We start from the raw sequence: 115,343 nt of genomic DNA, 5'->3' as shown, positions 1-115,343 counted from the left end.
GCAAATTAAAAACAGTGGATATAAAGACATTAGTATATCCAGGGTTTCCAACAGATTTGCAACAACCTTTTACAACGCTTTTAACGAAAGCATATGGTACAGGTGTTGTAACAGATACAATTTACGGAGCACGCTTTAAACATATTGATGAGCTGCGCCGAATGAATGCGAAAATTAAGGTAGAAGGTCGTTCTGCGATTGTAACAGGACCTGTATCACTGCAAGGTGCAAAAGTGAAAGCAAGTGACTTACGGGCAGGAGCAGCACTTATTATTGCTGGTTTAATGGCAGATGGAATTACAGAAGTAACAGGACTTGAACATATAGACCGGGGTTATGAAAATATAGTAGACAAGCTTAAGGGGCTTGGTGCGAACATTTGGCGAGAACAAATGACGCAGCAAGAAATTGAAGAAATGAAGAATGCATAACATGTATTGTCATTATATGACGAAAAAGGTAATATGTAGTACTTTTGTTAATGAAGAACGAAGGGTTACGAGTAACAGAAACGGTACTTGATAGAAAAAGAGAATTTACAAAATACGGCATGACTATTAAGACTCAAAGGAGAGGGATTATTGTGGAAAGAAGTTTATCTATGGAGTTAGTGCGTGTAACAGAGGCTGCAGCATTATCATCAGCACGTTGGATGGGACGTGGGAAGAAAGATGAGGCAGATGGAGCAGCAACATCTGCAATGCGTGATGTATTCGATACAATTCCAATGAAAGGTACAGTTGTAATTGGTGAAGGGGAAATGGATGAAGCACCAATGCTGTACATTGGAGAAAAATTAGGAACCGGATATGGTCCTCGTGTTGATGTTGCAGTTGACCCATTAGAAGGGACAAACATTGTAGCAGCTGGAGGATGGAATGCTCTTGCTGTTATTGCGATAGCCGATCACGGTAACCTGTTACATGCCCCTGACATGTACATGGATAAAATTGCAGTTGGACCTGAAGCGGTTGGTGCAGTTGATATTAATGCTCCTATTATTGATAATTTACATGCCGTAGCAAAGGCAAAAAATAAAGATATTGAAGATGTGGTAGCAACAGTGCTTAACAGACCACGTCATCAAGAGATTATTGAAGAAATTCGTAAAGCAGGTGCTCGTATTAAATTGATTAATGATGGTGATGTTGCTGGAGCGATTAATACTGCATTTGATCGTACAGGTGTAGATATTTTATTCGGTTCTGGCGGTGCGCCTGAGGGAGTACTTGCGGCAGTTGCATTAAAATGTCTAGGTGGCGAGATTCAAGGGAAATTACTTCCGCAAAATGAAACTGAATTAGCTCGCTGTAAAAAAATGGGCATTGGAGATATAAACCGTGTTCTTCGCATGGAAGATTTGGTTAAAGGTGATGATGCAATCTTTGCAGCAACAGGTGTAACAGATGGAGAATTATTGCGCGGGGTTCAATTCAAAGGTAGCGTCGGCACAACACAATCCCTCGTTATGCGTGCGAAATCTGGAACCGTTCGCTTCGTTGACGGGCGCCACAGTCTAAACAAAAAACCAAACCTAGTTATCAAATAAAAAAGCGTAAGCAGCTCGTTCAGAATGGAAGGGGGATGGAGCTTCAGACGGAGAGGCGCACTTTGCCTCGTAGGAAGAAGCGAAATGACTGGAGATTCTAGCTGCTGAAGCTAGATTAAATAAAAAGCATAAGTAGCTTGTTTAGAATGGAAGAAGTAACGCGATACTCTTCTAAAATGAGTTAGATAGAGGAACTGGAAGTTACATTTCACAAGCGGAGACAAAATTTTTTGTCTTCGCTTGTTGTATTTGTGTGACAACGTATTGATTAAAACTAGGCAAAAGGGTTACAATAGTGAATATTATCTTACTTGAACTTATTTGCCTTTCATTTTTATGTATTTACCTTCCGTATTTTCCCTTTACCCATATAAAAAGAGAATAATATTAAAGTGTGGTGTCTGAATGAATTTGTCAATTGCAGCATTAGAAAACATGAAATTAAAAGAATTATACGAGCATGCGAAAGAATATAAAATTTCGTATTACAGTAAATTAACAAAGAAAGAGTTAATTTTTGCTATATTAAAAGCTCGTGCAGAAAAAGAAGGCTTCTTTTTCATGGAAGGTGTACTAGAGATTATTCAATCCGAGGGATTTGGATTTTTACGCCCAATTAACTACTCTCCAAGCTCAGAAGATATTTATATTTCAGCTTCGCAAATTCGCCGTTTTGATTTGCGCAACGGGGATAAAGTTTCTGGTAAAGTACGACCACCGAAAGAAAATGAACGCTACTTTGGATTACTACAGGTTGAAGCAGTAAATGGTGATGATCCAGAATCTGCAAAAGAACGTGTACATTTTCCTGCATTAACACCTTTATATCCAAATCGACAGATGAAATTGGAGACGGAACCAAAGAAATTATCTACGCGCATTATGGATTTAATTGCACCAGTTGGGTTTGGACAACGTGGTTTAATTGTTGCGCCTCCAAAAGCTGGTAAAACAATCTTATTAAAGGAAATTGCTCACAGTATCACAACGAATCATCCAGAGGCAGAATTAATTGTGCTTTTAATTGATGAGCGTCCGGAGGAAGTAACGGATATTGAACGATCTGTCAAAGGTGATGTTGTAAGTTCTACATTCGATGAGGTACCTGAGAATCATATTAAAGTTGCCGAACTTGTACTAGAACGTGCAATGCGTCTTGTAGAGCATAAAAAAGACGTTGTTATTTTAATGGACAGTATTACTCGTTTAGCGCGTGCTTATAATCTTGTTATTCCGCCAAGTGGACGTACATTATCAGGTGGTATTGATCCAGCTGCATTCCATAGACCGAAACGATTTTTCGGGGCGGCCCGTAATATCGAAGAGGGCGGTAGTTTAACAATTTTAGCAACAGCGCTTGTGGATACAGGTTCTCGTATGGATGATGTAATTTATGAGGAGTTTAAAGGAACAGGAAATATGGAACTTCATTTAGATCGTTCGTTAGCTGAGCGTCGTATTTTCCCAGCGATTGATATTCGCCGCTCTGGTACACGTAAAGAAGATTTATTAATTCCAAAGGAACATTTAGACAAGCTATGGGGTATTCGTAAAACAATGCGTGATACACCAGACTTTGTTGAAAGTTTCTTACGTAAACTTCGCCAAACGAAAACAAATGAGGAATTTTTACAAAATATTGTTGCAGACTCCAAAAGATATGTAACAACGAAGTAAAGGGATAAAAAGGTTGGGACTCGCTTATATTATAGTAAGCGAGTTTTTTTATGTATTGTGGGTATGTAACAGTTTCTCAGTCGAGAGTTCCAAACGCCCTTCTGTTCTAAGCGAGCCGCCTTCGCTTTTAGGTGGTATCCAGCTCCGGTGGCAAGAACAGTCGGTCGTTTCACCCCTTCCGACGAGGCAAAGAGCGCCTCTTTGTCAGGGGGTTCCAACGCCCTTCTGTTCTAAGCGAGCCGCCTTCGCTTTTAGGTGGTATCCAGCTCCGGCGGCAAGAATGGTCGGAGGCTTCGCTTCTTCCTGGCGAGGCAGAAATCGCCTCATTGTCAGAAGCTCCATCCCCCTCCCATTCTGAACGAGCCGCCTGCGCTTTTATTTTTTATAATGCTAAAAACAGGTAGTTGCAAAATGGTGTGAGCCTTGTTATAATTTCATCATATGTGCTTCATCAATATAGTTGTGAATGCAGCTAGAGATGAAAAACTCTGTTTCGAAAATGATTCAGGGCGGAAGGAGATGAAAAGAATGAAAGCAGGAATCCATCCAGATTACAAGAAAGTTGTATTTATGGATACAAACACAGGCTTCAAATTCTTAAGCGGATCTACTAAAGGTTCTAGCGAAACAATCGAATGGGAAGATGGAAACACTTATCCATTAATTAAAGTTGAGATCAGTTCTGATTCTCACCCATTCTACACTGGACGTCAGAAGTTTGCTACTGCAGACGGACGTGTTGACCGCTTCAATAAGAAATACGGTCTTAAGTAATAAAAAACATAAAACAGGCAAGTGTATCTATTCGCTTGTCTGTTTTTTTTGCGAAAATATAACCTTTACCCTACTTTACATAGGAAAAGTAGCTGAAAGGAGAGCTCCATGTACTTAATAAATCAAAATGGTTGGATTGAAGTGATTTGCGGGAGTATGTTTTCTGGAAAATCAGAAGAGCTCATCCGCCGTGTACGTCGTACGCAATTTGCGAAGCAGAATGCGATTGTTTTTAAACCTTGTATTGATAATCGTTATAGTGAAGAAGATGTTGTTTCACATAATGGCATGAAGGTGAAAGCAGTTCCTGTATCAGCTTCGAAAGATATATTTAAATATGTGACAGAAGATATGAATGTGATTGCAATCGACGAGGTGCAATTTTTTGATGAGGACATTGTGGAAGTGGTGCAAATTTTGGCAAATCGAGGCTATCGCGTGATTGTGGCCGGTTTAGACCAAGATTTCCGTGGTCTACCATTTGGACAAGTTCCTCAGCTAATGGCGATTGCTGAATATGTAACAAAATTACAAGCGGTTTGTTCCGTATGTGGTTCTCCAGCTAGTCGTACACAACGCTTAATTAATGATGAACCAGCTGCGTTTGATGACCCAATTATTTTAGTGGGTGCTTCAGAATCGTATGAACCGCGTTGCCGTCATTGTCATGCGGTGCCTACAAAGCAAAGATAAATGAAACTCGCTACATAAGGCGGGTTTTTTTCGGAAATTGGTAGCAAGAACAGTCGGTCGTTTAGGGGATATCTAGCTCTCCGGCGGCAAGAATGGTCGGAGGCTTCGCTTCTTCCCGGCGAGGCAAAGAACGCCTCATTGTCAGAAGCTCCATCCTCCTCCCATTCTGAGCGAGCTGCCTTCGCTTTTAAATATAATTTGCGTTTTTTTTATTTTGTGCCATATACTATTGATATTAGATACTAGGATGTTGAGGTGAATGATGTGTTAGATCGTTTGCAAGCTGTAGAGGATCGTTATGAGAAGTTAAATGAGTTATTAAGTGACCCAGCGGTTATTAATGATTCTAATAAGCTTCGTGAGTATTCAAAGGAACAATCTGATATTCAAGAAACGGTAGAGGTGTATCGTGAGTATAAAGATGTTCGTGAGCAATTGCAAGATGCGAAAGCGATGTTAGAAGATAAATTAGATGCTGAGATGCGTGAAATGGTAAAGGAAGAAGTTTCAGATTTAGAGGTACAGGAGAAGGAATTATCAGATCGTTTGAAAATTTTACTTGTACCAAAAGATCCGAATGATGATAAGAACGTTATTGTTGAAATTCGCGGTGCAGCTGGTGGTGATGAGGCAGCTTTATTTGCTGGCGATTTATATCGTATGTATAGTCGTTATGCTGAGATGCAAGGATGGAAAACAGACATTATCGAAGCAAGTTACACAGAATTAGGTGGATATAAAGAGATTATCTTTATGATTAACGGTAAAGGCGCATATGCGAAGTTGAAATTCGAAAACGGTGCGCATCGTGTACAACGTGTTCCAGAAACGGAATCTGGTGGACGCATTCACACATCTACAGCAACAGTAGCTGTATTACCAGAAGCGGAAGAAGTAGAAATCGATATTCATGAAAAGGATATTCGTGTGGATACATTTGCTTCTAGTGGTCCTGGTGGACAAAGTGTTAATACAACAATGTCAGCGGTACGCTTAACTCACTTACCAACTGGTGTAGTTGTATCTTGTCAGGATGAAAAGTCACAAATTAAGAACAAAGAAAAGGCAATGAAAGTATTACGTGCGCGTATTTATGATAAATTTAGGCAAGAAGCGCAAGCTGAGTATGATCAAAACCGTAAACAAGCTGTTGGTACGGGGGATCGTTCTGAGCGTATTCGTACGTATAACTTCCCGCAAAACCGTGTTACAGACCATCGAATCGGCTTAACGATTCAAAAGCTAGATCAAATTTTACAAGGTAAGTTAGATGATTTCATCAACGCGCTAGTAATGGAAGATCAGGCGAAGAAGATGGAGGCCGCTGAGTAATGCGTGTCTATGAAGCCCTGAAATGGGCTTCTTCTTTTTTACAAGAGAACGGGCGAGATGAAAATGCGGGAGAAATCGTCCTTTGTCATGTATTAAACACAAATCGAACGGGTTTAATGATGAATATGCGTGAAGAGATATCTAACGAACAAGAAAAGCGTTTTAAAGAGTTGATTCATAAACATATTGATGGAATGCCTGTTCAATATTTAATGGGATATGAGATGTTTTATGGTCGATCCTTTTTTGTAAATGAGGAAGTGCTAATACCGCGCCCAGAAACAGAAGAACTTATAGTTGGTGTACTGGAGAGAATTCAGCGTAATTTTGGTAATCAAGAGCTTCATGTAGCTGACATTGGAACAGGAAGTGGAGCTATTTCCATTACACTTGCATTAGAGAATCAAAATCTTCATGTATATACGGTAGATATTGCTCAAGAGTCCATTGAAGTTGCCAAACAAAATGCAACATCATTGGGAGCAAATGTGACATTTTATCACGGAGATTTATTATCACCATTTTATGAAACAGGGAAAAAATTAGACGTTGTTGTTTCTAATCCTCCGTATATACCGGAGGAAGATTGGAAAGGATTATCTTCTGTTGTGAAAGAACATGAGCCGAAGCGAGCGCTTGTTGGTGGAGCAGATGGTCTTGATTTTTATCGCCGTTTTATGGAAGAGTTGCCTCGTGTATTACAGAAAAAAGCGCTTGTTGCTTTTGAAGTTGGTGTAGGGCAAGGAGAAGATGTAAAAGGGCTATTAGAAGATACTTTCCCACATGCTCATGTAGAAGTGGTTTTCGATATTAATGGAAAAGATCGCATGGTCTTTGCGGAAATGGAGTAAGGCATAAGCCTTGCTCTATTTTTGTATAAAAAATTTACATAGATTTTGAATTTAATAGTTTAGACAGATGAAAGTCTGTCCACACTGTTTCTAGAAGGGACGGTGGAGGAAATGAAAAAACAAGTGATTGCTTATTTTCTTTTACTATTAATTGGTGCACAGTTACTTGTGCAGTTTGGATATATGAAAGCTGATGCGAAAGGACCAGCGGTGATTCCGAAAGAAGCAGTTCGTCTTCGGATTTTAGCAAATAGTGATTCAGATAAAGATCAAGCATTAAAGCGAAAAGTACGCGATGAAGTAAAAGCGCAAATTGATGGTTGGGTAGCAGATTTAAAAACCTTTGAGGAAGCGCGTCAAGTCATTCAAAGTCATATCCCAGAAATCGAAAAAACAGTTGCTTATACGTTACAAGAAGAAGGGAGTAAGGAATCATTTCAAGTTACATTTGGAAAGAATATAAAATTTCCTACAAAGGTTTATGGTAACTTTATTTATCCAGCAGGAGAATATGAAGCGGTATTAATTACGATTGGAAAGGGAGAGGGAGCAAACTGGTGGTGTGTATTATTCCCGCCAATGTGCTTTATGGATTTTTCGAGCGGTACAGCTGTCGAGAAAGAAGAGAAAGTTGTAAAGGCTGAATCGCTGAATCAAGCAGAGGAAGTAACACCGCAGCTTGAAAAAGAAGAAGAGCCTACCAAAGAGGTAAACAAAGATAAAGTGCAGCGAAAAGGGAATAATCAGCAAGAGCGAGTAAAAGAAGGAGTAAAACAGGTAGTGACGAAAAAAGCACAAGATAATCTGAAAGAAACAAAGGATCAAGAAAAAAGCGATACATTAGAAACGGTGGAAACTGTGGAAACTGTGGAAAAAACAAAAGAGTCTGCGGATAAAAAACAAGATCAAAAGGTGGAAGTAGTAGAGTCTGAAGAAGAACCTGAAGTGAAATTATTTATTGTTGAGGCTGTTTCATCTTTATTTTCTAAATAAGTACTATTCCTAAATCCCTCTTCATATATAAAAATGAGGAGGGATTTATTATGAAAAAGATTTTTTTTGCAACGAAGAATGATATTGAAAGATTGCATTCTTTTTTCGGACAAGCTAATAAAAAAGATGATAAAATAAATGGGCTGTACGAACAATTTATGATTTTAGAAGATAAAGGAATGATACAAGCTGTTATTGGATATGAACGGGAAGGACAAAATGCACTCGTTCGTTCATGTTTATTCACACCAGTTGTGGATAAGAAAACTTTCTTATATTTTTTTGAAATGTTTTTGCGGTATATGAAAGAAAAAAAGATAGAACAACTATATTTACTCACAAATCATCTACAATCTATAACAATCTTTCAGTTTTTTCATTTTAGACCTGTGGAAAAAGAAGAGGTTCCTATAGAGATTCAACAGCTAGAACATTTTTGTGAAAACATAAAACAGCAGAATGTAATAATACTAAATTGTCAGCTATTAACAAAGTTATCCACGGATTAATTTAATTTATCCACATTTTGTGGATAAATACGGTTTGTTTTTTGGATAACTGTCATAGTAAACTAAAAATACATATGTATTTCATGGGAGAAAAGGACGTGGAAAAAAATGCATACAAATATGTGGGTTGTGGATAATTCTGTGGAAATAAAAAAAGATTATCCACAATTACAAGAAGCAGCAAAATTATTACGAGAAAATGAGGCAGTTGCGTTTCCGACAGAAACAGTATACGGACTTGGAGCAAACGCAATGAATGATGAAGCCATTGTAAAAATATTTGAAGCAAAGGGCAGACCAAGTGATAATCCTCTTATTGTTCATATTGGCTCGAAGTCACAATTAACTGATATTGTTAGGGAGGTTCCACCTGTTGCCGAAGTGTTAATGAAGCACTTTTGGCCAGGGCCACTGACAATTATTTTACCGAAAAAGGACGGTATTTCAGAGAAGGTTACAGCAGGGCTAGATACAGTTGGTGTTAGGATGCCTGACCATGAAGTAGCACTGGCGCTTATTGAAGCAGCAAACGTTCCAGTTGCAGCACCAAGTGCTAATCGTTCTGGACGCCCAAGTCCGACTTTAGCTTCTCACGTATATGAAGATTTGAATGGAAAAATTGCGGGGATTGTTGATGGTGGAGCAACTGGTGTTGGAGTTGAATCGACAGTCATTGACTGCACAAGTAAGGTGCCAACCATTTTACGTCCAGGCGGGATTACGAAAGAGCAGTTAGAAGAAGTAATTGGTCCGGTTTCTTTTGATCCAGCGCTGAAAGATGAAAAGGAAAAACCGAAAGCGCCAGGGATGAAATATACGCATTATGCCCCGAAGGCACCACTTAGTATTGTGGAAGGGTCGCGTGACTTTATTCAACAACTTGTGGAGAAAAAGAAACGAGAGGGATATACGGTTGGTGTATTAACAACAGAAGAATATCAGCACGTATATCAGGCGGATGTTGTATTATCTTGTGGATTAAGAAGGGATTTAGCAAGTGTTGCAACAAAATTATATGATGTGCTCAGAACGTTTGATACAAGCAAGGTAGATTGCATTTTTAGTGAATCGTTTCCAAATGAAGGAATTGGAAATGCAATTATGAATCGTTTAATAAAAGCGGCAGGGCACCATATTATTGTTGAAGAATAGGCGAGTGTATCACTCGCCTTTTTCATATGTGTACAAGCATAAAAGTATAGTCAGTACTTACATGTTAAGGTATGAATTGATAGATGAGAAACTTTCATAGATTCTATTTTTCCTCGGATGAGCATATGGTGAAGTAGCAAGTCCGAGGAGGGACGAGAACGATGATTGAACAATTCATACCTTTAATCATTATGGCTTTTGCCTTAGGAATGGATGCATTTTCTGTAAGCCTCGGCATGGGGATGGTCACGCTTAAAGTCCGACAAATTTTTTATATTGGGGTAACAATCGGTATATTTCATATTCTGATGCCCTTTTTAGGGATGGTTCTTGGACGACTGTTATCAGAAAAATTTGGTCAAATTGCTACACTCGCTGGGGCTATTTTGTTAATTGGGTTAGGTTTTTATATTGTGTACTCTTCACTTTTAGAAAATGAAGATACAAGGGCGGCTCCTGCCGGGATTAGTTTGCTTATATTCGCATTTAGTGTAAGTATTGATAGCTTTTCAGTCGGGTTAAGCCTCGGGATTTATGGGGCACAGATGATTTGGACGATATTGCTTTTTGGCTTCATCAGCATGATTTTAGCGTGGGCTGGCTTATTATTAGGAAGACATGCAAAGCATATGCTTGGTACATATGGAGAAGTTTTTGGGGGGATCATTCTAGTTGGATTTGGATTGTATCTTCTTTTTCCGCTATAATCTTGTTATTATGTAAGAAAATGAGAAAGAGCAAGAGTCTTGAAAATAGGATATGAAATATTTTTCTAAGAGGATTGCGGAAAAGAATGATGATGTTTAAAAGTTTCTATTATTCGATATGATAAATACCTTTCTGTAAGAAATCCCATTTCTATTTATACTCTTCATGATAAGATACTTTCCATATATAGAAAGGATGATACAAATGACAAGAGTAAAACAAATTTTTGGAATCATGATTAGTTTTTTTGTCTTTTGGTTTAGCATGCTCGGAGTACAAATGTTTGCTGAATTTCTAGATATCGATTCTTTCAAATTTATTGTAGGTAAAACAGAAACAGCTCGTGCGTTTTATTCACCGTATCCATTTTTAATTGTATTTTTGCTTACATTGCTATCTTTATATTTCTTTGTTATAAAGCTTGGGAAACCAAAGAAGGCAAACAATATTCTTCCTGAGGAAAATAAAGAGCAAATTTGAGTTGTTTTTAAAACCCCCGCGAGATATGCGGGGGTTTTTCTTTTAAATAGGGCGCACTAATTCAAATTGTTCGCCTAGTTTCGCATAGTTATGACCAGCAAGTCGGCTGACTGGTTTTAGTCCTTCAGCATGGATACGCCCGTTTTCATATAAGTGTTCAGCAACATGAAAACGAACAACACGCCCAATGAGTAGATCGCATGCTGGGGATTCCTCTGTTCCGCCAAGAGGAATCGCGCGTTCTAATACACATTCCATTCGAATATTTGCTTCTTTTACACCTGGTACAGAAATAACATCACTATCAATAGGAGTCAATTTTGCACGTTCAATTTCACTTTGATGAGGAGGAAGATTTGCAGCGGTTTCATTAATAGCTTCCACATAAGATTCATCGGAAATATGTACAACAAATTCTCCTTTTTCAATTGCATTTCGTGATGTATCTTTGCGATGACCTTCTTTTCTTTGTACAGAAACAGAGATGAGCGGAGGATTGGCAGCAACAATATTAAAATAGCTGTAAGGAGCCCCGTTTAAAACGCCATCTTGTGTCAAAGAAGTGACGAATGCGACAGGGCGCGGGATAATACTTCCCGTTAACAATTTATAATTCTCTCGTTCTGTTTGTTCGTTTGGGTTAATGGAAATCATATTCGTAATCTCCCTTCTTTTTAGAAATGCTTCCTTGTTTGTTTACAAGATACGACTAGAAAACTCCTTCTTTTTTTCAATTTTTGTGCAGAGAGATGAGCAAACATATATCGGGAGATGCGGAGGTGGCGAAATTTGTCTACTGGTCGATATCTTGTGTCGAACCGCCGATAAATCCGGAGTTACGCGGATATATTATTGTACAAAGAAAAGCCTATTTCCAGTTTGGAAATAGGCTCCTTTAAATATCTTGAATCTGAGATGGTTGATTAAAATAAAGTATAAGCACCAGGGCCGATTAAAGCAATACCTACTGCAACAGCAATTAAGATTAAGTTATATTCGAATCCATTTTCTGTTACCCAGAAACCGTTTTTTCCATGAACTGTAATAATTGCAACTAACATTGTACCGACAATAAGTAGTGCACCAACCCAAGTGAAGACACCTGCTGCGAATAAGAAACCACCTAATAGTTCAGTTGCACCAGCCATAAAGGCCATAAATACACCAGGACGTAAGCCGATAGATTCCATCCAGCCGCCTGTTCCTTTTAGGCCGTAGCCACCAAACCAGCCGAATAATTTTTGAGCAGCATGTCCCATAAATGAAATTCCGATAATAAGACGAATAATAAGTAGACCCATGTTCATCATTTATAAAACCTCCTAAAAGTTATTAACTTATGTTATGTAAGTAATGGTAAATTAGTTACTTACTTTAGTCAAGTGATATTCTAAAAAATATGAAGAAAATTTTACAAATCATAAATAAAAAACAAATATGTTGTGAAGACCTCTAGACAAGTTCGCGAAAAAAAGAGACAATATAGAAATAAGAAGTTCGTTGTTATTCCGATCATTTGAATTGACTGGATTTTTTCAAAGCGATACAATGAATTTCTATTCGTGATCATGCACTTTATTTCGAAAACGTTTTTACGGTATAGTATTTAAAGTAAGAAGTCTTACGAGTATTTCAATATTTACTAGGGATTGCCCTATATATTTGCAAGCAACTTTTAAGGAGGACTATCCTATGTTTAAAAAATTATTCGGTTTTGGTTCAAAAACAAATGAAGAAACAATCGTAGCTCCGTTAACTGGAGAAGTGAAAAATATTGAAGAAGTACCAGATCCAGTATTCGCTGGTCGCATGATGGGGGATGGTATTGCAATCGTTCCAACTGAAGGTGTTGTTGTATCTCCTGTCGATGGTGAAATCGTTCAATTATTCCATACGAAACATGCTGTTGGTATTAAGGCGAAGAATGGTACAGAAATTTTAATTCATGTTGGCTTAGAAACTGTAAAAATGGAAGGTGAAGGTTTCGAAGCTCACGTATCTGAAGGGCAAGCTGTAAAGAAAGGCGATAAATTAATTTCTTTCGATTTAGAAATCATTCGTGAAAAAGCAAAAAGTACAATTACACCAGTTGTTATTACAAATACAGACGCGGCTGAATCTATTAAAACAACTGTAGGCGTATCAGCTACAAAAGGTGAAACAGAAGTAATGAAAGTGATAATGAAATAATCATTTTTCATAAGGAATCCATTTTGTTTTGTATGAAATGGATTCCTTATTTTTATCTTTTTAGTCGAGAAGACACCCACCTCAAGAAATGTGGAGAGTATAGCCCAATGAGGAGGTGGAAGGCATGTTAGTCAATAAAGTGTATAAGTTTCGCCTCTATCCAAATAAAGAACAAGAGATACTGATTGCTAAAACAATCGGATGTTCTCGTTTTGTATTCAATCACTTTGTAGCGCAATGAAATGACGCATACAAAGAGACAGGTAAAGGATTGACTTATAACACTTGTTCTTCTCAATTAACACAACTAAAGAAAGAACTTGGTTAAAAGAAGTGGATAGTATTTCGCTTCAATTCTCATTAAAAAACCTTGCTGATTCATATTCACGATTCTTTAAAAAACAGAACAAAGCACTACGTTTCAAATCGAAAAAGTATAAAATTCAATCTTATACAACAAAACATACGAATGGAAATATTGCCATTGTAGGTAACAAAATCAAGTTACCTAAACTTGGATTCGTGAAATGTACAAAAAGTCGTGTTGTGGGTACCAAAACGAAGACGTTAAGAATCTCAACCTGCGTGAATGGGATAGCCTAATCAAAACTTTCGATTACGAAGGTGTTCTTAGGAATCTCCCACTTCAAGTAAGTTCATAAGAATTACTAAGTGGTGAGTAGTTCAAATTTCTAGGATGTTCTGAATAATTGTGGTATTATATTTAAGGCACTTGAAACTAGGGTTTCACATATATGTGGATAAGGCGCATTTCTCTTAGAAAAATAAATGGGAAATGCGCCTTCTGTTATATTCACAATTCTTTTGTTCTGGTGTCATGTACGTTATGATAAGCATAGGACATTTGGCAGAAGGAGTGGTTTTGGATGAAGCGAGTATTGTTTGTTTGTACTGGAAATACATGTCGCAGTCCAATGGCAGAGGCATTGCTTCGTCATTATGGCGGAGGGAATTTTGAAGTGCAATCTGCTGGTGTTTTTGCAAGCCCTGGAAGTGATGCATCTATGCATGCTAAGGAGGCATTAGCTAAGAAAGGAATTTCAATCAATCATGCTTCTAAGCAAGTGACAGAAATATTAATTGATTGGGCTGATATCATTTTGACTATGACAGAAAACCATAAACAGCTTTTGTTAGGCTATTATCCGAAAGCAAAAGAAAAACTGCATACATTATATGAATTTACAGAAGGTATAAATAAAGATATTTCAGATCCATTTGGTGGATCGCTCTCTATTTATGAGACAACTCTAGTAGAGATGGAAAAACTTGTACAAAGTTTGTTGGAAAAACATTCAGAGTCCTAATGTTTCGTGTATAATACGATATTGGAGAGCAACTTGTTTATAGTAGACAAGTTTGAAATAAGTTAGCCATTTATGAATGAAAGGATTCATAAACGTTGCAGTAAAAATCTGGAGGGGTAAAAATGAAAGTAGTAGTAGCATCTGATCACGGCGGTATCAATATCCGCAAAGAAATTGTAAATCTATTAGAAGAGCTAAACATTGAGTATATTGATTTAGGATGTGAGTGTGAGGCAGGATCTGTTGATTACCCTGATTTTGCATTTCCAGCAGCAGAAATGGTTGCAAAAGGTGAAGTAGATCGTGGTATTTTAATTTGTGGTACAGGCATTGGTATGTCAATTGCGGCAAATAAAGTTCACGGCATTCGTTGCGCATTAGTTCATGATACATTTAGTGCAAGAGCAACTAGAGAACACAATGATAGCAACATGTTAGCGATGGGTGAGCGTGTTATTGGCGCTGGCTTAGCACGTGATATCGCAAAAATTTGGTTAACAACTGATTATGAGGGTGGCCGTCACGAAAATCGTGTAGGAAAAATTAAAACATACGAAGAAAAATAATATACATTCTAACTTCTATCAAAAGATAATATAATTTGTTGAACCAACCTGTGAAAGGAAGAGGCGTAATGATGGAAATAGTAAAAGTAAAAGAGCAGCTACAAACATTGCTTTCTGATTTTCAAGAACAAGCTTCTTTACAAAGTGGTCAAATTTTTGTAGTAGGCTGTAGTACAAGTGAAGTGCTCGGAGAAAGAATTGGAACTTCAGGGACGATGAAAGTAGCCGAAGCGATTTTTTCTGAACTAATACAATTTCAAAAACAGACAGGTGTCGCATTAGTGTTTCAATGTTGTGAGCATTTAAATCGTGCTTTAGTGGTAGAAAAAGAAGTCGCTTTGAAACATGGTTTTGAAATTGTGACCGTTACGCCTGTTAGATCAGCAGGGGGGGCATTGGCGACATATGCGTATCATAATTTTAAAGATCCTGTAGTAGTAGAATTTATAAAAGCAGACGCAGGTATCGATATCGGTGATACATTTATTGGTATGCATTTAAAACATGTGGCGGTTCCTGTTCGTACAAGTATAAAAGAGGTTGGGAATGCACATGTAACAATGGCTAAAACGCGCGCGAAACTAATTGGGGGAGCGCGTGCTGTATATAAAGCGGCAGAAGAAACAATGATTTGTCGTTAATATATAAGGAAAGAAAAGACCGGACTTGGTCTTTTTTCTTTTATGATATAGAAAGTCATGTTAGAATGTAGTTGAAAATATGAAGATTTAAAAGAATTACAACTTGAATTTTCGTTTTTTCTGAATAAATAGGAAAAAACTATTGGGAATTAATGTAATTCGTTCAGAAAAGGGGGATTTTGGTGGATCATTTAAAACGTCAAGATGAAAAGGTATTTGCTGCAATTGAAGCGGAATTAGGAAGACAGCGTTCAAAAATTGAGTTAATTGCTTCGGAAAACTTCGTAAGCGAAGCTGTAATGGAAGCACAAGGTTCTGTTTTAACAAATAAGTATGCGGAAGGGTATCCTGGTAAACGTTACTATGGCGGTTGTGAGCATGTAGACGTAGTAGAGGATATTGCACGCGATCGTGTGAAAGAGATCTTTGGTGCTGAACATGTAAATGTTCAACCGCATTCTGGTGCACAAGCGAACATGGCTGTATACTTCACAATTTTAGAGCATGGAGATACAGTTCTTGGTATGAATTTATCTCATGGCGGTCATTTGACACACGGAAGTCCTGTTAACTTTAGTGGAGTGCAATATAATTTCGTAGAATATGGTGTGGATGCTGAAACTCATCGTATTAACTACGACGATGTGTTAGCAAAAGCAAAAGAACATAAACCAAAACTAATCGTTGCAGGTGCAAGTGCATATCCTCGTGTGATCGATTTCAAAAGATTTCGTGAAATTGCAGATGAAGTAGGGGCATATTTAATGGTGGATATGGCTCATATTGCAGGTTTAGTTGCAGCGGGCTTACATCCGAATCCAGTGCCACATGCACATTTTGTTACGACAACAACACATAAAACATTACGCGGTCCACGCGGTGGTATGATTTTATGTGAAGAGAAATTTGCAAAGCAAATTGATAAATCAATCTTCCCTGGTATTCAAGGCGGTCCACTTATGCATGTCATCGCTGCAAAAGCTGTTGCATTTGGGGAAGCACTTCAAGATGACTTTAAAACATATGCGCAAAATATTATTCATAATGCACAGCGTTTAGCAGAAGGACTTCAAAAAGAAGGACTTACACTCGTTTCTGGTGGAACGGATAACCACCTGATTTTAATTGATGTTCGCAACTTAAATATTACAGGAAAAGTGGCAGAACATGTATTAGATGAAGTAGGTATTACAGTAAACAAAAATACAATTCCATTTGAAACAGCAAGTCCATTTGTAACAAGTGGTGTACGTATCGGTACAGCGGCTGTAACATCTCGTGGCTTTGGCTTAGAAGAAATGGATGAAATCGCATCAATTATTGCACATACATTAAAAAATCACGAAGACGAAACTGCATTAGAAGAAGCTCGTAAACGTGTAGCTGTATTAACAAGTAAGTTTCCAATGTACACTGATTTATAATAGATGAAAGAAAACCACTGTAACATCATGTTGCAGTGGTTTTCTTTCGGTTGCATAATGCTTGAATATAGAGAAAGAACTTCATGAGAACAGATGAAGCATAACAGCCCCTTAAAGTATGTATACGACACGTGAATAAATTTTAGAAATATAATGAAGGATAGGATTTCCATAATTGGTAAAGATATTAGATGGATTCATTATGAAATTAATATTTTTCCAAGTTTGCCCTTGAATATTAGTAGGGTTTTCTTTACAATCGTAAATAGTGCAAATGGCGTGGGAACACGCATGAATATCATCTGAAGGAGAGATTCACATGGGAAAACTGTATGTATTTGATCACCCGTTAATTCAACATAAGATTACATATATTCGCGATAAAAATACAGGTACAAAAGAGTTTCGTGAATTAGTGGATGAAGTAGCAAGCTTAATGGCTTTTGAAATTACACGTGATCTTCCACTTGAAGAGATTGAAATTGAAACACCTGTGAGCAAAGCAAAAACAAAAGTGATCGCTGGGAAGAAGCTAGGTTTAATTCCAATTTTACGTGCAGGTTTAGGAATGGTGGACGGAATTCTGAAATTAATTCCAGCAGCAAAAGTGGGACATATCGGTTTATACCGTGACCCAAAAACATTGCAACCGGTAGAATACTATGTGAAACTTCCAACGGATGTAGAAGAACGTGACTTTATCGTACTAGATCCGATGTTAGCAACAGGTGGTTCTGCAGCTGAAGCAATTAACTCTTTGAAAAAGCGCGGTGCGAAACATATTAAATTAATGTGTATCGTAGCTGCACCAGAAGGAGTAAAAGTTGTACAAGAAGAGCATCCTGATGTTGATATTTATGTAGCAGCATTAGATGAAAAATTAAATGACCACGGTTATGTTGTTCCAGGTTTAGGTGATGCTGGAGACCGACTATTTGGAACGAAGTAAGACTACAAACAGACGAGAGGGATTCCCTGCTCGTCTTTTTTATAGATCGGGAGTAGGGGAGGGGGATAAATATACAAAGAATATGCAACATAAATTGCATATTGATAACATATAATATAGAAGTCTAACATCTAAAAGAGGCTATATTATAGAAAGAAAACGTTATATCTAAAAAATAGAATGGTGACAAACTTGTGAACATTTTCTTCTATATCATAGAAAGAAAGTTACTAGATTTTACGTAAATTCCACCAGTATTTAGAAGGGGAACGTTTTCATTTTTGGGAGCAAATAACTAATACTCAAATTTTTTGATTTTTTACGATTTCTCGTTGACAGTACTAATACCCTATTGTATGCTAACAACGGGGATAGATGGTAGGGCTTTCAGTGACAATTTTGTATCTATTCTGTGACGAAAAAGTAAACTTTTGGTTTTGTTTAAGATTTATGCAAAAAAATGAGTTATTATTAACACGTCTTGAATGAGGTTTACATATTGGAGGGATGAATCCTTGCAAAAAAACGATCGCAGCCCTATAAAAGCATATGCTTTAATGTCAGGGATTTTGGCTCAGCTAGTCGGTTCCATTCTTGTTGGGATTTTTGGTGGGCAATGGATTGACAGTAAGGTTGGAACGTTTCCTTTGTTTCTAGTTATCGGCTTACTACTAGGGTTAGGAACAGGGATTTATGCAATGATTCGACTCATTCGACATTACTATTCGGGAGAGCAATGATGATAGATGTGCATGGACTTGTCCAAAGACAAAAGAAATATATGTACTACTTGCTTGCACTTCTAGTGCTAGGATGGGGATTTACCTCTTACAAGGATGTGTTTCTTGGGCTGATTATCGGAACGATTTTCAGTTTTCTTAGTTTGCGCATCATTGCACGTAGAACAGACAAGCTTATAGAACGCGTTACCAATGGAGGAAGCGTGAAATTTAAAGCTACAGCTGTCAGTACATATTCAAGGTTTGCGACGATTGGATTATTAATTTTATTTGCGGCAAAGTATCAGCATTTCATTGCGATGTGGAGCTTAGGTGTAGGATTGCTGACAGGGTATCTTGTCATGATCATAGATTTTCTTTATTTAGAGTATAAGAACAGGGAAGAGAGGTGAATTACTAGTGGAACACGGTAAATTGGTTGATTTTCTAGGTTTAACGTTCGATTTGTCCGCAGTTATCATGGTTACTGTAGCAGCAGTTATAGTGTTCTTAATCGCTGTGATTGGAACTCGAAGCTTAGCTCTTCGTCCGACAGGAATGCAAAACTTCCTTGAGTGGGTGTTAGACTTTGTGAAAGGCATTATTGGCAGTACGATGGACTGGAAAACAGGTGGGCGCTTCTTAACACTTGGCGTTACACTTATGATGTTTATTTTCGTATCAAACATGCTCGGTTTACCATTCATGTTTTCAACAACTGAGGCTGGTGAACATATTGCATGGTGGAGATCGCCAACGTCTGACCCAGCAGTTACTTTAACATTAGCCGTGATGGTAGTTACCCTCACCCATTACTATGGAATTAAGATGAAGGGTACAAAGGAATATATAAAAGGTTATTTCCAACCTATGAAGTTCTTATTTCCTTTAAAGGTTATTGAGGAGTTTGCTAACACATTAACGTTGGGGCTTCGTCTATTCGGTAACATTTATGCTGGTGAGATTTTATTAACATTGCTTGCTCAATTAGGTGCAAGTGGTGCTTTTGGAGCATTAGGTGCGGTTGTGCCAATGTTAGCATGGATGGGATTCAGTGTATTCGTTGGATCAATCCAAGCATTTATTTTCACAATGTTAACGATGGTTTACATGGCTCATAAAGTAAGTCATGACCATTAATATATCTTAAGTAAGTATAAAATTTATTTTTTTCTAATAAAAAGGAGGACATTTTAAATGAGTTTAGGTGTAATCGCAGCTGCAATTGCAATTGGTTTATCAGCATTAGGTGCAGGTATTGGTAACGGTCTTATCGTATCACGTACAATCGAAGGTGTTGCTCGTCAGCCAGAATTAAAAGGCGCACTTCAAACAATTATGTTCATCGGGGTTGCATTAGTTGAGGCACTTCCAATCATTGGTGTAGTTATTGCATTCATCGTAATGAACAGATAAGGGATACTCCCCTTACATAGATGGCGAAGAGTGTTTTTCGAACTTTCTTCGCCATTGCTTTATGAACGAAATGTATGTCTTTTTTTTCATATAGTTAATTTAGATATTTTGAAGGGAGTGAATCCTTGTGCCAACTTTATTATTAGGAGCTGCCATTCCGTTTGGAACGATCGCTTATACGTTGGTCGTTTTCCTAATTTTATTAGTGATGCTACGCAAATTTGCTTGGGGTCCTTTAATGGGAATTATGAAGGAACGTGAAGAGCATGTTGCTAGCGAAATCGACGCTGCAGAGAAAAATCACGCAGAGGCGAAAAAGTTAGTAGAGGAACAACGTGAAATGCTAAAACAGTCACGTGTTGAAGCACAAGAGTTAATCGAAAGAGCGAAAAAGCAAGCAGAAGAACAAAAAGATGGTATTATTGCTGCTGCAAAAGAAGAAGCAGAATCAATTAAAACATCTGCTGTACAAGAAATTCAACGCGAAAAAGAGCAAGCAATTGCTACATTGCAAGAACAAGTCGCTTCTTTATCCGTTCAAATTGCTTCTAAAGTAATTGAGAAAGAACTAAAAGAAGAAGACCAAGTAAAATTAATTCGCGATTATATTAAAGAAGTAGGAGAAGCGCGATGAGCAATGAGATTGTAGCAAAACGTTATGCTGTCGCTCTTTTTCAAATTGCAAAAGAAAAACACGTATTAGAAATGTTTGAAGAAGAATTAGGCCTTGTACAAAGCGTTTTTATGAAAAACGAAGAACTACATAGCTTTTTAACAAAGCCGAATATTTCAAAGGAACAGAAAAAAATGTTTCTTTCTAACGTATTCTCTTCTGTTTCTGAGTCTATTTTAAATACGTTATATATTTTAGTTGATAATAAACGAATTGAAATTTTACCTGCCATTGCAAATGAATACGTAACTCTTGCAAACGAAGAGCGTAACGTAGCGGATGCAACTGTTTATTCTACTCGTCTTCTATCTGAAGAAGAGAAACTTAACATTGCAGAAGCATTTGCAAAAAGAACTGGAAAAGATGCAATTCGCGTGAAAAATATTGTAGATGAGGATTTACTAGGCGGTATTAAAGTGCGCATTGGAAATCGCATTTACGATGGAAGTTTACAAGGAAAATTAGCACGTATTCAGCGTGAACTAATGAAGAATAGATAGGGGTGAAGCACATGAGCATCAGAGCTGAAGAAATTAGCGCACTGATAAAGCAACAAATTGAAAACTATCAGTCTGAAATCGAAGTTAGCGATGTTGGTACAGTTATCCAAGTTGGTGACGGTATCGCGCGTGCTCATGGTCTTGATAACGTTATGGCTGGTGAACTTGTAGAGTTCGCTAACGGCGTTATGGGACTAGCACAAAACTTAGAGGAAAACAACGTAGGTATTATTATTCTAGGACCTTACACAGAAATTCGTGAAGGTGACGAAGTTCGTCGTACAGGCCGTATTATGCAAGTGCCAGTAGGTGAAGAACTAATCGGTCGTGTTGTGAACCCATTAGGTCAACCGGTAGACGGTTTAGGTCCAATCCATACAACAAAAACTCGTCCAATTGAAAGCCCAGCACCAGGTGTAATGGATCGTAAATCTGTTCATGAGCCACTTCAAACTGGTATTAAGGCAATTGATGCACTTGTGCCAATCGGTCGTGGTCAACGTGAGCTAATCATCGGTGACCGCCAAACTGGTAAAACAGCAGTAGCACTGGATACAATCTTAAACCAAAAAGACGAAGACATGATTTGTATCTATGTTGCAATTGGACAAAAAGAATCTACAGTACGTAACGTAGTAGAAACACTGCGTAAGCATGGTGCATTAGAGTATACAATTGTTGTAACAGCATCAGCTTCTCAACCAGCTCCATTGTTATATTTAGCTCCTTATGCAGGTGTATCAATGGGTGAAGAATTCATGTACAACGGAAAACACGTATTAGTCGTGTATGATGACTTATCAAAACAAGCAGCTGCTTACCGTGAGCTATCATTACTATTACGTCGTCCTCCAGGTCGTGAAGCATATCCAGGGGATGTATTCTACTTACATTCTCGCTTACTAGAGCGTGCAGCAAAATTAAGCGATGCAAAAGGCGGTGGCTCATTAACAGCTCTACCTTTCATCGAAACACAAGCAGGGGACGTATCAGCATACATCCCAACAAACGTAATCTCCATTACAGATGGACAAATCTTCTTGCAATCTGACTTGTTCTTCTCTGGCGTACGTCCAGCAATCGATGCAGGTACTTCAGTATCTCGTGTTGGTGGATCTGCTCAGATTAAAGCGATGAGTAAAGTATCAGGTACACTTCGTCTTGACCTTGCATCTTACCGTGAGTTAGAAGCGTTTGCTCAGTTCGGTTCTGACCTTGATAAAGCAACACAAGCGAAACTAAATCGCGGTGCTCGCACAGTTGAAGTATTAAAACAAGGATTACACAAACCATTGCGAGTAGAGAAACAAGTTATGATTCTTTACGCTTTAACACGTGGATTCCTAGATGATATTCCAGTAGCAGATATCACTCGCTTTGAAGAAGAATTCTATGCTTGGTTAGATTCAAATGCAGCTGATTTATTAGAAGAAATCCGTACAACGAAGAAACTTGCGGATGACGACAAATTTGCAGCAGCAATCAATGGATTTAAAAAAGTATTCGTAGCTTCTGAATAATAAAAAAAGCGGAGGTGGCTCGTCCAGAAGGGGAGGACATTGGACCTCCTGACGAAGAGGCGTTTTGGCCTCGCAGGAAATGGGAAATGATTGCCCCTTCTATCCACCGAAGCGAAATTATACAAAAGGTAGTTCGTCTTCGAATTACTAACGGTTTACAGAGGAAAAGAGTAGGTACACCTATTCTTTTCCTTCAATCATGAGCAAGCATGTCTTGCAATATGGATTAGAAAGATGAACAAAAAGGATTCTTACTAATCATGCCAACTTCCCGAAAAAAAGGTGGTGAAAACCTGTGGCATCTTTACGCGATATAAAAGCGAAAATTAACTCGACGAAGAAAACGAGTCAAATCACGAAAGCGATGGAGATGGTATCTGCATCGAAATTAAACCGTGCAGAACAAAATGCTAAATCTTTCGTTCCATATATGGAAAAAATTCAAGAAGTGGTAGCGAGTATCGCACAAGGTAGCAAAGGAATCAATCATCCGATGCTAACAGCGCGTCCTGTAAAGCGTACAGGGTACATCGTTATTACATCTGATCGCGGACTAGCAGGTGGTTATAACAGTAACGTATTACGTGAAGTAAGTAAGGTAATTCGTGAGCGTCATAATATGGATCCAAACCAATATTCAATTATTGTACTTGGACGACTAGGACGTGATTATTTAAAACGTCGTGGCTTTAACATCATTGATGAAGTAGTTGGATTATCTGACCACCCATCATTTACAGATATTAAAGATCTTGCTTCTCGAGCAATTGCGATGTTTGCAGATGGTGCTTATGATGAATTGTATATTTATTACAATCACTATGTAAGTAAAATTTCACAAGAAGTAACAGAAAATAAAGTTTTACCGCTTACAGATGTGAAATCTGATAAAAAATTAACTCCATATGAGTTTGAACCTTCAGAAGAAGAAATCTTAAAAGTACTATTGCCACAATACGCGGAAAGCCTAGTGTACGGTGCACTGCTAGACGGAAAAGCAAGTGAACACGCAGCGCGTATGACAGCAATGAAGAGTGCTACAGACAATGCAATGGAAGTTATCGATACACTTACACTTTCATTCAACCGTGCTCGTCAAGCTGCGATTACACAAGAAATCACAGAAATCGTTGGTGGAGCAGCAGCGTTAGAATAGTAATAAAAGGCGGAAGCGGTTCGTTCAGAATGGAAGGGGGATGGAGCTTCAGACATAGAGGCGTAGTTTGCCTCGCAGGAAGAAGCGAAGCCACCGAGAATTCTAACCGCTGTAGCTAGATTCAGTAAAAAGCGGAGGTAGCTCGTCCAGAAGGGGGGAAATATTTGCCCCTTCTAGCCACCGAAGCTAGATTCATAAAAAGCGGAAGCGGCTCGTTCTGAATGTGACGAGGATGGAACTTTAGGCGAAGAGGCGTGCTTTGTCTCGTCGGTAGAAGCGAAGTCACCGAGCATTCAAGCTGCTGAAAGCTCATTCAAAAAAATTGAAAGCCGACTGATAGAAAGCTGGCTAATATAAAGAAAGCTAGGAGGGAACCCGATGAATAAAGGGCGCGTTACGCAAATCATGGGTCCGGTTGTAGACGTTAAGTTTGACGGCGGAAAGCTACCTGAAATCTACAATGCCCTTAGAATTAAAAAAGATGAAGTTAACTTAACTTTAGAAGTTGCACTTCACTTAGGTGATGACACAGTTCGTACGGTTGCGATGTCTTCTACTGATGGACTTGTTCGTGGCACAGAAGTAGAAGACACTGGTCGACCAATCTCAGTTCCAGTTGGTGATGCAACACTTGGTCGTGTATTTAACGTATTAGGTGAAGCAATTGACTTAGATGGTGAAATTCCAGCGGATGTACGCCGTGACCCAATTCACCGTCAAGCACCTGCATTCGAAGAATTATCTACGAAAGTAGAAATTCTTGAAACTGGTATTAAAGTAGTAGACTTACTTGCTCCATACATTAAAGGTGGTAAAATCGGTCTATTCGGTGGTGCCGGTGTAGGTAAAACAGTATTAATTCAGGAATTAATCAACAATATCGCACAAGAACACGGTGGTATTTCTGTATTCGCTGGTGTAGGTGAGCGTACTCGTGAAGGGAACGATTTATACCATGAAATGAGTGATTCTGGTGTAATCAAGAAAACAGCGATGGTATTCGGACAAATGAACGAGCCACCTGGTGCACGTCAACGTGTTGCATTAACAGGATTAACAATGGCTGAACATTTCCGCGATGAGCAAGGACAAGACGTACTATTGTTCATCGATAACATCTTCCGTTTCACGCAAGCGGGTTCTGAAGTATCTGCCCTTCTTGGTCGCATGCCATCTGCGGTAGGTTACCAACCAACACTTGCAACGGAAATGGGGCAATTACAAGAACGTATTACATCAACAAATAAAGGGTCTATTACGTCTATCCAAGCGGTATATGTACCAGCCGATGACTACACTGACCCAGCACCTGCTACAACGTTCGCTCACTTAGATGCAACAACAAACCTAGAGCGTCGTTTAACGCAAATGGGTATTTATCCAGCGGTAGATCCATTAGCTTCTACATCTCGTGCACTTTCTCCAGAAATCGTAGGAGAAGAGCACTATGAGGTTGCTCGTCAAGTACAGCAAACTCTTCAACGTTATAAAGAGCTTCAAGATATTATCGCTATCTTAGGTATGGATGAGTTATCTGAAGAAGATAAGTTAGTTGTACATCGCGCTCGTCGCATTCAATTCTTCTTATCACAAAACTTCCACGTAGCGGAACAGTTTACAGGTCAACCGGGATCTTATGTACCTGTAAAAGAAACAGTTCGTGGTTTCAAAGAAATTCTAGAAGGTAAACATGATGATCTTCCAGAAGATGCATTCCGCTTAGTAGGTGGAATTGAAGAAGTTGTTGAAAACGCGAAGAAAATGATGGCGTAAGGCCTTAGGAGGGACGAATTATGAAGACATTTCCAGTCAGTATTGTAACTCCTGATGGACCGGTTTATGAAAAAGAAGTAGAAATGGTAAGCGTTAAGGCAGAAAGTGGGGAGATGGGGATTTTACCAGGTCACATTCCCACTGTTGCGCCGCTTAAAATTAGTGCGGTTCGTTTGAAAAATGGCGGTCATACTGATTATGTAGCAGTAAGCGGGGGCTTTATCGAAGTTCGTCCAGATAAAGTAACAGTATTAGCAACATCTGCTGAAGAAGCGAACCATATTGATACTCATCGTGCAAATGAAGCGAAGCGTCGTGCTGAGCAACGTCTGCAAGATAAGCAAGCCCATGTTGACTTTAAGCGTGCAGAATTAGCGCTAAAACGTGCAATTAATCGTTTGGACGTTTCTAACATGAAGTAAAAAATCCGTAAAGGTTCTTACCTTTACGGATTTTTTTATCCCGCCATTTTAAGGCAGTAAGACTCCCACCTTAAGATGCAGAGAGAAGCAAGGAAGATAGGTGGGAGCAAGGCTGCCCGTAACAGCCCGATTGGTGAGGGCTCATAATCAGTGGGGATGAAGAACCTCCCCACTGATTAAAGTTTCGCTTTATTTCCCTAAATAAGTTAAATTTAGAATTTATAGAAAATATCGCAAAAAATGATATAATGAGAAGGTGTTTTTATATAAATAGTATATATGGCGTATGAAAGGAGAGGGGAAAATGATTAGTGAAATGAAACGAGAAGCCTTGCAATCACTAAAGGGGAAATGGGGGCTTGGTGTAGGCTCAACAATTTTACAATTTGTTTTAAATTATATTGTTTCGCTAGTTGTATCATTAATAGTTATTATTCCAGTATTGCTGTTCATAATGGCGATCGGCGACTCAGTGTATGCATTTGAAGAGGGAGCGGCAGCAATTGGTGCTGTTATTTTATTAATTTTTATGTATATATTGATGCTCATTGTGAATTATGGATCATATGGAATTATGGCATATGGCTATACGAATTTGTATGTCAATATAAGTAAGAGAAATAATGTTACGATAGATTATTTATTTGAAGGGTTTCGTGGGTTAAGTAGAATTTGGAAGTCGATAAAAGCGATGTTAGGTTTACTTGTATATTCGCTATCTTGGCTTCCTATCGTATTTATAGGAATATTAATGTTTGTAATTGGGGATGAAAATAATCCACCTGAAAGTGAAGCGTTAGTTATCGTTGTGCTTGGCCTCCTATTCATTTCAATTATAGTATCTATCATTGCTTATTTTTCGTATGCGATGACGTTTTATATTCTAGTAGAGAATCCGGAATACAGTGTTTTACAAGCGTTAAAAGAAAGTAAGTCCATCATGAAAGGACATAAACTGGATTTATTTCTTTTATGGCTTAGCTTTATTGGTTGGGGAATTTTAGCTATGTTTACACTTGGGATTGGCTTACTTTGGTTATATCCTTATTTCACTACAACAACAGCTCATTTTTATCGATATATATCAGAAAAAGAATTATACTAAAAGGATATGGAGTGGAGAGTGCAAGGATAATGTGCTCTCGCTTTTTATAGACTATCTGATGATAAAATAGAAGCTGGAGGATTTACATGATTAGTGATTTAAAAGGAAGGGCTCTTGATGCCTTAGAAGGGAAATGGGGACTAGAAAGAGGCAAGTAGATCTCTTTCAGTAGATGTTGTTGCAATGTTTATTATTGGGCCGCTAACTTTAGGAGCATACACCCTTGTGTTGCGTGCGGTTCGTGAGCAAGATGTAGAAGTAAGGAAACTATTTAGCTGGTTTACAGATGAAAAGAATTTGATAAAGTCGTTTTTTACATATTTATTAATATATGTATACTTGATTTTATGGACATTATTATTGATTATTCCAGGGATTATTAAGTCCTTCTCCTATGCGATGACGTACTTCATTTTGAACAATCATCCTGAATATACAATGAATCAAGCGATTACAGAAAGTCGTCGCATAATGGATGGGCATAAAATGGCTTATTTTCTAGTATGCTTAAGTTTTATTGGATGGTTTTTATGAAGTATTGTTACACTTGGAATTGGATTCCTATGGTTAATTCCATATTTCTATACCACAAGCGCAGCATTTTATGAGGAAATTACACAAGGTTAATTGAAAAGACAGCAATCAAAAAACCCCCTTTCTAAATCATTCTGTTTAGAAAGGGTGTTTTTGTAGAAAGTTTAAGAACTGTTTACTTGTAAGTGGTTTACTAAAGTAATACCCTTGCATGTATCGGCAATTGTTAGCTTGCAAAAAGTCAAATTGTTTTTCCGTCTCAATCCCCTCGGCAACGACGGAAAGGTTTAATGTATTTGCAAGTGAAAGTATTGTAGAAATAATAGCTCTTTCTTCTTCTCGCTGATCGGCCAGTTGTGTAAATTCTCGTGGCACTTTTAATGCATCAATTGGGAAAAGGGATAAGTAAGCTAGAGAAGAGTAACCTGTGCCAAAGTCATCAATTGAAGTTTGAATGCCATGCTCTTTTAACTTTTTAAGCTTTAGTAATGTTTCTTTTTCATTTATCATGGCGATGCGTTCAGTTAATTCCAGTATGAGAAATCTCGGTTCTACTTGTACCTCCTTAAGTATTGTTAAGATGTTTTCGATTAAGTTATCTTGTTGAAATTCTTTTGCTGATAAGTTAACGCTTATTTTCAAATCAGCATAGCCAAGCTTATGCCAATACTTTAATTGCTTGCATGATTCTTTTAACATCCAATGACCAAGCGGAATGATTTGAGGCGTTTCTTCGACAATCGGAATGAACTCACAAGGTGAGATATTACCTAGAATTGGATGATTCCAGCGGATTAAAGCTTCTGCGCCAACTATTTTTTTCGTTCTAATATCAACTTGTGGTTGATACGAAATAAAGAATTGGTTATTTGCCAGGGCAAGTGGGAAATCTTTTTCAATTCGTGATTTACGCTCCATCTTTTCGTATAGCTCCTGTGTATAGATAGAGCTTCCATTTTTTCCTTTGTTTTTTGTTTCATACATTGCCATGTCAGCATGCTGCAAAATTGACATCGGATCTTCACCGGCTTCTGGGTAAATAGCAATACCAATACTCGATGAAATTTGTAAATGATGATTTTCAATTTGAAATGGTTCATTTAATGCGGCCAAAATATGATCTGCTACTGTTTGAACTTCAGCTGTGTGTTTAATATTTTCGATGAGGAGCGTAAATTCATCTCCGGCAAGCCGTGCAAGTTTTACATTTGGATTTGAAATTTGTTTCAGCCTTTTGGCTATAGCAATTAAAAGAAGGTCTCCGATTCGATGTCCAAGAGTGTCATTGATAATCTTGAAACGATCTAAATCAAGGAACAAAACAGCAAAAGGTTGTTTTGTTATTTTAGCTCGTACAATGGCCTCTTCCAGTTGCTTGTGAAAGGAGCGGCGGTTGGAAAGTTCAGTTAATGTGTCATGATATGCTAGGAAGTTAATTTGTTCTTGTTGTTGTTTGCTTTCTGTAATATCTTTAATCATTAAATAGACACCCGGAATATGCTCTTTTAAGATAATAGGAACAGCTGTAACGTGCAAAAAGTAAATATCTCTATTTTTATGGTATGCTCGTATCTCTAACGAAATCGAGTTCCCTCGTTTCACATGATGAAACGCATCTATTATTTTCTTTAAGTCTTTCTCGTATACAAGTGAGTAATAAGGCTGATTTAACAGTTCGTTTGTTTGATAACCAAGCAATGTAATTCCAGCATGATTTACATTTAAGAAATTGCCGTGCAAATCCAATGTGAAAATAGGATCAGGATGGTGTTCATATAGAGATTCGAACATTTTTTTGCTCCGATATAACGCATCTTTTTGCTGCACTAAATCTTGTGTGCGTAACTCGATTTGTTCTTCTAAATGTTGGTTAAACCGCATCTGCGTTAGCAGTAGTTCTTTATTTTGTCTACGAACTAAAATATGGCGTATCAATACAAAGAAAAATGTAACAATAAGGCCTATTACTAATATGGGTGAAAAAGCACGCTCTATTAATACAAATGTACTAAGAGCAATAACAGAGAGATAGGGTAGCGATAAATGAATTGCTTCACCGATTTGCGGTGTTAGTAATACTTGCTCAGTGTGCTCTGCTTCTTTGGTGTGAAGCACACAAGCGATAACAATAAGCATTAAAAAAAATTGATATAAAGGCGCGATTATAAATCCAGAATGCTCAGCTGTAAAGTATTTCAAATAAGCATAGATGGAATCAATACTTGCATAACCAATGACTGAAGTTGCTAAAAAGATGGAAACTTGTTTTGAAAGAAGTGACAGCGGTCGAAATAATAAGCTAATACCTATTAGAAGAAATAATAAGTTTGCCATGGGATACATGAGTTGTACGATTATATTAAGGTAAGTGGTAGCGATAATATGGATAGCCTGCTCAATAAGAAGGTAATAGCTTAATGTAAATTGTGCAGTCACGACAATACAAACATCGCATATGATAAATAACTGTTCCCATATATTTCGGTCATAAAGTAATTCATATAAGAAGGCAGCTACAAAGATAATGAGACATAATAAATAAAAAAAGTCGGACGGATCAACAAATATAGCAGAGTCATGTAAAATCAAGCGTTGGTAAGCAACGATGATATCACCAATAAAATATAAAATGGAACCGAATGTAAGTAGCATCCAAAATCGATAAGCATGACCGCGTTTAATGGATGAAAAATAGACTAAGTAACTACAAATGATCATATCAACTAAAATTGTTGTTACCCATATCATGATTTGAAATACAAGAGAGTCTTTCGAATAAATGAGTACCCCGATATAATGAATGCTAAGATAAATAAGTAAACTACTTATAAGAATCGTTACGTGTGTTTTTATCTTCATGTAATTCACCTGCGGTATAGAAAATATAAATTATTTTATTATATGCTCTTTTGTAGAATTTGTATGGGATGAATATTGTTTTCATATTTTATCCCGTTATTTTAGGGCAGTAAGACTCCTATCTCAAGATGTGGAGAGAAGCAGTCGAGCTTATAATCAGTGGGGTTGGAGAAAGCCCATTGATTAAAGTTTCGCTTTATTGTACATATTTTATGCCAATAGTAAAAATAGTAAAGGAAAGATGCACATGTTTATAAAATGTGCATCTTATTTCATCCTAATTATTTATTGCAACGCACATGGGTTTGTAAAAATAAAAGCAAGTCCTCTGGAGCAAGGGGCTTGCTAAAATAATATCCTTGTACGTAGTGACAACCATTTTGCTGTAAAAACTGTAATTGTTGTTTTGTTTCTACCCCTTCTGCAATAACAGACATATGCAACGTATGAGATAATGAAATAATTGTTGTAATAATTTCTTTTCCTTCTTTAGATTCATCAGCCATTAAAATAAATTCACGTGGAATTTTAAGCATATCAATTGGATATAAAGGTAAATAGGCTAGCGAGGAATAGCCTGTTCCAAAGTCATCGATTGATATATGCACACCGATCTCTTTTAGCTTACGAAGTTTTTGCAATGTTTCTTTTTCATCCACCATGGCAATTCGTTCCGTTAATTCGAGATCTAGACAATGTGGTGCTAATCCAGTTTCTTTTAGAATGGAAAGAACGGATGGGACAAACAAATCTTGTTGAAACCCTTTAGCTGACACATTTACTCCAATTTTTAAATGAGAATATCCAAGTGTTTGCCATTCTTTCATTTGCGTACAAGCTTTTTGTAAGGCCCATTTTCCAATTTCAAGAATGTGCATACTTTCTTCAGCAATTGGAATAAATTCGTAAGGAGATACAATACCCAATTCTGGATGATTCCAGCGAATGAGTGCTTCGGCACCAATCACTTCATAAGAACTACTGTCTACTTGCGGTTGATATAATAAGAAGAATTCTTCATTTTCGATTGCTTTTGGCAAATCTTTTTCTAAACGTAAGCGTCTTCCCATTTGTTTTGACAAAGATTCATCATAGAAGGAAATGGCATGCTCCGTTTTCAGCTTTGCATCATGCATTGCTATATCTGCGTGTTGGAGTAGTAAAGTAGTATCTGTTCCGGCTTCTGGATAAATTGCAATACCAATGCTAAGCGATAGGTGGTAAGTATGGTTATGAACTTGCATAGGTTTTTTTACAGTATGAATCAGCTCGTTGCACAAGTCTAATAATGATTCTTTGTCGGTAGCATTACGAATTAAAATGGTAAACTCATCTCCGCCAATTCTCGCTAGCGGAGTATCTTGAGGAATACAAGATTGTAAGCGAGTTGCAACTTCTCTGAGTACAATGTCTCCGGCCTTATGTCCCAGTGTATCGTTAATAAGATTAAAGCGATTTATATCTATAAAAAGTAATGCGAATTTTCTATCATTTATTTCGGATTGTTTAATATAATCCTCTAATTTTCTTTGGAAGAAAGCACGATTCCCAAGAGTAGTTAAAGAGTCATGGAATGCTAAATAATGAATTTGTTCTTGTTGTCTTTTCATTTCCGTAATATCTTTAACGAGAATATAAATACCAGTTACTTGCTCATTCAATATAATTGGGACGATTGTTAAGTTGAAAGAGTAAGCTTGCCTGTTATAGTTAGCGAGTATTTCAAAAGAAGTCGATACTTTCTCCTTTGCGTTTTGAATTGCCGCGGCAAATTTAGGTTTATCTCTGTCGATAACAATAGAGAACCACGATTTTCCTAATAATTCACTAACAGGAACTTTTAGCATTGTACTTCCTGCTTTATTAACATTTGAAACAACCCCATTTAAATCAATCGTAAAGATTGGATCAGGGTGATATTCGTGTAACGATTGAAATTTTTGTTGTTTCCTATTGGCAATTTCGGTTTGTAACATTAAGTCACTTGTTCTTTGCTTTACCGTATCTTCTAACTGCTTATTAAATGATTGTAAGGCTTTCGTTAACTCTCTATTTTGCATTCTTGCAAGCACATGCCGAATTAACGAAAAGATAAAAGTAATACAATTTCCTATAATTAGAGTTGGAGAAGCTGTGTTTTCTTTTAATGTAAAGCCAATTAAAATGGTAATCGCAAGATAAGGAAAGATAATAAGTAGTTGCTTTCCTAATACGGGATTCATAATAAAGTAAGATGTTCTGCTTGTAGTATCGCGAATAGCTGCAGCGATTGCAATACATAATAATAAAACTCGGTAAAGAGCTCGAAGGCTAACAATGATATAACTTGGTAAATCATCTGCAAAAAAAGTGTATGTATAATCAATAAGTGCGTACCCAATTAGTACAGTAATAAAAAGGTATAATTTTTTATTTGACTTAAAAATTGTTGGATAGAAAAAGAAGCTGATTCCAAGTAGTAGAAAGCATACATCTGTAATTGGAAAGAAAAATTTCATCACTGCATCTGCAACTGACAAGTCATAAATACGTATAGAAGGTTGATTAAATAAATACCACTCTAAGGTAAAAACAGCTGTCACAATGATACATATGTCGCAAATGAGAAAGGCTTTTCCCCATTTATCGCACTCTTTCATTAGTTTATAAAAGAATGCAGAGAGGAAAAAAATAGAAAAAAGCATAACGAATAGATCTGAAATATCAAACTCATCCATAGGAAGCTCAAAAGGATGGTAAGTTCCTAATATATCTCCGATAGAAAAACAAAGAACCCCGATTAAGATTAAGATCCAAAAAGGTCTAAACGTCTTTTTTTTGTATAAAATGGAATAACATAATGAAATAAGACCAATCACTTCAATAAATATGGAAGATAAGCGGATGTCAAGGTCAGTAATATAGTAACTGTCCGGAAAAACATAAATAGGTATGTAGTAGAAACATACATAGGAGATTAGTGCTCCGATAAGGATTGAAATATGCCAATCGTTCTGTTTGCCCAAAATAATCACCTTCATAAACTTTAAATAAATGCAGCTTTACATTTGTTCTAACAAAAAAACTTGATTTCTACTTTTAAGAAGAGTTTGAACGATTTATGGAATACATATACATACTATTTCATGTATCGACATAGGAATTTAAATTTTGTTATAATGAGAGAAATAATCTAATTATTTAGAAAAATTTAAAAATAATAAAAGAAGAAGATGAAACATACTGTTTACTAAGTGAACTTGTTCTTCATTCATGGGGGAGGGTTTCAAAGTGGAAAATGTATACGAAAATAGTTACATGATTGTTGGTATTTTCTTGCTGCTAGGCATATTACTTCCGGTAGTCGCTCTGACATTAGGAAAGTTACTACGCCCACATAAACCAAGTGAGGCAAAGAATACAACATATGAAAGTGGGATTGAGCCGTATCATGATGCGAATGTTCGCTTTCATGCCCGCTACTACATTTTTGCATTACTATTCGTTATTTTTGATGTAGAAACGTTATTTTTATATCCGTGGGCAGTGGCATATGACAAGCTTGGGTTGTTTGCATTAATTGAAATGCTCATTTTTGTCGCTATGTTATTGATAGGATTAGCCTATGCTTGGAAAAAGAAGGTGTTACAATGGCTATAAATTTCGAAGAACTACATCCACAGGAGCGAGCGGAATTAGAAAGGAATATCTTTTTTACAACATTAGAGCAGATAAAAGGATGGGCACGTAGCAATTCTTTATGGCCGATGACATTTGGACTGGCATGCTGCGCGATTGAGATGATGGGAGTAGGTTCCTCACATTACGATTTAGATCGATTTGGCTCTTTTTTCAGGACATCTCCAAGGCAGTCAGATGTCATGATTGTTTCAGGAACGGTGACAAAGAAAATGGCTCCGATTGTGCGGCGTTTATATGATCAGATGCCGGAACCGAAATGGGTTATTGCGATGGGATCTTGTGCAACTGCTGGTGGTCCTTACGTAAATTCGTATGCTGTTGTAAAAGGCGTCGATCAAATTGTACCTGTAGATGTATATATTCCAGGGTGTCCCCCTAACCCAGCTGCCTTAATTTATGGAATTAATAAATTAAAAGAGAAAATTCGTTACGAAGCAAAGACAGGAAAGCAGGTGACGAATAAATGAGTGATCCGAATAAAGAGTTAGAGGATATGAAACGAGAAGCGGCTAGGCGTGCAAAGGAAGAGGCACGAAAGCGTCTTGCCGCTAAGCATGAAGCAGAAATATCGAAAATAGAGGCGCGAGAACAAGAAAAAGAGAAAGCGCTGTCAAAGGGTGCTGAAGTAAGCAGAGATGAAGTAACGGAAGCGGAGAAAAAAGCAGCAGCAGCGAAAGCGAAGGCTGCAGCGTTAGCGAAGCGAAAGATGAAGGAAGAGAGCGCGGCACATGGTGATGAAAAAGCGAAAGCAATCGCTGCCGCGAAGGCAAAAGCAGCGGCTGCTGCGCGAGCAAAGAGTGCTGCTAGTAAAAAGGAAGAAGAGAAAGTGCCAGAAAAGCCGTCGCCGAATCAGCCATATGTAGAGGCATATGCGAAACTTATTAAGGAAAAAATAGGGGAGCATGCATTGGTAGATTTCTATATCAATAGATTGTCTAAAGATGTTCCGACGCTTGTTGTTTGCAAGGAGCATTATTATGAAGTAATGGAGTTGTTACGGAGTCATGAGCGCCTTGCTTTTCATTATATGTCAGAGCTGCATGCAACGGATTTTGTGACGCATATGGAAGTGTATGTACACCTATATTCATATGGAAAGAAACAATCAGTGGCGGTGAAGGTGAAATTAGAAAGGGAGGCGCCGCAAGTAGCCTCGATTACACCGCTTTGGGAAGGGGCAAATTGGCCCGAGCGCGAAGCTTATGATTTACTTGGAGTGATTTTTACTGGCCATCCTAATTTAACGCGCATTTTAATGCCAGATGACTGGGTAGGGCATCCGCTTCGAAAAGACTATGAACCTTTTGATGTGGAGGTGTAGCGCAGATGATCCGTACAGAAGAAATGTTGCTAAATGTGGGGCCACAGCACCCGAGTACTCATGGAGTATTCCGGCTTATTATTAAAATTGATGGAGAAACGATTAAAGAAGCTACGCCTGTCATCGGGTACTTGCACCGCGGAACAGAAAAAATCGCTGAGAGTTTACAATATACACAAATTATTCCGTATACAGATCGAATGGACTATTTATCTGCCATGACCAATAATTATGTCATTTGTCACGCGGTGGAGACAATGATGGGACTTGAGATTCCTGAGCGTGCTGAGTATTTACGCGTCCTCGCAATGGAGCTAGGCCGCGTTGCAAGCCATCTTGTTTGGTGGGGGACGAACCTTTTAGATATTGGTGCAGTGAGTCCATTTTTATATGCATTTCGGGAACGAGAAATGGTTATTAATCTTCTAAATGAACTGTGCGGCGCAAGGCTTACGTTTAATTATATGCGCGTCGGCGGCGTGAAGTGGGATGCGCCGGACGGTTGGATTCAAAAGGTTAGAGAGTTTGTTCCTTATATGAGAGAACAATTGAAAGGATATCATGATCTTGTTAGTGGAAATGAAATATTTGTAAATCGTGTGAAAGGCATTGGTATATATAGCGCAGAAGAAGCGATTTCCTATTCATTGAGCGGAGCAAATTTAAGATGTACAGGTGTGAAATGGGATATTCGGAAGGATGAACCGTATTCGATTTATAATCAGTTTGATTTTGATGTCCCTGTTGGGGAAGTAGGCGATGCTTGGGATCGGTATATGTGCCGCATGGCGGAAATAGAAGAGTCACTCAAAATTATTGAGCAGGCGGCTGAGCAGTTTCCGAAAGAAGGAAGTGTCATGGCGAAAGTGCCGAGGATTATTAAGGTTCCTAAGGGCGAGGCTTTCGTCCGCATTGAATCGCCGCGCGGAGAAATTGGCTGTTATATTGCGAGCGAAGGAAAGAAAGAGCCGTATCGTTTAAAGTTTCGCAGGCCATCTTTTTACAATCTGCAAATCTTACCGAAGCTTTTGAAAGGAGAAAATATCGCCAATTTAATTACGATTTTAGGCGGTGTTGATATTGTGCTTGGGGAGGTTGATGGCTAATGGTTGAAAGGCTGCTAGAGTCATCTGCAAGTTGGTCGAATTTTTTTATTTTCTTTGGGTTAGCTGTGCTTCTATTATTTGCAGTCCTCGGCTTTGTTACATACGGGATTTTAGCAGAACGAAAGGTAATGGGATTTATGCAAGGGCGGGTCGGCCCAAACCAAGTCGGGGGGCGTTTCGGATTATTACAAACGGTAGCGGATGTGCTAAAGCTTCTCTTAAAAGAAGATAGTATTCCGAAAGCGGCCGATAAACCGTTATTTATATTGGCACCGATCATCGCTTTTGCACCAGCCTTTATGGTATTGGCTGTTATTCCGTTTACATCTCAATTTCAGTTTGCTGATATCGGTGTTGGCCTTCTTTATTATATTGCTATTTCAGGAATTACAACGATTGGCGTTTTGACCGGCGGCTGGGCATCGAATAATAAATATTCTTTGCTCGGCGGGATGCGAGCAGCGGCGCAGATGATTTCCTACGAAATTCCTCTCGTTATGAGTGTAATCGGCATTGTCTTATTGACGGGTAGCCTAAATTTAAACGAAATCGTCGCATCGCAGGAAAAAGTTTGGTACATCTTTGCGCAGCCAATCGGCTTTATTATTTTCCTAATTGCGGCGGTTGCCGAATTAAATCGGACACCATTCGATTTACCTGAGGCAGAATCTGAACTTGTTTCTGGTTATCATACGGAATACTCTGGATTTCGCTGGGCCTTCTTTATGCTTGCTGAGTATGTGTATCTCTTTGGAATGGCTTCTTTAATGACAGTACTCTTCCTAGGTGGCTGGAACCCGGTACTCTTTCTTGACTTTATTCCAGGCGCTGTATGGTTTGCACTCAAATTTAGTGCGGTTGTCTTTTTATTCATTTGGTTCCGTGTTACATTCCCTCGTATGCGGGGGGATCAGTTAATGGAGTTTGGCTGGAAGGTACTATTACCGATTGCATTGGCTAATATCTTTTTAACGGCATTGATTAAGGAGTTGTTCTTCTAATCTGTGAGGAGGTGCCAGCAAGAGATGAAAGGGTTATTGAAAGGGTTGAAATATACGCTAAGTAATTTGAGCAAGAAAAAGGTGACATACGATTATCCAAATCAACCATTGCCACTGCCAGATCGGTTTCGCGGCATTCAAAAATTCTATCCGGAAAAGTGTATTGTTTGTAATCAATGTGCCAATATTTGTCCGACCAATTGTATTCAGTTAACCGGAAAAAAGCATCCAGATCCTACGAAAAAAGGGAAAATCATTGATACGTATGATATTAATTTTGAAATTTGTATTCTATGTGATTTATGTACGGAAGTGTGTCCGACAGAGGCTATTGTTATGACAAATAACTTTGAACTAGCGGAGTATACACGTGATGATTTATTTAAAAACTTGCAATGGTTAGATGAAAATGATGAAAACGTTAGAAAGGAGAATAAAGCATGACCGGTGAGTTGATTGCATTTTTTATATTATCTTTCACTGCGGTTATGGGCGGAGTGTTTATGCTGAATGTAACGAAAGTAATGCATATGATGCTTGCCCTTGTTTTTACATTTCTCAGCATTGCAGGTTTATATTTCCTTCTAGCGGCTGAGTTTATAGGGGTAGCACAAATTTTAATCTACTCCGGAGCCATTACAATTATTATGATCTTTGGCATTATGTTAACGCAGCATGATGCGGAGAATGAGTCAAGGTTTAGTCTTCGCAAAATAATTGTTTTCCTCGCAGTTATGTTATTTGGAACAGTGATGTACTTTGCGGTTCATAACATCGACTTTGCAAACCAAAATACACAGGATATTTTACCTCTTCATGAACAAAACACACTTCAAATTGGTACCCTTTTGTATTCGAAATATGTAATTCCATTTGAATTAACATCAGTGATCTTACTTGTCGCACTTGTTGGGGCGATTGTTCTTGCTAAGAAGGATGAAGAAAAGGGGGATTCTCATGAATAGTGTCCCCGCTTCGGCCTATTTAACTTTAGCAATTATTTTATTTTGCATCGGTTTATTTGGGGCTTTAACAAAACGAAATACGGTGATTGTTTTAGTCTGTATAGAACTGATGTTAAATGCCGCAAATTTAAACTTAGTTGCCTTTAGTAAGCTTGGTTTTTTTCCGAACTTAACAGGGCAAATCTTTTCTTTATTTACGATGTCTGTTGCGGCGGCAGAAGCAGCGGTTGGACTCGCAATTTTGATTGCACTATATCGCAATCGTACAACTGTTAATATCGATGAGATGGATAAGTTGAAAGGTTAATTCTAACTGAAAAGGGGGAAGGAAACGATGATCGATTATGCATGGCTCATACCGCTTTTCCCGCTTGCTTCGTTTATGTTACTCATTTTATTTGGGAGGAAATTAAAAGGAATTAGCAGCCTCCTTGGCAGCCTTTTCGCATTTCTTTCGCTAGTGGGTGCGGTAATCGTCTTGTTAGAACGCTTTTCCTCAGAGAATGTCAAGCACACTTGGTTATGGCTAAAGGCTGGGAGTGTGGACATTTCATTTGGATTTGAGGTGAATGCATTGAATGCGTTAATGCTCTTTATTGTGACTACTGTCAGTTTTCTTGTACATGTGTATGCAAAAGGATATATGCAAGGCGACGAACGTTTGTCAGTCTTTTATGCGTATCTTGGATTATTTACATTTGCGATGCTTGGGCTTGTAATTTCAACAAATCTATTGCAACTTTACGTGTTTTGGGAGCTTGTTGGTCTCGGTTCCTTTTTATTAATTGGATTTTACTTTTTTAAAGAAGAGGCAAAAGCAGCTGCCCAAAAAGCTTTTATTATGACGCGCATTGGCGATGCCTGCTTATTTATCGGGATGATTCTTCTTTTTTGGCAAGCGGGCAGTTTTGATTATGATGTTATTTTTAAAGCAGTACAAACGGAGGCTATCTCTCCTTCTATCATTACACTTACAGCGCTTTTCATATTTATTGGTGCCGTGGGGAAATCGGGACAATTTCCATTGCATACGTGGCTACCGGATGCAATGGAAGGGCCTACGCCAGTTTCAGCACTTATTCATGCGGCGACGATGGTCGCGGCCGGCGTCTATTTAGTTGCGGCGATGTTTCCGCTTTTCGTAGCCAGCCCTGTAGCTATGCAGACCGTAGCAATTGTGGGAGGATTTACGGCGATTTTTGCAGCGTCCATTGCTCTTGTACAAACAGATATAAAACGCATTCTAGCGTATTCTACAGTAAGTCAGCTCGGTTATATGATGCTTGCACTTGGTTCAGCGGGATATGTCGCTAGTATCTTTCATTTAACGACACACGCCTTTTTTAAGGCACTTCTGTTCTTAGCGGCTGGAAGTGTCATTCATGCGGTGCATACACAAAACATTCATGAGATGGGCGGCTTACAAAAGAAGATGAAAGTTACAGGACTACTCTTTTTAGTCGGTACATTTGCAATTAGTGGCGTTCCGTTTTTTTCAGGCTTTTTTAGTAAAGACGAAATTTTAATGGCAACGTGGATGCACGGCAATTATGTTTTATTTGTCCTCGCCATTTTAGCAACGTTCTTAACGTCCTTTTATATGTTTCGTTTATACTTTCTTGTCTTTACCGGAGAAGAGAGAGCGAAGAGGGAAGTACGTGAGTCTCCGCGGATTATGACATTGCCGATGACTGCTCTTGGAGTATTCGCTGTTGCAATAGGATACATTCATACACCTTGGTTCGGAACATTTCTTGGAGATTGGCTCATAAAGGATGTTTCATTTCAAGTAGCACAAGGACACGGGCCAGCTTGGATTATGGTCATAGCAACGCTCGTCTCTTTTGGAGGAATTCTCCTTGCCTATTTGATGTATAACAAGCGCTCTCTTTCTAGAGATTGGGCTGGGGGAGAAGGAACAATTCTATCTCATCTACTTATAAAAAAATATTATATAGATGAAATATATCATGTGACGGTGTTGCCGATTGTAAAAGGGATTGCTTATACACTTCACCTTTTTGAAGTATGTATTGTGGAGGGAATTGCAAAGCTCATCCAGAGCCTCGTTAAAGGGGGGAGTTACGGGGGATCCAAACTTCAAAACGGTAATGTACAAGTGTACGGAACGGTGACTGCTATTTCTTTGGCAGTATTGGTTGTCATTTTGTTATATACAGGGGGGGATTGGCAATGAGTGCTTTCTTATTATCTTTCTTCATTTTCTCCCCACTTCTTAGTATCTTCTTACTTCTATTTACACCAAAAACAAAGGTACGTGCGGTGCGCGGGATTGGCTTGTTTGGCACGATGCTTCCGCTTGGAACAGCGATTCTTTTAGCGTGCGCATATGCTTCTGGGAAGAATTTAGCCATTTTTTCAGAAAGGGTAAAATGGATTCAATTTGGCAACTTTCCTGAATTAGACAAAAGCTTATTTATCATTGACTATGAACTTGGAATGGATGGTTTTTCCCTAGTAATGATGATGTTAGCTTCACTTTTAGTCATGCTTGCGGCGCTGACGGCTTTTTCCATTCAGCATCAGGTGAAGGCTTTTTATATGCTGTTATTAACGCTTGAAATTGGAGTGCTTGGCGTTTTCGCGGCAGAAAACTTATTTTTATTCTTTATTTTCTTCGAGATTACATTACCGCCGATGTTTTTGCTAATTGGAAAATGGGGGAAGTTGTCGAGCGAACAGGCAGCGTATAGCTATTTAATATATAACGGAATTGGTTCAGCGATTTTACTTATTATTTTCTCCATTTTGTTTGCTAAAACGGGCACAACAAATTTTGAAGAGTTGAAGACGATTTTGGCAGGGACGGATTCATCATTTTTTAATGGGATGTCTCATTCGCTCCAGCTCAGCATATTTATCGCATTGATGCTTGCGTTTAGTATTAAGTTACCGTTGTTTCCGCTACACCGATGGATGGTGAATGTACATGTAGAAGCACATCCGGCAGTTGTGATGATACATGCGGGTGTGCTACTAAAAATTGGGGCGTACGGTATGATTCGTTTTGGAAAAGGATTATTCCCGGAGCAATTTCAAAGCTTTGCTACCATCTTGGCTATTTTAGGTGTAGTAAATTTTTTATACGGTGCTTTCCTTGCTTTCATTCAAACCGACTTCCGAAAGGTGCTGGCCTATTCTAGTATTTCGCATATGGGAATTGTGCTAATTGGACTTGCAGCACTGAATGCAGCAGGTGTACAAGGGGCGCTCTTTCAAGTCGTGTCGCACGGTTTAATTGCCGCGCTACTCTTTTTCCTACTTGGCGTAATTGAAGAACGATTTGGTACGTCTCACATTACGAAGCTTGGAGGCCTTGCAAAACAAGTTCCAATACTTAGTGCATGTTTATTGGCAGGAAGCATGGCTTCGCTTGGATTGCCGGGAATGTCTGGATTTGTAAGCGAATTTCTTGCTTTTCTCGGTCTATTCCAAGAGAAGCCAATTGTAGCCGCAGTTGGAGTGCTTGGCATTATATTAACAGCTGCATATGTTTTAAGAGCAACTTTACAAGTAACGTTTGGGAAGCGGGAATTAGAAGGAAAGCCAGATATGCGTGGTTGGGAGTACATTCCGGTTCTTTTGCTACTTGCATGTATCATAACAATCGGTGTGTTGCCGGATTTATTAGGAGAACCACTTCAAGATACACTAAAAACATTGGGGGTGAGATAGGATGGATATGGAGGTATTGTTTCGGTTACCGTGGCATCTTATGGTTCCGGAGTTTATTCTTCTTGGCGGAGCCATTCTTCTCTCGCTTCTTGATTTGTTTTTTAAGGTAAATCAAAAGTACGTATCATTTGGAGCCATTCTTACCGCGGGTTTCTCATTTTTTGCGCTCATTATGCTCTATGATGAACCAGCAGGAGCCATTTTGGACGGTTCCTTCGTATTAGATGGCTTTTCGAAAGGATTTAAAACATTACTCTTAGTGGGAGCGCTCCTCGTTTTATGTATCGCGATAAGCGACGATAAAAAAGAGCCGATTCCATATAAAGGAGAATATTACTACTTATTTCTCATGGCGATACTTGGTGCGATGTTTATGGCATCTAGCATCGATTTTATTACACTCTTTATCAGTTTAGAGCTGCTTTCTCTTTCATCGTATATTTTAGTAGGAATTCGAAAGAAAAGGCGTGCTTCAAATGAGGCTGCGATGAAATATGTGATTAATGGAGGAATTGCATCAGCTATTACGTTGTTTGGAATGAGTTATGTATATGGTATGACAGGATCAACAAATATAGTGGAAATGCAGCGTGTTCTTGCTGGAGGTGTGGCAGGTAGTATTCAACTCTTATTAGCACTTGCCTTCTTATTAATGTTCGTCGGATTATCATTTAAAATTGCAACGGCACCATTTCATATGTGGGCGCCGGATGTATACGAAGGGGCACCGACACCAGTAACAGCGTTTCTCGGAACAGTTTCTAAAATTGCTGGATTCATTATGATTGTGCGGCTATTCTTGATGACATTTGCAAGCGTCACAATCCAAGGGAAGGAAGAAACACTGTTTCATTATATGAGTGTCTATATTGCTATTTTAGCAGGGGTTACGATGATTATTGGTAATGTGATTGCATTAAAGCAACATAATATAAAGAGATTATTTGCTTACTCTGGAATTGCTCATGCTGGTTATTTACTCGTTCCGCTAGCGGCGCTATCTCCTTTTACAATGGACAGTATGTGGTTTTATATGCTTGCCTATTTCTTGATGAATGCCGGAGCATTTGCGATTATTCACACATTAATTTTACAAAGTGAGAATGAAAATATAAACATTTTCTCTGGTTTATACAAACGTTCACCATTTCTAGCGATGATGATGACAATTTTCATTTTATCTTTAGCGGGTATTCCAGGAACAGCTGGTTTTATTGGGAAAGTAAATATTTTCTTAGGGGCATTTGTAATAGAGTCGCCTTATTACGTACTTGCATCTGTAATGATGGGAACAACGGTTATTTCCTATATATATTATTTCCGAATTTTACAGCAGATATTTTTTCGGAAAGGAAATGAAGGGGACAGAGTGCACATTCCGATAAGTGTAAAAGCTGTCGTTTGCTTCTGCGCATTCGCAACTGTCGTGCTCGGAGTTTTACCAGCGATTGGCTACAATTTCTTTCATGACTATTTTCCGCTTATGAAGGATTTCTTCTTTACAGGGAACATGGTACAATAGTGAAATAAAAAAAGTGTAGAGCGATTCCTCTACGCTTTTTATTTGCATGCAAACGCGCACGTAGAAACATGATTTCTCGTTTTTTGAAGGCTATGGCGCCTATATATACGAGAAAAAGTATAATGGCTTCTAGCGTTAGGAGTGCAATGCACATCTTAATTATGAAAGCCGGTCAAAAAGGGGTCGATTTTTTTGGCGCAACTTTTAGGGCAACAAGCACTGATTGCAATGGTGTCGCATTTATTGTTTATTACCATTACATGGTGGGCTTTGCAAGGAATTCATATCGAACGCCTAATGAAATCTGGAAAAGTACTGCAAATAAGAATCTTACTTATTCTTGTTACAATTGCAATTGGTACGTCTGTAAGTAACTTCTTTCTTGATTATTTAGGGTATTCGAAGAGTTTAACGTATTTGGTAAAGTAAGGGTATAGAACCTTCTATCTCCGTTAAGAATGGAGATAGGAGGGGATGAAACTTGAAGAGTTTAAAAACGATTCTTATCGTTGTCGGAATCATGGTTGTATTCTTAGTCGGATATAAAGGGGTTAAACCGATAAACGATGAAGAGAAAATGGAAAGTATGATTGCCGCTCTTGAAAAGAATGGAGCAAAAGTGGAGCGATGGTCATGGTTAGCGCGGGAGACGAAAACAATTTCTAACATACATACGTTTCAAAAATTGTTAAACGATGTAAAGGAAAAAGCAAATGTTCGGAAGTGGGAATTGGAACAATCTCACGATGGATATAAAGCAACGGCACATAAAAAATTTTCTTCTTATGAAGAACGAATAGTAGTCACTTGGAGTAAGAAAAATACTAAAGAAAACACTTTCATTATCTTTGAAGTAAGCGGGGAAAAATGGGATCCAAAAAACATTCGAAAAATGGATACAATTTTTAGTACAAAACCTATAATTTACACTTGTGTTAAGGGTGTACTGAATGATAAGATTGAAGGTGTTTTGCAAAATAAAACCAATCAGGTTTTGAAAGATCTTTCAGCAAGAGCGATCGAAAAAATAGAAGAAAGAGCATTTGTGTCAATCTCCGCATATAATAAAAAGTGGAATGACGCTCTTTCAACAAATAAAGAGAAAATAAATGTGCAAATAGCAATACGTTCTACAGACAACAAAGATACAATTGTGGTTGGCACACCGATCATAACTTCTGAGTATTGAATGAATAGATATTGAAAAAAGGACACGGAGGGGAATAAATTGGAAAAAATCATCGTCCGTGGCGGAAAGCGGTTGAACGGCACAGTGCGTGTTGAGGGCGCGAAAAATGCTGTATTACCTATAATCGCTGCAGCCCTATTAGCGAGTGATGGAAAGAATGTACTATCTGAAGTACCAGTATTGTCTGATGTATACACAATCAATGAGGTATTACGTCATTTAAATGCTGAAGTCGTATTTGAAAATAACCAAGTAACAATCGATGCTTCAAAAGAGTTAAAAATTGAAGCGCCGTTTGAATATGTACGTAAAATGCGTGCATCTGTCCAAGTAATGGGGCCATTATTAGCACGTAACGGTCGCGCTCGCATTGCTCTTCCTGGTGGATGTGCAATCGGTTCACGTCCAATTGACCAACATTTAAAAGGCTTCGAAGCAATGGGAGCAAAAGTAAAAGTTGGTAATGGATTCGTTGAGGCATACGTAGAGGGAGAACTAAAAGGTGCAAAAATTTACTTAGACTTCCCAAGCGTAGGTGCAACAGAAAATATTATGTCTGCTGCTGCATTAGCAAAAGGGACAACAATTATTGAAAACGCTGCGAAAGAACCGGAAATTGTCGACTTAGCGAACTTCTTAAATGCAATGGGTGCTAAAGTACGCGGAGCTGGAACGGGAACAATTCGCATTGAAGGCGTTGATAAATTATATGGTACGCACCACTCTATTATTCCTGACCGTATTGAAGCGGGAACATTTATGGTTGCAGCAGCAATTACAGGTGGTAACATCTTAATTGAAAATGCAGTACCAGAACATCTACGCTCTGTTACGGCGAAAATGGAAGAAATGGGTGTAAAAGTGATTGAGGAAAATGAAGGGTTACGTGTTATCGGTCCAGACAAATTAAAAGCCGTTGACATTAAAACAATGCCTCACCCAGGATTCCCAACAGATATGCAATCACAAATGATGGCATTATTATTACAAGCTGACGGAACAAGTATGATTACTGAGACGGTATTTGAGAACCGCTTCATGCATGTTGAGGAATTCCGTCGTATGAACGCGGATATTAAAATTGAAGGTCGCTCTGTTATTATGAACGGACCGAATAATTTACAAGGTGCAGAAGTAGCAGCAACTGACTTACGTGCAGCAGCTGCGTTAATTCTAGCTGGTTTAGTAGCAGAAGGTCACACTCGTGTAACCGAACTAAAGCATCTAGATCGTGGATATGTAAACTTCCATAAGAAACTAGCTGCATTAGGTGCAACGATTGAACGTATCAATGAACACATGGAAGAAGTGAAAGAACAAGAAGTTTCTGATCTTCATGCATAATGATAATAGTCCCTATGTCTCATGACTGGGGGCTATTTTTTGTTCTATTACTGTTATAGTCAATTATCCCATGACTTATGCATGTCTTACTTAAAAATTTAGAAAATTTAATAAGTAAAATGGAAAGTAAGACTTGTTCTAAAAATCTCCTATTCCCCATAGAAATAAAATGAATCTAATTTTATAGCGGGGGAAAAAGATGAAAATTTCAAAGCCACTTTTCATTACAATGGCGCTCTTAATAACGCTTGTTATTATTGTGCCAGCCATACTTGTCATTCCATACGCAAAAACGAAAGTAAGTCAGCCGTCTAAAAATCCTCCAGTCGTTCAAAATGTACCAGCTCCTCAGAAGGTAAATACTGCTGTTCAAGTGTCAGTATATCGCGATGCCAAAAAAAGTGTCGAGCAGTTACCACTAGAAGAATATGTTACGGGCGTTGTAGCATCTGAAATGAATGCAAGCTTCGAGTTAGAGGCATTAAAAGCACAGGCACTAGCAGCTAGAACATTTATCGTACAGCGTATGTTAAGCGGTGCGAAGAAACAGAATGCAGATGTAACAGACACGGTGAATGATCAAGTATACAAAAGTAAAGAAGAATTAAAGAAGATATGGGGTAAGGACTATGAGAAGAATTTGAAAAAGGTTGAAGAAGCTGTATCGAAAACGGCCGGACAAGTTTTAACGTATGAAGGTAGCCCGATTACAGCTTCTTTCTTTTCAACGAGTAATGGACGCACGGAAAATGCTGCGGATTATTGGGGAAATGATTACCCGTACTTAAAGAGTGTGGACAGTCCATGGGATCAAGCTTCGCCGAAATTTACGAGTGAACAAACATTTACTGTAGCTGACTTTCAAAAGCGCCTTGGGGTAAAGATACTGGAAAACGGAAAAGTCGGTAATATTCAAGAGCGCACAGAAGGAAAACGTGTAAAAGGTGTCGAGTTTCAAGGGAAAGTATTAACAGGGAAAGAAGTGCGAACAAAGCTTGGCTTACGCTCCTCTGATTTTACATGGAAACAACAGGGGAATCATATTGTCGTTACAACGAAAGGATACGGACATGGTGTTGGTATGAGTCAATATGGTGCGAATGGAATGGCAAAAGAGGGAAAAGAGTATACAGAGATTGTTGCACATTATTATAAAGGAATCGAAATTAAAACGTTAAATGACTATGAAGGCAAGTTAATGGCGAAAAATTAAGTGACAAGGGATTCATGATACGTAAGTGTTGCTCGTTTAACAATAGATCGATGATTTGAAACAAAAAGGAGTTCATCTACATGAGCTCCTTTTTGTAATGAGAAAATATCATAATTTTCCGTGTATTGTTTGATATAATAAGATAAAAAACTCATCTGGAGGAGAAAAGATGGCGTTACTCGAGCTAAAACAACTAGGGAAGACAAATCAGTTGCCGGTTATAGATATGAGCGTTGAAAAAGGACAATGCGTTGTACTGCAATGTAATAATCATACTGCTAAAGTATTGCACCGCATTATCATTGGGGAAGAAGATGCTTCTTCCGGAACGGTATTATTTGAAGAAGAGCCAATTCGCAAAAGTGTATATTCCCGCATTGGATTTTGTTTTTTAAAAGATGAAGCATATAACCGTTTGAAAGTGAAAGAATATCTTTCCTTTTTGTCTGGATTGTATGACTCAAATATTGACATGGAAGAAATTGTGAAATGTGTTGGATTGCTCGATAAGTTGGATACAAAGATAGAGAAGCTATCATTTTCTGAAAAGCGTCGCCTTCATATTGGGAGAGTGATGGTTCATAATCCGGATTTAATTATTTTAGAAGAACCAGAGCAAAATGTAGATATTGAAAGTACAATTATCATTCGCAAGGCAATTATGAAGATGAAAGAGAACGGAAAAGCCATTTTTATTACATCGTCCTTTTTATCTGATGCACTCTCCTTAACGGAGGATGTATACATATTAAATCAAGAAGGTGTAAAAAAGATTGAATTTGAACAGGAAGAAGTAGAAGAGAAAGAGGAAGAAAAAGGGGTTCAAATGATTCCGCAAATGAAATTGGAAAGAATTCCGGCAAAAGTGAACGACAAAATTATTTTGTTGGATCCGATGGAGATTCATTTTATTGAAACGCAAAGTGGTACAACTCATATTCATGTTCATGAAGAAGATTTTATATGTACATTAACATTAAGTGAGTTAGAAAATAGATTAAAAGGATTCGGTTTCTTTCGATGTCACCGATCGTACCTTGTGAACTTACAACGTGTAAGAGAAGTCATCACTTGGACGCGAAATAGTTTCAGTTTAATTTTAGATGATGATCGCAAAAGTTCCATTCCGCTTTCAAAAGGAAGAATGGATGAATTGAAAGATGTCATTGGACTATAAATGATGCTCTAGTAGAGCTGAAATAGGATGCATTCACCGGTAAAAATACTCCTTTTACCGGTATTTTACTGCGTAAACCTTTTGTTTTTCATATGATTAGGTCAGAAGCAGCGAACCTAGCAAGCTGAGGTGGCAAACGAGCCTGCCGAAGCGAAATAATCTAGAAAAGAAAACGAAGGGGATGACGAAATGACATTGGCAATTGAAATGAAAGATGTAATGAAAACCTTTGATAAAAAAACAGCACTTCGAAATGTCAATATTGAGGTAAAACAAGGAGAAATTTTCGGTTTCCTTGGACCGAGTGGATCAGGGAAAACAACGACAGTGAAAATTTTAACCTCTCAGTTACTCCATAGTGTTGGAACAGTGAGAGTATTAGGGGCGGATATTACAGAGCTAAGTAGCATTGACTATAAGCGAATGGGTATTTTAACAGATAATAGCGGCCTATATGAAAGGCTTAGCATTTATGATAATTTATTATTATTTTGTGACTTATACGATTGTAAAATGGAACGAATTGATGAAGTACTCACGCAAGTGAACTTAATAGAAGATAAAAAAACACAAGTGAAGAAGTTATCGAAAGGGATGAAGCAGCGTGTCACATTAGCGAGAGCCATTCTGCATAAACCAGACATTCTCTTCTTAGATGAACCAACATCAGCACTTGATCCCGTAAACGTCCAAAACATTCATCATATCTTAAAAGATTTAAATAAAGAGGGGACAACTATTTTCTTAACAACGCACAACATGGATGAAGCAGAAACGCTTTGTGACCGCATTGCCTTCTTATGCGGCGGGGAGATTGTAGCGCTTGATACGCCAAAAAATCTTCGCTTACAATATGCGAAAGACAAAATTGAAGTTGTATTAAAAGATAAGAAAAAAGAAACGGTACAAAAAGATGAACTAGGTGCAAAACGTATTTCGGAATGGATGAAAAATGGGGAACTACTATCAATTCATTCCTATGAACCAACTTTAGGAGAGATTTTTATTGAAGTAACTGGGAGGGATTTAGCATGACTTTTTCAAGTAAACGATTTTCAGCTATTTTACGTAAAGAGATGCAGGATTTAAAGAATAATGCACAATTTTTACTGATGGCCCTTATGCCGCTAGGATTAGCGCTTTTCTATAAACAACTGGGGGACGGAAAGGAATTTATGGGCGGAATTGTTGTTGTTATGGTTATGAGCATGGTTACAACAATTGCGCAAGCTACTTTAATTGCTGAAGAAAAAGAAAAACATACATTGCGCGTGCTCATGCTCTCGCCTGCATCTCCCCTTGAAATCATTGCTGGTAAATCATTACCTATCGTCATTTTTAGCATCTTGTTAAACATTATTAGCTTAGTATTATTAAATGCTTTGCAAGGCAGTATTTTCTTACTGTTAATGATTTTTATAATCGGAACGTTATTATTTATGGTGTTTGGATTTCTCATTGGTTTACTATCGAAAAATTTAGTACAAGTGTCTGTAATAGTAACACCTATTTCGATGTTTTTGTTTGTGGCGCCGTTTTTAAATGAAATGATTAAGAACGAAATCTTAAAAAAGATCACAGCGTATTTACCGACGACGCATATTTTTGAAGCCATTGTAAGTGTAGTAAAGGGAAAAGGTTTCTCAGCCATTCAATTCAACGTATGCAATATTGCGATTTGGCTCATGATAACTGTCATCGCTGTTCTTGTTATTTATAAAAAGAAACAATTAGACTAAAAACTGAGCCAAACTGCTCAGTTTTTTCTTTTTTCATCATTTCCCCGGAAATTTCGCAAGTGCTATACATATTTTTACAGGTTTTGTCGAAAAATAATTTGTTATAGGTTGTATAGGATGAAGGAATCTTGTTCAAAATGATTGCTGAGGTGATGATAGAATGCGAGGAAGGAATAGTAAAAAGTCGCGAAAAGTAGTTCATTTATTTCAAAAACGCTGGGTATTTCCGGCAATATACATTGCTTGTGCGGCAGTCATTTTGTCAGTTGCTCTATGGTTTCAGGCAGCAAATCCAAAGAAAGCGCCAAATCATGAGGGAGCAACGCCGTATAATCAAGCAGAAGATCCAGGAATTCCAGTAACGAAGTCTTCTGAAGTTGTGAAAATGCCAGCTGCAGCAAATGCAGAAGTAGTAGTACAGAAGAAGTTTTATGAGGATGGAGCATCGGAGAAAGAGCAAGAACAAGCACTAGTCTTTTATAACAACACATATTCTCCAAACAAAGGAATTGATATTGCTGCCAAGAATGGGAAAGAGTTCGATGTGACCGCAGCTTTAAGCGGCACAGTAACAAAAGCAGAAAAAGACTCATTACTTGGTTATGTTGTAACAGTGGATAATGGAAATGGTGTTACAACATATTATCAAAGCTTAGGTAGTGTAAAAGTAGAAAAAGGTGCAAAGGTTGCACAAGGTGAAGTATTAGGAAAATCCGGCCTAAGTGCGATGAATAAAGAAGCAGGTTCTCATGTTCACTTTGAAGTACGTAAAAATAGTGTGGCTGTTAACCCAGAGAGCTACTTAAATAAATCTGTAGCGGACATTAAAGTAGAAGTAGGCGAAACGAAAGCAACAAGCGGTGCTGCAAATAAAACTGAGGATAAACAGCAAAGCAAAGATAAGTCTACAAGCGGCACGTCTGAAGAAAAAGGTAAAACGGAAAATAAGTCCACAAATAGTCAGCCTGAAGAGAAAGGGCAAAAAGAGGATAAATCTACAAATAGCAATCTGGAAGACAAGCAGCAAAAAGAAGAAAAATCAACAAATGATTCTACACAATCATCTAGCAATTCTTCTACACAACAATAATACAATAAAAAATCAATCCGACTTTCGAGGATTGATTTTTTTATTTTTATATACAAGTAATCAATTGCAAGGAAAGAATGGCAAGAACAAGGAAAAATAACGGTATTCTCGAATATATATGTCTAAAAGGAGGGGATTACTCTGTCATTTGTATTTGTTCTGACAAGTGTCATGATTTTATTGTTCGTTTTATTTACTTTATATTATTACATTACTAGCAAGAAGGAAGTTCCCCACCATCAATTATTAGAAGAAGAATATGATCATGAAGAATGACGCTCTTTTTTTAGGAGTGTCATTTTTTTGACCGAGAAAATTGTCATTGTTAACGTATTTCTCACACAAATTTGTAATTTTTCTTCACTTAGTCCGCAAAAATAGCGAACATGTAGCATATATCAGTAAGGCGGGCAATACAATGATATAAACCAAAGCAAAGAGAGTGTTTGAGGTGAGAAATCGTGAGGCATTTCAGTATAAATCCTAGAATATTTAACGCTTACAAACAGCACTCGAATTTACTTCTTAGTCGTATGCAGCGAGTCTCATTTCACGCTTCTCACATCCAATTTAGGGAGGCGAGTGGTGTGCACGATTACATCAAAGAGAGAACTATCAAGATTGGTAAGTATATCGTGGAGACAAGAAAGACAGTGCGTGTAATCGCAAAGGAATTTGGGGTATCAAAAAGTACAGTCCATAAAGATTTAACAGAGCGTCTGCCAGAAATTAATCCAGAGCTTGCAAATGAAGTAAAGGAAATTCTTGATTATCATAAGTCAATTCGTCATTTGCGTGGAGGGGAAGCAACAAAACAGAAATATAGAAAAGAAGATACAGAAAGAACCGTGCAGCAATAAAAGACTAGAAAGCAAACATTCCTTATGCATTTCTTCGTAATTTTAAGAAGAATTCTTTTTGCGAATATTACGTTTCTGTTAAATTTATGATAAAATCAGAAATTAGGTGTAAAAGAATTCGGGTGCAACCTGACTTTGAATATTGAGGAGGAAAACATAGGAATGTTTGCGAGAGATATCGGAATTGATCTAGGAACGGCTAACGTATTAATTCATGTAAAAGGTAAAGGTATTGTATTAAATGAACCATCAGTTGTGGCAATTGATCGTAATACTGGCAAAGTATTAGCGGTGGGTGAAGAAGCAAGAAGTATGGTAGGACGTACACCTGGTAATATTGTAGCGATTCGTCCGCTGAAAGATGGTGTAATTGCAGATTTTGACATTACAGAAGCAATGTTAAAACATTTTATTAACAAACTGGATGTAAAGAGCTTCTTTTCAAAACCTCGTATTTTAATTTGTTGTCCAACAAATATCACATCTGTAGAACAAAAAGCAATTCGTGAAGCTGCTGAACGTTCAGGTGGAAAAACAGTCTTTTTAGAAGAAGAACCAAAAGTAGCTGCTGTCGGTGCTGGTATGGAAATCTTCCAGCCAAGCGGAAACATGGTTGTTGATATTGGTGGAGGTACAACAGATATTGCCGTACTTTCAATGGGTGATATTGTTACCTCTTCCTCTATCAAAATGGCTGGTGACAAGTTTGATATGGAGATTCTAAACTATATTAAACGTAAGTATAAACTATTAATCGGGGAACGTACATCAGAAGATATTAAGATCAAAGTCGGTACAGTATTCCCTGGTGCACGTAGTGAAGAGCTTGAAATTCGTGGACGCGATATGGTAACAGGCTTACCACGTACAATTACAGTATGTTCAGAAGAAATTACAGAAGCATTAAAAGAAAACGCAGCAATCATTGTACAAGCAGCAAAAGGTGTATTAGAGCGTACTCCACCAGAATTATCTGCAGACATCATTGACCGCGGTGTAATCTTAACAGGTGGCGGAGCATTATTACACGGCATTGACATGCTTCTTGCTGAAGAATTAAAGGTGCCAGTATTAATCGCTGAAAACCCAATGCATTGCGTAGCTGTTGGTACAGGTATTATGCTAGAAAATATTGATAAATTGCCGAAGCGTGCGTTGAAATAAGTCGAAAAAGAACTGAGGAAATAGCCTCAGTTCTTTTTTGTATTTTTGAAATTTAATTTTTTAAGAAAATGGAAGGAAAATAGAGAAAATGAACGAAAATATACAATATATTCATATATATGGTTAAATTTAATGTTTTCTCATTTGAAATTATATGTAATATAATGATGCCAAATACGACACTTAAGGCAAATAATGTATGAATACATATATTGCCTTTCCCTAACTTGGGCACACGCTCCTTTCTACCTCCGTGTTAGCTGCAATTATTTTATAATATGAAGCTTGTTATTGAGAAAAGGGTGTGTGCATTTTTTTTGAAATCTATAGCGTTTCTTTTTTTATAATGACAAACCACTGGCAAAATGGGATAATAACATATATCCTAGTGGTAAGACCAATATGGAAGAAGGAGCGATATTTTCATGTTAAACATAGAACAAATTAAAGAAATCATTCCGCACCGTTACCCATTCTTGCTCGTTGATCAAGTATTAGAAGTAGAAGAGGGAAAGCGCGCAGTCGGAATTAAAAATGTATCTGCAAATGAAGAATTCTTTAATGGGCATTTCCCTGAATATGCAGTCATGCCAGGGGTATTAATTGTGGAAGCGTTGGCTCAAGTTGGAGCAATTGCGATATTAAAGAAAGAAGAAAATCGCGGACGCCTAGCCTTCTTTGGAGGTATTGATCATTGCCGCTTTAAAAAACAAGTCCGCCCGGGTGATCAACTTCGCTTAGAAGTGGAATTGACACGCGTACGCGGTCCGATTGGAAAAGGAAAAGCTGTCGCAACGGTAGATGGTGAAATTGTCTGTGAAGCAGAAATTACATTTGCTCTTGGAGAAAAGAAGGAATAATATAAATTTAAATAGACGGATAACGAAAAATGTTATTCGTCTATTTTTTAGATGAACATATTGGTGTAGTATTTGTGGCTGGAGAGGAATATCTTGAGGGTAAATGATAAAAAGGGAAATATATCGTATAATTAGGGAGTTATTGTTGGTTAAAGAAAGAAAGGTGAAAGAATGAAAAAGAAAATTGTATTATGGATATTAGGAGTTATAGGAATCATGATTATAGGTGGAGGAATTTACGCCTACAACATTTATTCCTCAGTTTCAAAAACATTAGATGAAGTTCATAAACCTTTAAAACGTGATGAAAATAATAAGCAGGAAGAAAAAATTAGTAAGTCTAAGCCTGTTTCAATTTTATTACTAGGAGCAGATGAACGTGGAACTGATAAAGGACGTTCAGACTCCCTTATGGTTATTACGCTCAATCCACAAACGAACTCTATGAAAACGCTAAGTATCCCTCGTGATACGTACACAGAGATTGTGGGAAAAGGAAAGAAAGATAAGATTAACCATGCCTATGCATTCGGTGGAGTAGACATGTCTGTTGCGACAGTAGAGAATTTCTTAAATATTCCTATTAACTACTATATAGAAGTGAACATGGAAGGATTTAAGGATATTGTTGATGCGGTTGATGGGGTAGATGTAAATAATGATTTAGAATTTACACAAAACAAGCATCATTTTGCGAAGGGAAATATTCATTTAACAGGTGATGAGGCTTTAGCATATACTCGTATGCGTAAGGCGGATTCACGTGGAGACTTTGGACGTCAAATGCGTCAGCGTCAAGTGATGCAAGCTGTTATTAAAAAAGGAGCAAGTTTCTCTTCGCTTACAAACTACGGTGATGTATTAAATGCAATTCAAAAGAATGTGAAGACGAATTTAACACAGGATCAAATGTTTGAGATGCAGAAAAACTATAAAGATTGTTTAAAAAATAGTGAAGAAATCCAAATCCCAGGAGATGGTCACAAAGCAGCTGACGGCATTTGGTACTATTATGTTACAGATCACGCAAAACAAGAGTTAACAAATAAATTAAAAGCTCATCTTGAGTTAACACAATAATGTATAAACCCAACTCTCTTTGGTAGGAGTTGGGTTTATTTTCGCATAGTTTTGTATTACTATTATATGGTGTGAGATTAGTAGACGAGGTGAATCGATGAATAAGAAAGTAGTGCTTGTCCTTGTCGTTTTCGTACTATTTGTGGCTTCTATTGTAAGTGGCAAATTGTACTGGAATAAGAAGATTGCAAAAGCAACGGAACAGACAAGTGAAGTGAAAGTAACAAAAGTTGAATCGAAAGAGCAAGAGACAAAAATAGAAGAGGGAAAGCAAAGTACAAAAGATACAAAGGCATCTTTTAATGAAAATTATGCAAAGAATTTACCAGATGCAGTGCAAGAAAAATTAAAGAAAGCAGTTGCTGATAAGAAGACAGTCAATCTTGTTATTGTTGGTGATCAAGCATCATCATCTGAAAACGGTGCTTGGACAACGAAATTTATAGCGAATTTAGATGAAGCATATGGTAAAGGCTTATGGAATGTAACGGTAAAAGCGTATAAAAATGAAAGTACGGATGAATTAATTGCAAATAAGCGAAATAAAGAGATTGCGAAAGAGAGTCCTGATGTTATTTTATTTGAACCACCTTTTATTACAGATAATAATAAAACAGGTAATGGAAATTCTGTAGCCAATACACAAAAGTTTGTACAAGCGCTTGCTACGAGTGCGAAAGACGCTGTGATTATGATTCAGCCGCCGAACCCAGTATACGGTGCGAAAAATTATCCGAAAGCGATTGAGGCATTAAAGCAATTTGCGATGCAAAATGGTTATACATACATTAATCACTGGGAAGCATGGCCAAGTTCAGCAACGAAAGCAATTATGCCATACTTGCAGGAAGAATTCGGTTTTCCATCTGAGAAGGGACATGAACTTTGGGCGCAGTATGTTACGGATTATTTTGTAGCAAAATAATAATATCTAGATAAGAAAAAGAGGCGATCATCGACAAAATATGTTCGATGATCGCCTCTCTTTTTTTGTACGATATTTGCTATACTAAAATATGCGATGAAAGGAGGAGACAGATGAAAATTCTCGTGGTGGATGATGAATCGAGCATTCGGAATTTGATTCGGATGCAGCTGGAGATCGAAGGATATGAGGTACTGACGGCAGCTAGTGGGAAAGAGGCGCTAGAGAGATGGGAAGATGGGCCGGATGTGCTCATTTTAGATGTGATGCTTCCGGATATAGATGGATATGAGTTGCTTCGTTTGTTTCGGGAGAGGGATCGCGATATTCCGGTGCTGATGCTGACAGCGAAGAGTCAGATGAATGATAAGTTGCTTGGGCTTCAGCTTGGTGCAGATGATTATGTGACGAAGCCATTTAATTATGCCGAGCTGATTCTTCGAGTGAAGAATATGGCGCGGCGCGTGACGAAGAGGGAAGTGCCTCAGAGTCATGAGGTGATTCGTGCTGGCGAGATTGTCGTTTGTCCAAAGGAACGGAAGGTGCATGTGAATGGAGAGGAAGTGCAGCTGACGTACCGGGAGTTTAATTTATGTAAGCTGTTTGTTTCGAATCCGCAGCGCGTATTTATGAGAGAAGAATTGCTTGAGAAGGTGTGGGGCTTTGAGTATATCGGGAATACAAGAGCGGTGGATATTATGGTGCAGCGCCTTAGAAAGAAACTTAAGGCAAGTGGTGAGCATATTAAGACAATTTACGGTGTTGGATATAAGCTGGATTGTTAGGTGATGAGATGTCGTTAAAACGAAATATGGTGTTTGGCATTGTCGGATTGTTGATTCCGATTCTTTGTCTTTTATATACCGTGATTTATATTGCGCTTGAGAAGAATATGTATCGTAATGCAGCGGCTTCCTTAGAGAAGCTAAGTGTAGAAGCGCAAATGTATACGATGAATTATATAGAGAAGGAAGCAGAAGTAGAGAAAATCGGACAAAGTTCGCTTCTTGTGGCATCTTATTTAGCAAAACGCATGGATGTCCGCGTGCAGATGATTGGGAGAAATGGAGACGTTGTGGCAGATACGGAGAAAGGGGCATTGCTTCATAAGAACGTCGATATTGAGAAGTCATTACAAGGAAAGAAAGCGTATGTGTTTGAAGATAATGAACCAGCGCCGCTCCTTTTATTTTCAAGTCCGGTTTATTATGGAAACGATGTCATTGGCTCCATTCGCTTTATTAGTGAGCTAAAGGATGAGAAGGAGATTTTAACAAATGTGAGCTGGACGTTTCTTATGACATCGCTTTGTTTAGTTGCAGGAGGAATTTTCTTTGCGATTCGATTAGCAAATTCACTTCATAAGCCAATTGATCAGTTACGGCAAATGGCGCAGCGGCTCGCAAATGGCGATTATCAAAGTAAGATTGAGCTGAATGAATATGTAGAAATTGCGCAGCTTTCTGCGTCCTTTAATGCGATGGCGGATGGGATTGAGCTTCATATATCGCAGCTGAAGGAAGAGAAGGAAAAGCAAAAGGATTTCTTAGACCGAATTACACATGAGTTAAAAACACCCCTTACAGCGATTATTGGGTATGTCGATTTAATTCCAAAGTTAAAATCAAGGGAAGATATAAAGGAGAGTCTCCGTTATGTTTCGGTGGAAAGTCATCGATTATTATCGCTTGTGGAGGAACTCTTGCAATCATCAAAATACGGAACGAGTACGTTTGAAGTGTCGCCAACGATTGTGAATATAAGGGAGTTAGCAGACGAAGCCATTTCCATTGTTACTCCGCGCCTGCAGCAATTTGAAATGGAGGCGATTCATGAATTACCGGAAATACATGTTGTGGCGGATTTTGATAAGACAAAGCAGATTTTCTTAAATGTGCTTGATAATGCGATTAAGTATAGTGATGCTTCTAAGGTAAGTTTGAGTGTTACGATGAATGAACGGGAAGCAAAAGTAAGGATGTATGATGACGGAATTGGCATGGATGAAGAAGTGCTAGCTGAATGGAATCGCTCTTCAAAAGGGACAAAGCTTACTTCTAGTTATGGAAATGGCTATGGCTTATCCATTTGCCAGGAGATTATGAATAAGCAAGGCGGAAGCATGCAGATTGAAAGTAGCGCGGAAGTGGGAACGGTTGTGACGCTGACATTTTTATTGCCAAGGCATATGGAAGATATAAAAAACTTGAAAGCGGTTGAATGATACATTTATGAAACAATTATGCGGTATTTTCGAAACAACGTTTTTTTATCTTGGAGGTAGGCAGAAATGAAAAGGCTATCATTTCAAATTCTTTTCTTTGTCTTTTGTATCATTGCTTCTTTCATATTGTTTTATATGTTAGAGGAGCAGTTATATAACCGCATTACAATTGTGGATGATAAAGAAGCCGTTTTAGAAAAATCGAATGAATCTCTTCCGACTGAAGTAAGAGTAAAGCATGAGAAGTGGGGAGAAGTCGTTGTAACGGATGAAGTTCGTCTACATGCGATCGTTTCGTTCTTTGATCGAATGAAAGTAGAGCAAACAGAAGCGAAGGTCCAGGAACAAGTATTTACTGGAGAAGTAACATACTTGAATGGACATAAGCGTACTTTTGCAGTAGGTGACTTGTTCCAGTACGGGGAAGAGGTATACGGCAAGAAGGGCATGAATACGATGGTTTCTGCGTTTCAAACGTATTTACTAAGCCTCTATTATACGCCGGAGTTGATTTACAAATTCTTTGCCTCGGCGCAGGAAGTTGTGATAAAGCAAGGCGGAAGGGTACGTACGGTGGATCTTACGCCGATTTTAGATTCGATTCGGCAAGCAAAACAAATAACAGATTATGGAGAAATTCAGAAGCTATTGCAATCACAGAATGAACCGATTGCTTATGTGACTGCTTATCACAGAGGAAAGCACGTTGCGAATCATCGTGAGGATATATTGACAATCTCTGTCTACCCTTCGTACTTCGTTGTGCAGTATCTTGGTGATAATAATGGGAATGTCATGTATATGAAAGGCTCCCTAGCTGATTTGCTTGTAAAGGAGAATGTTTCATGAGAAAGATAGCCTTTTTTCTTTTTTTGCTTGTAATGGGAGGAGCGATGTCTAGTTGCTCTCGAGATACAACCTCTATTCAATATCATAAAAATGGTCTTCCAAATTTAAAGGATCGTCATCTTGTTGCGTATGTAGCGGCTCGTGAAGAAGTAGGTGAAGCGCTTCTATCATCATTTTGTAAGCCGCGCGGGTGTACGTATGAGTTTATTCGCCTTTCGACAGAAGAAATATTACGAAGAGTAGAAGAGGAATCGAAAAGTCCGAAGGCGGATATTATTATTGGCGGTACATTAGATGCGCATCAAACGATGAAGCGAAAAAAGCTATCCATTCCGGTTACAAGTCAGCATGCCAGTCGTCTTTCTACAGCTGTTAAAGATAAAGATGACTTTTGGTATGGCTATGAAGTAGAACAACTTGCGATTATGGTGAATAAGGAGCGGTGGAATGAAGAAATTGCGCCGCTAGGACTTTCTTATCCGAAGGAGTGGAAAGACTTATTACACCCTGCATATGCCGAGAAAGTGGTCATGCCGAATCCCAATATTTCAGGAACTGCCTACACGTTGTTCCAATCATTTATTGATACATTTGGTGAAGAAGAAGCAAAAGGGTATGTGAAAAGTCTTGCCCATCAAGTTGCGAAAGTGACAATTAATGGATATATGCCGGCTGAGTATGTAGCAAGTGGGGAATATTTGATCGGAATTAACTTTATAGGAGATCAGCGAATGCTTCAAAAACAGGGCTTTCCGATTGTAAGTCAAGTGCCGGGGCAGACAGGGTTATCTGTGAACGCCATTTCGAAACTAAGAGATGCACCAGGTGGTATTCTAGCGGATTTATTTATTGATTATTGCTTATCGGAAGAAGCGGGGCATATTTTAGAGAAAGTTTCGTTTGGCGTGCCAACTATGCTTGCGAAGAATCAGAAAGAAATAGAAGGTCAGCCTGTGAGAAGAACAAATAAAGATATATCAAATAGTGGGCTTATCGAGATTTGGAATAGACAGCGTCTCTCTCAAAAGTAGATAAAGGAGAAGAGATGGTATGTTTAAATGGTTAAAACCAGCACCAGCGATAGAACGATTACCAGCGGATATGATTGATAAAGTATACAGACTGTTACGCATCCGCGTGTTAATTGGGATTTCAGTTGGATATGCAGCGTATTATTTAGTTCGTAGTAACTTTACGTTATCAAGTACATATTTAATGAAGGAATACGGTTTTAGTACAACGCAAATTGGTTTATTAGGTTCCGTTGTTGCGATTGTATATGGACTAAGTAAGTTCTTTATGGGGAATTTATCAGATAAAGCGTATGCTCAGCGTTTTATTGCGGTTGGTTTATTCTTATCAGCAATTATAAATATTTGTTTTGGGTTTGCATCTTCATTTGGATTGATTTTAACATTATTAGTTTTCAATAATATTTTCCAAGGGATGGGGGCACCGCCTTGTAGTACCGTAATGACAAAGTGGTTCTCAAAGAAAGAGCGTGGTACGAAAACAGGGCTTTGGAATATTTCACATAACGTTGGCGGCATGCTTGTACCACCACTTGTTGGTATCGGTGTAGGTATTTTCGGTGAAAGTCATTGGCAAGCCGGCGTGTTTATTTTCCCGGCGATAATTGCAATGGTAATTTCAGTTCTTATGTGGATCAATGCAAAGGATACACCAGAATCTGCTGGTCTTCCGCCAATTGATGAATATCGTAATGACTATGAAAATCTTGAAAAAGCAGACAATGCAAACAAAATGTCACCAAAAGACATTTTAATGAAATATGTTGTGAAAAATAAATTTGTTTGGTACTTATGTATTGCGAATGCATTCGTATACTTAATTCGCTTTGGTGTTATTAACTGGGTACCAATTTACTTAACGACTGTAAAAGGATTTACGCAAGCGCAGTCCCATGCAGCGTATTCTATTTTTGAAGGAATGGCAATTCCAAGTTCCTTACTAGTTGGTCTTTTAAGTGATAAATTATTTAAAGGAAAACGTATGCCGCTATGCGTAATTAGTATGGCTGGTGTTGTTGTTGGAACGATTGTATATTGGCAGGCAACTAGCATACTGGTTGTAAGTATTGCTGTTTCTATTATCGGTTGCTTAATTTATGTTCCTCAGTTCTTAATTGGTCTAAGTGCAATGGAATTAGTACCGAAATTTGCAGTAGGTACAACAGTTGGTATGTGCGGTCTATTTGCTTATGTAGGAGGAAGCTTAACAGCGAACTTAATCATCGGATTCATGGTTGATCACTCTGGCTGGGATGGTTGCTTTATCTTACTACTTGCAGGTGGTATTCTATCAACATTATTCCTATTAATTGTACAACTTGGACACGAAAGAAAAAGTCCAGCGAACAAAACAGCATAATGATGTATAGAAAAGAGCAATCCAAAAAGAAATGTTTTTGGATTGCTCTTTTTATAATGGTTGAAGATTTATATGAGAAAATACAACTTTTCCTGTATTTTACTATTCGTGAATGATCACTTTATCTTTCGTTCTTTGGATATATGAATTGACTTAGTAATAAGCAGACACGTTATGGCCTTTCCATGCATAGTAATCTAGGATACCAGCATAGATGGCTTCCGCTGCGCGTTGTCTCCATTCAGGTGAAGCTAATTTTTTTCCGTCTGCTTCATTATCTACAAAGCCAAGTTCTGTTAATACAGATGGCATTGTATTTGCGCGAAGGACATATAAATTTTCTGTTTTTATACCTCTGTCACGTGTTTTAAGAGCCGTTATCAGACGCTTTTGAATTTTTTCAGCCAGTACACGACTATCATTTACATATGGATTTGCTTCTTGCGTTGGAGCTTTGTAGTAGAAAGTTTCTGTACCATGTGCGCTGCCGTTGTAACCATTCGCATGAATACTTACAAAGATATCACCTTTATTTTTTTGAGCAAATTCCACTCGTTTTACTAGAGAGTCTTTTGCATCTTTTCCTGGTCTTGAATGTGCATCACGTGTTAGCAGTGCAGTAAACGGTGTTTTTTGAGCAAATAGTTTTTGCACGCGTACTGCTGTGTCGTATACAACTGGGCTTTCATTCATATAAATCCCTTTATGCCCGATATCTATTCCGCCATGACCTGGATCGATAATAATTGCTTTTCCTTCTAAGAAGTTATTTTGTTTATTTTGTTTGTCTTGTTTGTTTTGAGGGGTTAATTGGTTTTTATCTACCCATTGGAAACCAGCATTTGTCCGAATGCGAATCCAACTACCCTTTTCTTCAATAACTGTTACTGTTTGCGGAGCATATGTGCCCAATACTCTAGACGAATGCGATGCTTCTTGATACGTAGTAAATGTACTATGAATCGCTTCTCTCTTTTCTTGTAACGGAGTCCATTTATCACCTTTATTCGTTACAATTTTTAACCAACCATCTGCACGTTTTTCTTTGACCACAATGATTTGCGGTGCATGCTGATTTGCTGTAATCCCTGAGGATAATGATGGCTGATGATATGTAATGAAATATCTATTCATATACATTCTTTTTGCCGTATCTGCTTTTTTCATATCTGTTTGTGCAATAAATTGTGCTGCTTCTGCACGCGTTACAATATCACGTGGTTTCCAGCCATCTCCAGTTCCTTTTGAAATTCCTAGTGCAACTAATATATTCGCTAGTTTTTCGCCCCAATGTCCTTGTAAATCACCAAACTGCGTTGGTAAATCACCAATAATTTTATTGTTTAGTTTGTAAGCTTCAACAAGCATAGAGGCCATAGAAGCACGATCAATGTGTTTAGAAGGGTTAAAGTTACCGCTTCCATCCCCTTTAATGACACCAGCTTTCTCAACCGCTGCAATATATGGAGCTGCCCAATGGTTTTTGGCATCTTGGAACGACGGTTTTGCCTCTTTGTTAATCTTTAAACCTAGTATCATAGCCATTAACTTTGCAGCTGAACCACGGTCAATTTGTTCAGAGGGTGAGAAGGTTCCATCTGGTTTTCCGTCAAGTGCTTTTTTCTCTACTAAGTAGTTAACGGATTGTTGCGCCCACTTTGGTACATCTGGAAATGTCTTTTTTGCAGCTAAAGTACTGACGGGGGAAAGGAGTAAGTTCGCTGCCAAAATTCCTACTGTAAGTTTTGTTGTAATTCTCTTATAGTTCACTTGATTCGCTTCCTTTCTAAAATATTGTTAAATAGATTTTGTTATATTGTAATAGTTAAGATGAGCCTCTCTTTTTATTATCTTCCATAACTTGATAGATAAAAAGAGAGAAAAACTCCTTTAATAAAGGGAGATTCATGCAATGAGCTGGAACTGAGAAAACGAGGAATAATGTTTTTTTGCGAGATAATATTAATATATTTTCTATTACACATGCATCATCTACCTTTCAAGAATATACGTGTTTCATGGCTCTTCTCTACATATAAACTTAACGTATACTTTACAATTGCTTTAAAAATACATGTTAAAATTTAGTAGGAGTCTGAAAGACGAATTATATGTATAAAGGAGCTGCTGGGGTTGGGAATCTTTATATCGGAAGTTGAGACGTTCTATTTTTGTTCAGCAACTGTCACAGAAGAGGATTGTACATTTGATTTTGTCGTTCGTAGCACACCGGTTGGGATTTCAATTTGTTTTGTGGAGAATGGGTATGAGGATGAGTGGTTTCCAATGAATGTGGAGACTTATTTGAGAGTAAATGAAGGGATGTTTCCAAATGAGGAAGCAAAAGAAGAGTTTCGGAGACAATTAAAGAGTGAAACAGGCTGGATGCTTGATAAACAAGGGGAAAGCGAAGGGTGTATGATTCAAAGAGCGATGAATGCAGCTGAATATGAAGCCTTTCAGCTTGTGAAAAGGAATATTCCTAAAAAAATGAGAAAAGATGATTCGAGATTTTTAATGGAAGATGAACCGAGAGAACATCTTTTTAAACATCGCTCAGGTCACCTTATGTAAGGTGGCTTTTTTACGCTATTTTTCCTTAAAACTTGCTTAAAAGATAAGCTGTTATATTTCTAAACATTATTATTTTTGTTACAATATAATTGTCAGTGTAAAACTTTGTAAAAAAGGCGTAATGGTAGAAAAGGTTTCGTTATGTTTTTCTGAAAGTTTTGTATTATGTTGTTATTATCATATCAATATAAAAAGGAGAGAGAATATGTTACCAAACACGGTTCGTACTCCAAACAAAAAAAAGAAATGGATGATCATTGGGATTATTACATTAATTGTTGTCGTTGCAGCGATTAACATTTTCGTCATGCAAAATAAGAAGGGCGAGGCGAAGGCGGATGCTATTAGTTTCGAAAAAGTAACAGAGCGTAAGCTAAATAATACGAAATTAATTGCAGGACAAGTAAAGCCAGGAAATATCGAAAGTTTCTATGCAGATCCAACAAAAGGGAAAGTGAAAGATATTGCCGTAAAAGAAGGGCAAGAAGTTGAAAAGGGAACGAAGTTATTCTCTTATGATAATGAAGAAATCAATTTGCAAATACAACAAGCCGAGCTTGAGCAAAAAATGGCAACGATGCGTTATGATCAGACGCAGAAGAAAATAGATTCATTGAAGAAAGAGATTAAGAAAGCGAAAGACAGCGGCGCTGGAAAAGAAGTGACAGAGCCGATGGAAGAGCAAGTAAGTGAATTAGAATTACAGCAAAAAACAACGGATCTTGAAAAAGAAAAAGGTAAGTTGCAGGTAGAAGAATTACAGAAAAAACAGAAAGAACTTACGATTTATAGCAACTTTGCAGGTGTTGTACAAAAGCTAGATAAAGATGCAGCGCAAAGTTCCTCACAAGCGATGGGTGGACAAGGAAAAGCATTTTTACAAATCGCTTCTAAAGAGCCATTCCAAATTCAAGGGACATTAACGGAGCTTCAAAAATCACAAATTCAAAAAGATCAAACATTTACTGTAACAGCGAAAGCAAACAGTAAGAAAAAATGGACAGGTAAGATTATAGAGGTAAGTGAGTTCCCAACAAGTGCAGAGATGGCACAAGCGGCAGGAGCAGGTGAAGCGACGCAAAATATGTCTCAATATACATATAAAGCAAGCCTTGATAGTCAAGATGGTTTATCTCCAGGTTATCATGTGTCACTTCAAGTCAATTTAGAAAATAAGAAAATGATTGCTGTTCCAAGCAAGAGCATTGTTGAAAAAGGTGACGATGCATTTGTATATGTAGAAGAAAAAGGAAAGCTTCGTAAGCAAAATGTGAAGAAAGGGTCTACTGATGGAGATTGGACAGAAGTTCTTGAAGGTGTAACAGTGGGACAAAAGGTGGTTAAAAATCCTTCCGACAAAGTGTATGACGGAATGGAAGTGAAAGAAAAATGATTACACTAAATAATATTCAAAAAACGTATTATCAAGGAAAATTGGCAGTACCCATTCTACACGGCATTAGTTTAACGATTCAAAATGGTGAATTTGTATCGATTATGGGCCCGTCTGGTTCTGGTAAATCGACACTTATGAATATTATTGGTTGTTTAGATCGTCCGACAGAAGGCGAATATATGTTGAACGATGTGAATATCTTAACAGCAGACGAGTCAAAACTTGCTCTTATTCGCAATGAATATATTGGCTTTGTCTTTCAACATTTTAACTTATTGCCGCGTCTTTCAGCGGTGGAAAATGTTGAATTACCACTTGTTTACGGTGGTGTGAAGAAAGCGGAGCGTCGTAAGCGTGCCCTTGAGGCTCTTAGCAAAGTAGGATTAGCAGATCGGGTGCATCATTTACCGAATGAATTGTCAGGTGGACAAAAGCAGCGCGTCGCAATTGCAAGGGCAATTGCGAATAACCCAACGTTTATTATGGCCGATGAGCCAACGGGCGCTCTTGATACGAAATCTGGTGAACAAGTGATGAATATCTTCACAAAGTTAAATGCAGAAGGTACAACAATTGTTATGGTTACGCATGAAGAAGAAGTCGCGGCATATTCTTCAAGACGCATTGTGCTGCGAGATGGAAAAATTACGGAAGATAGAAGGTGTGCGGTATGAGTTTATTAGATAGTATAAAAATTGCCCTATCTTCTATCCTAGCGCATAAACTTCGTTCCGCACTTACGATGCTTGGTATTATTATCGGTGTCGGTTCTATTATTACTGTTGTTGCCATTGGACAGGGCGGAGAGGCGATGTTAAAGTCGAAAATTGCCGGCTCTGGTAATAACCTTATGCCGATTCACTTTGTTCCTGATATCAACGATCCATTTAGTAGAGAACAAGAAGCACCAAAGATTACAGATGAAGACATTTTTGAAGTGAAAAACATTAAAGAAGTTTCACATGTCATTACAACGAATACTATAATGGAACCACTTGAGGTAAATGATAAAAAAGAAATGGTTATGGTCATAGGGCTAGACAGTGAATACTTTTCGGTCAATAAAGTAAAGGTGGTAAAAGGACGCTCGTTAAATGAAGGGGATATTTCTCAAGGAAATAACGCGGTCATGATTAGTACAAAGACAGAAAAAGTATTATTCAAAGATGAGAATCCTGTTGGGAAAATTATCGAGATGAAAGGCCAACCAATGCAAATTATTGGTGTGTATCGATCGGATAATGAAATTATGGGATTTGAAAGTTCAGAAGCATTAATTCCTCTTACATTATGGCCAACTTTATATGGAACAGATGAAATTCAAAATATTTCCATACAATCTAAAAATGTAGATGATCTAGAAACAGCGGGTAAAAAAGCTGTTGAAGTATTAAATAGTCGTAAGCCAAGTGAAATTTCAGGTAAGTATGAGATGATGAACTTAAAAGAATTCCAAGAAGGAGTTTCTAAAGTAACGAGTATCATGACAATGATTATCGGAGGAATCGCTGGTATTTCTCTAGTTGTTGGTGGTATTGGTGTGATGAATATTATGCTTGTATCTGTAACAGAGCGTACGCGTGAAATTGGTATACGGAAGGCGCTTGGGGCAACGCGTAGCAAAATTTTGCTACAATTCTTAATTGAAGCGGTTATGTTAACGCTGCTTGGCGGATTAATTGGGATTGGTCTTGGCTATGGCGGAGCATATATTGTGTCCACATTTGCGAAATGGCCACCGCTGGTCTCATGGGAAGTTGTCGTTGGCGGCGTCGTATTCTCCATGACACTCGGTATTATTTTCGGATTAATTCCAGCGAACAAGGCTGCGAAATTAGACCCAATTGAAGCACTTCGTTACGAGTAGATTGCTAGTGTAGTAGAGAGGTGCTCTCTACTACACATAGATTGTTCTAGTGGGCGGTTCGTAGTCTCTCAAGTAGAGAAGGTGAACCGCCCGGTAGAACGGGTGATATAAATGATAAGGAGGCGTTACAATGGAGCCAAATGTTAATGCGCAAGACGTAAGTGGGAAAAAGCCATCATTATTCGGAATGATTACATCTCCGAGCGTACAGTTTGAACGAATGAAAACGAAGAGCCCGGTTTGGGGAGCATTCTTTCTTTTCGTTATCATAACGGCGATTATAGCTAGTATTACTACGTACCAAGCGATGAATAATCCAGAAGCATTGGCAAATATTCCAGATCCAGAAGTGGCTAAAATGGCAGGGTATTTTAGTATTGGAATTGGAGTTATCGGCGGATTAATTGGTACAATATTTTGGTTTTTTGTTGTAGCAGGGATTTATAAAATTATTATGATGTTTATGGGCAACGATACACCGTATATGAAGGTATTATCTATTTACTTATATACGTATACTATTACAATTTTAGGAGCTATTGTAAATCTTATTTTAAAATTGATAATTGGCGGCTCTGCAGAAACTTCTTACACGAGTTTAGCACCTTTATTTGAACCAGGTACGTATCTTCATGGTGCTGCTTCAGCTTTTGAAGTTTTCAGTATTTGGGGATTAGTTGTCATGGGATTAGGTTTACAAATTGTAGCAGGATTAAGCAAGAAACAAGCAACAACGATTATTGTAATCTTCTTTATCCTTTCTGTTGCATTTAGTAGTTTAAGTGGTATTGCTTCTAGCTTCTCTAACTTAGGTCAATAAGATCATGAAAGCGGCTCTTTTTAGGGTCGTTTTTTATTTGCACGTATTTCATATAGCAGCATGGAAATTTCAAATTTAGCTTGCTTAAATTTGAAATTTGCGAGATAGAATTTGAAATAACCTGCCATGAAATTCTCTTTCTCTTTTTATATTGTAAAAGTACCGCGGAATAACAAAAAGGTATACCTTTTAGAAATGGGTATGAGATGAAGCCGGTCACTTTTACTGAGGCAGTTACTTTGTATGAGAAAATGATTAAAAATCAAATGAAGCGGCTCTGCTTATATAAGGATTATGAGGAGTTTTATCAGTGCGGTTTAATAGGATTATGGATGGCATATGAAAGATATGAGGAAGAGAAAGGAAGTTTTTCGAATTATGCATTTGTGACAGTGCGTGGGTATTTGCTAGAGAAATTAAAGAAGGAGAATCGATTTCAAACATATCACACTTGTTTTGAACAAGAGCATTTCGAACATGTATGTGGAGTAGTAGAGGTATCATCGGAAGTTCACGAGTATATGAGTGTGTTAAATGAACGGGAAAAGCATGTGATTACCGAATCTTTTTTTATGGGAAAGAGCATTGATGAAATTGCAGGAGAGATGGGATTAACATACTATCAAGTGAGGTGGATATATCGGCAAGCGTTCAAAAAGATGCGTACTGGAGCGTAGTGGTCAGAAAGTGGAGGCAGGTTAAACAGACTGACTCCACTTTCGTATTATTCTAAAAATCATTATGAAAATCTTCAAGCATCATTTGAGCTAAAAGATTACCAGCCTTTCTCCATTGTAGTTTCATTTGATAAGCACTAATAGAGAGGGTGATATTGTCTCCATTGCAAAAATATACGATAGCTCGGTTGTTATCATCTTTTTCTATATATGCAATGTTTTTATAAAATAACCATGTACAGTCCCAAGTATGAGGAGAATGAGTAGGAATGGCACAGATGAAACGACGATGATCAATAGGAATGGGTGTATTTTGATATAATTTCCATTTTGCAACGATTGCTTTTCGTCTACCCTCATATGTAGAATAATTATGTGAGATAATGAGTTCCTTTATGATTTCAAACGGTGTTTTTGGTGAGTAAAAAATTTCATCCGTAGTATGGATTTGAGTTTGAAAAAAAAGATCTCTATGTGGTAACAGCATCATTATCATATTTGAAATAGTATGAATTTTCGCTATCTCCAACAATGGAAGACCTCCTTTTAAATTAAGATGGCTTACAAATTTTATAATAAAGGCCAAATATAAAAATAGATTTAAAATAATGTAAAAAATTGTAAAGTTATAGATATTTTTAGAGGATTTCTTCTATAATCCTTTTTATAATTTGCATCGCTTGGACATATATATGAGAATAGAAAGTGTTAGGCGGGTGATAAAAGTATGAAAAAGAAATATATCATTGCGGCTCTCGTTGTTCTTTTGTTTATTTATTTAGCTAATAGTAACCCGAGCAAAGGAGAATATACAGAGTGGGCAGCAAAGCAATTCATGAATCGAAATGATATTAGTAAAAAGCTTACAGAAGTTGAAAAAGAGGACCCGGATGGGTTACTCGGGGAACTTGCAACAATCGGTAAGAAATTAGCGAACAAATATGTACAACCTCAAGTAGGAGTGTTAATTGATCATTATACAAAGCGAAATGATTATTTGTTCTTCTCAACGTATACAACGGAGTTCACGCTTGGAAAGGAACAGTATAAATATGTTTCGGTTGGATTTTCCCATATTTTCATTCCAATTGAAATGCCGAAGAAAAAAGACGAAGCCGCAGCGTAAGGCAGCTTCGTCTTTTTTGTATTAAGGAGCAATATTTACTTCTGTTACTGTCTTTTCAACAAGTCGTGCTCCTTTTTTTTGTGCGTTTTCTCCAAGTGATAAGAAAATGGAAGAAGCAAGAATCGTATCCATCACTTGACTAATGGTTTGCTCATTGACAGGCGTAACGGGATTATCGAGGGAGAAAACAACTGTTTTCCCATCTTCTTTCGAAAAAATTAATTCTAGCGTTTGCATAAGTTATACCTCCTTTATAAGTTTGAAAGATCAGTTGTGCTGACAACTTGTACAGCGTGAAGTTTTAATTCTTGTAAGGAAGAAAGCGCGCGTGCAACGTCATGTACTTTTTCTAAATCAGCGTTTGGCTTAACTTGTTTTAACTGTTTGTTTTTAAATACTGTTTTTCCATTTTTGTCTAGACCAGCGTTTAGAACAAGTCGTAAAGTTAAATCCGTTACAATTGTTTCCACTGCCATGTTCTCACCCCCTTTTCACCATATATATAGGAGGGAATAGTAAGATTTTGGCGTGAATTTTTTTATTTTTTTTGGTACGCTTAGGAGAAAGAGAGAGGAGTTTCAAAAATGAAAAGAAAGTGGTTATTTTGGATTCCCGTTTTCTTATGGATGGGAATTATTTTTTATTCTTCAGCACAGCCGTATAAGAAGCAAGATATGCGTTCAGATATTGAGCAGTACGTGAATGTAGAATTTGTGAAAGAGAAATTTTCATGGGTATCGATTGATTATGGTGGAGGAACCCCGGTTAGTATTGTCAACAAAGGAGTCGGTGGCTTTATTGAATTTTTCCTTCGCAAAGGTGCCCATTTTATGGTTTTCTTTATGCTTGGTGTATTGACATATTACGCGCTTTATCGCTCTGGTTATTCAAGGAAGCGATCGTTTCTTTTTGCGCTACTTTTTGTTGCTGGTTATGCAACATTTGATGAGATTCATCAGTGGTTTACAGGAGATCGTACACCGATGTGGCAAGATTCCTTGTTAGATACATGCGGCGGATTGACAGGTATTCTGATTAGCAATTGGTTTTGGCATAGAAAAAGGAGCTCATCCCATTAAGGATGGCTCCTTTTTCTGTTTTATACGCCAAGAAGTGTTTTCAGTTCGTCTGTAGATAGCTCTGTTATCCAGTTATCGCTTGTGATAACTGCATTGTTGAGCGATTGTTTACGTTCAAGCATTTCATCAATTTTTTCTTCCAGTGTTCCTGTTGTGATCAGTTTATGCACATGGACGAATCGTTTTTGACCGATGCGATAAGCTCGGTCTGTTGCTTGATTTTCTACAGCTGGATTCCACCAGCGATCATAGTGAATGACATGGTTAGCTGCCGTTAAGTTTAGCCCTGTCCCCCCAGCTTTTAAGGATAGAATAAAGATATCATATGTTCTATTTTGGAATTGTTCAATCATTTTATCGCGCTCTTTCTTTGGTACACTTCCATTTAAGTAAAGAACGCGCTGACCAAATGTTTTTTCTAATACAGTCTGTAACATGTGCCCCATTCTGATATATTGTGTGAAAATAAGGCAACTTTCATTTTGGTTCTTTATATTTTCAATCAAATCCATTAATGTTTGCATTTTCATGGAACGCTGTACAATATCTTTTGGTACATCTTCTTTTAAATAGAGAGCAGGATGATTACAAATTTGTTTTAATTTATTTAGCATAAGTAGAATAAAGCCACGTCTTTCAATTCCATTTAAGTTTTCTACATTTTTTAATGTATCTTGTACAAGTTGTTCGTATAGTGATGCTTGCTCACCAGTTAACGGACAGTATGCTTTTTGTTCTTGTTTATCCGGTAAGTTCAATGCGACTGTTTGATCTTGTTTTGTACGACGCAGTAAGAATGGTGAAATGAATCGCTGTACTTGCTGAATTTTAGCTTCATCTCGATCCTTTTCAATCGGTGTAACGAAGCGGCGCTGGAATTGTCCAAGACTTCCAAGGTACCCATGATTTAAAAAGTCAAAGATCGACCATAGCTCAGCAAGACGATTCTCCATTGGTGTTCCTGTTAACGCAATTTTATGGTTTGCCTTTAATTTGCGAACTGCTTTTGATTGCTTCGTATGTGGATTCTTAATATTTTGTGCTTCATCTAAAATAATAGAATCCCAGCATAATGTGCTTAATTCTTCTTCATCAAGTTGCGATAGTGCATAAGAAGTTAGTACAACATCTGCACCTTGTAGAAATTCCTTAAAAGCCTCTCCTTTTGCGCGATTGCTACCATAATGTAATATGACTTTTAAATGGGGAGCGAATCGCTCGAATTCTTTCTGCCAATTCCCAAGAACAGATGTTGGCGCAACAATTAAAGCTGGACCTGTTTGAAGCTTGTTTTCTTTTACATAGAGTAAGTAAGTGATTGTTTGGATGCTTTTTCCAAGTCCCATATCATCTGCCAATAATGCTCCAAATCCAAGCTCGCGTAAATATAATAGCCAACTAACACCATGTTCTTGATACGGGCGCAGTGTTGCCTGTAAGGAGGATGGTATTTTGATTTTCGGAATGTCACCGATATGCAGCAATTTTTGGAAAAGCTCTTCATAATAATCATCTAGCTCAATTTCAATATCAGCAAATGGACTCTCTTCTTGAGTCGTTTCTATTTCGGCTGAACGAGATAAGTGCTGCTGCAACACATCTTTCATTTCCAGTCCGTATTTGTCCGCATGCTTCATCAGTTTTTTTACTTCTTCAATAAAGGCAGGATCAAGCCTCATCCATTGTCCATTTAAATTGAACAGCCGTTTGTTTTGCTCGACAAGTTCAAAAAATTCGCTTTCTGAAAGATCAATTCCTTGTGTAGAAACACGCCAATCAAAATTCATGAGTGTGTTCATACCAAAGAATGATTGTGTTTGCACCGTATTTTGCTTTAATTGGATGCGCAGTTTTGGTTTCGTTACTTTTAAATTTTGCCACCAAGATGGTAATAAAATGGTAACACCAGCGGCTAATAATTCATTACTTGCTTCCGTTAAAAAGTTCCAAGCCTCTGTTTCATAGAGTTCATCTCGAAAATGGTCCTCTTCTTTCAGCCATGGAACGAGCTTGCTGAATCCTTCCTGCATTTCTTTAATTCGGTTCTCATAGCCCTGCCATCTCTTTGGCAATGAATGAGAGTCCGTATAGATATAGATGCGATGTGCTCCGCGTTTTGGCGCAAGAATCGTTTCCAATTTCCACATTTCCAATTCATCATGTGGCTCTTGTAGACGAAGACCGATTGTGAAGGGAAGATCGTCTTCCATATAACCAATTTTGCGGAGCCAGTCTTCTTCATGAAGTGCTGTCTCTAGTTGTTTTTTGGAAAACTCATAATGCTCATATAATCGCTTCGCATTTTTCCATCCGTCTCCTGAACGCGTATCTTGCAAAATACTTTCATTAACAGCTTCGGAGAATAAGGTTGCTAGCGTACGATCTTCAATAGAGTGTTTCTCTACCTTCCATGCTGGATAATGAGACCATCGCTCTATATCAGGGAGGAAGTCCCCGGCTACAAAAGCATCCCATAGTTCTTTTGCCTCTGGCGTTAGCAGGGTAGTTGGCCCATTCCATTGCAGATTGGCAAAGGTGTTCATCGGTTTATTTGCAATGTATTCAAATGCCTGAAGGCTCGTTAAGATAAATCCAGGTCGTCCGTCATGGATTGCTTCTTTTAAAAAAGTACCGTAAAAGGAGGTGGAGTGCCATGTAAAGGCATGTTGTCTCCAAGCCATCTCAGGTAATGGATGCCCGGTTTCATTCTCTCCCCAGAGGAACCAACCTTGATTGACATATTGGAGCCGAATTGTTACTTCAATTTGTTTGATCATCGATTAATTTTCCTTTCCGTAATTCCTCTTGTAGGGCGCGTAAGCGTGAATGTAAATTAGCAATTTGAATGATGAAGGCATTCCATTCATCTGTTCGCTTTAGACGTTTATATAGCATGCGTAATTTTTTTAAATAGCGAACAGCGCGGCGATAAGACTTTCGATTTCGTTCCTCAATTGCTTGTACTGTAGCAAGATGATAAAGAGGGAGCGCTGCTTCAGGTGCTTCTTTTTCAATTTCTTTTAGCGGCTCCTTCAATACTTCAATCGCTTCAAGGCCATGCAGGAGATGCAATTCCGTCCATGTGTGATACTGTTTTTTTGCCAATGCATATTGTTCATAATTCGCGAAGCTGTACGGTAATAAATCTTGCAAAATCATTTCCAACCCAGCTTGTTCATTCATTTGTGTCGCATATGTTTCATACATCATGACAAATAAACGAACGATATCTTCCACAAAAATCGTATCGGCTTGATCTTGTATTGTTTTTTTCACTTGTTTATATGTGAAAGATAACCAATTTTTTGCACGATCCCATTGCATCGTACTTAGCAATTCTTCTAGCCAATCAAAATAAAGACTAACGACGAATGCGGGTTGTTTCTCTAATCGTTCCATCGCTCCTTCATCATTTCGCTTTAGAAAGAGTAGGTGTGAAGATGCGAGTGCTTTTGAGAGCGGGTGCATCTTTGTATCAATTCGTTTCTTTTCTTCCTCAAGGAGAAGGTTCTCTGTTAAGAGTTCTCCCCATATATGACGGTAAATAAAGAATCTTTCTTGTGTATAGGAGTCTGCTGAGAAGAACATGGTATGTACGAGCCGAGCCGTTTCCTGCAAGATGGGTTCACATTCAGCAGGTGCAGGTTCTGATTTGAAATCTCGTACAATGGACTCCACTTTATCTACAAATAGATGAATTACGTTAATGGGTTGATGATAAGAATAGATTTTTTTTGTTTCAAACTCCTTGACTTCTTCTAATAGTTTTTGAAAAGAATATAACGCGCCGTGCAGTTTATATAACTCATGGATCGCAACAACGCGCGGTGCTTTCCGCTCCAATTTCATGTAAAAATCTGTAAAAATACTCATTAGAAAATACATTTGTTTATAAGTAAGACGCGCCTGCTCTTTCTTAAATGTCTCATATTCAGAGTCAAAGTATGAATACCAACTTGTATAATCCGTTTCTGCAAAAGAGGAGGATTGTAGCAGTTGTCGAGCCGTTCGAATTGGTGTTTGCGATGGTTTTGTTTTATTTTTAAATAATTTTAATACATCGCCCACTTTTCCAAAACTAGAAGCAGCTGATAATAAGACGGCAAGCATATGCTCGCATTGTGTAGGTGCAAAACAATCGCAATAACTGTTTGATACATTGCGAATGGGAATGTGAACGCTATATATGTTGCTATCAGTCTCTACCGTCCCTGATAGCGTATACCCATCAAAATCCACATTATAGACAACACCGCTGCGATATAAATGACGAGCGTTCGCAACATGTTCTTGATCAGCCGCCTGCTGCGGATCTAATCCTTGAACAAATTCATTTGCAATCATCATAATCTCATCTTTCGTAATTGAATGTTGCAGCATAATTTTCCTCCGTACAAAAATTTTCGTTCCTCTACCATTATAAACAAAAATGTAGGAAAACAGAAAAAAAGGAATTACAGAAGACTTATTAACGATAGATGTCCGTAATGTAGAAAGGAAAAGTGCTACGAAGTATAAAGTAACGACGTATGAGGAATATCATATTCGTTATGGTGATGGGTCAGTGAAGTTTAAAAGCTTTAGTAATGACCATATGGTTACGGTAAATGAAGATGGAAAACTACTATATCATTCACTTGTAGCAAATAATCCGTTAAAGTCTGAGGAAATTGCTGGTCCGACGCATTCACTAGAAAAGAAACTATCTCGTTAACGGGATAGTTTCTTTTTGTAAGATTGATTTTAGGATAATACGGCTTGTACATAAGGATCTTGTAGAATTTTGTTAATGAATGGAAGCATGTCTGTTCGGAAGGGAATATCGATTGGAAATGGTTTTTGTGACCCGGGCTTAACACCATATTGAATCATTTTGTAATGTGTCTTTTCATCATGCTTTAGTATAAGTAATTTATAGCGGTTATCATCTTGTTCAATCGAGAAATCAATAGAGGTTGCATCGTATGTCATATCATCATCTTTATATAGGTAAGACTTTGGAGTTCCAATCCAGTCTATTTTTGCTTGTAAGTTCATGTTTTTACCTCCTTACTGTCATTATAGAAAAATAAAAGCCAGCTCTCAAATATAAGAGAACTGACTTATGATTTAGCAGTTATTGATTATTTTAAAATTTTTACTTTTACCGTTTTACGTCCCCATTTGTTAGCAGCGCTATCTGAACCAACTAGAACGTCGATACGGTTACCTTTAATTGCACCGCCAGTATCACCAGCGATTGCTTCTCCATAACCTTCTACCCATACTTTTGATCCTAATGGAATCACTTTTGGGTCAACAGCAATCATTTTCATATTTGGATTTGCTGTTAGGTCATGACCCATTGCAGTTAATACACGACCACCATATGTGCCGCCGTTTTCACTTGGATGAGCTGTATATGCTGTCGCTACAACCGTTAATTCACGGCCGCCAGCAGGCGCACTTGTAGCAGCTGCTTTCACTTGCATGACAGGTTTTGCTTGTGCAGCTGATTTAGCAGGAGCTTGTGTTTCTTGTTTTTCTACTACAGGAACTACAGGAGCTTCACCTGTTAAGAAAGGAACATGAACATAAGCTGTTTTCCCGTTATATTCAAATTGTAACCATCCATTTTGTACTTGGTTCGTTGTTTCGATTTTATCATCTTTCTTTAACGTACCAAGAATTTCTGAATTTGTGTTTGCTTCTGCACGTACATTTAATACGTTAGCAGTTACATAGTAGATGCTTTTTGTGAACTCTGCACTTACGAATACGTCTTTACCATTGAATTTAATTTGTGACCATCCGTTTTCTGTATTTATAACATCTAGTTTATGACCATTTAATACTTTTCCTACAACTTTTGATTCCGTAGTTGGGTTTTCTCGTACATTTAGTACGTCTGTTGTTACAACAGTTTCTGCACTAGCAGAAGTAGTGAAAATCCCAAGACCAAAAACTGCTGCTGTTGCTATACCAATTAATTTTTTCATGATAGCCTCCATTGCGTTTGTTTTCGTGTCCTCATTATAGCAACAGATTTTTTTAGAATTGGGGAAATCATAGAATTACAAACCATTCGTAAAGAACCATTAACAATTTGTAACATAGCAAAAAAAGATAGAAAGCGTTTTTCATGCCTTATTTTTAAGTAGTTTACATTATATATTCCTCATTTTTAATATAGTATCTATTTTTCGGTAGAGATAAAAATATTACGAAGACATTACATAAGTTTTACTAATGGGTTACATTCCTTGAGTATTTTACTAATTTATGACTAAAATAGTTATATAAACATAAATATTTTATGTGTAGATTTAAAAATACGTAATATATCCTAACAAAAAACCGCATAATTGTTACAAAAAGAAAGAGTGAACATCCATGCATTTTCTCTTTTTTTACAACTGTAACACATCTTTTTTAGGGAAATAGATCCCTTCCGCATTTATCTCGCATCATTTGACATTGTAATCTTCACCTTTTGCTTTTCAAGGAAGTAAAAAGATGATTTGAGAAGATACAAATTGTCTATAAGAATTCTAATTGGTGGCCATTATTTTACACATTTGTAGAAAGATACCGGCAGTATTGTTGTAATTTATCCGATTTAACACATTGGAATTCGTGTCATTTTACACAACGAAAGAAACCTACGAAGGGGGATTTGATGAGGAAACTGACGAAAACATTTATTGTTTCATTGGTATTATGTCTTGCATTTACGATTTGGGGGATTATTCCTGAATCAGTGATTGGAAAAGGAAGTTTAGGAAATGTCACAACTGCTATTCAGCATGTGTTAGTTAGTAAGTTTGGTTGGTTTTATATTATTTCTGTTTCTATTTTCCTAGGGATTTCTATCTTTTTAATCGTTTCAAAATACGGTTCAATTCGTTTAGGGAAAGATGATGATGAACCTGATTATAGTTATTTAACATGGTTTGCCATGTTATTTAGTGCTGGTATGGGGATTGGACTGATTTTCTGGGGCGTTGCGGAACCATTAAATCATTTATATGCACCACCATATGGAGAAAGTGCTACAGAACAAAGTGCCCGTCTGGCACTGCGCTTCTCATTTTTCCATTGGGGATTACATCCTTGGGGACTATATGCACTTGTAGCGCTTTGTATTGCGTATTTTACATTCCGAAAAGGAAAGCCAAGTACAATTAGTGCGACCGTAGGCTCTTTATTTAAGAGTGGAGAACATGGGCGCGTTGCACATATATTTGATGTATTAGCTGTTTTTGCAACAGTGTTTGGTGTTGCAACTTCGTTAGGACTTGGTGCACAACAAATCGCGGGCGGTATTGGGTATTTAACGCCGATACCGAATTCATTAACAACACAACTCGTGATTATTGGTGCTGTAACAATTCTGTTTATGTTATCTGCTCAAACAGGATTGGATAAAGGGATTAAATATTTAAGTAATACGAATATTATTTTAGCCTTTGCACTAATGGTAATTCTATTATTTGCAGGTCCAACGAATTTTATTATGAACTATTTCACTTCGACAATTGGGGCTTACATTCAGGAGTTACCAAGCATGAGTTTTCGATTAAGTCCATTAGATAAAAGCGGAAATCAATGGATTCAATCATGGACAATTTTCTATTGGGCATGGTGGATTGCATGGTCACCATTCGTTGGGACGTTTATTGCTCGTGTATCGCGCGGACGTACAATTCGAGAGTTTGTAATTGGTGTACTGCTCGTTCCAACATTAATTGGGGCACTTTGGTTCTCTGTTTTTGGTGGTACTGGTATTCATATGGAATTATTTGACCATGCAAATATTTATGAACAAATTAAAGAGATGGGAACAGAAATTGGATTATTCGCTGTGTTCGATCATATGGGAAGTATCGGTCCTCTGTTATCAGTACTTGCAATTCTCTTGATTTCAACGTTCTTTATTACATCGGCGGATTCTGCGACATTTGTTCTTGGTATGCTAACGACACACGGTAGTTTGAATCCACCAAATCGCATTAAGTTGATTTGGGGTATTGTTCAAGCGGCGTTAGCAGCAATTTTACTTTATGTCGGTGGTTTAGCTGCATTACAGACAGCTTCTATTATCGCAGCATTTCCATTTGCATTTGTTATCTTCTTTATGGTAGCTTCGTTATTTAAAGAGCTACAAAAAGAAGGGCGGCATCGCCAACGTAAATGATCGGAAAAAGGGGCTATCCCAAAAGGGAGTGTCACATAGTCGAAAATTCGACTTATGGGACAGCTCCTTTTTTTACGCAAAATAATATTGCTCGGCTAAAAATTTTTATATTTTTTCACATGATTTTCATAAGTTATTCATATTTTTGACAAAAAATTGTCAGAAATATGTTGTCACTTTTCTATATATATGCTATATTATTTATTGTAAGCGATTTCAATAAAGTTTTAAGTGTATTCAAGGGGGACAACTAGAATAATGAAACGTTACGAAAGAAAGTGGAAGCATATTTGTTTGAAACGTGTAGCACATCGTAATGTGCAAGAAAGCACGGAACCAAAGACTCAAGTAGTGAAAGAACAACAAGACAAGCAGTTGGTTTTACAAAAATAGCAGTCACTTTTTCGTATATAAATGAAAGTAAATCGTTCGTTGGGGGATGGACGTGAAACTTACTTTCGGCTAAGGGGTATTTGTCCGATATATAGACGTTTAGTCAAAAAATAAACACAGAGCATACGGCGCTCTGTGTTTATTTTTTAATCAAACGTTTGTTTAAATAGGACTACTTCTCTTTTTTGAATCGAACCGTTTTATCCCAACCGATGACTTGTTTTTTACTTTTTGCACGCAAATAAAGAATGAGGCTGCGAATAAATAAGTAAGTAAAGAGTTGGGCATAGGTAAAGTACATAATGATACTAATGAAAATATTAATTGGTGTAAATGTTCTTTCAACACTTTGTGAACTAAATAGTTGGGCAGTATACGTAATATATGCGACATACCACATAAATAGTAATGGAATGGTATAGTGAATGTGAAATAGACCGAGTAATCCTACAATGAACCAAATATTCGAGATAATGAGAAATAACCAAAAGACAAGGTAAACGAGTACCTGCTGTAAGGAATGGACAAGCAACTTTCCTTTAAAGAAATGGAATGAAGAAAATATTTTTTCCAAAATGTATAAGTTTCCTTGTAGCCAGCGTGTTCGTTGTTTAATCAAAATTTTTAAGTGCTCTGGTTCTTGTTCCCAAGTAACAGATTCAGGGACGATTGGTAATACATAGCCTTGTTGCGTAATTCGTAATGTCAGTTCTGCATCTTCCGCAATTGCATATGGATCATAGCCACCGAGTTCTTCTAAAGCAGACCGACGAAGAAGCATATTTGTCCCGGTAAGAGAACCGGTTTGAAATAACAGCCAGCGTCCGGATTGCATGAGAAGCTGGAAAATTTGAAATTCTAGTGAAATCATTCGTGTTAACCAATTTCGTTTCTCATTTATCGTTCGAACATGTCCAACTGCACCAACTGCGTTCTCGGTTGTTTCAGCGTATTCTACAAGCATTCGCAATGCATGTGGTTCAGGCTGATTGTCAGCATCATATACACAAAAATATTTACCATTCGAAATGCTAAGGCCATAATTTAATACGCGTGATTTCCCTTTTGGTTCGCCTGGAGGAACGCGGATGTGACGAATATGAGCATAATCCCTATCGAATGCATCTCCAATTTCGGGTGTTTCGTCCTGTGAGTTATCATTTAATAGATAAATGGTGAGTTGACCTGGATATTCAATCTTGACCATTGCTTCTAGTGTATCTTTCATAACGATCCCTTCGTTATGTGCTGGAATGAAAATATCGACACTCGGATAATGGTCCAATACACGTTCTTTCTTCTTTCTATTTCGATGAATCAGCCCTGCAATCGTTAATAATGAATAATAAGCAAGTAGGGCTGAAAATAAGAAAGCAGTACAAATTAAAACATATTTAATAGAGAAGACGATGCTAATTAAAAAGACAAGTATGCAAAATAAGAGAAAGAATAGGAAAATAATGAGTGTCATCATAAGGGACTAGACTCCTGTCCATTTACTTGCTTTTGTGTGATTTGAATTTGTTGTATTGCATCGTCTGTTAACGATTCTTTCATTTTCGGATATAGTCGATTCATGACAATTTCAGCGCCAGCTATATCTGTATTTTGAAGTAAAGTTACTAAAGTATGATGATCATATTTTCCCACAAGGTCAAAATCACGTCGTACAGTAGAAAGTAATAAAGAAGCTATACGATCCATAACACTTTTCTTTGTATGTTTACTAAAAGAGATGAAATCGAAATAGATAATTATTCCTGTTTCGCTGCGACGTTTCATGGCAGCAATTAACAAAGTTTGACGTCTTTCAAATTCTGTTCTTGTTAGGAGTTTTGATTCACCGATGTACTGTTCTAATACCTGTATTCGTTCGGTTAAATTTTTATTTTCCAGAATCACTTGTTTTAACATATAAGTTGAAATATATACAAAGAAGAAGTTAGCTACCGTAAGGAAATGCGTAATCATATACTTCAATTGTAGGGATGTGCTCCATAAATAAACCCATGACTGATAGAATAAATAAAATACAGAAAGAATCGTCCCAAGTATAAAGAGTACAAAAGCCTGTTTGTCTGGTATAAATAAAAACAGTATGTGAACGAGGACATAGGAAATTGTAAAGAGTATAGCGTGTTTATATGCTGTTATATATATGGTTGTAAAATAAAATAAAATTTGTACAATCCAAAGTAGTAATACTTTTATAGAGTTATATTTCATTTGATTCCCCCTCAGGCTCGTATTTGTAGTATGCACAGTTTTATAAGAATGAATCACATTTTTTTATTTATATATACGAATGTTAAGTATGTCGTTATTTTGGAAGTTTTTAGGTGGAAGAGGAGTGCACGAATCAAAAACAAAAGCCCATTCCAATGATTTGGAATGGGCTTTTCATTTTATAAGAACATCATACCTGCAACTGCTGCGTTTAAGAAGTTCGCTAATGTACCAGCGATCACTGCTTTAATCCCTAATTGTGCAATTTGTTTTCGGCGCGTTGGAGCAAGTGTTCCTGTTACACCTAATTGAATTGCAATAGAAGAGAAGTTTGCAAAACCACAGATTGCAAATGTTAAGATCATAACGGTCTTATCAGAGAGCTCTGACATATGTGGTCCTAGACTTGCATAAGCAACGAATTCGTTAATGGCAAGTTTCTGACCGATGAAACCAGCTGCTTGTACAGCTTCGTTTGGTGAAATCCCGATTAAGATAGCGAATGGTGATAATAAATAGCCAAAGATTAAATCTAGGCTTAATTTAATATGGAACAAAGAACCAACCCATCCTAATAGGCCGTTCAGTACAGCAATTAATGCGATGAAAGCCATTAACATTGCCGCTACGTTAATTACGAGGTGCATCCCTTCAGATGCACCTCGTGCAGCTGCATCAATAACGTTTGCATCTTCACGTTCGGTAGAAAGCTTTACGTTGTTATCTGGTGTTTCTGTTTCCGGCATTATTAATTTTGCAATTAATAAACTTGAAGGTGCTGCCATGATTGCCGCTGCTAATAAATGCTCAAGCGAAATTCCCATAGCTGCATAGCCGACAAGAACGGATCCAGCAACCGCTGTCATACCGCTTACCATAACGGCAAAGAATTCACTATTTGTTAAGCGTGCTAAGTACGGTTTAATTAAAATTGGTGCTTCTGTTTGTCCTAAGAAAACAGTTGTTACAGCATTTAAACTTTCGGCTTTAGAAGTTCCGAGAAGTTTACTTAATGCACCACCAACGATACTTACAAATTTTTGCATAATACCAAAGTAATATAAAATGGCTACTAATGAACTAATAAATACAATTGGAAGTAGTGCTTGAATTACGAATACAAATCCCCAAGGGCCTTTTGTATTTACTAAGTCACCAGCGACAAATTTAATCCCCTCATAAGAAAAGTTAATTAGACCCTGGACGCCATCAGAAGCGATCTTTAATCCAGCTTTTCCAGCATCCCATCGTAATACGATGAAGGAAAATGTAATTTGTAGTGCTAGCGCAATTAAGATTGTGCGCCAATTAATAGCTTTGCGATTGGAAGATAATAAAAATGCGATTGCTAATACTCCAATCACACCGCCAATTCCCCATAAAAAATTCATGCAGTGTAAATCTCCTTTCTCATAGTAAAAAAAAGTATAAATAACGGATGTCTATACTGCTAGAAACATAACATCTTAAGTAACTTACCATACCGGGCTTCTGAGGTCAAACATCCATATAAAAGTTTAAATAAAAAGAAAATTCATTAAGAAAACACATATAAACAGGATGAAGGAGAAATAGGTTATATCTATTCGGGAGGAGATATGTATTATGGTAACGTTATAAAATATTTTTATAGAATATAGTGTATGAAATGAAGAGGAAGTAACATATTTTAAAACAAAAAAGAGCCTTCTAGCAATCTAGAAGGCTCTGAAACTATCAATTAAGGTGCTTTCGTGTAACCTAAGAAATGATTCTTCCAATAAGAGTTACTTAATGAAGCAACAGCTACACCGTTATCTCCAGCTTGGATAAATGATCCGCCCCCAAGGTAAATACCCATGTGGGAAGGACCTGATTTATAAGTGTTTTGGAAATAAATTAAGTCGCCTGGCTGTGGATTTGAAGTCTTTGGTAGGCTGCTCCAATATCCTGCCACACTTTGACGGCTAATGTTATGACCAAATTTCTTATATACATGGAAAATATAACCGCTACAATCCACACCATTAGCAGAAGTTCCGCCCCATACGTATGGAACACCTGCCATCGATTTTGCATATGCAAGGATCGATGAGTTATTACCACTATTATTTGTATTGGTATTGTTTTGCATGTTAGATGGTGTGTTAGGTTTTGTTTCTACAGCACCACCAACTGGTGTTTTAGATAAGAAGCGAGTTCCGATATAACCAGTTTGTCCGTTATAGTTAATTTTACTCCAACCAGAGTTTTCAGAAAGCACTTGAACCTTATGGCCGTGAGGAAGAGCACCGATAATTCGGTAGTTTGTACCTTCGCCGCTACGTACATTGAGGGCGGAGGCATTTACATAATAATCTCCAATCGCTCCCTGCGTTTGAGGTGCTTGTTGTTTAGGTTGTTCTGGCTGAGCGGTTCCGCCCTTAACAAATTTTACAAATTCACTACTCACATACCCGGTTTGACCTTGGTGATTAATTTTAAACCAACCATTTTCGCTACCAATTACGTGTAATGTTTGTCCGTTTAATACACCACCGATTACGCTATGGTATGTAGCTGGACCCGTACGAACGCGTAAAGATGTTGCATTTACAACGTAAGTTCCGCCAGTTTGTACAGTTACATGATTACCATTTTGATATTTTGGCTCTTCTTGACTTCCTTGAATTACATTGTCGTTAGAGCCACCTTTTGTTACATAGTCTTTACTAATGTAAGCTGATTGTCCTGCATAGTTAATTTTAAACCAATCTTGAACTTCACCAACAACTTGTACAACTTGTCCTTTACGAACAGATCCTAAAATAGTGTGAGAAGTGCTAGGCCCTGTACGAACGCGAAGAGAAGATACGTTTACCGTATAGTTTCCGCTTGCTGGTTGTACAGTTGCAGAATTACTATTGTTATTTGCAGAGTTAGCGCTTGCAGAAGCACCAGATACAAATTGGCTGCTTACGTAACCAGTTTGTCCATTATGGTTAATTTTAAGCCAGCCATTCTCTTGACCGATTACGTGTAATGTTTGCCCTTCGTACACACGACCTATAATAGAACTAGAAGTGCTAGGACTTGTACGTACACGCAATACATCAGCAGTTACTTTGTTGTTTCCACCTGTGCTTACATTTGTTTTTGCTGCACCGCCTTGTGAAACGAACTCACCGCTAACATAACCAGTTTTTCCATTTAAGTTAATTTTGAACCAACCATTTTCTTGACCAATAACATTTAACTTCTGCCCATTGTATACGCGAGAGATAATCTGATGAGAAGTACCAGAACCTGAACGAACGTGTAATACATCAGCAGTTACAGTGTAACTTGAACCATTTGATGTTGCGACTTGAACGGATTGTGTAGCAGGCTTTTGTGGAGTTTGCTCTGGGGCAGCTTGAACACTATCAAGTGTTGGAGCTGCTCCTCCTGCTACAGACACCGCCGCAAGACCGGCAAGATATTTTTTCATGTTTTGTCGATTCCTTTCTGTCTGTAGTATAGTGAAGAAATATTTACCAACTGTTAAAAATTCTAAAAGGCATGTCGATTACTGTCAAGACTTATGAAGGAATCTGAATATGACAAAAAGGTTACAAAACAGAAATAAAGATAGATTCTTCACACTGATTTTTACTTAAAATACATATATTTGAAAAAACGAACGAAATATTATTCGTATTTATGGAAAAGAAATGTCAGAAGTTGTGAAGCTCTGTACGAACGATTTTTGTAATAATTTCGTAATTGGCCCCACATGTCCATTTTGAATTGCGGTTCCATCAAGATGCGTCATCGGTAAAATTTCTATCGTGGTTCCTGTAAAAAAACATTCATCTGCATGATAGACATCGCGAATACTAAATAGCTCCTCTTGTACAGGAATCTTTAATTTATTTGCTAAAGATAGCGTATATTGGCGTACAATTCCATTTAAGATTAAATGATTCGCGGGGTGTGTATAAAGAGTACCATTTTTTATGAGAAAGAAATTGGAGTGACTTCCTTCTGTAACGATACCGTTTCGAACGAGAAGAGCTTCTTTGCAACCTTTACGTTCTGCTTTTGTATAGGCTAATACGTTCGGTAATAAATTAAGGGATTTAATATCGCAACGTAACCAGCGCACATCTGGTTCTGATATCGCGCGTACTCCATATTCAATCCATAGGGAAGGGCGTTCTTTTTTCGAGATATAAGCATAGATTGTTGGAGGTAAATCAAAGGAAAATGCATGTGCACGTGCTTGAATACCGCGGGAAACTTGTAGATAAATCGTCCCATCTTCGTGAAAGTGATTCTTTTCGATTAATTTGTAAAGTAATACAATGAGCTCCGCTTTCGAAAAGGGGAGTGATAATTCAATTTCTTCCATTGAGCGATAGAGCCTTGTTAAATGCGGCTCCAATAAATGAAAGTTTCCTTTATAGAGCCGAATTACTTCATAGACACCATCGCCAAATTGTAATCCGCGTTCTTCTAAATCTATGTATGGATTTTGTTTGTGTGCATCAATAATTCTCTCGTTCCACAGTATAAATCTTTCATATGCCAAATTACATCCCATCCTTTCCAAACCACATACGTGATGAGTTGTGTTTCTCATCCTGTATAGTAAATGTTATGAAATATATTTGTATGTTGTGATTTAGGATTGACCAATATTTTATATAAGCGAGTATTATTATTGTATTTTGTATATACAAATTCGAAAATGAGAAATAAGAATCCTGCTTTTGAAATAAAAAAAGCAACATTCATAAGGAATGTTGCCAAGGAGGGTAGTTATATTTCATAGGGACATTGTCTTATTAAAGGCTCGGTGAGTGACAAAGCACAATGCCTTTTCCAGACAATTAGTGTCACTTCTGTAACACTAGAAAGTTGTGAACAAAATTCCAGTCATTTCTCATGGGGATGTATTGAACAAAATACGAGAGAAGAGAATGGTTTGGAATGTTGTTTGCAAATTCAATTATAAAGATGTTTCGTGAATTTAATGTAAATATTTAGTGAAGATTATGTAATTTCAGCATAAAAAAAGAGCTGAGATTACTCAGCCCCTTTTTTGTCTTCTTTAATAATTGTTTTTACTTCACCTGTTTTAATTTTGTTGCTTTCTGAGAAGCGAAGTAAGTCTCCTTCGATGAGTTGATCGGACATGCGAAGTTCATTTTGCGCACGATCAATTAACGCTTGAGATTCTTCTTTTGGTAATTGTACAACTTCGCCTGTCATACGGTCGTAGAATGTATTGTTTGCATACATATATTTATCTGTAACGAAACTACCATCGCGGAGAACAACGAATCCTTTATAATCTGGTGAGAATACGTCATGACCAAAGCGTACATCATTACTTGAGTCAACACCAAGTAAATTTAGAATGGTTGGTTTAATGTCGATTTCACCAGTTGGTTTTGAGATTGTTTTACCTTCTTTTTGACCTGGAACGTGAATAAACATTGGTGTCTTTTGTAAGTTCATATGGTCAAATGTTGTAATTTCTTCTTTTCCTAAGAACTGTGCCATAGCACGGTTATGGTTTTCAGAAATACCATAGTGGTCACCGTAGAATACAATAACAGAATTGTCATAAATGCCTTCTGCTTTTAGACGTTCAATAAAATGTTTCATTGCTTCGTCTAAGTAGCGAGCTGTTACCATATAGCGGTCAAATACTCCATCCCCAGAGTTGTAAGGTTCAATTAATTTCGTATCTTCATCATATGTGAATGGGTAATGGTTTGTTAATGTTAGGAAGCGAGTATAGAATGGTTGCTTCACTTGCTTTAACATATCAATAGATTGATCAAAGTATTCAATATCCTTTAATCCCCAGTTTAATTTCGTTTCTGGTGTAATCTTATAATCAAGTTCGTTGTAGTAACGATCGTATCCTAATGCTGGATACATTATGTTACGGTTCCAGAATGTTGCATTGTTTGCATGGAATACAGCTGTGTAATATCCTTGCTGACGTAGAATTTCTGGAGTTGCTGTAAATTCATTGTTACCGTGTGTGAAGAATACAGCACCGCGATCAAGTGGATACAATGATGTATCTACTAAAAATTCAGCATCTGATGTTTTTCCTTGCCCAGTTTGATGGAAGAAGTTATCAAAGTAATAACTTTCTTTTATAAATTGGTTTAAAAATGGTGTAACTTCTTGATCGTTTACTTTTGCCCCAATTAAAAACGTTTGTAAGGATTCAAGAGAGACAACGATTACGTTTTTCCCTTTTGCAATCCCAAACATGTTTGGATCCGGTTTGCTTTGTGTTGTTTTCACGTAGTTTTCTGTTTCTTGCAGTTTGCTACCATCAGCGAATGCTTTTTGTGAACTTGATTTTGCTTGTAACCCAAGGTCATACACTTGGTGAGCATATAAACCTAAGTTTTTAACAAGCATAACGCGGTCAAATGAGCGTGTTAATAACTCTGGACGTTCTGTTTCTGCTAGACCTAAGTTTGCAAAGAAAATGGCAATCGTTGATACAAAATATAAAGAACGCATTGGTCGTGATACACGTTCCGTTTTTGCGAAACCTTGCTTTTTCTTAAGCAGAACGAAGAAAATTACAATGTCAACAAAAGCAACGATGATTTTGTAGTTAAGAAGTTCTTTTACACTGGACCCTAACTGTCCGAAGTTAGACGTTTGTCCAAGAACTGGTAAAGTAACAAAGTCGTTATAAAATCCATAAAACATTACGTTACCAACTAGAATGATTGTTAACACAAAATCAATTCCAAGTGCTATATAGTTGCGTTTCTTTCCCTTTACAAATAATGCAAGACCTACAAGCAGTAATGATGCTGCTAGTGGGCTAATAAACAAGATAAACTCTTGCATGAAAGATTCAAGTTTCAAATCAAAACTTGTACGTGTAATGATGTAAGTTTTTAGCCATACAGCTAAAGCAACAAACAAAGTAAAACGTACATTATGAAATTGTGATTTTAAAGATTCCTTCATCCATTCCACCCTTTCTCTATCAGGCTTGGTCGATTTTGGAGCGAAAAATGCTAAAATAAAAAATACATAGTTTCTTTTGCTATGAGCAGTATTTTCTATTTACTCATATACGACTTTAACTATGCATACCCTTTTTGGTTTCTTTGGTTAAATCATAAGTATAACGTCATTTTTGTATTATACAACAAAATTCAATTCTGAGAAACACTATAACATTTGACATTTTTTTGTATTTTTATTGTGACTGCCAAAAAAACTTTAACATTGGTTTATATGTTCGTCAACTAGAAAATATAACAAAGGTAAAAGGGATGTTAAGAGAAATTTAACATTTTATATTGAGAAATATAAGGGAAGACATACTATGTAATCTAGTAGAAAATGATTATATGAGAACAAGCATATGAAAGTAACTAGAACACTTGTTCTTTTGAGGTTTGTCTGTTAAAATACAATTTGATTGGTAAAATCTATGTATATGCGATAAATGTTTTGCAATGCAAGAAGATTGTTCTTTGGAAGCATAACAAGATATGGAGGCTTTTATATGGAAAGAAAATTTTCAGTGGAAGCATTTTGGAAGAAAATAAAACATGTAGCCAAACAAGCAGGTCAATCTGTCATTTATGCAAGTTTATTGCTGTTTTACGTGTTGCAAAGGCAAGATGTTCCAAAACGAGTGAAGGCTACAATTATTGGAGCGCTTGCTTATTTTATTGCGCCGATTGATGCGATTCCTGATTTCATAGCTGGCATTGGTTATACGGATGATTTAGGTGCATTAACGGCCGCATTATTGCAGGCATCCATGTATGTAGATGAAGATGTAAAGGAAAAAGCAAAAATGAAATTAGCCAATTGGTTTGGTTCAGGCATAGATACATCGTTTATCGATCAACATTTCAATCAATAGGTAAGAATTGTCCTGTACTTAGAGGACAAACATAAGCGAGGAGTGCATTATGCCATCAGGAAAAACACATACGAAAATCAACTTACTTTCTCTTCCGATTGTTTTGTTACTGCTTATTTCGTATGGTCTAACAAATTTTGATTTTCTCTTAACGTTTGCCATTGGCTTTTTAGTAGGTACATTTTTTTTAACACCGGATTTAGATATCCATAGTAGTGCTTATAATAAATGGGGATTACTTCGAATTTTTTGGTACCCGTACCAATGTATTATGCCTCATCGTTCTTTTTTGACTCATACAATTATAATTGGTGATCTCATTCGTATATTGTACATGTTATTCGTTTTCTCTCCACTTTTATACATAGTCAATCGAACTGTATTGGATGGAAAATTAGTTGATATGGCGAAAGAACATGAAGTAGGATTGATAACATTTGTACTAGGAGTTATTGCCGCTAGCACATTGCATATTATCGCGGATCAATTCAATACACGACGAAGAAAACTGATGAGAAGAAAAAAGAGAAGACGAAGAAGGTAGAACCTGTGTCACAAGGTCGTAAAAATGACTTTTTGACACAGGTTTTTCTTTTGGGTTAGCAGCATAAAATCACAAGTCTTTTTTAAAAAGGGAGTAAAGCTGAAGAAGAAAGCAGACAAATATCAATTCGTGTGCACAATGAAACATATAATCAAACGTTTGTTTAAAATGAATTTATCGTACTCTCGTTTCAAATAATAAAATTTTCAAAAAGCGTTTTTAAAATAAAAAAGGATGTGGTAAAGTATAGATATAAATGAAAACGTTTTCTTAAGTGTCTTATTTTTATCTTAAAGGTATGATGACCATACAGTATGCTGATAAGGTTATGGATATGTGAAAAAGGGATTATAGAAAGGGAGAGGGACAATGAACACATGGACACAAGTTTATGATCCGTTCGGGAACATTTGGATTTCCGCAGCGGTGGCACTTATTCCAATTATCTTTTTTTTCTTGGCTTTAGCTGTTTTTCGTATGAAGGGGTACGTAGCAGGATTTATTACCGTTGTATTAACAATTTTGGTAGCGCTATTTGTATATAAAATGCCATTTACAATGGCGATGGCGGCAACTGGATATGGTTTTCTATATGGGCTATGGCCAATTGCTTGGATTATTATCATGTCGGTATTTTTGTATAAAATTTCTGTGAAAACAGGACAGTTTGATATTATTCGTGCATCTGTATTATCCATTACAAATGATCATCGTTTACTTGTCATTTTAATCGGTTTTTCATTTGGAGCATTTTTGGAAGGAGCAGCAGGATTTGGAGCACCAGTAGCCATCACAGCAGCGCTTCTAGCAGGACTTGGCTTAAATCCTTTATATGCAGCAGGGCTTTGCTTAATTGCAAATACAGCGCCAGTAGCATTTGGAGCAATGGGAATACCGATTACAGTTGCAGGGCAAGTAACAGGTATTGATCCTCATAAAATTGGACAAATGGCTGGGCACCAATTGCCATTCTTATCGTTATTTGTTCCGTTCTTTATTGTATTTTTAATGGATGGTTTCAAGGGAATAAAGCAAACATGGCCGGCGTTATTTGTAGCGGGGGGTTCTTTTGCAATTACACAATTTATTACGGCGACATTTTTAGGACCAGAACTTCCAGATATTACATCAGCGCTTGTCAGCTTAGTATCTTTATCGCTATTTTTAAAAGTATGGCAGCCAAAAGAAGTGTATCAATCGAATCAAGCAAATGTGGAAGCTGCAGCAACAGCGGAAGCTTCATCGATGCCAAATTTAACAGGTAAAAAAGTTGTGAAAGCTTGGTCGCCATTTATTATTTTGACTGCTATGGTAGTGATTTGGAGTCAAGATTTCTTTAAAGCATTATTTGCTCCAGGTGGGGCGTTAGAAAGTTTTGTCATGAAGTTTGAAATTCCGGGTCTGCACAATTTAGTCATGAAGGCAGAACCAATTGTAAATAAACCAACGCCTTATGAGGCTGTATTAAAATTTGATATTGTATCGGCAACCGGAACAGCTATTTTAATCGCATGTATCATTTCCATTTTTGTATTAAAAATGAGTGCAAAACAAGCGGTTGAAACATTGAAAGAAACATTACAAGAATTAAAAATGCCAATTTTATCTATTGGATTTGTATTAGGCTTTGCATTTATTGCGAATTATTCTGGTCTATCATCTACACTTGCACTAGCGTTAGCTGGAACAGGAGGATTATTCCCGTTCTTCTCGCCATTTCTTGGCTGGATCGGCGTATTCTTAACAGGATCAGATACATCGGCAAATGCGCTATTCTCGAACTTACAATCGATTACAGCGCAGCAAGTAGGTGTAAAAGAAGTATTACTTGTTGCGGCAAATACGACAGGTGGTGTAACGGGGAAAATGATTTCTCCGCAATCGATTGCAATCGCGTGCGCAGCAGTAGGACTTGCAGGAAAAGAATCCGATTTATTCCGCTTTACAGTAAAACATAGTTTGTTCTTTGTCATTATCGTTGGAATTATGACGTATGTACAAGCTTATTATTTAACGTGGATGATACCGTAAAAGTGTAAATTGATTTGCATTTTTCAGATTATAGTGTATGATAGAAAAGTATTAAAAATTAAATCAGTGATAAACTAGGGGTGCCCAATGTATGCGTGGGCTGAGAGAGAAGTACGCAAACTTCTTAACCCTTTGGACCTGATCTGGCTCGTACCAGCGTAGGGAAGTTAATGGCTTTACATAATGATGACTTTTATGAGCCAGGTCCTTATTTTCTTATGGACCTGGCTCTTTTTCATTTTGCATGCGCTGGTTACAAGTTGAATCTCGTCCTTGTCACATGTAAAGCGGAGCCGACTGTTTCGTCTTAGTGTATAAAGTTCTTCCGCATAGAAAGTGTTTTTTTACTTTCTTGTGCGGAAGATTTTTAGACGTGAGGGGCTAGAAGGTGAAGCTGGATTCAAGAAATGCGGAGCTGACTGTTTAGCAGCTGAAGGGAGAATCGAATTTTCTAGGTAAAGTAGATTTCTTGAAATGATAAAGGGGAGGAAACAAAAATCATGAAACAATCTGTTTCAGCTGAGCAAATTGAATTAAAGTCGAGTTTACCAGGGAGTAAGAAAGTGTATGTGGAGGGGTCACGTGAAGGTATGAAAGTGCCGATGCGTGAGATTGAATTAAGTGACACAAACGGAGTGCCAAATTCCCCGATTCGTGTATATGATACGAGCGGTCCCTATACGGATCCAGAATATAAAGTGGAACTCGAAAAAGGGATTCCAACTCCTCGTCGCAATTGGATTATAGAACGCGGAGATGTAGAGGAGTATGAGGGACGCGAAATCAAGCCGGAAGATGATGGTGTAAAAGCTGCTTCGAACCATACACCTGTGTTCCCGCAAATGGATCGTAAACCTCTTAGAGCAAAGAAAGGTGCGAATGTCACGCAGATGCATTATGCTCGTAAAGGGATTATTACATCTGAGATGGAATATGTTGCAATTCGTGAAGGGGTAGAACCGGAGTTTGTTCGAAAAGAGATTGCCGAAGGACGGGCCATTTTACCAGCGAATATTAACCATCCAGAAGCAGAACCAATGATTATCGGCCGTAATTTCCATGTGAAAGTAAATGCGAATATCGGAAATTCTGCTGTTTCGTCTTCGATTGCCGAAGAAGTAGAAAAGATGACATGGGCAACGCGCTGGGGTGCGGATACAATTATGGATTTATCAACGGGGAAAAATATTCATACAACGCGCGAATGGATTATTCGTAATGCCCCTGTACCAGTTGGGACAGTACCGATTTACCAAGCGTTAGAAAAGGTACAGGGGATTGCTGAAAACTTAACTTGGGAAGTATACCGCGATACATTAATTGAACAAGCGGAACAAGGTGTGGATTATTTTACAATTCACGCGGGCGTATTATTGCGCTACATCCCGCTCACAGCAAAACGCATGACGGGAATTGTTTCACGCGGCGGATCGATTATGGCGCAGTGGTGTCTATACCATCATAAAGAAAACTTCTTGTATACTCATTTTGAAGAAATTTGTGAGATTATGAAACAGTATGATGTTTCCTTCTCTTTAGGAGATGGGTTACGCCCAGGATCTATTGCAGATGCAAATGATGAAGCTCAGTTTGCAGAGCTTGAAACGTTAGGGGAATTAACGAAAATTGCTTGGAAGCATGATGTGCAAGTCATGATTGAGGGGCCAGGGCACGTACCGATGCATTTAATTAAAGAAAATATGGAGAAAGAAATAGATATTTGTCAAGGTGCGCCTTTCTATACGCTGGGGCCTTTAACAACAGATATCGCACCAGGTTATGATCATATTACTTCTGCAATTGGTGCAGCGATGATTGGATGGTTTGGGACTGCGATGCTTTGTTATGTAACACCGAAAGAGCATTTAGGATTGCCAAATAAAGATGATGTTCGAGAAGGTGTGATTACTTACAAAATTGCAGCGCATGCAGCTGACCTTGCAAAAGGACATAAAACAGCGCAACAAAGAGATGATGCGTTATCAAAAGCGCGCTTTGAATTCCGTTGGCGCGATCAATTCAATCTATCGTTAGATCCTGAAAGAGCAATGGAATTTCATGATGAAACATTGCCAGCAGAAGGAGCGAAAACAGCTCATTTCTGTTCGATGTGTGGCCCGAAATTTTGTAGTATGAAAATTTCACATGATATTCGGGAGTATGCAAAAGACAATAATTTAGAAACGACAGAAGCAATTGAAAAAGGAATGAAAGAAAAAGCAAAAGAATTTAAAGAGGCTGGTAGTCACTTATATCAATAATGACGTTCGATGTTTTTGAGAGTTGTTTATCGCAACCTTCTCATGTATGCAAGATAGGGTATGAATGTTCTAAAAATAGAAATATGTACGATTTTGAACACCTTTTCCTTCATTGATTACATGTACCTAACTTTATAATAGAGAAGCCCCCTTTGCTAAGACGGTAGCAAAGGGGGCTATTGTGTTTTACAGATGAAAGAAAGAGAATAATAAGCTGAGTGTTACTTTGAAACGGTCTTTTTGCATGTCTTACTTCTCCTTTAAAAATGTTCGATCCTTTAGGAAGAGGTTCCAGAAGAAGATAAAGCCTGGAAGTAAGATTGCGATACCGATTGCATAAAGGATAAGTAAAGCATAGAATGTTTCTTTCGTTGTAAAGCTTGTGAACACGGTGATATCTGGATAAATAATATATGGTAAATGGGCTACGCCATAGGCATAACTTGCGAAAGCATATTGAGCAACGACTGCTAAAACAGCAATGCGAGGCCAACCGAGAGAATCGTGCTTTTTATTTGACCACCATAGAGAGGAATAACCGATAACAAATAAAATAATAGATATCGTGAACCATGGGAATTGTTTCATTAATCCTTGCATAAGCCAATGTGTTTCTGGATCCATGACCACAAGGGCAATGATAGCCGTAACAAGAGTAGCTGGTCCGAGTATAATGGCATTCCGTCTATAAAGACGGTATGTATCTTCTGAGCGGCGTTCTCTAGCAAAATCAGCTAGGAAAAGTGAAGATAAAAATAGCTCAGAAGTTAATCCAAATAGCATATAACAATAAATAACAGGACTGGATAAAAGTTTACTATATAAGAGAACTTCTTTGCCTCCGCTCGTTGAAATATAGGCACCTTCTGTTACTGGTAAAACAGTAATCAGTAAGGCTGGAATAAGCAATCCTGTAATACCGGAAATAAAGCGTAAAGTATGTTCATATTTCGGGACAGAATAGGCAAATACCATAAATGTACTACGAATAGAAATGAGAACTAAAATGAGTGTAACAGGTACAAACATGACGGTAGCGAGTGTAAAAGCTGCTTTAGGAAAAAAACCAAGAAAAGCAACGACAACAAATACGAGAAACGTATTCGTTACTTCCCAAGTTGGTGATAAATAACGGTTAGCAAGTTTAGCAGCAAGCGTTGGATGTTTTGCATACACCATGCCCCAAAAACCCGCTCCAAAATCAATGGAACCTAAAATACTGTATACGAAAATAAGAGCCCATAAGATGATGATGGCAATACTAGCTTCATGCATGCGAGTCTCCTCCTTGCGGGTGTAAATCATTTTTTAATGGATGTCTTTTAAAGAATGTTCGAAGTACAACAATAGTTAAAAGACCGAGTCCAATGTATAAAATAATAAATAAGATGAATAACGGTCCAACGAAATCGGCACGTGTGGCCGCGTCAACGGTCCGCTGCATGCCGTAAATAGTCCAAGGTTGTCGGCCGCTACAGCTAAAGATCCACCCAAATTCAATGCCAAGCATCATAATCGGTCCGCATGCAACAGTAGCCCATAGTAACCATTTTGGTAATTGTGCGCCTTTCTTTCGATAAATAAAGTACCAGTAAAGAAGTGCGATTACTGCAACTGCAAAAGTAAATACAGCTGAACCTACCATTAAGTTGAAAAAGGTGTGTGTATAAAATGGGGGCCATGTTTCCTGTGGGAATTCATTTAACCCTTTTACAACCGTGTTAGGATCGAGGCCAACTAATAAGCTCAGCATATTTGGAATTTCTAACGCATATCGCAGCTTATTGGTTGCGGAATCTACAAATCCACCAATCGCAAGGGGCGCATGTGATGTCGTTTTAAATAAAGCTTCTGCCGCTGCTAATTTTTCTGGTGAATGGTTATGTAAGGCAATCGCAGATTCGTGCCCAGAAATCCACATAATTGCTCCTGTTATACACGTGACGACAAGTCCTAAAAATAACCCTTTCTTATGATAGACAATTTCTCGCTTGCTCGTATTTCTTTTTAATAATTTAAAAGCCCCAATCGCCGCAATAACAGCTGCACCTGTTGCATAAGCTGTAATTACGACATGAAAGGAACTTGTGAAAAAGCTTGGGTTAAAGAAAGCTTTCCAAGGGTTTACATTGTAGACAGAACCATCTGGATTCATAGAAAATCCCGCTGGTGTATTCATCCATGTATTTGCTGATGTAATTAATACAGCGGAAGCAGTCGCACCAAGCATGACAAGAAAGAGCGAAACAAGTCTCATCATTGGAGGTAATTTATCCGCTGCGTATACGTAAATAGACATAAATAAAGCTTCTAAAAAGAAGGCGAAAATTTCAATCTGAAAGGGAACGGAAATAACTTGGCCGACAATTTTCGCGAATCCAGGCCAAAGAAGTGAAATTTGTACACCTACAATTGTTCCAGTCGGAATCGCCACGCCAAGAAGAATAGCGAAAGCTTTTGTCCAACGCTTTGCCATGATGGCATAATCGGAATCTTTTTTTAAGTGGTATAATACTTCACTGATGAAAATCATTAAAGAAAGCCCGATTCCAAGCGTTGCAAAAATGATATGGAATGCTAATGATGATCCAAAGAAAGCCCGTGATAATGTAACAGTATCCATAATTCTACTCCTCTACATTTTTGCCATTATTTTCTGATTGGATTGGTAAATTTATTCAAAAAATCTTAGAATATATCTGTATTTTAAAAAAATGAATATGATAGTATTGTGTTGAAAAATTCAGAAAAAAGAAAAGGAACATTTCGTTTGTGTTTTAGAACAAAATCTTTTATAATTCTTTTTGCGAACATAGGTTCTGTTTTAGGGGTCAGCTGAAGCAAATAGAGTAAAGAAGTTCATATGAAACGGAGGAGATGTTTTATGTATCCTGAGGTCATTAATAAAATGGCGTTTTCAAAAAAACATAAAGACTTGTTACTAAAATTATATAATAAAGAGATTACACGGAAAGAATATGACCATCTTGTACAATCATTATATAGACCTACAAAAAAAGCGTAAGGAAGAGCCTGTCTAAAAGTATAACTTTTGGACAGGCTTTTTTTAATAAGTATTTAGTCGGTTCACGAATATTTATCTTAATTGAAAAAATATAGTATAAAGATTTTTCGTTCATGTATGTTCCTATACAATTACGGTTAATCTGGTTGAGGAGGTGAGAGAATTTGAACAAACGCCTGTACATTTGGACTGGAATAATTGTGTTATTGTTGTTGGGGGGATTAGTTTTTTTGACTGCATTCCAAGGGAACCGGACTGAGCACTTTATTTTGAGGCATATGTTTAACGAAAATGGTTCAATTGCGACATATCGGATATCTGATCCAAAAGAGGGGAAGAATGAGGCCACTGGCCGCGAAGCATTGTCAGAATCAGCGGGGCTTTGGCTACAATATGCTCTTGATCAAGATGATCAATCGTTGTTTGACGAGCAATTAAAGGTGCTTCAAAATTATTTCATACAGAAAGACTATATTGTTTTATGGAAAATTTCTGAAATGGGGAAGAAGCAATCCGCAACAAATGCACTTATTGATGATTTACGCATTATTGAGCAGTTATATCGTGCATATGATATGTATAAAGAAGAACGCTATAAGCGTCTTGCTGATCAATTGAGTGATGCTGTACTTCGTTTCAATAAAAGAGGAAAGCAGTATGTTGATTATTATGATGCGGACAATCGCATACAAAATAACTTTTTAACGACATCTTATATAAATCCACATGCTTTTTATTATATGAAGAAATATGGAAAAATTTCAGCGACGCATTATGAAGAAATCGTTCAATTTTTAGCAGATTACCCGCGACAGAATTGGGCATTTCCAAAAGAATATAAAGAAGATGGTACATTTCGATATGACAAGATTGTAAACTTAATTGATCAATCCTATGTAGCATATCACCGTAGTTTGGGAGGAATTACATCAGAGGCTTATTTTGCATTTATTAAGAAGAAATTCCAGCAAGATGGAAAGTTATATGGTCGTTATCATTTAGAAACAGGAGAGCCAGCAGTTGACTATGAATCACCAGCTGTATATGGATTAACAATTTTATATGTATTGAAAACAGGGGACATAGAGTTTGCGAAAACATTGTATGCGCGGATGAATGAATTTCGAAATGATAGTGTATTCAGCAGATTTTACGGTGGCTATGTAACCGGAAAAGATAACAATACTCATATTTTTGATAATATATTACCGCTCTTGGCTGAGACGGAATTGAATAAGAAGAAGTAAAAAACAATGCCATCTTCATCTGAAAAGATGGTATTGTTTTTCTTTTTATTACCTTGATTTATTGTATATAATAAGGAGCTTTGCAGTACTTTAAACGCGGGAAGCATTTTATATGATGACGTTCATCTTCTTTTCAATAGATGAGATGATGTGAAGGGCAAACAACAGAAAAGCAGAGGCCTGCTGCCTCTGCTTTTTTGTGAAATATTATGCGAATTTATTTTTTATCCAATTCTTTCCTTCAACAAGACGAGCTGTCATTACGGCACAAGCGTTATCTGCTGTTACGTTTAACATTGTTGCTGGTGGATCGATGATTGTACTAATTGCCGCAATAATTGGAAGAGCTTCTGGTGGAAAGCCGTATAGAGAAATAATTAACATTTCACCAATCATACCGCCACCAGGAATTGCGCCCATTACGGTTCCTACTAATAGGGAAACAACAAGTGCAATCGCTAATGTCTTTGGACTTGAGAAGTCCATATTGAAAATCCCAAATAAGAACGAGATTTTTAACACACCACCTAAAACAGAGCCATCTTTATGAAGTGTAGAGCCAAGAAGGACAACTGTTTCACGAACATCAGAAGAAATTCCCATTTTTTTCGTGGCTTCTAGGTTTGCTGGAATACTTGCGGCACTACTACAAGTTGCAAGTGATGTCACTGTAGGAGAGACCATGTTCTTCCAAAAGATTTGTACGCCTTGTTTGCGGCCTGCAAGGTAGGCATAAAATGTAAATGCAATAAAGAAATACACGAAAGATGATGGATAATATACCATCGCAGCGCGGAAATATGTTCCGAGAAGCTGCGGTCCAAATTCACCAACTAATGCGGCAAAGTAAGCTCCAAGTCCAATTGGAGCGTAATACATAATGAAAGATACGACTTTCATTGAGATTTCAGCACCAGCTTGTAAGAATGTTGCAAATGGTTTTCCTTTTTCACCAACCGCTGAAGTTGCAATCCCCATTAAAATAGAGAAGAAAATAAGAGCTAACATATTTTCGCGAGATAGCAACTTAGAAAAGTCTGATACTGTAAGAATACCAACGATTTGCTCAGCAACACTAGCCCCTTTTTCAACTTTATCAGGCTGCGTTAGTTCTAATACAACACCTTGTGCAGGTGGGAAGATTTTCACAACAATAATCATAAAAATTGCAGCGATAATACTTGTAAATAAGAAAGTCCCAGCCATGCTAGATATAATTTTTCCAAAGCGTTTTAAACCATCCATATTGGCAATCGATGATGCGATACTAAAGAACACAAGAGGTACCACAATCGTAAACATTAAGTTTAAGAAAATGTCACCAAGCGGCTTTAAAGCAACCGCATCAGTGCCCATGAAATACCCAATGAAGCCACCAATTAGGATGGAAGATAATAAAATAATGGGAAAGCGATAAGCTTTCATATTTATACCCTCCTATCAAATAAAAAATCATACTGAACTATTATAGCGAGTTGCAGCTCTCTTTACTAGGAAAATACAGATAGATAGAATAGCGTGAAAACAGGGAAATTTTTGTTTTTATGCTTGGTATAACGTATGAACTCTTGACAGATATCTTGGTAAGCTAGTAGCTACTTAGATTTATCATAAGAAAGAAGCACTTCCAAGATACAATGAGTTTATAGTAAATTGATTCGGAGAAAATTGGTAAAAAGCATTAGGGTATCCAGTTGGAGTAACATTTAATATAATGTCTTTAATAGAAAGTGTTGGAATCGCTTACATTCCAAGCGAGTAGTATAAAGTAGATGCGCTGGCGGCAGGGGCATGATCACTTACTTTTTTTTTACTCGCAACGCCGCATTAGGTGACACATATTATATCTTATGCGCAAGAGAGCATAATTCCTACGGCGTTAATGGGGAGCCAAAGGTTACTTTAAAATGCCAGAAACAGTTCCGTCAGTTGTTATATGATCATTTGTAGCGCTTGCTTCAGATTTTGGTTTAGAACAAACAAGTTTCTGAAGCATTCATAATATAGTAGGAGAGGCTTTGCAATAGAGTAGGGAAATTGTGGCGAGACCGAGCGGTGCAGTTGTACCGTGGACGACACTGATTCTTTTTAGCGGTTGTCTTACGAATTGTGAACTTTGTACTCGCGTTTTTCATTGATTTGTCGTTCTTGAACATGTGAGACAAACAAAAAATAGCTGAAGAAAAGGGGAGTAGGGAATTCAAATGGATACGTTAGAAACGCAAGCTTTTCATTTAATTTTACACGGAGGAAATGCAAGAAGTTATGCGATGGAAGCAATCAGTCATGCTAAGCATGGAGAATTTGAGGAGGCAGAAGCTAACATACAAAAGGCGCTTCAAGAGTTACAGAAAGCTCATAGCTTACAGACAGATTTAATTCAAAGAGAAGCTGGCGGAGATCAAACAAAGGTTACATTGCTTATGGTTCATGCGCAAGATCATTTAATGAATGCGATTACAGTGAAAGAATTAGCTAGTGAGTTTATTGCATTATATAAGAAAATAGCGGAAGAATAGAAAAAACCTGTGCTTTTGGCGCAGGTTTTTCTGTTTACTCTTCGCAATATCAAATATATCGGCGATTCTCCCCCATTTATCGGCGCAAGTTAAAATATATCGGCGATTCGACACTAGATATCGACCAGTCGACAAATTTCATATCATACCGTTATGTGTTAAAAGTGTGTTATCTCACAACACACTATCCATATTTTGGCGACACACTAATTGAAAGCGGTAACACACAATGGAAATACATATAAAAAGTGTTGATTTTTATATGTTTATAAAAGTTGGCACGAGAATTGCATAAATAAAAGACGTAAAGAAAAATAAAAAATAATTTACAACTATAGGAGGACTTATTTATGAATATTTTACTTTGCTGTTCAGCAGGAATGTCTACAAGTTTACTAGTTACAAAAATGGAAGCAGCTGCAAAAGCTCGTGGTCTAGAAGGAAAAATTTGGGCTGTATCCGGTGATGCAGTAAAAAACAATATTGATGAAGCAGATGTATTATTACTGGGACCGCAAGTTCGATACATGCTATCTTCTTTGAAATCGCTTGCAGATGAAAAGAATGTTGGAATCGATGTAATTAATCCAATGCACTATGGCATGATGAATGGAGAAGCAGTATTAGATCAAGCGTTAACACTTAAAAAATAATTAGGGAGGGAAATGAAATGCAAAAGTTTATTGCATTTATGGAGAAGTACATTGTTCCAGTTGCTGGTAGAATCGGATCGCAACGCCATTTAGCAGCGATTCGTGATGGATTTATTGCGGTTATGCCATTGATTTTAGTGGGGGCACTTGCATCACTTGTGAATGGTTTTCCATCTGAAGTTTTCCAAAATTTTATGAAAGATACATTTGGTGAAGTTTGGAAAGATGTTGGAGGTGGAATGTGGACTGGTTCATTTGCAATTTTGGCGCTGAGTGTAGCATTTACGACAGCTTATAACTTAGGGAAATCTTATAATGTGGATGGATTGTCAGCAGGTCTTATCTCATTTTGTTCTTTAATTATTCTGACTCCCGTAACTCCAAAAGAAGGCGGTTTGAACTTCCTTTGGACAGGTGCTCAAGGTTTATTCGTAGCAATTATTGTCGCACTTCTTGTAACGGAAGTATTTCGCTTCTTTGTACAAAGAGAAATAACTCTTAAAATGCCAGATGGGGTACCACCAGCGGTTATTCGTTCTTTTGCCGCATTAGTTCCAGCATTTGTTATTTTAACAGTTGTATCATTTATTGCATTAGCAGTGAAATTAGCAGGTACAAGTGTTCATGAGTTCATCTTCCATACACTTCAAGTACCATTACAAAACTTAGCAGGTTCATTACCAAGTGCAATTATTGTTGTTTTATTCGTTCATGTACTTTGGTTCTTTGGATTACATGGCCCAAATATTGTGGCAGGTATTATTGAGCCATTGTATTTACCGGCATTAGAGAAAAATATTAAATTATTCCAAGATGGCACATCTGCATTTGATGTTCCGAACATTATTACAAAACCATTCTTTGATACTTTCGTATATCTTGGTGGTTCCGGAGCAACATTAGCATTCTTAGTTGTTGTACTAATTGTCGCAAAAAGCGCACAATTACGCGGTGTATCTCGTCTGTCAATTGGACCGGGTGCATTTAATATTAACGAACCAGTTATTTTTGGTACACCAATTATTTTAAATCCAATTTTGTTCGTTCCGTTTATTGTTACACCAATTGTACTTGTTATTACTTCTTATACAGCTATTTATTTCGGATGGGTACCAAAAACAGTTGCAATGATTCCTTGGGCAACACCACCAGTTATTAGTGGTTATCTTGTAACAGGAGGACATATTTCTGGTTCAATTCTACAATTATTTAACTTTGTTCTTGCGATGGTAATTTACTATCCATTCGTTGTATTATGTGATCGCTCTGTTGTACGCACTGAAAAGGCAGCAGCGCAAGGAAACGATCAATCTGTACCTATGTAATCATGATTGTTCTCACAGGTTCATATAGTCTGTGAGAACAATTACTTTCTAAACAAGAAAACATCTGGAAGAATATTAAAATAAAATAATAAAAATGTAATAGAGAGGTTCAAGCTGAAAGGGTGTCAAGCTTGAATGAAATAGAGAGGGCGGTAATGATGATGACTACAGCAGAACAAATTCCATTTCAATTAATTTTACACAGCGGAAATGCAAGAAGTTATGCAATGGAAGCATTGCAATATGCAAAGCAAGGAGATTTACAAGCGGCAGATGAGGCAATGGGGAGAGCGAAAGAAGCGATTAATGAAGCACATCATTTTCAAACAGAACTCATACAATCAGAAGCAAGAGGGGAAAAAACAGAGATTAGTGTCCTTTTAATTCATGCACAAGATCATTTAATGAATGCAATTACAGTAAAAGAATTAGCAACAGAATTTATTGATCTATATAAAAAGCTAGATGCGAAAGGGGAGTAAAGTATGGAAGGAATTAAAATTGCTACAATTGGTGGTGGCTCTAGTTATACACCAGAGTTAATAGAAGGATTTATTAAAAGGTATGATGAATTGCCAGTTCGTGAAATTTGGTTAGTTGATATTGAGGCTGGAAAAGAAAAGTTAGAAATTGTTGGTAATTTAGCGAAACGAATGGTGAAAAAAGCTGGCTTACCAATTGATATTCATCTTACATTAGATCGCCGTGCAGCATTAAAAGATGCAGACTTTGTTACAACGCAGCTCCGCGTTGGTTTATTAGAAGCGCGCGCAAAGGATGAAGCAATTCCGTTAAAATATGATGTAATCGGTCAGGAAACAAATGGCCCTGGTGGTCTATTTAAAGCGTTGAGAACGATTCCTGTTATTTTAGATATTTGTAAAGATATGGAGGAGCTTTGTCCAAATGCTTGGTTAATTAACTTTACAAATCCAGCAGGCATGGTAACGGAAGCTGTGCTTCGTTATACAAATATTGAAAAGGTAGTTGGACTATGTAACGTTCCAATCGGCATTCGTATGGGTCTTGCAAAACTTCTTGAAGTGGATGCAAGCCGTGTACAAGTTGATTTCGCAGGTTTAAATCATATGGTTTACGGATTAGATGTGTATTTAGATGGGGTAAGTGTGATGGATCGTGTGTTAGAACTTGTAACGGATCCAGAAAACCAAATTACGATGGAAAATATCGCTGCTCTTGATTGGGAGCCAGATTTTATTCGTGCACTGCGTGCGATTCCATGTCCATACCATCGCTACTATTATAAAACACGTGAAATGTTAGAAGAAGAAAAACAGGCTTCTTTAGAAAAAGGAACACGTGCAGAAGTGGTGAAACAATTAGAAGCAGATTTATTTGAACTATATAAAGACCCAAACCTAGATATTAAACCACCGCAATTAGAAAAAAGAGGCGGCGCGTATTATAGTGATGCGGCATGTAGTTTAATTACATCTATTTACAATAATAAAGGTGATATTCAGCCTGTAAATACGAGAAATAACGGTGCAATCGCAAGCTTACCGCACGATTCTGCTGTTGAAGTAAACTGCATCATTACAAAGGATGGCCCAAAACCATTGACGGTCGGTGACTTACCAGTTCCAGTTCGCGGTTTAGTACAGCAAATTAAATCCTTTGAACGTACAACAATTGAAGCAGCTGTTACAGGGGATTATCATAAAGCACTGCTTGCAATGACAATTAACCCACTTGTACCATCAGATAAATTGGCAAAACAAATTTTAGATGAAATGTTGGAAGCGCATAAAGAACATCTTCCGCAGTTCTTTAAAAAAATAGAGAAATAAAAGCGGTGCTTACTAAGCCCGCTTTTTTTCTTGAATCAGGAGGGGACAGGATGATTCAATTAATTGTAAACGCAGATGACTTCGATCTTTCAGAAGGGACAAATTACGGGATTATTCATGGTCATATAAATGGAATTGTGAATTCGACAACAATGATGATGAACATGCCAGCAGTAGAGCATGCGGTTCGTTTAGCAAATGAATATCCATCATTAGGAGTAGGGGTACATCTCGTTTTAACTGCTGGAAAGCCGCTCCTTACGAACGTTCCATCCCTCGTAGATGAAAAAACGGGATTATTTCATAAGCAAAGTATTGTAAGAGAAGAGAAATTTAATCCAAAAGAGGTTGAGAGAGAATGGACTGCTCAAATTGAAAAGTTTTTATCATTTGGATTACGATTCACGCATCTAGATAGTCATCATCATATACATAGTTTGCCCCTCTTACATGATGTCATGAAGCGATTGGCAGCTAAATATAACGTGCCCGTTCGGCGCTGCGAAGGGGAAAGAGCGGTGTTTCCATTTTCAGATGTGTTTTTTTGTGACTTTTATAGCGCTGGTGTGCAGAAAGATTATTTTCTAAAATTAAAAGAACGTGTGAAAGATGAGCAAACTGTGGAAGTTATGGTACATCCAGCTTATATTGATCCGGAGCTGATGAAGCGATCTTCTTACGTGATGGACCGCGTAAAAGAACTGCAAATTTTAACAGAGACTCGCTTACCAGAAGGAATAGAGCTTGTAAAATTTTAAGAATGAAAAAAGGCGGCTTCATAAAAGAAGTCGTCTTTCTTCAAAGGATTATCTAAAGAAAATGAAAATTTAAGTGCGTGATATAAGGCGGGTCGTTGCTTTGTAAAGATTTTATAAATGTATGAAACGGGGAATGCAAGGGAAAAGGTCATAATTGATTATGCCTTAGCAATAAATTAGTTACAGGAGTGTATCAAGTAAATTTTATATAAGGAGAATGTTGCGTGTATGACAAAACATTTCTTTGCTAGATTAAAAGGAGAGAGGGAAGTCCCCCCTGTAAATACGAACGCTTATGGTGTAGTCGAGCTTATTTTTAATAGTGACTTAACGAAAATTCATTATAGGGTAATAGTAAAGGAAATAGAGAAAGTGATATCATGTCAAATCCATCTCGGAAGAAAGAATCAAGTGGGGCCAGAAGTTTTGTTTTTATATGGACCTGTGAAGCATGGGATAAGTGTAGATCAAGGAATTGTTAAAGGGGCATTAACGACTGAAGATTTAGAAGGGCCTTTACAAAGACAGACATTTGAACAGCTTTTGAAAGAAATCGAACGTGCAAATGCATATGTGAATGTTTGTACGGAAACCTTTAAAAAAGGGGAGATACGCGGAAGAATAAGAAAGATTAAGAAACGCCCGTGAAGTTTCACGGGCTTTCGTTTGTTTCATGATCTTTTTCCGGTTGATTCTTGATGAAGAAGTCCATCACATAAAATACTTCATCATCTGGAATGTTTACTGTAAATGTATTTTCAATTGGTTGCAGCGCTTTTTTTACTTTCATGTACATCCAGTATTGGTCTTGGCGACGAGTTTCTCGATCTGGATAAGGAAGGAGACTCTCTCCTTTTTGAAGACGGTCAATCATACAGCTCATATGTAAGATGACGCCCATTAGGCTATCGGGATTTAGCTGTAAGGAGGTGAGCTCTTGAATTGTATTTAATGCATAACGAATCGTCTTAATCATGAGTGCTCCGTCATCTCGCTGCATTTGTTGTCCGAGAATATCAGCCATTTTAGCGTATGTTTCTTCATACGTAATAAGTTCTTGAATTGGCTGAATGGCTTTATAGTTTACGATATCTTGGAAATGGTAAGTTAAGCATGGTACTTGCACATCGAAATTGGTCACAATACAAATGATATTTCGTTCCTTTTTTATATTCTCAAGCATCTTTGTTAAATCTTTTTGATGAACGATGCTAATGGGGATAATTTCAATTAAATTTTTATCAAAGCGCAAATAATTTTCAAGCATCTTTTGAATAGCAAGCGCGCTTCCTTCGCCAGTTAGGCAGGCCGTTAAAATAACGGATTTCATTGGAGATAGTGGTTTTTTCTTTTCTTCGTGTACGTGTAAATAAAAAGGTGTTAAATTTTTTACGGTTTCATATAAAGCATCCAATGAATAGCCGAGCTGGGCCTTTCGAGCGGCTTCTAATACATGCGGTGTACTCGTCATAGAAAGGACGCGAACTGGAATTTGAAATTCAGTTTCTAATATATCCCCTATATAAGCGAGCGATCCCATATCTACAAGTAAGAGAAGTCCGTTTATATGTTCAAGTGTTCGCATATAGACTTTCACGCGCTCTAAAAAGCTTTTTGGCGATTCTTGCAGCGGCATATCGATGCCAGTTACTTCATGCATACCAAGAAGTTCATTGGCGACATTAGCCATTTCAGTTGCAATACCATTTCCGTGAGCTAAAATTAAGACTTTTACTTCTGCTTGTGAGGCAGGAAGTGGATCAACAACGAAAAACATTGTTAAAAATCCAGCTTCGTCAATTGGCATCGTGATTTGTAATTCGTCTTCTAAAACTTGAAGGCACTTCATTGCTACAGAGAAAGCTTCTTTATATTTTGTTCGAATTTGGTTTAGCTGTGGGTGATGGATTTGTTTCCCGCTTCGTATTCGTTGTAAAGTTGTCTGTACATGCAAATTTAAAGCAAGAAATACCTTTTCATCAAAAGTCTTAGATAAGTGTTTTTCTACTAGTGAGGCAATTTTTTCACATACAGAAACAATGCAATGGTCCACAATTTTAAATACATTTTCATGATTGGTTGTTTTAGACATTTGATGAAAATATTGAACGAAGAAGCTTTGAATATCATTTTCAATGAGCAGCTCTAGTTCAGCTTCTTCAATACCTTGAGCTTGAAGTTCTTCATATTTATGATCGATGTACTCATAAATAGATGTACGTTGATTGTCTAGTTCGTGCTTGCTCCACCCTTTATCACTTGTAAATAAAAACGTTTCATTTGGCACTTGGTATAAGTGACGGCTTTTTCTTTCAATAAAGAGCCCTTCTTTTATATACCATGGCAAATCGGTACTCGAGACGCGGACAGATTCTCGTTTTTTTGTTACAAAATCAGAATAGGCTTTTGCACATGCGATTTGGACGTCTGCTTTCAATTGTCCGATATTATTTGGACATTGATAAAAGACGAGAGCGCGCATTGCATTTGGACTAACATGTATGTTTTTTCTGAGACGAATGGCTTCATTTGTAAAAAAAAGCTGTAAAAGTGTAAAGCGTTCTTCATATGTTCGTTCGCGAAGCGGTGGCAATGTGATAGTCATTGGAATTCGTCTTGTAAATGTTTTTAATAAAAATGAATTTGGTTCTTCTGTTGTTGCTGCAATAATTAATACTTTTGCCTTACGTTCATTTTCTGTTTCGCCAAGGCGACGATAGACACCACGATCGATAAACGTGAAGAGCATTTCTTGTCCTTCTGGCGGAAGACGATGTACTTCATCTAAAAATAAAATGCCTTCATGGGCCTTTTCAATTAATCCTTTTTGCTCATTTGCACCAGTGTAAGCACCCTTTTTGATTCCGAAGAGTTGTCCAAGTAAAAGCTGTGGATTATTCGCATAGTCAGCACAGTTAAAAATAATAAAGGGTGCGTCTTTTTGCAGTTGATTGACTTCAATTGCGTATTCGTGCATTAAGGAGGCAAACATAGATTTTCCAACACCTGTTTCTCCAAGTAGTAATGTATGCATACCATTTGGCGGATAGAGTACGGCAGCTTTTGCTTTTTCAATTGCAATTTTAAGACTTGTGTTTTCTTTTGCGAAATTGTCAAGTGCGGTGCTACCCGTTGAAGGCGTTTCTAATAGATGATTTAACTCTATATAGAAACGAACAGGTCTTGTATTTGTTTTACATAATCGTCCATCTTTCACGAGTTTATTTAAATCGCTGCTCACATTTGCACGGTCTAGCTGTAAAAGTGTAGCCAAATCAGATGCTGTTACGCCCTCTGTGTAATTCCCCTTCTGTATTGCATCATAGATGAGGTCAATTCGTTTCATTTTTCTTCACCTCGAAACTTCATCACTATTTAAAATTGTACACAAAAATGAGAAGGGGGGAAAGAGAAAAAACAAACAGCTCTAGTATATATACTAAAGCTGTTACAATCTTGTGTCTTTCCAAAAGTTTACCTCTACATGGGAGGAGGGACTATAAGAAAGAAGTGTATAACCCTTTGATTGAAGATAATCAATTACTTTAGGAAGGATTTGTACGGTGACACTTGAATCATGCATTAAAATTACTTCTACTGGTTCGTCACTTTGGTTCATCACACGTTCTAGAACCGCAGAAGGATTATTGTAGCTTTTCCAATCATATGTATCAATGGTCCAATCCCACAATTTATAATGAGCAGAAACGAGTGCATCTCGATAGTTCTTTTTTAAATATGGCATGCTGCCATAAGGAACACGAACGAGACGGGAGTTTAACTTTGTTACTTGTTGGACAATTTTTTGGGCTTGCATCATTTCAGAAATTAAAATGGATGGATCTCCAGTATATAGACGTTTTGCATCATGGGACATACTATGGAGTCCGATGTAATGTCCCTCCCTAATTAAACGTTTCGTTGTTTGGGGATAACGAGATACTCTTCCACCAATAACAAAGAAGGTAGCTTTTGCATTTTTTTGTTTTAAGATGTTTAAAATTTGTGATGTATATTTGTTTGGTCCATCATCAAATGTTAAGTACGCAATTTTTTGTGGAAGTGCAGCAGTCTGGATAGTAGAACGATGTTCAACTAGAGAGTTCGTCGCTGCTTCAATATAAGATGCTGTACATATTATCATAGCTAAAAGTATTATTACACATTGACATACTCGCTTCATCATCATACTCACCCTCAGTTTCGCAATCAAAGATGCAAGAAGGAATAGAGAGGTTCTTCTCATAATCTTCTTTATATGTATATTTTTATCCAATCTATTCACTCTCAAACGAAGTATATTTTGGAAATAAAAATAGCATCCTCTCTTAAAAAGAAAGGATGCTATTTGAATATTTCGTAGTAATAAAGGCAATACTATTATTATTCTTCACGTTTTTTCACTTTTTTATAAAAGGAAATAATTGGTTTATAGCGTTCGTGCACAAGACCAATTATTTCAGCGACGATTTCAGTAAAGAAAATCAAAGCGAATAAAAGAATAATCGATAACCATAATGTTGCGCTCGTGAAGATGATGGCATTTACGCTAAAGAAAATGCCAAATGCATAAATGATGAGTACCGTTGTTCGATGCGAGAATCCCATCGCTAATAGACGGTGATGTAAATGCGATTTATCTGGCGCAGAAATTGGTTTTTTATTTACAATACGTCTAATAATCGCAAATGCCGTATCGAAGACAGGAACACCTAAAATGATAATAGGAACAATGAAACTGAATAACGTTACGCTTTTGTATAGTCCAAGTAATGATATAACAGAAATGCAATATCCTAAAAATAGTGCACCTGTATCTCCCATAAAGATTTTTGCTGGATGGAAGTTGTAGAACAAAAAGCCAATTGTACTTGCAAGCGCGATAAGTGCTAATGGTAAGATGATGACTGCCCCAGTTCCCATTGGACTGGTAAAGGCCATATATGCCAATGTTGCAAGAACAATGGAGGAAATACCAGCTGATAAGCCATCTAATCCATCAATTAAATTGATCGCGTTTGTAATACCGACAATCCAAAATACGGTAATTGGATATGCAAGTAGTCCAAGTTCTGTATCTCCTAAGAATGGAATATAAAGGACTTGGATTAACAGTTGACTCTTTGCAATTAGTATTGCAACTAATAGTTGTCCACCGAATTTTACTTTTGCTGATAATTCATACATATCATCTAAAATCCCAATGATAACGATGATAACAGCACCTAAAGTTATTGATAGCATTCTCTGCTCATATAATCCACTAACAATAAATCCTACAGCTACACCAATGAAGATTGCCAGTCCACCGAGACGAGGCATAATTTTTTGGTGTACTTTACGTGCGTTTGGCTTATCTGTTGCTCCAATTTTAAAAGCTAATTTGATAACGAACGGAGTGACTACGAGTACAGTAATGAAAGAGGCCAAAACTGCATAAATCACTTGTGAGTTCATTAATACCCCACCTTTGATAATTTAACTTAATTTCTAAATGTTTTATCTGAAAATTATGATGTTTGTTTGCAGGCTCATAACATATGGTATCACAAAAAGAGTAGAATTCAATCTTTTTTTCTATTCACTGCAATTGGAAATAGATAAAATATATGACAAATATCATGTCAATGAAATATGTTGTAACGTTTCTGTAACACTTTTTACTATAGAGTAAAAAGGGGGCTTTTCATCCCTGATTGATGATTAGGCTTCATCAATCAGACTTTTACGTACCCCCTCATTTCCGCCTATTTTCCTTGTTTCTCTCTGAATCTTGAGGTAAGACGAGCCGTTTCAACTTCTTTCGTTTTATATGTGTAGTGACGTGCTACTCGTTTGTATCATAATTTCTTTACTATAAGTGTTACACGTTAGAATACGTACATTTCACGTTAAAATATGGAAGTTTACATAACATGTGACGATATATTTGTAAAAAATATAAAAAAAGAGATGGTTTTTTACGAAATTTTAAAAAAGAAAGAAAAGACGGTTCATATAATAGAAGTCGTATCTCACTTTTCCTTCATCAAAATGATTGCTCCTATGTCGTATTTAGAAGTATCACGATTGTGTACTGATCTGTGAAAGGAGGAAGCACAGGGACCCTTTTATGTATGTCAGCACATTTCATGATAGTCACTCTGTGTAAAAAAATGAAATGAAAATTACAGTGGTGGGTGCGGATTATGTTGGATTAATTACGGGGATTGGGTATTCTGTTATCTGTTTTGATATAAAAAGAAAATAGAGCGAATACAGCAAGGAGACATGCGGATTTATGAACTGGGTTTGGAGCGCTTAGTAACGTTAATGAATAAAAAAGGCCGTTTCGCATTCACTTCTAGCAAAAGGGAGGCATTTACGCATTCGGATTACATCTTTATTGCGGTAGGAACGCCTTCTTTGCCAAATGGAACTGCTGATTTAACTTATATTCAGAATGCTTGTTATGATATTGGGACATATGTAAATCGAGATGTCATTATCATTACCAAAAGTACAGTTCCTGTGGGAACGAACGAGTTAATAAAGAAGTGGATGTATAAGAATGTATGTAGCCAGCACCAAATAGAAGTAGTGTCAAATCCGGAATTTTTACGAGAAGGTTCAGGCGTATATGACTTTTTTTATAACAAATCTCCGTAGTGCAGAAATGATTAACTATGCATCGAATGCTCTTTTAGCTACAAAAGTTAGCTTTCTTAATGAAATATCAAATATATGTGAGAAAACCGGGGCAAATCTAATAGAAGTGGAGATGGATAAGCGCATTGGTTCTTCTTTCTTACAGGCCGGTATTGGCTACGGAGGATCATGTTTTCCGAAAGATACTAGGGCACTCGTTCAAATTTCTGGAAATGTTGCCCATGACTTTAAATTATTAAAGGCTGTTATTGAGGTGAATCATAATCAACAAAGATTGTTAATTGAGAAAGCAAAACAAGGGATAGATATGGAAGGAAAAAGAATAGTCGTGTTAGGAGCATCTTTCAAACTAAATACAGATGATATTCGAGAGGCCCCATCCTTGTCATCATACAAGAATTAATCAAGATAGGAGCGAACGGCGTTGTATACGATCCACAAGCCCTTTCTCATCCTCAAGCAAGTATTTGGTGACGAAATTCAATATGAAGCAATAGTTGGAACTTATGCAGCGTTTATTGTAAAAGAGGGGGAAGCGATTCACAAGTATCCATTAGCAAGATATATTGCCTTTATCAGTTCCCGACAGAATACTTCCACTTCAAAGAATGTGTAGGGTGTAGCCCAATGAGTAAGTGGGAGATGAATGTCGATTGGCATTAGCCAACATCTTTGCTACAATACATGTAGAACGAATTCAAGCGTGGTTGCTTGTTGCGTAAATAGAACTTGTCTGGTGGCTGTCGTTCGCCTCCACCATTCGAAAGTCGCAAAAAGGATAAACTATCAAATCTGTGGCACGAAAACCAAGTGTCAGACCCCAAATAAGACTGTAAATACCATACGAATTTCGTATTAACCGTAGGAACTACGGGGGGAGCCTACTAAATAACCGATGGGTATATCGGTGTTCGTAGGAATCCTCCACTTCAAGCGTTAGCTAAGTGGGGGGAGTTCAATTGATGGGAGAAATTGTTATACTGATGAGGATGTGAAGAAACATAAAATCGATTATTACTCGATAGGAAGAAAGAGTATTTGTAATCGTAATGTTTCAATTATTGTCTAATGAAGCACTTACTTTTGCTTCGCTTTATTTTTGTCTATAATCAAGTATAGTAGTGACATTGTGTAATTTGTGAAAGAAAAGAGGCAGTGAAATGACTGAACGTTTAAAAGTAATGACGATTTTCGGAACACGTCCAGAAGCGATTAAAATGGCACCTCTTGTATTAGAGCTGCAAAAGCATCCAGATAAAATTGAATCGATTGTGACTGTAACAGCGCAGCATCGTCAAATGCTGGATCAAGTATTAAATATTTTTGGAATTACACCAGACTTTGATTTGAATATTATGAAGGACCGTCAAACTTTAATTGATATTACAACACGTGGTTTACAAGGTCTCGATCAAGTAATGAAAGAAGCAAAACCGCATATCGTTCTTGTTCACGGTGATACAACAACGACATTTATTGCGAGTCTTGCGGCTTTTTATAATCAAATTCCTGTTGGTCACGTTGAGGCAGGACTTCGTACGTGGGATAAGTATTCTCCGTATCCAGAAGAAATGAACCGTCAATTAACAGGTGTGATGGCTGATCTGCATTTTTCTCCAACAGCAAAATCAGCAACAAATTTACAAAAAGAGAATAAAGACGAGTCTCGTATTTTTGTAACAGGAAATACGGCAATTGATGCACTAAAAACAACTGTAAAAGAAACATATAGTCATCCTGTTCTAGAGAAGCTTGGTAACGACCGGCTTGTTCTTATGACTGCGCACCGTCGCGAGAACTTAGGTGAACCAATGCGCAACATGTTCCGTGCAATTAAGCGCCTTGTTGACAAACATGAAGATGTACAAGTTGTATATCCGGTTCATATGAATCCTGTTGTACGTGAAACAGCTAATGACATTTTAGGAGAGCATAATCGCATTCATTTAATTGAACCGCTAGATGTAATTGATTTTCATAATGTTGCAGCTCGCTCTTACTTAATACTAACAGATTCAGGTGGTGTGCAAGAAGAGGCGCCATCTCTTGGGGTGCCAGTTCTTGTTCTGCGCGACACGACAGAGCGTCCAGAAGGAATTGAAGCTGGTACATTGAAATTAGCAGGCACAGATGAAGAAACGATCTTTACACTTGCGGATGAGTTATTATCAAATAAGGAAGCGCATGATAAAATGGCGCAGGCATCCAACCCTTACGGTGATGGTCGTGCTTCAGAACGTATTGTAGAAGCAATCTTACAACATTTTAATAAATAACGAGAAAAAGAGCCGATTGAGTAGTAATCTGTACCCTTTGTAAAGGACATTTAAAAAAAAGTTAGGCAGCCGCGAGAAGATGATTTCTGTATTCAACAGGAGTCATCTTCTTTAAATTCCACTGATATCTATGCTGGTTATGGTATTTCAT

109 protein-coding genes, 5 pseudogenes and 1 riboswitch (1 of these 115 running past the window's edge) are annotated in these 115,343 nt (G+C 37.5%); of the genes and pseudogenes, 89 read left to right on the top strand and 25 right to left on the bottom strand.

Annotated elements, in window-relative coordinates; translation table 11 throughout:
- The 12 genes from murA (MR059_RS09460) to MR059_RS09405 form a co-directional block, all read left to right on the top strand.
- A protein-coding gene (murA, locus tag MR059_RS09460; RefSeq protein WP_242161737.1) for a UDP-N-acetylglucosamine 1-carboxyvinyltransferase crosses the window boundary here: on the top strand, positions 1 to 431 show its end. The gene continues 859 nt to the left of window position 1, outside the view; 431 of the gene's 1,290 nt are visible here — the last part of the coding sequence; the start codon falls outside the window, past its left edge; its stop codon occupies positions 429 to 431.
- Positions 432 to 583: 152 nt separating this feature from the next.
- A complete protein-coding gene (gene glpX / locus MR059_RS09455; RefSeq protein ID WP_012096300.1) occupies positions 584 to 1,549 on the top strand; it encodes a class II fructose-bisphosphatase in 966 nt (321 codons plus the stop codon).
- Positions 1,550 to 1,954: 405 nt separating this feature from the next.
- Positions 1,955 to 3,226, top strand: a complete 1,272-nt coding sequence (gene rho, locus MR059_RS09450; protein WP_012096299.1) for a transcription termination factor Rho — start codon at positions 1,955 to 1,957, stop codon at positions 3,224 to 3,226.
- 528 nt (positions 3,227 to 3,754) lie between these two features.
- Positions 3,755 to 4,000 (top strand): type B 50S ribosomal protein L31, encoded by a 246-nt coding sequence (locus tag MR059_RS09445; RefSeq protein ID WP_012096298.1) that lies wholly within the window; start codon positions 3,755 to 3,757, stop codon positions 3,998 to 4,000.
- A gap of 108 nt (positions 4,001 to 4,108) precedes the next feature.
- The gene (locus MR059_RS09440) at positions 4,109 to 4,693 is read left to right on the top strand and encodes a thymidine kinase (protein ID WP_012096297.1); all 585 of its coding nucleotides are present in this window, start codon (positions 4,109 to 4,111) and stop codon (positions 4,691 to 4,693) included.
- A gap of 264 nt (positions 4,694 to 4,957) precedes the next feature.
- Positions 4,958 to 6,025, top strand: coding sequence for a peptide chain release factor 1 (gene prfA / locus MR059_RS09435; RefSeq protein ID WP_012096296.1), 1,068 nt, complete (start codon positions 4,958 to 4,960; stop codon positions 6,023 to 6,025).
- On the top strand, positions 6,025 to 6,876 hold the full coding sequence (prmC, locus tag MR059_RS09430) for a peptide chain release factor N(5)-glutamine methyltransferase (RefSeq protein ID WP_012096294.1): 852 nt from the start codon (positions 6,025 to 6,027) through the stop codon (positions 6,874 to 6,876). Before prfA ends, prmC begins: the two co-directional genes overlap by 1 nt.
- A gap of 102 nt (positions 6,877 to 6,978) precedes the next feature.
- Positions 6,979 to 7,869, top strand: coding sequence for a stage II sporulation protein R (spoIIR, locus tag MR059_RS09425; protein WP_041810140.1), 891 nt, complete (start codon positions 6,979 to 6,981; stop codon positions 7,867 to 7,869).
- Positions 7,870 to 7,919: 50 nt separating this feature from the next.
- Positions 7,920 to 8,378: a GNAT family N-acetyltransferase gene (locus MR059_RS09420; RefSeq protein ID WP_012096292.1), complete on the top strand. Its 459-nt coding sequence runs from the start codon at positions 7,920 to 7,922 to the stop codon at positions 8,376 to 8,378.
- A 108-nt stretch (positions 8,379 to 8,486) separates the two neighbouring features.
- Entirely contained in the window at positions 8,487 to 9,530 is a 1,044-nt protein-coding gene (locus MR059_RS09415; RefSeq protein WP_012096291.1) for an L-threonylcarbamoyladenylate synthase, read from the top strand.
- Between the two features lie 161 nt (positions 9,531 to 9,691).
- Entirely contained in the window at positions 9,692 to 10,237 is a 546-nt protein-coding gene (locus MR059_RS09410; RefSeq protein WP_012096290.1) for a manganese efflux pump MntP, read from the top strand.
- Between the two features lie 205 nt (positions 10,238 to 10,442).
- The gene (locus tag MR059_RS09405) at positions 10,443 to 10,718 is read left to right on the top strand and encodes a DUF3935 domain-containing protein (RefSeq protein ID WP_012096289.1); all 276 of its coding nucleotides are present in this window, start codon (positions 10,443 to 10,445) and stop codon (positions 10,716 to 10,718) included.
- Positions 10,719 to 10,760: 42 nt separating this feature from the next.
- On the opposite strand, the gene MR059_RS09400 is transcribed toward MR059_RS09405, so the two are convergent.
- Positions 10,761 to 11,372 (bottom strand): flavin reductase family protein, encoded by a 612-nt coding sequence (locus MR059_RS09400; RefSeq protein ID WP_012096288.1) that lies wholly within the window; start codon positions 11,370 to 11,372, stop codon positions 10,761 to 10,763.
- Between the two features lie 269 nt (positions 11,373 to 11,641).
- Positions 11,642 to 12,028: a DoxX family protein gene (locus MR059_RS09395; protein WP_012096287.1), complete on the bottom strand. Its 387-nt coding sequence runs from the start codon at positions 12,026 to 12,028 to the stop codon at positions 11,642 to 11,644.
- A gap of 382 nt (positions 12,029 to 12,410) precedes the next feature.
- On the opposite strand from MR059_RS09395, the gene MR059_RS09390 reads away from it, so the two are divergent.
- The 20 genes and pseudogenes from MR059_RS09390 (at position 12,411) to MR059_RS09295 (ending at position 27,727) form a co-directional block, all read left to right on the top strand.
- On the top strand, positions 12,411 to 12,908 hold the full coding sequence (locus MR059_RS09390; protein WP_012096286.1) for a PTS sugar transporter subunit IIA: 498 nt from the start codon (positions 12,411 to 12,413) through the stop codon (positions 12,906 to 12,908).
- Between the two features lie 124 nt (positions 12,909 to 13,032).
- A pseudogene (locus MR059_RS09385) lies at positions 13,033 to 13,457 on the top strand (helix-turn-helix domain-containing protein); the annotation flags it as partial.
- Between the two features lie 338 nt (positions 13,458 to 13,795).
- Entirely contained in the window at positions 13,796 to 14,236 is a 441-nt protein-coding gene (locus MR059_RS09380; RefSeq protein ID WP_012096285.1) for a low molecular weight protein arginine phosphatase, read from the top strand.
- 122 nt (positions 14,237 to 14,358) lie between these two features.
- Positions 14,359 to 14,802: a ribose 5-phosphate isomerase B gene (gene rpiB, locus MR059_RS09375; protein ID WP_012096284.1), complete on the top strand. Its 444-nt coding sequence runs from the start codon at positions 14,359 to 14,361 to the stop codon at positions 14,800 to 14,802.
- 68 nt (positions 14,803 to 14,870) lie between these two features.
- Positions 14,871 to 15,443 carry a TIGR01440 family protein gene (locus MR059_RS09370; RefSeq protein WP_012096283.1) on the top strand — a complete coding sequence of 191 codons (573 nt, stop codon included), beginning with the start codon at positions 14,871 to 14,873 and terminating at the stop codon, positions 15,441 to 15,443.
- A 182-nt stretch (positions 15,444 to 15,625) separates the two neighbouring features.
- Positions 15,626 to 16,867: a serine hydroxymethyltransferase gene (glyA, locus tag MR059_RS09365; RefSeq protein ID WP_012096282.1), complete on the top strand. Its 1,242-nt coding sequence runs from the start codon at positions 15,626 to 15,628 to the stop codon at positions 16,865 to 16,867.
- Positions 16,868 to 17,186: 319 nt separating this feature from the next.
- Complete coding sequence (gene upp, locus MR059_RS09360; protein ID WP_012096281.1) at positions 17,187 to 17,816, top strand: uracil phosphoribosyltransferase; 630 nt, start codon at positions 17,187 to 17,189, stop codon at positions 17,814 to 17,816.
- A 375-nt stretch (positions 17,817 to 18,191) separates the two neighbouring features.
- Entirely contained in the window at positions 18,192 to 18,305 is a 114-nt protein-coding gene (locus MR059_RS09355) for a DUF4024 domain-containing protein (protein WP_081428418.1), read from the top strand.
- A 26-nt stretch (positions 18,306 to 18,331) separates the two neighbouring features.
- Positions 18,332 to 18,556 carry an AtpZ/AtpI family protein gene (locus MR059_RS09350; RefSeq protein ID WP_012096280.1) on the top strand — a complete coding sequence of 75 codons (225 nt, stop codon included), beginning with the start codon at positions 18,332 to 18,334 and terminating at the stop codon, positions 18,554 to 18,556.
- Positions 18,556 to 18,948 carry an ATP synthase subunit I gene (locus MR059_RS09345; protein WP_041810138.1) on the top strand — a complete coding sequence of 131 codons (393 nt, stop codon included), beginning with the start codon at positions 18,556 to 18,558 and terminating at the stop codon, positions 18,946 to 18,948. Before MR059_RS09350 ends, MR059_RS09345 begins: the two co-directional genes overlap by 1 nt.
- Before the next feature lie 7 nt (positions 18,949 to 18,955).
- Entirely contained in the window at positions 18,956 to 19,675 is a 720-nt protein-coding gene (gene atpB, locus MR059_RS09340) for a F0F1 ATP synthase subunit A (RefSeq protein ID WP_012096278.1), read from the top strand.
- A 57-nt stretch (positions 19,676 to 19,732) separates the two neighbouring features.
- The gene (atpE, locus tag MR059_RS09335) at positions 19,733 to 19,951 is read left to right on the top strand and encodes a F0F1 ATP synthase subunit C (RefSeq protein ID WP_012096277.1); all 219 of its coding nucleotides are present in this window, start codon (positions 19,733 to 19,735) and stop codon (positions 19,949 to 19,951) included.
- Positions 19,952 to 20,078: 127 nt separating this feature from the next.
- The gene (gene atpF, locus MR059_RS09330) at positions 20,079 to 20,585 is read left to right on the top strand and encodes a F0F1 ATP synthase subunit B (RefSeq protein WP_012096276.1); all 507 of its coding nucleotides are present in this window, start codon (positions 20,079 to 20,081) and stop codon (positions 20,583 to 20,585) included.
- A complete protein-coding gene (locus tag MR059_RS09325) occupies positions 20,582 to 21,124 on the top strand; it encodes a F0F1 ATP synthase subunit delta (protein WP_012096275.1) in 543 nt (180 codons plus the stop codon). Before atpF ends, MR059_RS09325 begins: the two co-directional genes overlap by 4 nt.
- 11 nt (positions 21,125 to 21,135) lie before the next feature.
- Entirely contained in the window at positions 21,136 to 22,644 is a 1,509-nt protein-coding gene (gene atpA / locus MR059_RS09320) for a F0F1 ATP synthase subunit alpha (protein WP_012096274.1), read from the top strand.
- Positions 22,645 to 22,939: 295 nt separating this feature from the next.
- Positions 22,940 to 23,800: a F0F1 ATP synthase subunit gamma gene (gene atpG / locus MR059_RS09315; RefSeq protein ID WP_012096273.1), complete on the top strand. Its 861-nt coding sequence runs from the start codon at positions 22,940 to 22,942 to the stop codon at positions 23,798 to 23,800.
- Positions 23,801 to 24,178: 378 nt separating this feature from the next.
- Positions 24,179 to 25,573 carry a F0F1 ATP synthase subunit beta gene (atpD, locus tag MR059_RS09310; protein ID WP_012096272.1) on the top strand — a complete coding sequence of 465 codons (1,395 nt, stop codon included), beginning with the start codon at positions 24,179 to 24,181 and terminating at the stop codon, positions 25,571 to 25,573.
- Between the two features lie 20 nt (positions 25,574 to 25,593).
- Positions 25,594 to 25,995 (top strand): F0F1 ATP synthase subunit epsilon, encoded by a 402-nt coding sequence (locus tag MR059_RS09305; protein ID WP_012096271.1) that lies wholly within the window; start codon positions 25,594 to 25,596, stop codon positions 25,993 to 25,995.
- A 304-nt stretch (positions 25,996 to 26,299) separates the two neighbouring features.
- Entirely contained in the window at positions 26,300 to 27,100 is an 801-nt protein-coding gene (locus MR059_RS09300) for a DUF975 family protein (protein ID WP_012096270.1), read from the top strand.
- 86 nt (positions 27,101 to 27,186) lie between these two features.
- Positions 27,187 to 27,727: pseudogene (locus tag MR059_RS09295) on the top strand (DUF975 family protein).
- Between the two features lie 45 nt (positions 27,728 to 27,772).
- On the opposite strand, the gene MR059_RS09290 reads toward MR059_RS09295, so the two are convergent.
- Both MR059_RS09290 and MR059_RS09285 read right to left on the bottom strand, forming a co-directional pair.
- Positions 27,773 to 30,493, bottom strand: coding sequence for a putative bifunctional diguanylate cyclase/phosphodiesterase (locus tag MR059_RS09290; RefSeq protein WP_012096268.1), 2,721 nt, complete (start codon positions 30,491 to 30,493; stop codon positions 27,773 to 27,775).
- A gap of 281 nt (positions 30,494 to 30,774) precedes the next feature.
- Positions 30,775 to 33,513: a sensor domain-containing protein gene (locus MR059_RS09285; RefSeq protein ID WP_048723543.1), complete on the bottom strand. Its 2,739-nt coding sequence runs from the start codon at positions 33,511 to 33,513 to the stop codon at positions 30,775 to 30,777.
- Positions 33,514 to 33,763: 250 nt separating this feature from the next.
- Here MR059_RS09285 and MR059_RS09280 point away from each other — a divergent pair, with 250 nt between their 5' ends.
- From MR059_RS09280 to pgtP, 30 genes are all read left to right on the top strand, one after another.
- On the top strand, positions 33,764 to 34,132 hold the full coding sequence (locus tag MR059_RS09280; RefSeq protein ID WP_012096267.1) for an NADH-quinone oxidoreductase subunit A: 369 nt from the start codon (positions 33,764 to 33,766) through the stop codon (positions 34,130 to 34,132).
- The gene (gene nuoB / locus MR059_RS09275; RefSeq protein WP_087095607.1) at positions 34,123 to 34,641 is read left to right on the top strand and encodes an NADH-quinone oxidoreductase subunit NuoB; all 519 of its coding nucleotides are present in this window, start codon (positions 34,123 to 34,125) and stop codon (positions 34,639 to 34,641) included. Before MR059_RS09280 ends, nuoB begins: the two co-directional genes overlap by 10 nt.
- Complete coding sequence (locus tag MR059_RS09270) at positions 34,638 to 35,495, top strand: NADH-quinone oxidoreductase subunit C (protein ID WP_087095606.1); 858 nt, start codon at positions 34,638 to 34,640, stop codon at positions 35,493 to 35,495. Before nuoB ends, MR059_RS09270 begins: the two co-directional genes overlap by 4 nt.
- Before the next feature lie 5 nt (positions 35,496 to 35,500).
- Positions 35,501 to 36,601 (top strand): NADH-quinone oxidoreductase subunit D, encoded by a 1,101-nt coding sequence (locus MR059_RS09265; protein WP_210370630.1) that lies wholly within the window; start codon positions 35,501 to 35,503, stop codon positions 36,599 to 36,601.
- Positions 36,601 to 37,602, top strand: a complete 1,002-nt coding sequence (gene nuoH / locus MR059_RS09260) for an NADH-quinone oxidoreductase subunit NuoH (protein ID WP_012096263.1) — start codon at positions 36,601 to 36,603, stop codon at positions 37,600 to 37,602. Before MR059_RS09265 ends, nuoH begins: the two co-directional genes overlap by 1 nt.
- Positions 37,603 to 37,626: 24 nt before the next feature.
- The gene (nuoI, locus tag MR059_RS09255; protein WP_012096262.1) at positions 37,627 to 38,046 is read left to right on the top strand and encodes an NADH-quinone oxidoreductase subunit NuoI; all 420 of its coding nucleotides are present in this window, start codon (positions 37,627 to 37,629) and stop codon (positions 38,044 to 38,046) included.
- Positions 38,043 to 38,567, top strand: a complete 525-nt coding sequence (locus MR059_RS09250; RefSeq protein ID WP_242161736.1) for an NADH-quinone oxidoreductase subunit J — start codon at positions 38,043 to 38,045, stop codon at positions 38,565 to 38,567. Before nuoI ends, MR059_RS09250 begins: the two co-directional genes overlap by 4 nt.
- On the top strand, positions 38,560 to 38,874 hold the full coding sequence (gene nuoK / locus MR059_RS09245; RefSeq protein ID WP_242161735.1) for an NADH-quinone oxidoreductase subunit NuoK: 315 nt from the start codon (positions 38,560 to 38,562) through the stop codon (positions 38,872 to 38,874). Before MR059_RS09250 ends, nuoK begins: the two co-directional genes overlap by 8 nt.
- 27 nt (positions 38,875 to 38,901) lie before the next feature.
- Positions 38,902 to 40,764: an NADH-quinone oxidoreductase subunit L gene (gene nuoL, locus MR059_RS09240; RefSeq protein ID WP_242161734.1), complete on the top strand. Its 1,863-nt coding sequence runs from the start codon at positions 38,902 to 38,904 to the stop codon at positions 40,762 to 40,764.
- Positions 40,761 to 42,263 carry an NADH-quinone oxidoreductase subunit M gene (locus MR059_RS09235; protein ID WP_242161733.1) on the top strand — a complete coding sequence of 501 codons (1,503 nt, stop codon included), beginning with the start codon at positions 40,761 to 40,763 and terminating at the stop codon, positions 42,261 to 42,263. Before nuoL ends, MR059_RS09235 begins: the two co-directional genes overlap by 4 nt.
- A 7-nt stretch (positions 42,264 to 42,270) precedes the next feature.
- A complete protein-coding gene (gene nuoN / locus MR059_RS09230) occupies positions 42,271 to 43,785 on the top strand; it encodes an NADH-quinone oxidoreductase subunit NuoN (RefSeq protein ID WP_375364716.1) in 1,515 nt (504 codons plus the stop codon).
- A gap of 192 nt (positions 43,786 to 43,977) precedes the next feature.
- Complete coding sequence (locus MR059_RS09225; protein WP_012096256.1) at positions 43,978 to 44,214, top strand: DUF1146 family protein; 237 nt, start codon at positions 43,978 to 43,980, stop codon at positions 44,212 to 44,214.
- A gap of 91 nt (positions 44,215 to 44,305) precedes the next feature.
- Positions 44,306 to 44,974, top strand: a complete 669-nt coding sequence (locus MR059_RS09220; protein WP_048723562.1) for a YwmB family TATA-box binding protein — start codon at positions 44,306 to 44,308, stop codon at positions 44,972 to 44,974.
- A gap of 39 nt (positions 44,975 to 45,013) precedes the next feature.
- Positions 45,014 to 46,318, top strand: coding sequence for a UDP-N-acetylglucosamine 1-carboxyvinyltransferase (gene murA / locus MR059_RS09215; RefSeq protein WP_242161732.1), 1,305 nt, complete (start codon positions 45,014 to 45,016; stop codon positions 46,316 to 46,318).
- A 199-nt stretch (positions 46,319 to 46,517) separates the two neighbouring features.
- Complete coding sequence (gene spoIID / locus MR059_RS09210; protein WP_012096253.1) at positions 46,518 to 47,531, top strand: stage II sporulation protein D; 1,014 nt, start codon at positions 46,518 to 46,520, stop codon at positions 47,529 to 47,531.
- Between the two features lie 169 nt (positions 47,532 to 47,700).
- Complete coding sequence (locus MR059_RS09205; protein ID WP_242161731.1) at positions 47,701 to 48,708, top strand: LytTR family transcriptional regulator DNA-binding domain-containing protein; 1,008 nt, start codon at positions 47,701 to 47,703, stop codon at positions 48,706 to 48,708.
- A 189-nt stretch (positions 48,709 to 48,897) separates the two neighbouring features.
- Positions 48,898 to 49,743, top strand: coding sequence for an ABC transporter ATP-binding protein (locus MR059_RS09200; RefSeq protein WP_242161730.1), 846 nt, complete (start codon positions 48,898 to 48,900; stop codon positions 49,741 to 49,743).
- Entirely contained in the window at positions 49,740 to 50,447 is a 708-nt protein-coding gene (locus tag MR059_RS09195) for an ABC transporter permease (RefSeq protein WP_087095596.1), read from the top strand. Before MR059_RS09200 ends, MR059_RS09195 begins: the two co-directional genes overlap by 4 nt.
- Before the next feature lie 160 nt (positions 50,448 to 50,607).
- On the top strand, positions 50,608 to 51,537 hold the full coding sequence (locus tag MR059_RS09190; protein WP_087095595.1) for a stage II sporulation protein SpoIIQ: 930 nt from the start codon (positions 50,608 to 50,610) through the stop codon (positions 51,535 to 51,537).
- A 141-nt stretch (positions 51,538 to 51,678) separates the two neighbouring features.
- On the top strand, positions 51,679 to 51,813 hold the full coding sequence (locus MR059_RS09185) for an ABC transporter ATP-binding protein (protein ID WP_081428417.1): 135 nt from the start codon (positions 51,679 to 51,681) through the stop codon (positions 51,811 to 51,813).
- Between the two features lie 311 nt (positions 51,814 to 52,124).
- Positions 52,125 to 52,397, top strand: coding sequence for a sporulation transcriptional regulator SpoIIID (gene spoIIID, locus MR059_RS09180; RefSeq protein WP_041810135.1), 273 nt, complete (start codon positions 52,125 to 52,127; stop codon positions 52,395 to 52,397).
- 162 nt (positions 52,398 to 52,559) lie between these two features.
- Positions 52,560 to 53,561 (top strand): rod shape-determining protein, encoded by a 1,002-nt coding sequence (gene mreB / locus MR059_RS09175; protein ID WP_012096246.1) that lies wholly within the window; start codon positions 52,560 to 52,562, stop codon positions 53,559 to 53,561.
- Between the two features lie 425 nt (positions 53,562 to 53,986).
- Positions 53,987 to 54,421 (top strand): 3-hydroxyacyl-ACP dehydratase FabZ, encoded by a 435-nt coding sequence (gene fabZ / locus MR059_RS09170; protein ID WP_012096245.1) that lies wholly within the window; start codon positions 53,987 to 53,989, stop codon positions 54,419 to 54,421.
- A gap of 171 nt (positions 54,422 to 54,592) precedes the next feature.
- A complete protein-coding gene (gene tagU / locus MR059_RS09165) occupies positions 54,593 to 55,501 on the top strand; it encodes a polyisoprenyl-teichoic acid--peptidoglycan teichoic acid transferase TagU (protein ID WP_012096244.1) in 909 nt (302 codons plus the stop codon).
- Positions 55,502 to 55,598: 97 nt separating this feature from the next.
- Complete coding sequence (locus MR059_RS09160; RefSeq protein WP_012096243.1) at positions 55,599 to 56,426, top strand: SGNH/GDSL hydrolase family protein; 828 nt, start codon at positions 55,599 to 55,601, stop codon at positions 56,424 to 56,426.
- Positions 56,427 to 56,539: 113 nt separating this feature from the next.
- Positions 56,540 to 57,211: a response regulator transcription factor gene (locus MR059_RS09155; RefSeq protein WP_087095587.1), complete on the top strand. Its 672-nt coding sequence runs from the start codon at positions 56,540 to 56,542 to the stop codon at positions 57,209 to 57,211.
- A gap of 8 nt (positions 57,212 to 57,219) precedes the next feature.
- Positions 57,220 to 58,650 carry a sensor histidine kinase gene (locus MR059_RS09150; RefSeq protein WP_087095586.1) on the top strand — a complete coding sequence of 477 codons (1,431 nt, stop codon included), beginning with the start codon at positions 57,220 to 57,222 and terminating at the stop codon, positions 58,648 to 58,650.
- Between the two features lie 66 nt (positions 58,651 to 58,716).
- Positions 58,717 to 59,499, top strand: a complete 783-nt coding sequence (locus MR059_RS09145; RefSeq protein ID WP_087095585.1) for a DUF3919 family protein — start codon at positions 58,717 to 58,719, stop codon at positions 59,497 to 59,499.
- Positions 59,496 to 60,530, top strand: a complete 1,035-nt coding sequence (locus tag MR059_RS09140; RefSeq protein ID WP_012096239.1) for an ABC transporter substrate-binding protein — start codon at positions 59,496 to 59,498, stop codon at positions 60,528 to 60,530. The genes MR059_RS09145 and MR059_RS09140 overlap by 4 nt, the downstream gene beginning before the upstream one ends.
- Positions 60,531 to 60,549: 19 nt before the next feature.
- Positions 60,550 to 61,890, top strand: a complete 1,341-nt coding sequence (gene pgtP / locus MR059_RS09135) for an MFS transporter (protein ID WP_087095584.1) — start codon at positions 60,550 to 60,552, stop codon at positions 61,888 to 61,890.
- A gap of 153 nt (positions 61,891 to 62,043) precedes the next feature.
- Here the strand turns inward: pgtP and MR059_RS09130 are convergent, their stop codons facing one another.
- The gene (locus MR059_RS09130) at positions 62,044 to 63,660 is read right to left on the bottom strand and encodes an N-acetylmuramoyl-L-alanine amidase (RefSeq protein WP_242161729.1); all 1,617 of its coding nucleotides are present in this window, start codon (positions 63,658 to 63,660) and stop codon (positions 62,044 to 62,046) included.
- 363 nt (positions 63,661 to 64,023) lie between these two features.
- Here MR059_RS09130 and MR059_RS09125 point away from each other — a divergent pair, with 363 nt between their 5' ends.
- The 6 genes from MR059_RS09125 to MR059_RS09100 all read left to right on the top strand — a co-directional run bounded on the left by MR059_RS09125 (position 64,024) and on the right by MR059_RS09100 (position 69,224).
- Complete coding sequence (locus MR059_RS09125) at positions 64,024 to 64,464, top strand: hypothetical protein (RefSeq protein WP_012096235.1); 441 nt, start codon at positions 64,024 to 64,026, stop codon at positions 64,462 to 64,464.
- A 205-nt stretch (positions 64,465 to 64,669) separates the two neighbouring features.
- Positions 64,670 to 65,857, top strand: coding sequence for an efflux RND transporter periplasmic adaptor subunit (locus MR059_RS09120; protein WP_087095582.1), 1,188 nt, complete (start codon positions 64,670 to 64,672; stop codon positions 65,855 to 65,857).
- Positions 65,854 to 66,534, top strand: coding sequence for an ABC transporter ATP-binding protein (locus MR059_RS09115; RefSeq protein WP_012096232.1), 681 nt, complete (start codon positions 65,854 to 65,856; stop codon positions 66,532 to 66,534). Before MR059_RS09120 ends, MR059_RS09115 begins: the two co-directional genes overlap by 4 nt.
- Entirely contained in the window at positions 66,531 to 67,727 is a 1,197-nt protein-coding gene (locus tag MR059_RS09110) for an ABC transporter permease (protein WP_012096231.1), read from the top strand. Before MR059_RS09115 ends, MR059_RS09110 begins: the two co-directional genes overlap by 4 nt.
- Before the next feature lie 130 nt (positions 67,728 to 67,857).
- The gene (gene yknW / locus MR059_RS09105) at positions 67,858 to 68,547 is read left to right on the top strand and encodes a YknW family membrane protein (protein WP_012096230.1); all 690 of its coding nucleotides are present in this window, start codon (positions 67,858 to 67,860) and stop codon (positions 68,545 to 68,547) included.
- A gap of 206 nt (positions 68,548 to 68,753) precedes the next feature.
- Positions 68,754 to 69,224, top strand: a complete 471-nt coding sequence (locus MR059_RS09100; RefSeq protein ID WP_012096229.1) for a sigma-70 family RNA polymerase sigma factor — start codon at positions 68,754 to 68,756, stop codon at positions 69,222 to 69,224.
- Positions 69,225 to 69,276: 52 nt separating this feature from the next.
- Here the strand turns inward: MR059_RS09100 and MR059_RS09095 are convergent, their stop codons facing one another.
- Positions 69,277 to 69,753, bottom strand: a complete 477-nt coding sequence (locus tag MR059_RS09095; RefSeq protein WP_235436430.1) for a competence protein ComK — start codon at positions 69,751 to 69,753, stop codon at positions 69,277 to 69,279.
- 198 nt (positions 69,754 to 69,951) lie between these two features.
- Between MR059_RS09095 and MR059_RS09090 the strand changes: the two genes are divergently transcribed.
- Positions 69,952 to 70,350 carry a DUF4359 domain-containing protein gene (locus MR059_RS09090; RefSeq protein ID WP_012096227.1) on the top strand — a complete coding sequence of 133 codons (399 nt, stop codon included), beginning with the start codon at positions 69,952 to 69,954 and terminating at the stop codon, positions 70,348 to 70,350.
- A 21-nt stretch (positions 70,351 to 70,371) separates the two neighbouring features.
- On the opposite strand, the gene MR059_RS09085 is transcribed toward MR059_RS09090, so the two are convergent.
- Positions 70,372 to 70,587 (bottom strand): DUF2922 domain-containing protein, encoded by a 216-nt coding sequence (locus tag MR059_RS09085; protein ID WP_012096226.1) that lies wholly within the window; start codon positions 70,585 to 70,587, stop codon positions 70,372 to 70,374.
- A 14-nt stretch (positions 70,588 to 70,601) separates the two neighbouring features.
- Positions 70,602 to 70,826, bottom strand: a complete 225-nt coding sequence (locus MR059_RS09080; RefSeq protein WP_012096225.1) for a DUF1659 domain-containing protein — start codon at positions 70,824 to 70,826, stop codon at positions 70,602 to 70,604.
- A 108-nt stretch (positions 70,827 to 70,934) separates the two neighbouring features.
- On the opposite strand from MR059_RS09080, the gene MR059_RS09075 reads away from it, so the two are divergent.
- On the top strand, positions 70,935 to 71,429 hold the full coding sequence (locus tag MR059_RS09075) for a VanZ family protein (protein WP_242161728.1): 495 nt from the start codon (positions 70,935 to 70,937) through the stop codon (positions 71,427 to 71,429).
- Positions 71,430 to 71,449: 20 nt separating this feature from the next.
- Here the strand turns inward: MR059_RS09075 and MR059_RS09070 are convergent, their stop codons facing one another.
- Together MR059_RS09070 and MR059_RS09065 are read right to left on the bottom strand one after the other, a co-directional pair.
- Complete coding sequence (locus tag MR059_RS09070; protein ID WP_242161727.1) at positions 71,450 to 74,206, bottom strand: DEAD/DEAH box helicase; 2,757 nt, start codon at positions 74,204 to 74,206, stop codon at positions 71,450 to 71,452.
- Positions 74,190 to 75,809, bottom strand: a complete 1,620-nt coding sequence (locus MR059_RS09065) for an SWIM zinc finger family protein (RefSeq protein ID WP_012096222.1) — start codon at positions 75,807 to 75,809, stop codon at positions 74,190 to 74,192. The genes MR059_RS09070 and MR059_RS09065 overlap by 17 nt, the downstream gene beginning before the upstream one ends.
- Positions 75,810 to 75,873: 64 nt before the next feature.
- On the opposite strand from MR059_RS09065, the pseudogene MR059_RS09060 reads away from it, so the two are divergent.
- Positions 75,874 to 76,143, top strand: a pseudogene (locus tag MR059_RS09060) (TcaA NTF2-like domain-containing protein); the annotation flags it as partial.
- 29 nt (positions 76,144 to 76,172) lie between these two features.
- Here MR059_RS09060 and MR059_RS09055 read toward each other — a convergent pair.
- Positions 76,173 to 76,466, bottom strand: coding sequence for a DUF3910 family protein (locus tag MR059_RS09055; RefSeq protein WP_012096221.1), 294 nt, complete (start codon positions 76,464 to 76,466; stop codon positions 76,173 to 76,175).
- A gap of 86 nt (positions 76,467 to 76,552) precedes the next feature.
- Positions 76,553 to 77,407, bottom strand: coding sequence for a cell wall-binding protein EntA (locus tag MR059_RS09050; protein ID WP_012096220.1), 855 nt, complete (start codon positions 77,405 to 77,407; stop codon positions 76,553 to 76,555).
- A gap of 680 nt (positions 77,408 to 78,087) precedes the next feature.
- On the opposite strand from MR059_RS09050, the gene opuD reads away from it, so the two are divergent.
- The gene (gene opuD / locus MR059_RS09045; RefSeq protein ID WP_012096219.1) at positions 78,088 to 79,605 is read left to right on the top strand and encodes a glycine betaine transporter OpuD; all 1,518 of its coding nucleotides are present in this window, start codon (positions 78,088 to 78,090) and stop codon (positions 79,603 to 79,605) included.
- Between the two features lie 258 nt (positions 79,606 to 79,863).
- Positions 79,864 to 79,998, top strand: coding sequence for a hypothetical protein (locus MR059_RS21795; RefSeq protein ID WP_087095574.1), 135 nt, complete (start codon positions 79,864 to 79,866; stop codon positions 79,996 to 79,998).
- A gap of 172 nt (positions 79,999 to 80,170) precedes the next feature.
- Here the strand turns inward: MR059_RS21795 and MR059_RS09040 are convergent, their stop codons facing one another.
- The 6 genes from MR059_RS09040 to MR059_RS09015 all read right to left on the bottom strand — a co-directional run bounded on the left by MR059_RS09040 (position 80,171) and on the right by MR059_RS09015 (position 89,181).
- The gene (locus MR059_RS09040; protein ID WP_012096218.1) at positions 80,171 to 81,472 is read right to left on the bottom strand and encodes a glycosyltransferase family 2 protein; all 1,302 of its coding nucleotides are present in this window, start codon (positions 81,470 to 81,472) and stop codon (positions 80,171 to 80,173) included.
- Complete coding sequence (locus tag MR059_RS09035; protein WP_012096217.1) at positions 81,469 to 82,224, bottom strand: hypothetical protein; 756 nt, start codon at positions 82,222 to 82,224, stop codon at positions 81,469 to 81,471. Before MR059_RS09035 ends, MR059_RS09040 begins: the two co-directional genes overlap by 4 nt.
- Before the next feature lie 179 nt (positions 82,225 to 82,403).
- On the bottom strand, positions 82,404 to 83,615 hold the full coding sequence (locus MR059_RS09030; protein WP_012096216.1) for a NupC/NupG family nucleoside CNT transporter: 1,212 nt from the start codon (positions 83,613 to 83,615) through the stop codon (positions 82,404 to 82,406).
- A gap of 329 nt (positions 83,616 to 83,944) precedes the next feature.
- Positions 83,945 to 85,672 carry a C40 family peptidase gene (locus MR059_RS09025; RefSeq protein ID WP_012096215.1) on the bottom strand — a complete coding sequence of 576 codons (1,728 nt, stop codon included), beginning with the start codon at positions 85,670 to 85,672 and terminating at the stop codon, positions 83,945 to 83,947.
- Between the two features lie 210 nt (positions 85,673 to 85,882).
- Positions 85,883 to 86,767, bottom strand: a complete 885-nt coding sequence (locus MR059_RS09020; RefSeq protein WP_081428416.1) for a D-amino-acid transaminase — start codon at positions 86,765 to 86,767, stop codon at positions 85,883 to 85,885.
- A 485-nt stretch (positions 86,768 to 87,252) separates the two neighbouring features.
- A complete protein-coding gene (locus MR059_RS09015; protein WP_012096213.1) occupies positions 87,253 to 89,181 on the bottom strand; it encodes an LTA synthase family protein in 1,929 nt (642 codons plus the stop codon).
- 547 nt (positions 89,182 to 89,728) lie between these two features.
- Between MR059_RS09015 and MR059_RS09010 the strand changes: the two genes are divergently transcribed.
- The 4 genes from MR059_RS09010 to thiC all read left to right on the top strand — a co-directional run bounded on the left by MR059_RS09010 (position 89,729) and on the right by thiC (position 94,930).
- Positions 89,729 to 90,094 carry a YkvA family protein gene (locus MR059_RS09010; RefSeq protein WP_012096212.1) on the top strand — a complete coding sequence of 122 codons (366 nt, stop codon included), beginning with the start codon at positions 89,729 to 89,731 and terminating at the stop codon, positions 90,092 to 90,094.
- A 49-nt stretch (positions 90,095 to 90,143) separates the two neighbouring features.
- A complete protein-coding gene (locus MR059_RS09005) occupies positions 90,144 to 90,638 on the top strand; it encodes a metal-binding protein (protein WP_012096211.1) in 495 nt (164 codons plus the stop codon).
- A 369-nt stretch (positions 90,639 to 91,007) separates the two neighbouring features.
- Complete coding sequence (locus MR059_RS09000; protein ID WP_012096210.1) at positions 91,008 to 92,669, top strand: lactate permease LctP family transporter; 1,662 nt, start codon at positions 91,008 to 91,010, stop codon at positions 92,667 to 92,669.
- 66 nt (positions 92,670 to 92,735) lie between these two features.
- Positions 92,736 to 92,851, top strand: a riboswitch (TPP riboswitch).
- Positions 92,852 to 93,169: 318 nt separating this feature from the next.
- Positions 93,170 to 94,930 carry a phosphomethylpyrimidine synthase ThiC gene (gene thiC, locus MR059_RS08995; RefSeq protein WP_242161726.1) on the top strand — a complete coding sequence of 587 codons (1,761 nt, stop codon included), beginning with the start codon at positions 93,170 to 93,172 and terminating at the stop codon, positions 94,928 to 94,930.
- 249 nt (positions 94,931 to 95,179) lie between these two features.
- On the opposite strand, the gene MR059_RS08990 is transcribed toward thiC, so the two are convergent.
- Entirely contained in the window at positions 95,180 to 96,205 is a 1,026-nt protein-coding gene (locus MR059_RS08990) for a cytochrome d ubiquinol oxidase subunit II (RefSeq protein WP_012096208.1), read from the bottom strand.
- Entirely contained in the window at positions 96,198 to 97,553 is a 1,356-nt protein-coding gene (locus MR059_RS08985; protein ID WP_242161725.1) for a cytochrome ubiquinol oxidase subunit I, read from the bottom strand. The genes MR059_RS08990 and MR059_RS08985 overlap by 8 nt, the downstream gene beginning before the upstream one ends.
- Positions 97,554 to 97,814: 261 nt before the next feature.
- Between MR059_RS08985 and MR059_RS08980 the strand changes: the two genes are divergently transcribed.
- Complete coding sequence (locus MR059_RS08980; protein WP_012096206.1) at positions 97,815 to 97,955, top strand: hypothetical protein; 141 nt, start codon at positions 97,815 to 97,817, stop codon at positions 97,953 to 97,955.
- Positions 97,956 to 98,119: 164 nt separating this feature from the next.
- Positions 98,120 to 99,202 carry a transcriptional regulator gene (locus tag MR059_RS08975; protein ID WP_087095570.1) on the top strand — a complete coding sequence of 361 codons (1,083 nt, stop codon included), beginning with the start codon at positions 98,120 to 98,122 and terminating at the stop codon, positions 99,200 to 99,202.
- Between the two features lie 207 nt (positions 99,203 to 99,409).
- Here the strand turns inward: MR059_RS08975 and MR059_RS08970 are convergent, their stop codons facing one another.
- Entirely contained in the window at positions 99,410 to 100,627 is a 1,218-nt protein-coding gene (locus MR059_RS08970; protein WP_012096204.1) for a dicarboxylate/amino acid:cation symporter, read from the bottom strand.
- A gap of 199 nt (positions 100,628 to 100,826) precedes the next feature.
- Here MR059_RS08970 and MR059_RS08965 point away from each other — a divergent pair.
- From MR059_RS08965 to MR059_RS08930, 8 genes and pseudogenes are all read left to right on the top strand, one after another.
- Positions 100,827 to 101,190: pseudogene (locus tag MR059_RS08965) on the top strand (PTS cellobiose transporter subunit IIC); the annotation flags it as partial.
- A gap of 216 nt (positions 101,191 to 101,406) precedes the next feature.
- The gene (locus MR059_RS08960; RefSeq protein ID WP_012096203.1) at positions 101,407 to 101,721 is read left to right on the top strand and encodes a PTS lactose/cellobiose transporter subunit IIA; all 315 of its coding nucleotides are present in this window, start codon (positions 101,407 to 101,409) and stop codon (positions 101,719 to 101,721) included.
- A 350-nt stretch (positions 101,722 to 102,071) separates the two neighbouring features.
- A complete protein-coding gene (locus MR059_RS08955; RefSeq protein WP_012096202.1) occupies positions 102,072 to 102,374 on the top strand; it encodes a PTS sugar transporter subunit IIB in 303 nt (100 codons plus the stop codon).
- Between the two features lie 17 nt (positions 102,375 to 102,391).
- Positions 102,392 to 103,699, top strand: a complete 1,308-nt coding sequence (celB, locus tag MR059_RS08950; RefSeq protein WP_087095568.1) for a PTS cellobiose transporter subunit IIC — start codon at positions 102,392 to 102,394, stop codon at positions 103,697 to 103,699.
- Between the two features lie 158 nt (positions 103,700 to 103,857).
- On the top strand, positions 103,858 to 104,181 hold the full coding sequence (locus tag MR059_RS08945; protein WP_087095567.1) for a PTS lactose/cellobiose transporter subunit IIA: 324 nt from the start codon (positions 103,858 to 103,860) through the stop codon (positions 104,179 to 104,181).
- 3 nt (positions 104,182 to 104,184) lie between these two features.
- Entirely contained in the window at positions 104,185 to 105,510 is a 1,326-nt protein-coding gene (celF, locus tag MR059_RS08940) for a 6-phospho-beta-glucosidase (protein ID WP_242161724.1), read from the top strand.
- 50 nt (positions 105,511 to 105,560) lie between these two features.
- The gene (gene chbG, locus MR059_RS08935) at positions 105,561 to 106,268 is read left to right on the top strand and encodes a chitin disaccharide deacetylase (RefSeq protein ID WP_242161723.1); all 708 of its coding nucleotides are present in this window, start codon (positions 105,561 to 105,563) and stop codon (positions 106,266 to 106,268) included.
- Between the two features lie 228 nt (positions 106,269 to 106,496).
- Positions 106,497 to 106,916 (top strand): CHRD domain-containing protein, encoded by a 420-nt coding sequence (locus MR059_RS08930; protein ID WP_087095566.1) that lies wholly within the window; start codon positions 106,497 to 106,499, stop codon positions 106,914 to 106,916.
- A 4-nt stretch (positions 106,917 to 106,920) separates the two neighbouring features.
- Here the strand turns inward: MR059_RS08930 and MR059_RS08925 are convergent, their stop codons facing one another.
- From MR059_RS08925 to MR059_RS08915, 3 genes are all read right to left on the bottom strand, one after another.
- Positions 106,921 to 109,614: a sigma-54-dependent transcriptional regulator gene (locus tag MR059_RS08925; RefSeq protein WP_242161722.1), complete on the bottom strand. Its 2,694-nt coding sequence runs from the start codon at positions 109,612 to 109,614 to the stop codon at positions 106,921 to 106,923.
- 102 nt (positions 109,615 to 109,716) lie between these two features.
- A complete protein-coding gene (locus MR059_RS08920) occupies positions 109,717 to 110,454 on the bottom strand; it encodes a polysaccharide deacetylase family protein (protein ID WP_210351852.1) in 738 nt (245 codons plus the stop codon).
- Between the two features lie 197 nt (positions 110,455 to 110,651).
- The gene (locus tag MR059_RS08915) at positions 110,652 to 111,725 is read right to left on the bottom strand and encodes a glycosyltransferase family 4 protein (RefSeq protein ID WP_012096194.1); all 1,074 of its coding nucleotides are present in this window, start codon (positions 111,723 to 111,725) and stop codon (positions 110,652 to 110,654) included.
- A gap of 703 nt (positions 111,726 to 112,428) precedes the next feature.
- On the opposite strand from MR059_RS08915, the pseudogene MR059_RS08910 reads away from it, so the two are divergent.
- Positions 112,429 to 113,484, top strand: a pseudogene (locus MR059_RS08910) (UDP-glucose dehydrogenase family protein); the annotation flags it as partial.
- A 592-nt stretch (positions 113,485 to 114,076) separates the two neighbouring features.
- Entirely contained in the window at positions 114,077 to 115,192 is a 1,116-nt protein-coding gene (gene wecB, locus MR059_RS08905; RefSeq protein WP_012096193.1) for a non-hydrolyzing UDP-N-acetylglucosamine 2-epimerase, read from the top strand.
- 61 nt (positions 115,193 to 115,253) lie between these two features.
- Here wecB and MR059_RS08900 read toward each other — a convergent pair.
- A partial coding sequence (locus MR059_RS08900) for an IS3 family transposase (protein ID WP_180566373.1) occupies positions 115,254 to 115,343 on the bottom strand: 90 nt, incomplete at its 5' end.

This window comes from Bacillus cereus group sp. BfR-BA-01522 (genome assembly GCF_022662635.1).
Lineage (GTDB): Bacteria > Bacillota > Bacilli > Bacillales > Bacillaceae_G > Bacillus_A > Bacillus_A cytotoxicus.
The sequence above is the reverse complement of the archived record's forward strand: the minus strand, read 5'-3'. Positions and strand labels throughout refer to the sequence as shown.

What these genes read in the sequence shown, in the direction of transcription:
- MR059_RS09160 (WP_012096243.1), top strand. Translation starts at nt 55,599, where the DNA reads ATGAATAAGAAAGTAGTGCTTGTCCTTGTCGTTTTCGTACTATTTGTG.
- MR059_RS09405 (WP_012096289.1), top strand. Translation starts at nt 10,443, where the DNA reads ATGACAAGAGTAAAACAAATTTTTGGAATCATGATTAGTTTTTTTGTC.
- MR059_RS09290 (WP_012096268.1), bottom strand. Translation starts at nt 30,493, where the DNA reads ATGAAGATAAAAACACACGTAACGATTCTTATAAGTAGTTTACTTATT.
- MR059_RS09200 (WP_242161730.1), top strand. Translation starts at nt 48,898, where the DNA reads ATGACATTGGCAATTGAAATGAAAGATGTAATGAAAACCTTTGATAAA.
- wecB (WP_012096193.1), top strand. Translation starts at nt 114,077, where the DNA reads ATGACTGAACGTTTAAAAGTAATGACGATTTTCGGAACACGTCCAGAA.
- MR059_RS09070 (WP_242161727.1), bottom strand. Translation starts at nt 74,206, where the DNA reads ATGATCAAACAAATTGAAGTAACAATTCGGCTCCAATATGTCAATCAA.
- MR059_RS09040 (WP_012096218.1), bottom strand. Translation starts at nt 81,472, where the DNA reads ATGATGACACTCATTATTTTCCTATTCTTTCTCTTATTTTGCATACTT.
- MR059_RS09220 (WP_048723562.1), top strand. Translation starts at nt 44,306, where the DNA reads ATGGTTGTATTCTTAGTCGGATATAAAGGGGTTAAACCGATAAACGAT.
- MR059_RS09420 (WP_012096292.1), top strand. Translation starts at nt 7,920, where the DNA reads ATGAAAAAGATTTTTTTTGCAACGAAGAATGATATTGAAAGATTGCAT.
- celF (WP_242161724.1), top strand. Translation starts at nt 104,185, where the DNA reads ATGGAAGGAATTAAAATTGCTACAATTGGTGGTGGCTCTAGTTATACA.
- MR059_RS09415 (WP_012096291.1), top strand. Translation starts at nt 8,487, where the DNA reads ATGCATACAAATATGTGGGTTGTGGATAATTCTGTGGAAATAAAAAAA.
- MR059_RS09155 (WP_087095587.1), top strand. Translation starts at nt 56,540, where the DNA reads ATGAAAATTCTCGTGGTGGATGATGAATCGAGCATTCGGAATTTGATT.
- atpE (WP_012096277.1), top strand. Translation starts at nt 19,733, where the DNA reads ATGAGTTTAGGTGTAATCGCAGCTGCAATTGCAATTGGTTTATCAGCA.
- upp (WP_012096281.1), top strand. Translation starts at nt 17,187, where the DNA reads ATGGGAAAACTGTATGTATTTGATCACCCGTTAATTCAACATAAGATT.
- MR059_RS09265 (WP_210370630.1), top strand. Translation starts at nt 35,501, where the DNA reads ATGATCCGTACAGAAGAAATGTTGCTAAATGTGGGGCCACAGCACCCG.
- nuoK (WP_242161735.1), top strand. Translation starts at nt 38,560, where the DNA reads ATGAATAGTGTCCCCGCTTCGGCCTATTTAACTTTAGCAATTATTTTA.
- MR059_RS09305 (WP_012096271.1), top strand. Translation starts at nt 25,594, where the DNA reads ATGAAGACATTTCCAGTCAGTATTGTAACTCCTGATGGACCGGTTTAT.
- atpD (WP_012096272.1), top strand. Translation starts at nt 24,179, where the DNA reads ATGAATAAAGGGCGCGTTACGCAAATCATGGGTCCGGTTGTAGACGTT.
- MR059_RS09445 (WP_012096298.1), top strand. Translation starts at nt 3,755, where the DNA reads ATGAAAGCAGGAATCCATCCAGATTACAAGAAAGTTGTATTTATGGAT.
- MR059_RS09005 (WP_012096211.1), top strand. Translation starts at nt 90,144, where the DNA reads ATGCCATCAGGAAAAACACATACGAAAATCAACTTACTTTCTCTTCCG.
- chbG (WP_242161723.1), top strand. Translation starts at nt 105,561, where the DNA reads ATGATTCAATTAATTGTAAACGCAGATGACTTCGATCTTTCAGAAGGG.
- MR059_RS09140 (WP_012096239.1), top strand. Translation starts at nt 59,496, where the DNA reads ATGAGAAAGATAGCCTTTTTTCTTTTTTTGCTTGTAATGGGAGGAGCG.
- atpA (WP_012096274.1), top strand. Translation starts at nt 21,136, where the DNA reads ATGAGCATCAGAGCTGAAGAAATTAGCGCACTGATAAAGCAACAAATT.
- MR059_RS09145 (WP_087095585.1), top strand. Translation starts at nt 58,717, where the DNA reads ATGAAAAGGCTATCATTTCAAATTCTTTTCTTTGTCTTTTGTATCATT.
- MR059_RS09050 (WP_012096220.1), bottom strand. Translation starts at nt 77,407, where the DNA reads ATGAAAAAATTAATTGGTATAGCAACAGCAGCAGTTTTTGGTCTTGGG.
- MR059_RS09205 (WP_242161731.1), top strand. Translation starts at nt 47,701, where the DNA reads ATGGCGTTACTCGAGCTAAAACAACTAGGGAAGACAAATCAGTTGCCG.
- MR059_RS09400 (WP_012096288.1), bottom strand. Translation starts at nt 11,372, where the DNA reads ATGATTTCCATTAACCCAAACGAACAAACAGAACGAGAGAATTATAAA.
- thiC (WP_242161726.1), top strand. Translation starts at nt 93,170, where the DNA reads ATGAAACAATCTGTTTCAGCTGAGCAAATTGAATTAAAGTCGAGTTTA.
- mreB (WP_012096246.1), top strand. Translation starts at nt 52,560, where the DNA reads ATGTTTGCGAGAGATATCGGAATTGATCTAGGAACGGCTAACGTATTA.
- MR059_RS09110 (WP_012096231.1), top strand. Translation starts at nt 66,531, where the DNA reads ATGAGTTTATTAGATAGTATAAAAATTGCCCTATCTTCTATCCTAGCG.
- MR059_RS09410 (WP_012096290.1), top strand. Translation starts at nt 9,692, where the DNA reads ATGATTGAACAATTCATACCTTTAATCATTATGGCTTTTGCCTTAGGA.
- MR059_RS09355 (WP_081428418.1), top strand. Translation starts at nt 18,192, where the DNA reads ATGGTAGGGCTTTCAGTGACAATTTTGTATCTATTCTGTGACGAAAAA.
- MR059_RS09055 (WP_012096221.1), bottom strand. Translation starts at nt 76,466, where the DNA reads ATGAACTTACAAGCAAAAATAGACTGGATTGGAACTCCAAAGTCTTAC.
- MR059_RS09395 (WP_012096287.1), bottom strand. Translation starts at nt 12,028, where the DNA reads ATGATGAACATGGGTCTACTTATTATTCGTCTTATTATCGGAATTTCA.
- MR059_RS08925 (WP_242161722.1), bottom strand. Translation starts at nt 109,614, where the DNA reads ATGAAACGAATTGACCTCATCTATGATGCAATACAGAAGGGGAATTAC.
- nuoH (WP_012096263.1), top strand. Translation starts at nt 36,601, where the DNA reads ATGGTTGAAAGGCTGCTAGAGTCATCTGCAAGTTGGTCGAATTTTTTT.
- MR059_RS08980 (WP_012096206.1), top strand. Translation starts at nt 97,815, where the DNA reads ATGTATCCTGAGGTCATTAATAAAATGGCGTTTTCAAAAAAACATAAA.
- nuoN (WP_375364716.1), top strand. Translation starts at nt 42,271, where the DNA reads ATGGAGGTATTGTTTCGGTTACCGTGGCATCTTATGGTTCCGGAGTTT.
- yknW (WP_012096230.1), top strand. Translation starts at nt 67,858, where the DNA reads ATGGAGCCAAATGTTAATGCGCAAGACGTAAGTGGGAAAAAGCCATCA.
- fabZ (WP_012096245.1), top strand. Translation starts at nt 53,987, where the DNA reads ATGTTAAACATAGAACAAATTAAAGAAATCATTCCGCACCGTTACCCA.
- MR059_RS09020 (WP_081428416.1), bottom strand. Translation starts at nt 86,767, where the DNA reads ATGGGATGTAATTTGGCATATGAAAGATTTATACTGTGGAACGAGAGA.
- MR059_RS09150 (WP_087095586.1), top strand. Translation starts at nt 57,220, where the DNA reads ATGTCGTTAAAACGAAATATGGTGTTTGGCATTGTCGGATTGTTGATT.
- MR059_RS09065 (WP_012096222.1), bottom strand. Translation starts at nt 75,809, where the DNA reads ATGCTGCAACATTCAATTACGAAAGATGAGATTATGATGATTGCAAAT.
- MR059_RS08970 (WP_012096204.1), bottom strand. Translation starts at nt 100,627, where the DNA reads ATGAAAGCTTATCGCTTTCCCATTATTTTATTATCTTCCATCCTAATT.
- MR059_RS09115 (WP_012096232.1), top strand. Translation starts at nt 65,854, where the DNA reads ATGATTACACTAAATAATATTCAAAAAACGTATTATCAAGGAAAATTG.
- MR059_RS09035 (WP_012096217.1), bottom strand. Translation starts at nt 82,224, where the DNA reads ATGAAATATAACTCTATAAAAGTATTACTACTTTGGATTGTACAAATT.
- nuoI (WP_012096262.1), top strand. Translation starts at nt 37,627, where the DNA reads ATGAAAGGGTTATTGAAAGGGTTGAAATATACGCTAAGTAATTTGAGC.
- nuoL (WP_242161734.1), top strand. Translation starts at nt 38,902, where the DNA reads ATGATCGATTATGCATGGCTCATACCGCTTTTCCCGCTTGCTTCGTTT.
- MR059_RS09250 (WP_242161736.1), top strand. Translation starts at nt 38,043, where the DNA reads ATGACCGGTGAGTTGATTGCATTTTTTATATTATCTTTCACTGCGGTT.
- MR059_RS08985 (WP_242161725.1), bottom strand. Translation starts at nt 97,553, where the DNA reads ATGGATACTGTTACATTATCACGGGCTTTCTTTGGATCATCATTAGCA.
- MR059_RS09075 (WP_242161728.1), top strand. Translation starts at nt 70,935, where the DNA reads ATGAAAAGAAAGTGGTTATTTTGGATTCCCGTTTTCTTATGGATGGGA.
- MR059_RS08920 (WP_210351852.1), bottom strand. Translation starts at nt 110,454, where the DNA reads ATGATGAAGCGAGTATGTCAATGTGTAATAATACTTTTAGCTATGATA.
- rpiB (WP_012096284.1), top strand. Translation starts at nt 14,359, where the DNA reads ATGAAAGTAGTAGTAGCATCTGATCACGGCGGTATCAATATCCGCAAA.
- MR059_RS08930 (WP_087095566.1), top strand. Translation starts at nt 106,497, where the DNA reads ATGACAAAACATTTCTTTGCTAGATTAAAAGGAGAGAGGGAAGTCCCC.
- MR059_RS09285 (WP_048723543.1), bottom strand. Translation starts at nt 33,513, where the DNA reads ATGAAGGTGATTATTTTGGGCAAACAGAACGATTGGCATATTTCAATC.
- nuoB (WP_087095607.1), top strand. Translation starts at nt 34,123, where the DNA reads ATGGCTATAAATTTCGAAGAACTACATCCACAGGAGCGAGCGGAATTA.
- celB (WP_087095568.1), top strand. Translation starts at nt 102,392, where the DNA reads ATGCAAAAGTTTATTGCATTTATGGAGAAGTACATTGTTCCAGTTGCT.
- opuD (WP_012096219.1), top strand. Translation starts at nt 78,088, where the DNA reads ATGAGGAAACTGACGAAAACATTTATTGTTTCATTGGTATTATGTCTT.
- MR059_RS09085 (WP_012096226.1), bottom strand. Translation starts at nt 70,587, where the DNA reads ATGCAAACGCTAGAATTAATTTTTTCGAAAGAAGATGGGAAAACAGTT.
- MR059_RS09100 (WP_012096229.1), top strand. Translation starts at nt 68,754, where the DNA reads ATGAAGCCGGTCACTTTTACTGAGGCAGTTACTTTGTATGAGAAAATG.
- MR059_RS09120 (WP_087095582.1), top strand. Translation starts at nt 64,670, where the DNA reads ATGTTACCAAACACGGTTCGTACTCCAAACAAAAAAAAGAAATGGATG.
- MR059_RS08945 (WP_087095567.1), top strand. Translation starts at nt 103,858, where the DNA reads ATGATGACTACAGCAGAACAAATTCCATTTCAATTAATTTTACACAGC.
- MR059_RS09345 (WP_041810138.1), top strand. Translation starts at nt 18,556, where the DNA reads ATGATAGATGTGCATGGACTTGTCCAAAGACAAAAGAAATATATGTAC.
- MR059_RS09015 (WP_012096213.1), bottom strand. Translation starts at nt 89,181, where the DNA reads ATGAAGGAATCTTTAAAATCACAATTTCATAATGTACGTTTTACTTTG.
- MR059_RS21795 (WP_087095574.1), top strand. Translation starts at nt 79,864, where the DNA reads ATGAAACGTTACGAAAGAAAGTGGAAGCATATTTGTTTGAAACGTGTA.
- MR059_RS09325 (WP_012096275.1), top strand. Translation starts at nt 20,582, where the DNA reads ATGAGCAATGAGATTGTAGCAAAACGTTATGCTGTCGCTCTTTTTCAA.
- MR059_RS09370 (WP_012096283.1), top strand. Translation starts at nt 14,871, where the DNA reads ATGATGGAAATAGTAAAAGTAAAAGAGCAGCTACAAACATTGCTTTCT.
- MR059_RS09000 (WP_012096210.1), top strand. Translation starts at nt 91,008, where the DNA reads ATGAACACATGGACACAAGTTTATGATCCGTTCGGGAACATTTGGATT.
- MR059_RS09270 (WP_087095606.1), top strand. Translation starts at nt 34,638, where the DNA reads ATGAGTGATCCGAATAAAGAGTTAGAGGATATGAAACGAGAAGCGGCT.
- MR059_RS09380 (WP_012096285.1), top strand. Translation starts at nt 13,796, where the DNA reads ATGAAGCGAGTATTGTTTGTTTGTACTGGAAATACATGTCGCAGTCCA.
- MR059_RS09300 (WP_012096270.1), top strand. Translation starts at nt 26,300, where the DNA reads ATGATTAGTGAAATGAAACGAGAAGCCTTGCAATCACTAAAGGGGAAA.
- MR059_RS09090 (WP_012096227.1), top strand. Translation starts at nt 69,952, where the DNA reads ATGAAAAAGAAATATATCATTGCGGCTCTCGTTGTTCTTTTGTTTATT.
- spoIID (WP_012096253.1), top strand. Translation starts at nt 46,518, where the DNA reads ATGAAAATTTCAAAGCCACTTTTCATTACAATGGCGCTCTTAATAACG.
- MR059_RS08960 (WP_012096203.1), top strand. Translation starts at nt 101,407, where the DNA reads ATGGATACGTTAGAAACGCAAGCTTTTCATTTAATTTTACACGGAGGA.
- MR059_RS09190 (WP_087095595.1), top strand. Translation starts at nt 50,608, where the DNA reads ATGCGAGGAAGGAATAGTAAAAAGTCGCGAAAAGTAGTTCATTTATTT.
- rho (WP_012096299.1), top strand. Translation starts at nt 1,955, where the DNA reads ATGAATTTGTCAATTGCAGCATTAGAAAACATGAAATTAAAAGAATTA.
- tagU (WP_012096244.1), top strand. Translation starts at nt 54,593, where the DNA reads ATGAAAAAGAAAATTGTATTATGGATATTAGGAGTTATAGGAATCATG.
- MR059_RS08955 (WP_012096202.1), top strand. Translation starts at nt 102,072, where the DNA reads ATGAATATTTTACTTTGCTGTTCAGCAGGAATGTCTACAAGTTTACTA.
- MR059_RS08915 (WP_012096194.1), bottom strand. Translation starts at nt 111,725, where the DNA reads ATGAACTCACAAGTGATTTATGCAGTTTTGGCCTCTTTCATTACTGTA.
- MR059_RS09195 (WP_087095596.1), top strand. Translation starts at nt 49,740, where the DNA reads ATGACTTTTTCAAGTAAACGATTTTCAGCTATTTTACGTAAAGAGATG.
- pgtP (WP_087095584.1), top strand. Translation starts at nt 60,550, where the DNA reads ATGTTTAAATGGTTAAAACCAGCACCAGCGATAGAACGATTACCAGCG.
- MR059_RS08990 (WP_012096208.1), bottom strand. Translation starts at nt 96,205, where the DNA reads ATGCATGAAGCTAGTATTGCCATCATCATCTTATGGGCTCTTATTTTC.
- MR059_RS09235 (WP_242161733.1), top strand. Translation starts at nt 40,761, where the DNA reads ATGAGTGCTTTCTTATTATCTTTCTTCATTTTCTCCCCACTTCTTAGT.
- prmC (WP_012096294.1), top strand. Translation starts at nt 6,025, where the DNA reads ATGCGTGTCTATGAAGCCCTGAAATGGGCTTCTTCTTTTTTACAAGAG.
- MR059_RS09390 (WP_012096286.1), top strand. Translation starts at nt 12,411, where the DNA reads ATGTTTAAAAAATTATTCGGTTTTGGTTCAAAAACAAATGAAGAAACA.
- MR059_RS09010 (WP_012096212.1), top strand. Translation starts at nt 89,729, where the DNA reads ATGGAAAGAAAATTTTCAGTGGAAGCATTTTGGAAGAAAATAAAACAT.
- MR059_RS09025 (WP_012096215.1), bottom strand. Translation starts at nt 85,672, where the DNA reads ATGAAAAAATATCTTGCCGGTCTTGCGGCGGTGTCTGTAGCAGGAGGA.
- MR059_RS09440 (WP_012096297.1), top strand. Translation starts at nt 4,109, where the DNA reads ATGTACTTAATAAATCAAAATGGTTGGATTGAAGTGATTTGCGGGAGT.
- MR059_RS09030 (WP_012096216.1), bottom strand. Translation starts at nt 83,615, where the DNA reads ATGAATTTTTTATGGGGAATTGGCGGTGTGATTGGAGTATTAGCAATC.
- MR059_RS09080 (WP_012096225.1), bottom strand. Translation starts at nt 70,826, where the DNA reads ATGGCAGTGGAAACAATTGTAACGGATTTAACTTTACGACTTGTTCTA.